Source organism: Fulvivirga sp. AWR4_260, assembly GCF_056158185.1.
This window is the reverse complement of sequence record NZ_JBSWSU010000001.1, coordinates 67,672-183,014: the sequence shown is the minus strand read 5'-3', so window position 1 is coordinate 183,014 and position 115,343 is coordinate 67,672. Positions and strand designations below refer to the sequence as shown.

The window sequence follows — 115,343 nt, the reverse complement described above, 5'->3', positions numbered from 1 at the left end:
GGTTTTGACTTTACCAATTCTATAAATCTCTGTTTCAAAGTCGAGTTTATTTAATGCTTTGTTTATTACACTATTGGATTGGATAACTTCAATCTCAGCTCCAATTTTGTTTTTGTTGGTAAATACATCGAAATCTTTGTATAAGATAGTGCTGGTGGGCCCCTCGTTATTATCGGCTAGGCGCATTTTTGCCGCACTTTCATATTTGGGGGTGGCGTACTTAAGGAATTTCTGAGCTATTTTAACTGCCAAAATCAAGCATAGAATTATTACAGGCAACCCTCTCAATAAAGGCCTGAGTAATCTTAAACTGCTATTTCCTTGAGAACTCATGGCTCAAAAATAAAATTAGCAATAATGGCCAATGTACTTACTGCTGAGCCAATAGGTATTAATGTGGTAATTTTCTTATCGAATTGTTTGCCATTACGTGCTGGTACATAAATCACATCCCCAGATAATAAGCGAACATTATTGATGTGGTAATTCTCTATTTTAGTTAAGTCAACATTAGCAACATGTGCTTCATCTCCTATTAGTCTGATTACTTGTATATGCCTTTTGTCGGCATAAAAGTCAAAATCACCTGCCTGAGCTAGTACTTCAAGCAATCGATTATCTTCTTTTTCTAGCTTTACTACTCCTGGCTTTATCAGTTCGCCAATGACTGTTACTTCTTTATTTAGAACCTTAACATTAACTATTGGTTCTTTTAGCCACTTTGCAAATTTTTCTTGCAGGGTAACCTCAGCTTCTCTTATGGTCTTATTTAATATGAAAAATTGGCCAATTTGCGGAACATCAATATAGCCTGATGAGTCTACCATGATCCATTTACCATACACTTCATTGGAATTGTAAATACCATAAATAGACCCTACACTCAGTCTATCTTCTCCCCAAACACTTATGCTTATTTTATCATCTTTTTTGATTCGATAATTAGGTATGGGTTTGAAAAAAACAGAGTCTATACCCTCTTTTTGATTCATAAAGAGATTTTGAGTGACGCATGACGAACACCCAAAAATTATAATCAATAGGATTAAGTATATGTTGGTTTTCATGTTAGGTTTAAGTGGCTTGGTTAAGTCTTTTTCACTTTTTAATGGAAAAACTGATATACAAAACCACACACAATAGCAGCTAGTATGGCTATACCGACTAATGAGTGCAGTCTGTTGGGCTTAGGATTATCTTGCGTAGCTAATAAATTAGTTACTTTTATTATTTTGTTCACTACAGCCTCAATTTTATTAAGCTCATCCTCTTCTTTTATAATATAATCAAAAGCACCGATTTTTAAAGATTTTACAGCTACTTCTAATGATTGCTGGCCGCTTATGAGCACTACATAAATATTAGGGTTAAATCTTTTGATTTTTTCTAAAACCTCTAGTCCGTTCATGTCATCCATATGAAAATCTAAAAAGATTATATCGGGCTCTTCTGTTAGGTTATTTAAACAAGTGGTGCCAGTATGGAATATGCTTATATTTTTAAATCCAAGATTTACTAGGTGTTGCTCGTATAGGTATGTTCTGAAGATATCGTCATCCACAACAAACACTTTCATATTTTCTTTAGTCTTCATAATCCGAGAGTTTTTTCTAACAATAATCGAATCATATGCCAAAGCCTCTTTTTTTGTAAAATGATTGATTTTGAGTGTTTTGAATGGGATGGTTAGTTGGTGGTTTTCCATTTTATGGAATAGCTTCCTTGTTAAGGATTAACACATTATCTTAAAAAACCGATTTTGAAAACTACACAGAAGTAAAAAATTGGCATCTTCGTGCTTAACTAACCATTTTTTCATGCGAATTTTTATTTTTCTATTATTCTATTTATGCTTTATGTCAGCTCAAGCTCAGGTTGGGCAGAGTAAGAAGGCTTTAAAGATGATTGAAAAGGCTGAATATGATAAGGCATTTGAGCTAATCAATGATGCTGTGGCTAAAGATAGTTTGCAGGCAGCTCCTTATTATGTGAAATCATTATTGTATTTTACTAAGCCATATGTGGGCTATGATATAGATTCAGCTCATGGTTACATAGTTGCGGCAGATTACAAGTGGAAAAGGTTAGAGCAGAAAGATAAATCACAACATATAAAGGCGGAAATGGATAGTGTGGCTATCGAAAATTTGCGTCAAAATATTGATAGTGCTGCTTTTGATGTGGCTAAAAGCCTCAATTCAGAAAGAGCTTTTGTTTATTTTCTTCAAGTATATAACAAAGCTAATCAGATAGACCAGGCTATAGCTCTACGTGATTCTTTAGCATTTATTAATGCTGTAGAGGAAAATACTTATGAGAGCTATCAATTATTTATGGAAAAATACCCTAGAGCGAGGCAGGGTGAGGAGGCGAAAGAAAGGTTTGAGAAATTGTATTTTTCTGAAAGAACAAAAGGAGGTGAACTTAATAGTTATGTTCAGTTTTTAGATGAACATCCTGATACTCCTTATAGGGAAGAGGCTGAGCAGCAAATTTTAGAATTAATAACCGCAAATAATAAACCTCAGAGTTATGCTACTTTTATTAGCAATTATCCTAAAAGCTCATTAAGGAAAAAGGCGATTGACTTTTTATATTATTCACTTCAATCTAAAGGGGAGTCCTTGCCTCCTCATTTGGTATCAGATTCTTTAAGTTACTTCATCAAGTTTGGGTGTCAGTCTTTTTTCCCTATTATGGAAGATGGTAGGTATGGCTTTATGGATAGCAATGGTGTAATGGTATTGTCACCAGAATATTATGCTTTAAATGAGATGGAGCTATGCTCTCATTTTAGAAAGGATTATTTTTTAATGGGACATCAAATAATTGCGCTTGATGGAACTCCCATTTATCAAGGTGATTGTAAAAGGGTGGAAGATTTAGGTAGCGGAATATTAAAAATAGAGATTTCCGATGGTGTATTTGTTTTACATAAATCAGGTATTATGTTATCTGATGCGGATAATGAAGATTTTAGGCTTCTAAATAACCTTTTTATATCTTTCAAAAGAAATGGAAAGTGGGGATTGATGACAGTGATGGGAAGAAAGCTTTTAGCAGCAGAATTTGATGATATTTATTTCAATGATAACTTTCTGATATTCGAAAAAAATGAAAATTACGGAGTAAAATCTATAACCTCAATGCTTTCTTCAATAGATAAAGGAGTTTTAAAGGTTAATTGTGATTATACAGACTTTGAAATATTGGATAAACGGAAAGTTTGGGTAGAAAAGAATGATCAGGAAGGGGTTGTTGATTTACTAGGGGATGCAATTATTCCTTTTGATAATCAGAAGATTACAGTGTCTTCAGGAACTACAATTATAGATAATGATCAGACCTTATATGTATTGGATTCTGCTTTCAGGCCTTTAGAAAGGGATAAGGTAAAAAAAGCATTAGTGAATAAATCTTGGGCAGCCTTACAACTTGAAAGTGAATGGCATATTTATAAATTGGATAGTATTAACAATGGTTTTGTAAGGGCTGATTCTATGATTATGGTAGGGAGTCATTTTATAGAGATTTTTGATGGTGAAAATACAAGCTTATTGGTTGCTGATAAGTCTATAAATGTTTCTGCAGATGAGAGTGTGAAGATAGTTTCGGGAGTGGATAGCGATGAGTTTTTATATAAAGAAGGAGCATCTAAAAATTATTTAATTAACTCCAAAGGAGAAGTGGTTTACGAAGGCCAGGTTGCAGAAGCGAAAGCATTAGGAGGAGAATATATTGTTTTATCATCGAAGAATAACAATAAGAGCCTGATCACCCTGCAAGGAAACTTATTGTTGAAGTTTGAGTACGATGCCATAGGCAATTACAGCAATGGCTATGTGTCACTCTTGAAAAATAAGAAGTTTGGCCTTTATAATCGAAGTAAAAATGTTCTTATCTCTCCTAAGTATGATAAAAATTTACAGCCGTTCGGTGAAGTTGCTTTCATTGCCTATAGAGATAATGGTTATGGCATTATTAATTCTGAGGGTAAAAGTTTGCTCGATTTTGATTACGATGAAATCACCTATTGGAACGATTCGTTAGCCTTGGTGAAGAAAGCATTAGTGTATGAACTTATTGATATCAACTCAGGGTCAATTGAACAGGGAGGGGTGAAGTCTGTACATTGGATGATAAATAATTCAGAACGTAGAATAGCGGTTCTATTAACAGAAAATGGTTATGGTGTTTTTGATTCGCGATTGGGCAATGTGGTTCCTGCTAGTTATAACGATGTCATGAATGTAGGTACAGTCCAGCAACCCGTTTACCTTGCAGAAAAAGATATTAAAGAAGCAGGTTTTGTGGTAGTGGTTTACTATTCTGAATTGGGTAAAGTAATATACAAGCAAGTTTATGAAGATGCAGAGTACAATCGCTTATTATGTGATAATTAAGGATTAGTGAGTAAATAGCCAGACGCCCTGTGAATAATTGTTTATAATTGCAGGAGCCAAAGCTTAATACTATGATCCGTTATTCATTAACTCTATTGTTATTATCAGCATCTTCAATGCTATTTGCTCAGAATAAGCCCAAGTTAGTGGTGGGTATTATCGTAGATCAGATGAGACAGGAGTACCTGTATCGATTTAATGATCAATTTGGGCAAGATGGTTTCAATAGGCTTATTAATGATGGTTTTATGTTTAAGAATGCACATTTTAATTATGTGCCTACTTACACTGGCCCGGGGCATACATCAGTATATACCGGATCTACGCCTGCCATTCATGGTATTATAGCCAACGATTGGTATTCAAAAGATATAAACCAGATGATCTACTGTGCTTATGACAGCACAGAGAAGACCGTTGGTAGTAGTTCTAATAGAGGAATGATGTCACCTCGAAATTTATTAACCACCACTATTACTGATGAATTAAAGCTAGCGACTCAAAAAAGATCTAAGACTATAGGAATTTCTATAAAAGATAGGGGTGCTATCTTTCCGGCAGGTCATTTAGGCGAGGCATATTGGTATGATAGTGAAACCGGTAATTTTATAACAAGTACCTATTATAAAAACGAATTGCCTGCTTGGTTAAATACTTTTAATGGCCAGCACTTGGCAAAACAGTTTTTATCAAAAAAATGGGAGCCAATCAATAAAATTGAGACATATACTGCGGCAGGCACTGATGTAAATAATTATGAGGGTGATTTTTATGGAGAGGGGAGTGAATTAGCTAAGGGGTATAAATTAAATAAAAAGGATTTTGGGCAATTGGCAGCTGTGCCTTTTGGCAATGATATGCTGAAGGAAATGGCATTAGCCACCTTAGAAGGTGAGAAATTAGGGCAAGGTACGGAGATTGATTTTATGGCAGTAAGCTTTTCCTCTACAGATTATGTAGGGCATAGATTTGGGCCTAACTCGGTAGAGGTAGAAGATACCTATATCAGGTTAGATAAAAATATAGCTTCTATACTAAATGCATTAGATCAGCAAGTAGGCAAAGGTAACTATGTTGTATTCTTAACTGCAGATCATGCAGTGTCAGATGTGCCTCAGTATTTTTTAGATAATAAAATACCTTCGGGTTATTTCGTGCATCACTTAAAAAGTGAGGTTGATAGCCTGCTGGCTGCAAAATATGGCGATGGGGCATGGGTAGAAAATGTGAGTAATGGCCAAATCTTTTTAAACCATAAAACTATTTTGAGTAAATCAGCAGATCTTCATAAAGTAGAAGAAGATGTTGCCCATTATCTAATGACACTTGCTGGAATTAAAGAAGCCTATCCTGCTTACGTTATTCATAACTTTAATTATGAAATAATCGGTATTAAGGGCCTTCTTACCAGAGGCTACAATCACAAGAGGTCAGGAGATGTTTTGTATGCTTTAGAGCCGAGCTGGTTAGAATCTCATAAAAGGACTCATAATACAGGTACTACACACGGATCTTCTTATACTTATGATACCCACGTGCCGATGTTGTTTTACGGAGCCAATATTCCACACGGAACGTCAGTGCAGTATCACCCTATAACAGATATTGCTCCTTCATTGGCCATGATGCTAAATATTATGCTGCCGAATGGAGCTACCGGTCAACCAGCCGAAGAACTGTTCGAGAACAATTAAAATATTAAAAAAAACACCTGCAGCTACCTGCAGGTGTTTTTTTTGCCCTTTTATTTTGGGGTGAAGTGCACGGATAATGCATGTATCGGATGGCGCCAGGGTACTATTTGGTATTATCTGTAATTTGATTTTCTTTTTCATCTTAAATTCCTTATATACTGTGCGCTGATTAAATTTTTAATAATCAAAAACATACTTAAATAGTTTATGTCGAAAACAGAAGAATTTAGTAATCGTTGGGGTATTGTATTGGCTTCCTTAGGAATGGCCATTGGAGCAGGTAACCTCTGGCGGTTTCCACGGTTAGCAGGGCAGTATGGAGGGGCGTTTCTTATTTTATGGATACTTTTTTTACTCGTTTGGTCTATCCCTATTTTAATGGCCGAATTTTCAATAGGTAAAAAATTTAAAAAAGGAGTAATAGGTTCATTTGGTAGTGTAGGAGGTAAAGGTCTTACTTGGGGAGGCTTTTTTATTACAGTGTGTACCTTAGGTATAGCATTTTACTACGCAGTAGTTACTGGGTGGGCTCTAAGATACTTAGGTTTATCTATAGAAAACTTATGGGGCTTCATTAATGGTACAAATGTTATAGGCTCTGAATTGGATAAAAATCCAGAATTTATGAATGAATTTTGGAACTCAATAGCTTACAATAGCCCTTGGACTATAGGTTTATACCTTGCTGCTTTAATAGCAGGTTTATATGTGTTGGGTAGAGGTGTGCAAAATGGCTTAGAGAAAGCCAATAAAATACTAATCCCTACTTTGTTCATTTTACTGTTTATTATAACAGGGATGGCATTGAATATGGAGAATGGCTTCAAAGGGCTAGAGTATATGTATTCTATAGATACAAAACATTTTTCTAACCCTACAATATGGATAGAAGCTCTCTCTCAGTCTGCTTGGTCTACAGGTGCCGGTTGGGGGTTAATTATGACTATTTCTTCTTATTCTAGGCAAAGAGAAGATGTTGTTTTAAATACATTTATAGGTGGTTTTGGTAATAATACCGCTTCATTAATGGCAGGAATGGCCATTTTGCCAGCAGTATTTGCTATTGCAGGTAGCGAGGGTGAAGCTATTTCATTTTTGCAAAGTGGTAATCAAGCATTAACCTTTACCATTATCCCTAAATTGTTTGCTACAGTTAAAGGAGGAGCTATACTCTCATTTATATTCTTTACAGCCTTTTTCTTGGCTGCTTTTAGCTCTTTATTACCAATGGTAGAGCTCTTCATTAGTAATTTAAAAGATATGGGTTTTACTCGAGGGCAAGCAGCTTTAAGAGCCGGTGTGTTTGGTATTATCTTTGGCTTCCCTTCAGCATACTCACTAGATGTATTTAATAATCAAGATTGGGTGTGGGGTATTGGTCTTATTATTTCTGGTCTATTTATAGTGGTAGCTGTGTTAAAATATGGTGTGCGTAAATTCAAAGAAGAATTTATTGATACGGATTCTGATTTTAATATACCGCCAACTTTCTTTAAAGTATCCCTCATTTTTAACTTCTTTTTAGGTGTTATTTTAATATACTGGTGGATGTCTCAAGGATATTCAGAGTACCCATGGTTCGATGCTAATGGTAACTGGAATGTATTTGATGTATATAGCAATGCTTCCATTATTACACAATGGAGCATTGTAATTATAGTAGGCATTATTCTAAATAAATTTTTATATAAAACCTTTGTGAAGAAATGAGTACAGGAGCAATAGTATCAATGGTATGTATTTTTGGTGGCGTATTTGGAGGGTTTTTATACTTTTTGTCACTAGCTATGAGAAATGAAGCCAAAAGAAAATCTGAAATAAAAGATTAGTTAACTAATTATAAATAAATGTTTTAAAGCTTGTGGGAGGTAATCTCACAAGCTTTTTTTATATTATATAAGTTGAGCATGAAAGTGAAGTAGAGCATTTTGTCGATTATCTTCTATGAAGAGGGTTACAACTCAGAGTTATAATTGATATATCAATACTTTATTTCTGTGTTATTTTTTTAATATTTATTACAAATAATATATTTACTTTGTAAGTTGGATTTTTTAACTCATATAATTGAATGAAACATTTTTACTTCTTTACTATTCTTTTGATGATTACGGTGAAAAGCCTCAGTGCCCAAGACTGGCTTGGATTTCACTCAAGTAATTATGCAGGTGTGCAAGGAATTAGCTATCAACCAGCATCTATAGTTGATAGCCGTTATAAATTTCAAGTCAATTTGATTGGATTTAGTAGTTACATTGCCAATAATTACTATAAAATCCCACATGAGGATTATAGCAGTTTTGATATTGATTACGATAGGTTGATAGAAAGTGATAAGGAAAGCGACAAGGCGGGGATGATGTCTGTTGAACTATATGCTCCATTGTCATTTATGCTGACCCTTAACCCCAAATCTGCTATGGGGTTAACATTGAGATCTCGGAGTATGATTAACTTCGATGGGCTAAGTGAGAGGTCTGCTGATTTTGTCAATGAGATAATTGACAAAGAGGAATTTGTGATAGAAGATGGAGATTATTTTGACTTGAGCAATATCTATTTGCAATCTCATCAATGGAACGAGCTAGGGTTGACTTATGGGCGAGTGGTACTTGATGAAGATAAACATTTTTTGAAAGCAGCGGGTACTGTGAAGTTACTTGATGGTGTTTCATCAGCATATAGCTATTTTTCAAAATTAAAATACGAAGGTCAGGCAAATGATTATGTCGACCTGATAGACGTAGATGTACAAACAGGTTTTTCTGATAATATAACCTATAATGATAGTGATGTTGAATTTGAATACAACCCATTTGAGAATTTAGGCTTGGGTCTAGACCTTGGTGTGGTGTATGAATTTAGACCCAATATTGAAGATTATCACTATTCTATGGATGGAAAAGATGGACTACTGAGACGTGATAAGAATAAATATAAGTTCAGAGCTGGGTTTTCAATTCTCGATCTAGGAAGCATAAAATACAAAAAGAGTAACGATAGTGGAAATGTTAGCGGATCTACAGAAAATTTAGATGTTAATAATCTTGATGGTGATGTAGATGAGGTTATAGAAGATATACTTACGCTGCAAAGAGGTGGTGACTATACTATGAATTTACCAACTCGTTTAGTGGGAGATTTTGATTATAATGTGAAAGGTGGATTTTATGTAAATGCCACCACGCAAATTGGTTTGAAAGCAGGTGGAGGTGATATGGAAAAGACCCGATATGTTAGTACAGTGTCCCTTACACCACGTTGGGAAGGAAAGCATTTTGAGTTTGGTTTGCCTGTTTCTTACGACAAGCTAGCTAACCTAAATACTGGATTTTCATTTCGTTTAGCATGTTTAGTGTTAGGATCTAGAGATGCTGTTAGTAATTTCTTATTAGGTAAAGACCCTAATAGCACCAATGTATATGTAGGAATTAGATTTGGGCTTCCTTATAAAAAGAAGAAAGATAAGGACAATGATGGGGTGTCTAATAAGTATGACGTGTGTCCTAAAGTGCCTGGTGTATGGGCGTTTAAGGGATGTCCTGATACTGATGAAGATGGAATTCAGGATAGTCAGGATTCCTGCGTTACCGTGCCAGGAGTAGAAGCTTTAAATGGATGCCCTGATGCTGATGGTGATGGTATAAAGGATAGTGAAGACGCTTGCCCTGAAGTAGCCGGAATTAAAAAATTTAATGGCTGTCCTGATAGTGATGGAGATGGTATTAAAGACAGTGAAGATGCTTGTCCTGATGAGCCGGGTAGTGTTGAAATGAAAGGTTGTCCTGACCGTGATGGTGATGGAGTGAAGGATAGTGAAGATGCATGTCCTGACTTAGCGGGCCCTGTTGCCAAAGGCGGTTGCCCAGATAGTGATGGAGATGGGATCTATGATAGTGATGATAAGTGTCCGAAATTGGCTGGTCCGGCAGAAAACTCAGGGTGTCCGTATGCTGATACCGATGGTGATGGAGTGGTAGATAAGGAAGATGAATGTGTTTTGATACCTGGGGTGCCTGAAAATCATGGTTGTCCGGAAATAAAGGAGGAGGAGCAAGAGATATTAAATACGGCATTTAAGAATTTGGAGTTCGAGTCAGGTAGCGATAAAATAGCATTATCTTCTTATTCTTCATTGGTAGAGTTAGCTAATTTATTGAAGAAGAAACCTGAATGGAAACTGAAAATTGAAGGCCATACTGATAATGTAGGTAACCCGGCTAGCAATTTGAAATTATCAAAGAAAAGGGCTCAGGCTGTAGCTGATTTCTTAACGGCTCAAGAAATAGAGTCAGAGAGGTTGATTGTTGATGGATTTGGAGATAAACTTCCTGTTGCTGATAATTCCACAGCTGAAGGAAGAAAAGCAAATAGACGTGTAGAAATGACGGTGTTATTTGAGTAATAAGAATATTAAAATCAAAACACATAAAAAAGCACCACATGTATCATGTGGTGCTTTTTTATGATCTATTATTGAATAAGGTTTAACTCTTGTTCGGTGTTTAATCAATAGATTTTTAATGCAGTTGACTTTTTAATACGGCAAGACCTTCTTCAAATGAATGCGGTTTGTAACCCAAGTCATTTTTAGCTTTGTCTATAATAAAGCCTGTTTTGGGAGGCCTTTTGGCTGTTTGTTGAAACTTAGACCCATCTGTGCGGTGGATTAATGACTTATCTAACTCAAAGAAATCTGCCGTTTGTATGGCCATGTCATAGGGAGATAGCATGTTGTCTCCACTGATATTATAGATGCCTTCTGCCTTATTTTTGGCAATGAGATAGCAGCCAGTAGCTAAATCTTCGGCTAGCGTTGGTGTTCTCCATTGATCATCTACCACATTTATTTCTTTATTGTTTTCGAGGCTGCCCTTCACCCAGAGTATAATATTGGATCTACTCATGTCATGAGCTATGCCATAAACAAGCACAGTTCTGGCTATGCTCCACTTGATGTTACTTTCTTGCACTAGTTTTTCTGCAGCCAGTTTACTTTCTCCATAGTAGTTTACAGGTGCTGGATTTTCATTTTCATCTAACGGGCCGTGTGAGCCATCAAAAATAAAGTCTGTAGAAACATGTACTAAATGTGCATTTATTTTAGCGCATGCTTTAATGATGTACTCTACGCTAGTTACATTCAACTTCCAACAGCCGTCTTTATCAGTTTCGCACTGATCTACATTAGTCATTGCGGCCGTATTAATTACAGCATCAGGGCTATGCTTCTCTATTACTTGAAGCACCTCTTCTTCGTTGGTAATGTCCATTGATGCATAGGTGTAACTATCATCCTGAGGAAGTCTATTTTCACCTCTTGCAGTGGCTATTACTTCAATGCCTGATTCATTAGTTAAAAGTTTAATGAGCTTTTGGCCTAGCAAGCCATTTGATCCTGTAATTAAGATTTTCACTTTTTAGTCTGATTTAGGGTTTGGATATTCGTAACCGTATAGTTTAGTTATTTTTTTCTTCGGCATTTCCTCTACTTTCAGCATCATTCTTATGTCTTCTTCCGGTCTGTCTCTTCTATCAGTAGGCTGAGTAGCTATCTTATCAATTACCTCCAGGCCATCTATTACCTGCCCAAAAACAGTGTATTCATCATCTAAGTGTGGCACCCCTCCAATAGTGGTGTAGGCTTTTAACCTTTCTGGAGCTACTTTTTTTGATAGGTCTTCTTGCATTGTTGCAGCAATGTAGTCCTTCATCTCCATTAGTTTGTTGCCGTAGGCTTCTGGTCCTTGGGTTTGATATGTGTTAATTAACAGTTGTCTAACAGAGTCTTGATCTGTTATGTTCATTAATTGTTGTGCTGCCTTTCCTAATTTTTCTAAATCAGTAGTGAGTTCTTCTTTAGTCCATGTTTTTCCTTGTACTATATAGAATTGACTACCGCTAGACTCTTTTTCAGGGTTAATATTATCGGGCAGACGAGCAGCAGATAATGCGCCTTTTTTATGGAACAAAGAAGGTACAAACTCAGCGGGAATATTGTATTCTGGACCTCCATTTCCTAAAGGCAAGCCTTTTTGTGCATTTTTAGAGTTAGGGTCTCCTGTTTGTATCATAAAGTCTTCAATAACCCTGTGAAATAGTAGACTATCATAAAACCCTTCTTCTGCCAGTTTAATGAAATTCTCTTTGTGCTTAGGTGTTTCATCAAACAGGATGGCATGCATGTCACCATAATCGGTATGAATGGTGACTAGATAATCTTTTTCAGAAGCGCAGGAATTGAAAAAAAACATACCTGCAAGCAAAAGGTAAAAGTAAGTAGTAGTTTTAGTTATTTTCATTGAGCTTATTCTTAATGTCTTTTAAAATCTCATCTCCTCCGGCTGATAATACTTCCTCGGCTAGTTCTTGACCTGCCAGTTCCGCATCATCAATTTTATGCATTATTCTTTTTCTGATGATTTTATCTCCTTCAAGGCTCACAATACCACCTTTTATGGTTATGGTTTCATCATGAATGTCGGCCAGTGCAAATACAGGAATGCTACATCCGCCTTCTAGCTTTCTCAAAAAGGCACGCTCACAGATTAACCTTTTCTCAGTGGTTTCGTTGTTTACGTATTTTCTTATCAGAGCTTTCTTTTCTGCATCAAGGTTTACTGATGACTCTATGGCAACGCTACCTTGGCCTACAGCAGGAATGAACTTGTCTAGCGGTAATTTTGATATAATCATATCATCGTACTCCATGCGGTGTACACCTGCGTATGCCAGTAGAAGTGCATCGCAGGCTCCTTCTTGCATCTTTTTTATCCGCGTTTGTAAGTTCCCTCTTACAGGTACTGTTTTAATGTGTGGGTAGAAATGTTTTAATAGAGCTACCCTTCTTGTGGATGAAGTTCCTATTACAAGATCTTCTTTATCAAGAGAAATCGTCATGTCGGTGCCTACCAATACATCGTTAACCACTTCTCTATCTGTAAATGCAATGAGTTCAAACTCCTCAGGAAGTTTAGACTCCATATCTTTAGCGCTATGTACGGCAATGTCAATATTGCCATTTTTTAGCTCATCTTCAATTTCTTTAGTGAATACTCCCTTGCTGCCAATTTTAGCAATAGAAACGTCTAATATTTTATCTCCCTTGGTTTCAATGGTAATAATTTCGGAATCAACTCCACCTTTTTTCAATAGCTCAGCCACATGCTCAGCTTGCCAAAGAGCTAATTTGCTCCCTCTTGTGCCTATTTTAATTTTCTCCATTATTTTATTATTCGGGCAATTTGAAGTGATAAGTCTAGAAAAATGATTTTGGGACTAGCATTTCTTTCTAAGTGATAATGCGCATCGTTAATCATTTTAGCAATAACTTCTACCTTATCAGTGTTCATTACCTTGCTAAAGTTTTCTATAAATTGGTTAACCTGTCCGCTTACTCTTTTGAGTTCTGGTGCTGCGGTGTGTATCAGTGCCTCTCGAAACATATTTAAGGCATATTGAAACAAGCTGCGCTGTGCAATTTTATTCATGCCATGAAATTGGTCACTTTTTTGAACCAGCTGAGTAAAATCTTTTTTGAAGCAGTCGCGCATCCAATCTGTAAATAACTGATGGCTGTTGTCCTCTATGTTATTTAATAATTTTAATGCAAGATTGTAATCTCCATCAGCCAGATGTGCGACTTGCATAGCTTGATCATCTGCTATCTTCTGATTTTCAATCAAAAGTTCTTTTATGCTATCATCACTAAATTTAGGAATAGTAACGATTTGCGTTCTTGATAAGATGGTAGTCAGTAGTCTTTCTGAATCATTAGATACCAAAAAGAAGATAGTTCTTTCTGGTGGTTCTTCTAATATTTTTAATATTCCATTGGCTGCTGCTTGGTTCATGTACTCGGGCAGCCATATGACCATTACCTTGTATTTGCCTTCGAAGGCCTTTAGCGATAGGTTTTTAACTATCTGCCTACTTTCTTCTTTTGAAATGTTGCCTTGTTTGTCTTCTCCGCCATAGTGTGCAGACCATTGGTCCAAATTGCCTAGAGCAGAGTTGATAAGAAAAGTGCGCCATTCCTTAAGGTAATTAGAGCTTACTACATCTTTACCAGTTATGTTTTTTGTAGCACTTACGGGGTACACAAAATGCATGTCTGGGTGTATGTATTTCGCATTCTTCATACATGCTGAGCATGTGCCGCATGAATCAGTATCTGATGGTTGTTCACAATTTAGGTAGGTTGCATAAGCTAATGCCATAGGTAGGTTAGGACTACCTTGCTTTCCTAAAAATAATTGTGCATGAGCTACATGATCATTTTTTGCAGCATTTATAAGCTGGGTTTTTACTGTATCCAGCCCTTTTATGTCGGCAAATTGCATATGTTTATTTTTCCCAATTCCTGTATTTGGCAGTTAGCTCAAATACTTTTTCAAAAATTTTTCTTTCTATTTCGTTAAAGTCAATATTTCTGCGGCCCATTACTTTTGAGGCTACTTCATTGGCTTTTTCTAATTGATAAGAGGTGATGCTCTCAGCTCCGCCCCATGAAAAAGAAGGTATAAATTTACTAGGAAATCCTGCTCCAAAAATATTGGCTGAGACTCCTACTACTGTACCGGTGTTAAACATGGTATTGATGCTGCATTTCGAATGATCACCCATTACCAAACCACAAAATGTTTGTCCAGTATTGGTGAATGAGTCAGAAGCATAGTTCCATGTTTGGACATCACCATAATTGTTTTTAAGATTGGATGTATTGGTGTCAGCTCCAAAATTACACCATTCTCCTACTATGGTATTTCCAATAAACCCTTCATGGCCTTTGTTGCTGTAGCCAAATAATACCGAATTACTCACTTCTCCTCCTACTTTACAATAAGGTCCTATAGTGGTGTCACCTCTTATTTTAGCGCCTACATTTACAATGGCCCCCTCGCCTAAAGCAAAAGAGCCTCTAATGATAGCTCCTTCACCTACCTGAGCATTTTTCCCAATGTAAATAGGTCCGTTTTCGGCATTTAGAACTGCGGCTTTTATAGTGGCCCCTTCTTCAATAAAGATGTCTTCTTTGTTGTAAACAGCTGTGTATGGATCTGTTAATGGGGCAGATGTTCTTCCATCTGTTATTAATTGAAAGTCAATCCTAAGCTGTTCGGCATTTTTTTTGAAAATTTTCCATCTTTCATCTATGATGGTAATCTCCTCTTGCCATACCACTTCTTTAAGGCTTGCTAAATCATCGAGTAAATTTGATGAAGACCTGGCGGCTATGATCTTACCATGAAAAGTGATTTTTGTATTAGCTTCCAATGAAGCTATTTTTTTAGCTAACTCGGCAGTGGGGCATGCTGCACCGTTAATCCAAAAGTTGTCTTCACTAGTTTGTAATGGGAATTTATCTTGTAGGTACTCTTCAGTGAAGTAAGAAACTTCAGTCTGTAGGTGCTTAGCCCATTTTTGGCTTATGGTAAGTATTCCTATGCGTATTTCAGCCGTAGGTCTTGTGAATGTTAGTGGGAGTAGGGAGGTTCTTATTTCGGGTGCGTCAAAAAGAATTACATTCATTATACAAAAATAAAAAAGTCTTCAAGATTAGCTTATCCTGAAGACTTTTTAAATTAAATATTATTCTAAAAGAATTACTTCTTTTTGTATTTCTTGTTGAACTTCTCAACTCTACCTGCAGTATCCACAAATAATTTTTTACCTGTGTAGAATGGGTGAGAAGCAGAGCTTACTTCCACTTTAATTAATGGGTATTCGTTACCATCTTCCCATTTGATAGTTTCGCTAGAAGACATAGTAGATTTCGTCATGAATTTATATTCACTTGACGTATCATAAAAAACTACCTCTCTGTAATCTGGATGTATTTCTTTTTTCATTTTATATACCTTTTCTGTTCGATCTTCCCAAAAGAGGCACAAATTTACTTATTTAAAATAAAGTGCAAAAGCTTTTGTGATTTTAATTTTTAAAATCATTTAAACTTCTTCTCTAGTCTGAGCGAATGTTGTTATTGGTTGCTTTTAATAGTCTGCAAAGGTCGAAATATTATTTGTATATAAAAAGGTATTTTTACGCGCTTTTATATTAATTGTGTTTTTCTTCTGAATTGATTTTGTTTAATGTGGTCACTTAGGCATTAATTGAGATATAAAGCTTAAATTAATGAAGTTAAATTAAATATTATAGACATAATGCAGAACTTTTATCGGTATACTTTTTTGCTGCTAATAGCAGTAATGCCTTTTATAAGTTATTCTCAGAGTAGCAATGCGCCACTTAATAGCGACTATTATCACCTTATTGATAGGTATGAAATTGAAGGGGGACAGATATATGATGGTATCTTCACTTCATGGAAAGCTTATCAAAGGGAGCGAATTGCACAATTTGCAGACTCTTTGAAATCTACTGACCATGACTGGAGTAAGGTTGATGTATTTAACATTAACTATCTAAGTAATGATAATTGGGAGTATGCCGATACAGTTGATAACGAGAGTAAAAAACCTGTATTAAAGCACTTCTATAAAGTAAAGTCAGATCTTTATCATGTTACTACCAAAGATTTTGATCTTCACATTAACCCTGTGCTGTATTTGGGCGCGGGGAAGGAGACAGCTGCTGATGATAAAACTTTTGTGAATACCAGAGGAGTAGAGGTGAGGGGACTGATTGACGGTAAAGTGGGCTTCTATTCTTTTATAGGAGAAAATCAAGCTATTTTTCCTGAGTACGTTAGGGAAGGCATTGCTTCAAATTTGGTAGTGCCTCATGAAGGGTTTTGGAAAGGTTTTAAAGATAATGGAGTTGATTTTTTCACAGCCAGAGGATATATCAGTTTTAATGCTACAAAACATATCAACCTTCAATTTGGGCACGACAGGTTTAAGATTGGTAACGGCTACCGCTCATTAATTCTTTCTGACTATGCACCGGGCTATTTGTTTTTAAAAATGCAGACTCAAATCTGGAAATTAAATTACACTAATTTGTTTACCGAGATGACTGCCAATGTGTTGGGTAATAGTAATGGACTGACAGGCAGTAGAAGTTATGACAAAAAATATATGTCACTACATCATTTAAGTGTCAATATTGGAAAGAAGCTTAATGTAGGTTTATTTGAATCAGTGATTTTTAGCGATTATGATTCTTTGGGTAATAACAACGGATATCAATTAAAGTATTTAAATCCAATAATTTTTTATAGGGCTATTGAGCAGCAAAATGGTAGTTCAGATAACGTGCTGCTAGGAGCAGATTTTAAATGGTTGCCGGCTAAGAAACTTTCTATTTATGGCCAAGTGGTGTTGGATGAATTTGTATTGTCTCATATTAAGGACAATGATGGATGGTGGGCTAATAAATACGCAATACAATTAGGAGCTAAATATATTAATGCTTTTGGGGTTAATAATCTGGATTTTCAGGCCGAGGCCAATGTGGCTCGTCCGTTCACATACTCGCATGATACTAAGTATGGAAGTTATAGCCATTATAAGCAATCATTGGCACATCCTCTAGGTGCTAATTTCAATGAATTTATTGGTATTGCTCGTTATCAGCCTGTAGCCAGGTTACAACTGACGGCCAAGTTAATTTATGCTAAATATGGTAGCGATGCGGAGGATGAGAATTGGGGGGGGGATATTTTAAAAGAAAATGTAACGCGCCAGCAAGAATATAACAATGAAATAGGGCAGGGAATTTCTAATACATTACAATATGCTAGTTTAGGTGTGAGTTATCAATTAAAGCATAATCTGTTTATAGATCTTAATCAGATGTACCGCCAAATAGAGAGCGATGATGAGCTAAATAACACAAAAACGAACTATACATCAGCCGCTATCAGATGGAATATTCCACATCGATACAATGAGTTTTAGTGCTGAAAGCAGTAAATTGCAAACCGGTTTGAACACAGAAATTTTCGAGATCGAAATATGAAATTATTTTTTAGGGTCTTTAGCTATGCCAAAAGACTGAATATACTTTTTCCTCAATACGTTTTATATATCTTTTTAAGCGCAGCTTTTAGTGTGCTTAATTTCACTATGCTGATGCCTTTGCTCAATGTTTTGTTTGGGCAAGCTCCAGATGAGGTGTTTGAAAAGCCAGAGAGTTTTTCATTAAGTATAGACTATGTTAAATCTTACTTCAATTATTATTTCACCCACATTATTAATGATTATGGTGAAAAGCAGGCTTTGATGTTTGTTTGTTTAGTAGTGCTTGTTTCGGTGCTATTGACCAATATATTTAGGTATTTAGCCGCTATAATAAGTGCAAGGGTAAGACTAGATGTAGTGAAAAACTTAAGGATGGATATTTATAATAAGGTGTCCATTATGCATTTAGGGTTTTTTAGTAACGAGAGAAAGGGAGACCTTATCTCTAGAATTACTAATGATGTTCAAGAGGTGGAGGTTTCTATTTTGGGTAGTCCAAAATCCCTTTTAAGAGAGCCTGTTCAGGTTATTATATTTTTCATCACCCTTTTTGCAATATCATATCAGCTTACATTTTTCACTATATTAATACTACCTATTAGTGGGGGTATTTTGGGGTATATTGTTAAGAAGCTGAAGAGGAAGGCTATCGAAAGTCAGGAATCGCTAGGGCGAATAGTTAATATTTTGGATGAGACTTTAGGGGGCATACGTATTATTAAAGCATTTAATGCTTTGAAATATGTGCAGCGTAAAATGGATAACGAAACTGGATTTTATAGAAAGGTTAATTTGTCATACTCCTACCGTAAAGAATTAGGTTCTCCTGTTTCTGAGTTTTTAGGTGTGGGAATAGTTACAGCTATACTTTATTATGGAGGTAAACTTGTGTTAGAAGATTCAACATCTCTTACAGCGAGCCAATTTATTGCTTATTTGGCTATTTTCTCTCAAATAATATCTCCAGCTAAGGCATTTTCTCAAGGTTTGTCTGGTATACAAAAAGGATTAGTTTCAGCCAGTAGGGTCTTTGATGTAATTGATACCAAGCCTGCTATCCAAAATTCATCTACGGCCAAAACCTTACAGTCGTTTGATGAAAAGATAACCTTTAATAATGTGAGCTTTTCTTACGATAAAGAGCATGTGCTGAAAAATATTTCTTTTGATCTTAAAAAGGGTAAAACAGTGGCTCTTGTGGGGCCATCAGGCGGAGGTAAATCAACATTGGCAGATTTAATTCCAAGGTTTTACGATGCCACCGAAGGAGATATTACTATTGACGGTAAGCCTATAAAAGAATGTGATATAGAGTCTCTAAGGCAGCAAATGGGTATTGTAACACAAGAGTCTATTTTGTTTAACGATACTGTTTTTAACAACATCGCTTTTGGTGTAGAAGAAGCTAAGTTAGAAGATGTGATAAGTGCGGCTAAGGTGGCTAATGCACATGACTTTATAGAAGGGTTGGAAAATGGCTATGAAACAAATATTGGCGATAGGGGTATGAAGCTATCTGGCGGTCAGCGTCAGCGGTTAAGCATTGCACGTGCGGTAATGAAAAACCCTCCTATTTTAATTTTGGATGAAGCTACTTCAGCTTTAGATTCGGAATCAGAAAAATTAGTGCAAGAAGCACTGTCAAACTTAATGAAAAATAGAACTTCTTTGGTGATAGCTCACCGTTTAAGTACTATTCAGCATGCCGATGAAATTATTGTAATTCAGGCAGGTACGGTAATAGAAAGAGGTACTCATGAGCAGTTGTTGGGGCAGGATGGAGTGTATAAAAAGCTAAATGCGATGCAAAATACTTAATTGATTTTTTGTATTTTTATTTATATTGAGTCCGAATATTCTTTATTTTCCCGCTTTTAAACTATAATTTATGAAAAAGCCAAAGTCTATCTTTTATCTAATTTATTTTTTATTTCACCTAGGGCTTTTATTGGCGTCTATACTTGTGTATTACAAATCAGAAGACATTAGTTTTTTGATGAAGCTAAGAGAAAGTATAGAAATAACTATTTACGCTTCAATACTCGGACTTATTTTATTTGTTACCTCCATGATTTTGCTAAGCATGGAATTGCGTAGTCAAAAGAAGGAAAGACAAAAATTAGAACAACAAATCAATTCATTAAAAGCTAAAATGTATGACCTAAATTCAGTAGGTTCTCCTTCTGCGGCACCCGTTTCAGAACAAGAGAATACTAATCTAGGTTCTATAGATAAAGAGCAATAAATTTTATAATGACCAATCATCAGTTGATAAAGGAGGAGCTCATCCAAGCTACGGATGTGCTTGAGAAGTTTTTAGAAGATCCTGTTAATGTTCAAAAAGTAGAGCAAGGAGCAACGTTATTTGCCGATGCTTTCAAAAATGGGGGCAAAGCCATTTCTTGCGGTAATGGTGGTTCGCATTGTGATGCCATGCATTTTGCCGAAGAATTGACAGGGCGTTTCAGAGGAGATAGAAAATCTTTGCCTGCGGTGGCCATTTCTGATCCTAGTTATATTTCATGTGTTGGAAATGATTATGGTTATGCAGCTGTTTTTTCACGATTTGTGGAAGGTTTTGGTAAAGAGGGAGATGTATTACTCGCTATTAGTACAAGTGGTAAATCTCAAAATGTGCTGGAGGCGGTAAAAGCTGCAAAAGCACAAGATATGAAAGTAGTAGCGCTTACAGGAAATAGTGGAGGAGAAATAGGAGAGCTGGCTGATGTGGAAATAAGAGTACCACATTATGGTTTTGCAGATCGTATTCAGGAAATTCATATCAAGGTTATTCATATAATGATTTTGTTGATAGAAAAGATGATTTAATATGCTGGCAAAGACTTTTGGATCGGCAGTATACGGAGTTGATGCAAGAATTATAACTATTGAGGTAAATGTAGGGCAAGGCACTAAGTTTTTTATGAGTGGTTTGCCAGATAGCGCGGTAAAGGAAAGCGAACACCGTGTAGAGTCAGCAGTTAAATTTCATGGTTTTCGTATGCCGAGGCAAAAGGTGGTGGTCAATTTGGCACCTGCCGATATTAAAAAGGAGGGCAGTGCTTATGATTTGCCTATAGCGCTAGGAATATTAAAAGCATCTGAACAAATACATGCAGAACACCTTTCTGAATACGTTATTATGGGAGAGCTGTCGCTAGACGGTGACCTAAGACCGATAAAGGGTGTTTTGCCTATTGCCATAGAGGCTAGAAAAAACAAATTCAAGGGCTTTGTTTTACCGCGAGAAAACGCAAAAGAAGCTGCCATTGTCAATGATTTAGATGTTATTGGCGTAGATAATATAAAAGAGGCGGTAGATTTTTTTGAAGGTAAATTAAACATAGAGCCATTGCATGTAGACACACGAGATGTGTTTATGGCTCAGTTGAATAACTATGAAGTTGATTTTAAAGATGTTCAGGGGCAAGAAAATATAAAAAGAGCGCTGGAGATAGCTGCAGCAGGTGGGCATAATGCCATTATGATAGGCCCGCCAGGTGCAGGTAAAACCATGCTTGCAAAAAGATTAAGTTCTATATTGCCTCCTCTTTCTTTGCACGAAGCTCTTGAAACTACCAAGATTCATTCTGTAGCGGGTAAGCTAGGTACTCAGGCCTCTTTAATTTCTATTAGACCCTACCGATCACCGCATCATACCATTAGTGATGTGGCTTTAGTAGGCGGTGGAGGTAATCCTCAGCCAGGGGAAATCTCCCTTGCTCACAACGGAGTTTTGTTTTTAGACGAACTTCCTGAATTCAAAAGAACTGTATTGGAGGTGATGCGGCAGCCTATGGAAGAGCGTAGAGTGTCGATTTCCAGAGCTAGAATATCATTAGATTATCCGGCTAATTTTATGCTCATTGCAAGCATGAACCCGTGCCCTTGCGGTTATTACAATCACCCTGAAAAGGAGTGTGTTTGCGCTCCAGGAGTAGTGCAGCGCTATTTGAGTAAAGTAAGTGGGCCTTTGCTCGATCGTATAGATTTGCATGTAGAGGTAACTCCGGTATCTTTTGATGAAATGACTGCTAATAGAAAAACAGAAAGTAGTGAAGAGATCCGAACTAGAGTAATAAAGGCTCGGGAGATTCAGCACGAGCGCTTTGAGGATAAAAAGGAAATACATTGCAATGCCATGATGCCGTCACAGATGGTGAAAGATGTTTGTCAAATATCTGAACCAGGAAGAATGCTATTGAAAAAAGCAATGGAACGTTTAGGCCTGTCGGCACGCGCTTATGATAGGATTTTAAAGGTCTCTAGAACTATCGCAGACTTAGCTGAGTCAAAAGAAATACAGATAGAACACTTGGCTGAAGCTATTCAGTACCGTAGCTTAGATCGTGAAGGTTGGGCTGGTTAGTATGGCTGTATTGATCATTGCCTCTTCTTTTAAATATATCCTAATATTCATTTTCAAATTCAATAATTAATTTGAATTCGTTTGCCTTTAAAAGGATTCCTCATCAGGGTTGTAGGTTGATTTTCTTTAAAAGAGAAGCCTAGAGGTAAATAATAATATTGATTTTATGGAAGTCTTGCAACCAGGCTTTCTGGTAAAATGCGAAGTATTTGGTAGATGACTTTCCACTTGAAGCCAGGTACTATAATGAACTTCCTGTTTGCATTTACCACAGCTTTAGCAATGAATTCAGGCTCAAGCATTAGCGATTCTGTTAAGTCTAATCCTTCGGTCATTTTACTTCTGATATAACCTGCTACTATTACATTAACCTTAATTTTTCTATTGAATAAATGTTGACGTAGTCCTGCCAGGTACTGTGTAAATGCAGATTTGGTGCTGCCATAAATAAAATTGCTCTTTCTGCCTCTTACTCCGGATAAAGACGAAAGCCCAATGATTTGCTCAAGGTGATTGTTATTGATGTCTGTAGCTATAATGTTAAGAATGGAAACCGCGCCTATATAGTGGACTTTCATCATTTGATGGGCTCCATCAAAATCATTCAAAGCTTCAATGTTATCTTTTAGGTATCCTGCTGCATACACTACAATATTAGGCTTTTTTGGGAGTTGCTCATAAAAGGCTTGATGGTTAGCGTAGTCGGTAGCGTCAAATTTACAGATGAAAATTTGTTCGTCCGAAATGTCGTGTTGTTGTTTGAACTGTAGCAAAGAATCTGTGTTTCTAGAAGCTGCAATTACATAATGCCCTAATTCCTTAGTGTAAATTTTTAAAGCCATCTTTGCTACATCTGAGTTGGCTCCTAGAATTAAAATAGTCTTTTTGGTTTGTTTGGGCATCGTATAAAAGTTAAAATCCCATGCGCAAAGAAGCGCACGGGATGGTGCAGGTGTATATTCTAAACTAGTACATAAACTATATGTTTCTAAAAGCGTGAATTATTTCATCCAAGCCTTTAGCATCCATAAGGTTTTTTCTTGTTCGTCTATGAAGTCAGACATTAGGTCTTCCGTAGCATCGTCATTATCTGCTGATGCATGGTCTTTAATTTCTCTCTCTAAATCGAGAATGCTATTTAAATCGGCTATTACTGCTCCAACAGCACCTTCTCCATCATGAATATTCTTTTTAGCTTTTATGGTAGCAGTAGAAATGTAGTCATCAAACGAGTGTAAAGGAATACCATCTATAGTTAGTATTCTTTCGGCTATATCATCAATTTTTTGCGCTGAATCGGTGTACAATTCTTCAAATTTGTCATGTAGCTGGAAAAAATATTTACCCTGAATATTCCAGTGAAAGCCCCTTAAGTTTTGATAGTAGATTTGGTAGTCTGCTAATAAAACGTTCAGTTTTTCTATTAATTCTTTGTTATCCATAGTAGATTCTTTTTCATGTTGTTGATGGTTCAAATGTCGGTATTCTAGCTATTAATACATAATGATAAAGATCAGTAAATTCTATGTGTAAATAACCAAAAGTGATGATGAGGAGGCTGTGAGTTATGGTTTATATTAGTATGAATGTTTTATTTTTGCCATGTTTTGTGCAGTAATGCCGTTGAAGAATCGAAATGTTATGGCTTAAGAAATAAAAACAGCTTTAGTTTCCTATCTTTGGTCATATACACAATTTTATGAATAGTAATATATCAGCATTTGGAGAAGTACTTTTATTTATGATTGGAGGTACTGTGTTTATTCTCGGAGGTTTGTTTTCTTCTTCTCTTATAAGAGCGAGGCGACCCAATGCTGAAAAATTAGAAACCTATGAGAGTGGTGAAGAGCCTATTGGTTCAGGGTGGGCTCGTTTCAATATAAGGTTTTACGTTATTGCACTTTTGTTTTTACTTTTTGAAGTAGAAGTAGTTTTTATATTCCCTTGGGCAACTGTATTTGGAAATAAACAATTAATAGAGCAGACAGACGGTTTGTGGGGCTGGTTTTCAATTACAGAAATGTTTTTGTTTATCGTTATTTTAGCTTTGGGGTTGGCATATGCCTGGGTAAAGGGGTATTTAGATTGGCCTAAATCTAATGCCGGAATAAAAAATTATAAGTCGCCTGTCCCTACCAATCTTTATGAGCAGGTGAATGAAAAGTACACTACTTCTAAGAAATAAATGATTTTAATATGGGCTTGTTAGATAAGCAATTTAATAGTGGAGGTGTAATAGTAACCAAGGTTGATGACCTCATTAACTGGGCACGGTTGTCTTCTATGTTTCCTGTTACTTTTGGACTTGCTTGCTGTGCTATAGAATTTATGTCTACCGGTGCTGCCGCTTATGATATGGATAGGTTTGGTATGGCTCCAAGGGCTTCTCCTAGGCAGGCAGATGTTATGATCGTTTCTGGTACTGTTACTTTTAAAATGGCAGATAGGATAAAACGGTTGTATGAGCAGATGTCTGAGCCTCGTTATGTAATTTCTATGGGCTCTTGTTCTAATTGTGGCGGTCCATATTGGGAGCATGGATATCATGTGGTAAAAGGAGTCGACAGAATTATACCCGTAGATGTATATGTGCCGGGTTGCCCTCCGAGACCGGAAGCTTTGATAGGCGGTTTCATGAAACTGCAGGAGAAAATACGTAACGAATCGTTGATGGCTCCTACTGCATTGGAAAATTTAATGAAAGAAAAGAAGGAAGATGCTATTTGAAGAGATTATAGCCATAGTTAAGGCTGCTTTGGGAGATGATGCTATTGATGGAGTTGATGAAAAAGCTACCCCTAAGGCAATATTTGTGAAGCCTGAGCACTTATTACAAGTCTGTCAGCTCTTGCACACAAAAGAAGGTCTTTATTTTGATATGCTTTCGTGTGTGACTGGCATTGATAATGGCGTGGACGCAAATACTATGGAAATGGTTTACAACCTGTATTCCATTCCTTACGAGCACAGCTTAATGATTAAGGTGATTTTAGACCGACAAGCGCCTATAGTTCCTTCTTTGGTAGATATATGGAAAACGGCAGATTGGCATGAACGGGAGACTTATGACCTTTTAGGAATAAGTTTTTCAGGTCATCCTGATTTACGAAGGCTTTTGATGCCCGCAGACTGGGAAGGGCATCCGTTAAGAAAGGATTATGAAAATCCTGAATATTACAGGGGTGTTAAAGTTCAATATTAACTGTGGCTAATCAAATACAATATAAATACAACAAGACTAATCTTCTTGATTCAGAACCTAATAAGTTCAAAGAAGAAGATCTCAAGTCTGAAGAAATGATTCTTAATCTGGGCCCGCAGCACCCGTCCACGCATGGTGTGCTGAGGTTAGAGATAATCACAGATGGTGAGGTAGTAAAAGAAGTAGTGCCGCACTTGGGTTATTTGCACCGGTGTTTTGAAAAGCACACTGAAGCCTTATCTTATAATCAGATTATTCCATACGTAGATAGGTTAGACTATTTAGCTGCAATGAACTCTGAGCATGGTTTTGCTATGGGAGTTGAGAAAATGCTAGGAATTGATGATAAGATTCCTAAAAGAGTTGAATATGTACGTGTGCTTGTGTCGGAACTCAATAGAATAGCGTCACATTTTGTTGCTGTTGGAACCTATGCTATGGATATCGGAGCTTTTACGCCATTTTTATGGGTGATGCGCGATAGAGAATATATTATAAGGTTGCTAGAATGGGCGAGTGGAGCCAGAATGCTTTATAATTATATCTGGGTTGGCGGCTTATTCTACGATCTGCCCGTAGGTTTTGAAGAGCGTTGTAAGGAGTTTATCAATTACCTAAAGCCAAAGTTGGTAGAGCTCAAGCGCTTGGTAATGGAAAATAAGATCTTTGTTGAAAGAACCGCTAATGTAGGTGTATTGCCATTGGATTTAGCTATTAACTATGGTGTTACAGGGCCTATGTTAAGAGGCTCGGGCCTTAAATTTGATCTAAGAAAAGTTGATGGTTATTCAGTTTATCCTGAATTGGATTTCGATGTGCCCGTAGGAGAGGGTTTGGTAGGAACCAAAGGTGATTGTTGGGATAGGACTTACGTGAGGGTGCAGGAGGTGGATGAATCAGTGAAAATTATCGAACAATGTTTGGATCAACTTACTGGTAATTATAAAAGGGACAGGGAGTTTGATCCACAGGCTCTGGTTCCGAAAAAAATTAGACCTAAAGCACAAGATCATTACGTTAGGTCTGAGACGCCAAAAGGAGAATTAGGATACTTCTTTAGGGCAGATGGTAAAAGTGATATTCCTTTCAGGTGTAAGGTTCGATCTTGTTGTTTTGTAAACCTTTCTATCCTTTCCGAGTTATCAAAAGGTAGTCTTGTTGCAGATTTAATTGCAATTCTAGGCTCTATTGATATTGTACTTGGAGAAGTAGATAGATAAAATGAAAATTCTTACCGCACAGCAAATCCGAAATGTAGATCAATATACCATAACACATGAACCCATACAATCTATCGATTTGATGGAAAGGGCTTCTGAGGCATTTGTTGCTTGGTTTATTGTTAAGTTTGATCCAAAACATAGTATTACTATAGTCTGCGGAACAGGTAATAATGGCGGGGATGGATTAGCAATCGCCAGATTGCTGCATAAAAAGCATTATAAAGTACGTGTTTACGCTATTGGAGAATTAGCAAAAGCTACTGATGATTTTTCGATTAATTATAAACGGCTGAAAGATCATGTAGATATTCAGTGGATTGAAAATAGTGATGAAATAAGCGTTTCTCAAGGAGTAATTATTGATGCTATTTTTGGTTCAGGTCTTAGTCGACCTGTTCAAGGCTTGTATGCTGATGTTATAAGTGTAATAAATAATGCTGATGCCATTGTAGTTTCGGTTGACATTGCTTCGGGGCTATTTGCCAATGAGCCATTAAGTAGTGGAGCTATCGTTCAACCTCAATTTACAGTTACTTTTCAATTACCAAAATTAGCATTTATGTTTCCCTCCAATGCCCAGTTTGTGGGTGATTGGGTAGCCGTTAATATTGGTTTGTCTCGTCAGGGAGTAGAGCAGCAAAGTACTGATTATTATTACATCGGTGTGGCGCAGGCTAAAAAGCTCGTGAAGTCCACTCTTAAATTCGCGCATAAGGGTGATAATGGAAGGGCTCTGATAATGTCTGGAAGTTATGGAAAAATGGGCGCAGCAGTTCTCTCTGCTTCTGCAGCTATCCGATCAGGAGTAGGTTTGCTGACTATGTATATTCCTAAGTGTGGCTATGAAATAATGCAATTGGCAGTGCCTGAAGCAATGGCACTTACAGATGAGGGAGATAAATGCCTGACGAGTTATGCAGATGAAGCCAAATATAATGCTATAGGAATTGGACCTGGTATAGGACAGGAAAAGGAGACAGTCTATAGTGTTATGCAAGCTGTACAGTCATTTGACAGACCTTTAGTAATTGATGCTGATGGACTGAATATTATGGCTGTTCATAGAGAAATTTTTGAAATTCTGCCCGAAAATTCGATAATTACACCTCATCCTAAAGAGTTTATGCGCCTTGTTGGAGAATGGGGAGATGATTACGAGAGATTAGAGAAGCAGAAGGCATTAGCCAGAGAATATAAAATCATAGTTATACTGAAAGGTGCGCATACTTCTATTGCTCTTCCATCGGGAGAGGTTTATTTTAATGGAAGTGGAAATGAAGGTATGGCTAAGGGCGGCAGTGGTGATGTTTTAACAGGAGTGGTTACCTCATTGCTTGCTCAGCAATATACTCCAAAGGATGCCGCAATATTGGGGGTTTACCTACACGGCAAGGCTGGTGATATTGCAAAAAAATATAAAGGAACAATAGGGATGGTGGCATCCGATATTGTTAATTATTTACCTGACGCTTATAGCGAAATTGTAAATACTTGAGAATTGCTGGTATTAATGAAACATTGACTAGTGACTCTACGTAATTTACTTACATGGATAACGAAGAATAAGAGAATAAATTATTTGAAATTGGTTCTGGATCGGTTTTTGGTAGTTTATCACAAAATAGATTGCTTATGAAACAATATGTACTGTCATTAATAATATTTGGATTTTGTGCGATAGGTTGTAGTACTGCATATGCACAGAGAAGCGGTGAAATGGATCGTTTTTCTAATGAGCAATTATACGAAAAAAATAATGTTGTAAAGATGTTTCCTAATCCAACAACAGATTTTCTGAATGTGAAATTAGAGAAAGCTACAATTAAACTGGCAGAATTCAAGGTACATAACATTATTGGAAATGAAGTGGTAGCCAATGTAGAGAAATTAGCCGATAATGAATTTAGAATTAGAATTGAAGATTTGGAGCCCGGTTATTACTTTCTGGCTATGCGAGATAAAGAAGGCTATTTCAAAGAAACTTATAAGTTCTTGAAAAGGTAAGGCCCTAGTAGAATATAAATTTCGATGCCACTGATTTTATCAGTGGCATTTTTTTTGCCCTTTTGAGTTGATTTAAATTGATTCTATTTAAGATTAATTTTACTAGTTAATTGAGTCATATTCAAGGATAATGAGCATTTTTTTAAATTGTAGCTGATATTTTTTTAAGGCACTATTCAAAATTATATTTTGTTTTAATAAAATCTTTTACGATACTTGTATTCATAAACAGAGAAACAAATGAATTTATTTACAAAACATATCGATCGCATGGAAGCCCTAGAATATGGGTTGAGCATAGATTTGTGGTTGTATAGGTTCGGTAAATTCTAATTTATTAATAATATAATTAGAAACCCGGACCTATAAAGTCCGGGTTTTTTTATGCTTTAAAATTTCAGCTTATGAGTATAATCAGAATAATATTTGGTTTGATTATTTTCCTTGATGGGAGAGGTATGTCTTTTTTCAAAGGTGTAGTTTCTCAAAGTTGGAATGATGGAAATATAAATTTCAGGATATGAAGTAGGTGATATTCTTTAAAAGATATTCATTGAACCCCATCCTGATAACGGTTGGGGTTTTTTTATGCCCATAGTAAATGTGGAAAGGTGATTAAGGAGCCTACATCTGCATACTACAAATCAGTTACAGCAGGTGGTAAAAAGCCAAATAATTGAAAATACAGAATTAATACAACTTAAACTTATACCAAAATGATCATCATGAAAACTGTAAGAATTGCTGCGGGTAATATTGGCCTTGTATTCATGAATGGTGATTACCACAAAGTGATCCCAGAAGGCATATACATGTTTTCTGTTACTAGCAAGGTTGAACAATATAGTATTGGTATGGCGCTAAAAGTATTTTGTGATTTAAATACCATGCTAAGAGATAAATATTTAAATGATTTATTGAGCTTGTTGAATTTGCTCGATCAGAATGAGAGAGTACTTCAGGTAAACGCTGAGATAAATATGTTGGGCTACGCTATTTTATTTTTATTACTAGGTGGTGATGATAGTGATAGCTGTGGTGCTGAAAATAGTTTAGATAAAACTTTTGCTACGGGCTTTAAAATAGCATGGAGTAGTAAAAGTAACAATGAAATGTTAAAAAGGCTGAGATATATCGTAGAAGATATTGAGCATAAAGCAATATCATTAGCCGCTTAATTTTTAAGAACATGAACATATATGAACAATATATCGAAGATTTAATTCCGTTTGTGGAAGATGCTATATATGAAGGAGATTATCATTTGGCTCATAAACTTCTTATGAGTGGATTGACTGAAGAGCCTGGCTATCCAAAATTACATTACACTATGGGGTGGATGTATCATTATCATCAAATGAATGAAGCTCTTGCGGAACGCCATTATTTGTTAGCTCTTCATTTTAATCCTGATTACGTAGAGGCGTATGAAGATCTGGTAGAATTGTATTGGTCCAAACGTAAATATCAAGCATTAGCAGAGTTGATGAATAAAGCTGGAAGGTGCGATGAGATTGACAAAGACTATGTTTTTGGTGTTTTGGGCAAGCTGGCAGAGACCCAAGGGGAATACCGTAAGGCGATCGGTTATTATCGTCAAGCTTTGATGAATTCGGTAGATAATAATGTAACGAAGGAGCTAAAGCAACATATAAAAAGAACAAGATTTAAGAGATTTAAAAATAACTGGAAATGGCAACAACAAAATTGACCGGTAAAGAGCTTAGGCAGCTGGGATATCCTGAAGGGAGAGCTATCGGAGAGGCCATAAAAGCAATGGAAAATTCCTATAAAGGGAAAAGTAAAAAGTTTAAGCTTGAGCTTTTGGCTAGGGTGGTAAAGAATCCAGCTTTGTATCTAAAGCATGACCACCTAGCATCAGTGGCGAAGAGTTTAATAATTAAAACAGAGCATAATGAAACACTAGAGCTGAATAAAAAACGAATACCTTATAATACATATGGAGCTGATGGCATTGAAGCAGGTGCTGTTAACCAGATGGAAATAGCTATGAAGCTTCCAATTACTCATTCGGGAGCTCTAATGGCTGATGCGCATCAAGGGTATGGTTTGCCTATCGGTGGGGTATTGGCTACAAAGAATGCTGTTATCCCTTATGGTGTAGGCGTAGATATTGGTTGTAGAATGTGTATGACATTATATGATTTACCTGCAGTATTTGATTATAAGGATCTCGGAGGTTTTCAGAAGATGCTAAATGAAAATAGTAGGTTTGGTAATGCGGTTTTTAAGCGGCCTAAAGGGCATGATGTATTAGATAGAAGTGAGTTTGCGGATATTAATATATTAAAATCCTTGAAGGATAGGGCTTATGCTCAGCTAGGCTCTAGTGGTGGAGGCAATCATTTCGTTGAATTTGGCGTGACCGAAATCCTCGATGATGCTAATGAGTATAATCTGCCTAAAGGTAAATATCTGGCTGTTTTGTCTCATTCAGGTTCAAGGGGGCTTGGGGCAAATATTGCCAGGCATTATACAAAGCTAGCTATGGATAAGTGTAAGCTTCCGGCAGAGGCGAAACATTTGGCTTGGTTGGATTTGGATACTGAAGATGGTCAGGAATACTGGTTGGCCATGAATTTGGCAGGTGATTATGCTTCTGCATGTCACCATCAGATTCATGAAAGAATGGCTGTTTCTCTCGGGGAGCAACCATTAGCTATGATCGAAAATCATCACAACTTTGCTTGGAAGGAGAAAGATGCTGACGGAAATGACATTATTGTACATAGAAAAGGTGCTACTCCGGCTGGTAAAGGGGTTATGGGTATAATCCCTGGCTCTATGACATCTCCAGGTTTTATAGTAAGAGGTAGGGGAGAGCATGCTTCTATTAACTCAGCATCTCATGGTGCAGGTAGAGTGATGAGTAGAAGAAAAGCTAAGGCTATGCTTACTCGAGATGAGGTGAAAAGCCACTTAAAACATGCGGGAGTGCATGTTATTGGTTCGGGGCTGGATGAAGCCCCTATGGTTTACAAAGATATTCATCAGGTGATGGCGGCTCAGGTAGATTTGGTGGATGTGGTAGGAACCTTCTTACCTAAAGTGGTCAGGATGTGTGGTGATAATAGATTTGCTGAAGTTGATTAATTTATCATTTGGAATTTAATTTCCATGGCATGGAAGTTAAAATAGAAAATGCAGCTGAAATCATTTAAATAAACTTGAAATAAGTTTGGCATGCCTATTGAAATATGCTTTTCAGGTTTTAGGTTGATTAAAAAGCTGTATTTTTTGTTGGTTTCAAAATGCAGTACAAAGCCATCTCTTTCATAGGGGATGGCTTTTTTTGTTGTACTTACTTAAAATTACCATCTATTTTGAAAATCTTTTCTACTGCCGTTATTGATTAGTGTATTCCTGTCTTGTGAGGTGAAAAATAATGAACCTGTTGATAAGGTTTTGGAGTTGGAAGATTATCGCCTGCCAGTTATGAAACATGTGCTTTTGAAAGGATAGCTTTTCTTCTGGTTGAGAAAGCAATTGGATTATAAGAATATAATAGGCATTAGTGATTTTACGGTTGAGCAAGTAAAAAATACTAATGCAAAATCATGGGGAGTAAATATTCTGGAGGCAGAAAAGATCAACTTGTGAGACATTCCATGATGAAGAAAGGTTTTTCCAGCGTGTAGATTTATTATATAGATAAATCCAGCTTTTTAAGCGAATTAGGCCTTTTACTTATATGGCATACCAATTGAATTATGCTTTTCAGGTTTAGGTTGATTAAAAAGGCTGTATTTTTTTGTTGGTTTTAAAATACAGTATTTAAGGTCGCTCTCTGGTTAAGGGCGACCTTTTTTTATGTCTAATTTGATTTTGAAAACCATTAAAACCTTTTTTAAACTGTAGCCTTTCTCTTTTATCTCCGTTAGTATAAGGTATGGGTAAAGAAATAAGTGTTTATGTTAAGAATATGGTGTGTCCAAGGTGTATCTCTGCAGTGCAGGTTATTCTTGAAGAGCTAAATATAGCTTATAAAGCTATTGAATTGGGGGAGGTTAAACTAGATCAGGAGTTGTCAGGTGTAATTATGGAAGAGTTTTCTTCAAGCCTGAAAAAGTCTGGTTTTGAGTTGTTGGCTTCAGAGAAGTCTACGCTTATCTCTCAGGTCAAAACGCTTGTCATTAATCAAATACATCATACTGAAGAGTCTTTAAAAGTTAATTTTTCGGTGTATTTATCCGATCAGTTAAATCATGAGTACTCTTATCTGAGCCGTCTGTTTTCATCTGTTGAAGGTGTTACTATAGAAAAGTATGTTGCTAAGCAAAAAATAGAAAAAGCGAAAGAATTACTGTTTTACAATGAATTGACAATTTCTGAGATAGCATTTCAATTGAATTATAGTAGTGCGGCTCATTTGTCATCACAGTTCAAAAAAGAAACAGGTATGACACCTACCCAATTTAAAAATAATAGAAAGCCTGGCCATCATGCGCTCGATGAAGTATAACAAAATTATATAAGCATTGATCAAAATGCTATAATGTATATAAATGCTACGCTGTCCATTTTTGTATCATAAATTTGGAAATTATGGGCGTAGGTACAATTGAAAAATCCGCAAATAAAGATTTATTACGTAAATCATTTCCTGTTACAGGTATGAGTTGCGCTGGATGCGCGGCAAGTGTGGAGTCTATTTTGGAGAATACTGAAGGTGTTAATGATGCTAATGTAAATTTTGCAGCCAATACCGTCTCGGTTGAATATGATTCTGCGGTTACTTCTCAGAGTTTGCAAGAAGCCCTACGAGGTGTAGGTTATGATTTAATAATAGATGAAGAAAATGCTACAGAACTTCAGACTGAAGTGCAGCATGAAGAATATGAAGCTGCGAAAGAAAGGTTAATCTGGTCAGCGGTGTTTACACTTCCGGTATTTGTCTTGAGTATGTTTTTTTCTCATTATCGATATGCACCTTATTTATCTTTAATTATGACTCTGCCAGTGTTGTTTTATTTTGGTAGAGCCTTTTTTATTAATGCTTGGAAACAGGCGCGTCACGGCAAAGCTAATATGGATACATTGGTGGCATTAAGCACCAGTATCGCTTTTTTGTTTAGCTTATTCAATACTTTTTTTTCTGATTATTGGTTAACTCGCGGCTTAGAGGCGCATGTGTATTATGAAGCTGCTGCAGTAATAATCACTTTTATTTCATTAGGGAAAGTCCTAGAGGTAAAGGCCAAGTCAAACACATCTCAAGCATTGAAGAAGTTAATGGGGTTGCAGCCCAAAACATTAGTTGTGATAAAGGATGGCAAGGAGCAGAGTTTGTCTATTGAAGAAGTGCAGATTGGTGATGAGGTAATAGTAAAACCTGGTGGGCGTATTCCAGTGGATGGTTTGGTGTTGTCAGGTAATTCCTACGTAGATGAAAGTATGATTACCGGTGAGCCCATTCCTGTAGCCAAGATAGGAGGAGAGAAGGTATATGCTGGTACAGTTAATCAAAAGGGGAGTTTTCATTTTCAGGTTAGTCAAAAAGGGCGCGATACTTTATTGTCTCAAATCATTAGTAAAGTGAAGGAGGCTCAAGGTAGTAAAGCGCCTGTTCAAAGATTAGTTGATCGTATTGCTGCCGTTTTTGTTCCGGTAGTTATGTTGATTTCACTTTTCACTTTTGTGACTTGGATGTTTGTTGGGGGTAGTGAAATGTTTACGTATGCTTTGTTGACATCTGTGGCGGTATTGGTTATAGCCTGTCCCTGTGCGCTTGGGTTAGCTACGCCAACTGCCATTATGGTTGGTATTGGCAAAGGTGCTGAAAATAATATTTTAATTAAAGATGCGGAAAGTTTAGAGCTTGCTCACGATGTTAAAGCCGTGGTGTTAGACAAGACAGGGACAATTACTGAAGGTAGGCCTACGCTAGTAGGGGAGGGCTGGGCTTCTGAGGTGTTAAGAAAGGACGAACTGAATGTGCTTGTATCTATTGAGAGGAAGTCGGAGCATCCATTGGCTGCAGCTATTGTTAATAAATTTGAAAAGGAAAATATAGCGTCTGTTGAACTCTTAAGTTTTGATAGTGTAACAGGAATGGGGGTAATTGCTGATTTTGAAGGTGCTAATTATTTAGTGGGAAGTGAACGTTTTCTGAAGAGCAAAAAAGTGTCAATAGAAGTAGAGCTTAGGCAGAAGGCTGACCAGTGGGAGCAAGATGCCAAATCGGTTGTGTATTTTGCTAAAGAAAAACAAGCTATCGCAGTGTTTGCTATTGCTGATCAGCTGAAGGCATCTTCAAAGCAGGCAGTAAAAGCATTGAAAGATCAAGGGATATCAGTTTTTATGCTTACTGGAGATGGCGCCCGAACCGCTGAGGTTGTGGCTCGCCAAGTAGGAGTCACTGACTTTAAGGCTGAAGTGTTGCCTTCTGGTAAGGCTAGTTTTATAATAGACTTGCAGCAAAAAGGGGTAACGGTTGCTATGGTGGGTGATGGTATTAATGATTCTGAAGCTTTGGCGCAAGCCGATGTCAGTATAGCTATGGGACACGGTTCTGATATTGCCATGGATGTGGCTAAAATTACATTAATAACCTCTGACTTAGAGAGTGTTCCTAAAGCTCTTTTGCTTTCAAAGAAAACGGTACAAGGGATAAGGCAAAATCTATTTTGGGCATTTATATATAATATAATAGGCATTCCTCTTGCCGCAGGTATTCTTTATCCTGTTAATGGTTTTTTGTTAAATCCAATGATTGCCGGAGCGGCTATGGCTTTTAGTTCTGTTTCGGTTGTTTTAAATAGTTTAAGATTGAGAAACATAAAATTGTAAATATATGAGCGAGTTAAAATTCAAGACGAATATCAATTGTGGTAATTGTTTGGCAAAAGTTACTCCGTTTTTAAATAATGAAAAGAGTATCGCAGGCTGGAAAGTTGATTTAGATAGTGCTGATAAGGTGCTGACAGTAGAAGGAGTTGATGCCAATGCGCAAACGGTAAAAGAAACTGTGGCTAAATCTGGCTTTAAGGCCGAAGTGTTTTAGTGAAACTAAAGTGAAAATTATCTAGCTCAGGGTATTAGTCCTGAGTTTTTTTGTGCACAATGATTTTAAGAAAAACCTTCATTTATCATTCAAAATGAGCCTTCTTAATACATGTGAAATTTATTGTGGAATAATTTTTGTGGAAATTGCTGAGATTTTACTAAAATAATGAACAACTTTAATTCAATTGAGTTGTTAGACTGTCAAAAGTAGCATGCAGATAATCAAATTTATGGCTGCATGGCTTTTGTCTTAAGAGTTATAGAAATATAATAACTTTGATGTAAATTTAGTAATAGAAAGATTTAAGTAAAATCAGAGGATGCAGAAGCTTGGCTTAACCCAAAGTTTACAACAGAAATTATCTCCACAGCAGATTCAGTTCATCAAGCTGTTGCAGATTCCTACGGCCGAACTTGAAGCCAGAGTGGAGGAGGAGTTAGAAGATAATCCTGCACTGGAAGAAGGAAAAGAAGAGGAGTATGAAGATACTACTACTGATGAATTTGATGAGGCAGAGACGTCTAACGAGGATTTAGATGTTGAAGACTATCTTCGTGATGATGATTTTAGTGGATATAAAATGCAAGGTGATGGCGATAATGAGGAAAAAGAAATGCCTATCGCTATGCATTCAACACTAAATGAAAACCTGATAGATCAGCTAGGTTACTTAAGGCTTGATGATAGGCGGTTTACCATTGGCAAGCAACTGATAGGAAGTATTGAAGGAGACGGCTATATAAGGAGAGATATAGATTCTATTATCAATGATTTGGCCTTTTCGCAGAATATATATACAGATGCAGAGGAAGTAGAAGAGATCTTGGAAAAGATCCAGACTTTTGATCCTGCAGGGATTGCTGCTCGCGATTTGCGCGAGTGTTTGCTGTTGCAATTAGAGCGTAGGCCTGATGATCAAAATGTAGATGTATATGTGGCTAAATTGATTTTGAAAGAATGCTTTGATGAGTTTACTAAGAAGCATTACAGCAAAATCATGAAAAAGCTTGATATAGAGGATGAGGACTATATCAAAGATGCCATAGAGCTAATTCGTAAATTAAACCCGAAGCCAGGTGGTAATTCGGGTGGTTTAGTGCGTACTCAATATCTTATTCCTGATTTTATTCTCAATAACAATAATGGTGAGCTAGAGCTTACACTTAATTCTAGAAATGCGCCTGAATTAAGAGTGAGCCGTTCTTATAATGAAATGCTTCATGCATATGATAAAAGTGATAAGAGTGATAAAAAGCTAAAAGACACTGTTAGTTTTGTGAAACAAAAGCTTGATGCTGCTAAGTGGTTTATTGATGCAATCAAGCAGCGGCAGCATACACTATTGAATACAATGCGTGCCATTGTTGACTTTCAATATGAATATTTCCTTGAGGGTGATGAGAGTAAATTGAGGCCTATGATCTTAAAAGATATTGCCAATATTATCAATATGGACATATCTACAGTATCGCGTGTGGCTAATAGCAAGGCGGTGCAGACAGACTTTGGTATATTTCCCCTTAAATACTTTTTCTCTGAAGGAATTGCCACTGATAGTGGTGAAGATGTAAGTAGCCGCGAGGTGAAAAATGAGCTGAAGATGATTATTGAAGAAGAAGATAAAAAGAAACCTTTAAGTGATGATAAACTCGAAAAATTACTAAAAGGAAAAGGATACAATATAGCACGAAGAACCGTAGCAAAATATAGGGAACAGATGAATATTCCTGTGGCACGGTTAAGAAAAGAACTATAAGTGCAAAAATCATTTGCTAACATAATTTCAACGGTATTTCATCCACTAATAATGACTACATTATTAGTGGCCATTTTATACTTTTTTGCTCCTACTGTAATATTACCGGTAGATAGTCATTCTATTATTGCAGTTTTAATTATGATTTTTGTACTCACTTATGCCATTCCGGTAGTTAGTGTTATCGTTTTAAAAGTTACTAAAAGTATAAAAAGCTTTAAGCTGGAGGATCGGAAAGAACGTATTTTCCCGTTTTTTTTTATCACCGCATATTATGGCTTAGCTACTTATTTCTTTGTTAGTAAGCCATCGTTGGGGATAAATTTCATGTTGATGCTCGGGGGTATTACTATTACCATTTTGTTGGTAACGCTCATCAGCATGTTTTATAAAATAAGCGCGCATGCCGCAGGCTCTTCGGGTTTGCTGGGCTTTCTATTGGCTTTTCATTTTAAATACCTAGATAGTCAGTTGTTTTGGCCTATAATTATTGTGGTGATGCTGCATGGCTTGATCTGTTATTCTCGGTTATACCTCAATACTCATAATGCTTTTGAGGTGCATACAGGAAGTCTTTTAGGACTGATTATCAATTTTTCAATTATATTTTTCTTAACCTAAACCATAATCTCAATGGATTATAAAATGATAAGGTTCGCTTCGGATGGAGGAGTGGCTACTATTGTATTAAATAGACCAGAAGTATATAATGCCTTAAATGAAGATTTGGCGGAAGAGTTGTCTCATGCTTTGCACATAGTAGCAGACGATGAAAGCGTACGGGTAGTAGTGCTTACGGGTGAAGGTAAAGCATTCTGTTCAGGTCAAGATTTAAAGTCTGTAGATATCTCTCAAAAAATAGATTTTGGTAAAATTTTGACTGAACGATATAATCCTATAGTTAAAATCATGAGATCTATGCCTAAGCCAGTGATATGTAGACTAAATGGTATAGCGGCAGGTGCTGGTAGTTCTTTGGCATTGGCTTGTGATATGATAATTGCAGCAGAAAGTGCTGCATTAGCGGAGGTGTTCGTTAATATAGGTTTGGTCTTGGATTCTGGAGCCTCTTATTTTCTGCCTAAACTTGTAGGTAGTGCTAAAGCCTTTGAATTGGCAACTACTGGTCGAAAAATTGATGCAAAGGAAGCAGGAGCATTGGGGTTAGTCAATCATGTAGTGGCAGATGATGAGTTGGATGCTGCTGTAGCTAAGTTTACAACTTATTATGCTTCAGCTCCTACTATGGCAATAGGTTTGATTAAAGGATTGCTCAATGATGCTGGATCTGGCAGTTTGGAGGAAATGTTGAATAAAGAAGCGCAAGCTCAAGATATAGCTGGAGAGTCATACGACTTTAAAGAGGGGGTAAAAGCTTTTATAGAAAAAAGAAAGCCAATCTTTAAGGGGAAATAATTATACAATAAAAAAGGAGCTCTGAGCTCCTTTTTTATTAAAATCCTGTAAATGATACGCCAACGGTAATGTTAGATGTGTCATCAGTATTATCAGGTCCTTCATCAAATAGCGTAGAGAGTGATTGGTAATAGTAAAAGTTAAATCCACCTATTCCAATTCTTCCGGTTACACCATATCTGAACCTATTCAATCCGTAATCTTTTTTGTCTTTAGTTTTAACGTTGTTGCCGTCTTCAGTATATTTTAATTTAGTTAACGAGCTAAATCTGATCCCTGCTTTACCTCCAACACTTACATTGAAACTTCTTTTTTTATCATCTGGGTTCGCGTAGAACATAAATTCTACGGGTATATCTATATAATTAGTAATTAGATGCGATTTTTTAAGATCTAAGTCGCTATCGATCTCAGTAATGCTTACATCACCATCGCTATCCATGGTAAGCGTATTGTTGTCATCAAATTTGTATCTATCCATTCCTAATCCAATACCCGGTCTGAATACGAAATTTGATTTGCCTATGGGCATGTCATATAAGTAATAAAAATTAAGTGTGCGAGAGCCTACAAGTGTCATGTCCATTCCGTCAGGAGCGTCTTGTAAAACGCTAAATCCAAAATCTATGATTAGGCTTCCGGGTACATCTGGTCTAGCAGCGCGGTTTCTTATTTTCATTGGTTGAAGTCTACCGTTGGGCTCTGCTTGCTGATCTTTTTTTTCATCATCGCCCCCAGTGTTTGCAAAAGCCGATGCAGAAATAAGTAATGTGGTTATATAAATAAATACTTTCTTCATAATCAATTAACCTGTTTTCCACGTTTTTAGTATAGATGCCAAAGATAAGTTTTTTTTAAAAGCTATAAATCAATAACTCTTATTTTGAGAATAATAATATTTACTTATCTTTGCAACGCGTTAAGCAAAAAGGCCTCGTAGCTCAACTGAATAGAGCACTTGATTACGGCTCAAGAGGTTCCAGGTTTGAATCCTGGCGAGGTCACTAAGTCTTATGGTTATCCATAAGACTTTTTTTATGCCTAGAATTTTAGAAATGGGTAAAAAATAACCCTCACGGTGGAGGGTTATCATCTATTTTGCTTTTTTAGCAAGCTTTTCATTAATGTACGCTACTGCCTGATTGATGGTTTGTAGCTGCTCGGCATCTTCGTCAGGAATTCTGATGCTGAAAGTCTGTTCAAATTCCATCACCAATTCTGCGTAATCTAGTGAGTCTATGCCTAAGTCTTTAACGAAGTTGGCATCTGCTGTCACCTCCGTAGCAGCTATACCTAATTTATCAACAAGTATTTTAGTTATAGTTTCTTGAGTGTCCATCTTTAATGAGCTCTAATGATCAGTTGTAAAACTAGTTAATAATATGTTTGGGAAAAAGCAATGGAGGGATCGGTATGTTTGTAAAATACAGAAAAACACCGTTTAAGGGCATGTAATAAAAGCTGCCGATTGTTCATATTGTGGTTTCTGATTACGAACAGGACTATAAAGTTAAAAAATTGGGCTTATTCGAAGTGGTTTAGTATAATATTCTGCGAGGAATGAAAAAGCTATGATCGGTAAATTATTTTCTCGCATTTTTTGTTATATTAGCGAAGTTGTTATTGGATGAATTAAGAGTTTATCCTATTTATTTTGAGTTTTTGACCTTGGAAGTGCTTCTGACCCGGAGCACTTCTTTTTTGTATATACCTTCCTATTTTAGATAGATGTTCATGCGGTTATTTTGAATGATAGTCAGGTATTTATCATTCACTATTGCATATTCAGCAGCCTCGGGTAGCGTAATGGTCTCTGCTTTCAGGCTGTATATGTCAACTGTATGTAATATATCCTTGTTACTTTTAGCTATAAAATAGAGCTGATTCTTATGGAAGTTGAAATATTCTACCTCGGTGACTTTTATGGATCTTAGGTAATTACCCAGATTATCAAAAATTAATATGCCGCTATTTTTGTCGCTGATGAATACTAGATTGTTATATTCCTTAATGAAGCTGATTTCATAATTTTTTGGATCTAGTATTAAATCAAAAGATGTCTGTATTATGAATTGCTGATAATTGATATCATATTTCTTCAGGGCAAAGTTTGATTGGTCAATGATCCAAATGTTATTATCATAGCTGATGGTAGCAAAAGAAGCAAAGCTGTTAGTTGAGCTTAGGTCATATATAGTAGCCGAAGATAGAAACCTATCAAGAAAAGTGTACTGCTGTAGGTTGTCGTAAAAAACAAAGGTTTTAAGGGGGTTCTGAGCCTCTAAAAGGTTAATGTGTCCTTGCTTGGCAGGGGAGAAGCTAATGTCTTTCTCGCCCTCTGGAAGGTATCTGATTACATCTCCTTTTGCTGTGCTTAGGTATATCCTGTTTAGAGGATCTGTAGAAACAGTAGTGTGCTTGGGGATAGATACCGTATTTAATAAAGAATAGCTTTGAGCAATACCATTGGTGACACCTGATATGGTGAATAGTACTATTGATATCAATATCAAAAGATTATTGCTCTTCAAATTTTATAAGTTTAAATGAATTTCCATCATAAACACCATAAGTAAACTGTGTTACCCATTCGCCTAGGTTAATATACTTACTTTCAGTAGTTACATCAAGTTCTAAAGGTAGGTGTCTGTGTCCAAAAATGTACCAATCGTGGTGTTGCTGAGCTTCAGTTGCTTTGCAGTGCTGCCAAATGTATTCCTTTTCTTTGTTTTCAAACGTTTCGTTTCCGTGCCCACCACTGCTTACTCTGCTTTTTTTTGACCACGCATTTGCTATTCCTATGCCTAGGTTGGGATGTATTCGGGCAAATAGCCATTGACAGACTTTGCTGGCGAAGAACTTCTTTAATACTTTGTATACATGATCACCTGGGCCTAAACCGTCACCATGGCCGATTTGTAAAAGGTGATTTTCTGTTTTTAAAGTTATTGGCTCTCGGTAAATGGGAATGCCAAGTTCAGTAGGGAAGTAATCAAACATCCACATGTCATGGTTGCCTGTGAAGAAAATGATGTTGATTCCATTGTCTTTGAGCTCGGCTAACTTTCCTAATATTCTTATAAAGCCTTTAGGGATTGCATGCCGGTACTCAAACCAAAAATCAAATATATCTCCTAGTAGATAAATACTGTGAGCGTCATGTTGAATCTTGTTCAGCCATCTAATTATTTTCTTCTCACGTTTTAAGCTTTCTTCATGGCTAGGTACACCAAGATGAAAGTCAGAGGCAAAATATATTTTTTTTCCGTTAAGGTCTTTTATTTCTTGTATCATGAAAATCAAATAAAGGCCAAAAATAAAAAAATCAGACACATTTATGTGTCTGATTTCTTATGATCTGCTTTGGTGCTTTATGAATATTTTATTCAGAATCTTTTAAAGGAGCAGTGCTGTCTTCCGGAGCAGATGCTTTAATTCCCGGATCAGATTTTTTTTCGCTTTCTCCTTCTGTTCTTTTACCGTTGGTGAATGCTTCGTATGAAGTTTGTGTATCAAACGGTCTTTTTCCAATTAGTCTTTCTAAATCTGATTGGAAAATAATCTCTTTTTCTAATAACTCCTGCGCTACCATCTCAAGTTCGTTACTTCTATGAGATAATAGGTCTTTGGTTCTCTGGAATGCTGTTTCTATCACCTTTCTGGCTTCTTGGTCAATAGTCTCAGCAGTAGCATCAGAGTAAGGCTTTGTGAAGCTGTATTCTGACTGCTTAGAGTCGTAGAAGCTTACGTTACCAATTTTATCGTTCATGCCGTATACAGAAACTATGCTATAAGCCATTTTAGTCACTCTTTCAAGGTCACTAAGTGCTCCAGTTGATATTTTTCCGAATACTAATTCTTCGGCAGCTCTACCTCCTAATGCCATACACATCTCATCAATCAATTGCTCTGTTTGGTATAGGAATTGTTCTTTTGGTAAGTACTGTGCATACCCCAATGCTGCCACACCTCTAGGAACTATACTTACTTTTACCAAAGGATCAGCATGCTCTAAGAACCAGCCTGCCACTGCGTGACCAGCTTCGTGGTAAGCAACTATTTTCTTCTCTTCAGGAGAGATGATTTTGTTTTTCTTTTCAAGACCTCCGATTACACGGTCTATAGCATCGTGGAAATCTTGCATGTCTACAGAGTTCTTATCTCTTCTAGCTGCAATAAGAGCCGCTTCGTTACATACGTTAGCTATTTCCGCACCTGCAAAACCAGGAGTTTGGGCTGCTAATTTCTTCGCATCCACATCTTGGCCAAGCTTTAATGGCTTCAAGTGTACTTTAAAGATTGCCTCACGGCCTACGATATCTGGCTTGTCAATGCTGATTTGTCTATCGAATCGACCTGGACGCATTAAAGCTGAATCTAATACATCTGGTCTGTTGGTTGCGGCTAAGATGATAACCCCTGAGTCTGTTGAGAAACCATCCATTTCAACTAGTAATGAGTTTAATGTATTTTCTCTCTCATCGTTAGATCCGGGCATTTGGCCTCTACCTCTTGAGCGTCCAATAGCATCTATCTCATCGATAAATACAATACAAGGAGCTTTTTCTTTAGCTTGCTTAAATAAGTCTCTAACCCTTGCAGCACCTACACCAACAAACATTTCTACGAAATCAGAACCTGATAAGGTAAAGAATGGTACGCCAGCTTCTCCGGCTACTGCCTTTGCAAGCAAGGTTTTACCAGTTCCTGGAGGGCCTACTAAGAGTGCACCTTTAGGAATTTTACCACCAAGCTTGGTGAATTTTCCTGGGTTTTTAAGGAAGTCTACTATTTCTTTTACTTCTTCTTTTGCTTCATCAAGTCCAGCTACATTGCCGAAAGTAATTTTAACTTTATTTTCAGCATCGAATAAAGCTGCTCTTGATTTGCCAATGTTGAAGATTTGGCCTCCAGGACCACCGCCTCCTGTCATTCTTCTCATTAAGAACCAGAAGCCGAATAATATGAATACAAAAAATCCCCACTGGAAGATGTAGTTAGTTACGTCAGACTTATCGTCCACTTCGTAATCTACCTGCTCATCTTTAGGGAGTTTTTCGTTAAGGTCGTTATACTGAGTTATAAAGCTATCTACAGATCCTATATTAAGTTTATAGTGAGGGCCAGAATTTACTCCGAAAGGACTGTTTTCTAGATCGGTTTTGTATTTAGCATTATTAACGGCCTCTTCCTTCAGCGTTACTTCTACATAGTTTTGGTTTCTGATAATGACTACGCGTTCCACATCGTTGCTCATCATCATATCCTCAAACTTGCTCATGGTAATCGGTGCCAGTGTGCTAGACTGGTTGAAAATCATGATGCCGAAAATCACTGCAATAAGTACTACAATGACCCAAACCTGGTAATTTGGCTTCTGAGGCTTGTTTGGTATTATATTTCTTTTTCTTTCTGGCATATCAAATTAAAAAATTATACAAGCATATATACACACTAATGTTGTTTATACGTAATATGTTTCAAAATAGGTTAACTTTAAAACATATCTTCTACTTCTTGGATTTTTGCATCGCCCCAAAGGCTCTCTAAAGCAAAGAAATCGCGTTTATCTTTTTTGAATATATGAGCTACTACATCTACATAATCCAATAACATCCATTCTTTATTAGCTTTTCCTTCCTGATGCCATGGGTTTTCATTAAGTTCTTTGCTTACTTGCTCGTCTACTGCATCTGCAATTGCATCTAGTTGGGTGTCAGAGTTACCAGAACAGATTACGAAAAAATCTGCCATAGCATTTTTGACATCCCTTAAATCCATTACCACAATGTTTGAAGCTTTTTTCTCCTGCATACCCCTCACCACTACTTGACTTAATTTTTCGGAAGGCGCTAAATTATTATTTACATCCATTAACTATCTTTGGTTACTCTAAACAAAACTACAAAAATACTTGTATAAAATTCTTGCCAAAACATTATTTATAGGGAAAAACGTCAATTTCCTGCCAAGTTGTCACTCTACTAATGATGAGGCCTCTAAATTGGTTGTAAATAACAAAGTTATAGAGGGAACTCTGGTAATTACAGACAATCAAACAGCCGGTAAAGGTCAGCGAGGAAACTCGTGGGAAGCTGAACCTGGAAAGAACCTGACATTCACTTTGATTCTCAGGCCTACCTTCATAGCTGTACATGAACAATTTGATCTCAATATTGCTGTGTCGCTCGGTATTTTCGATTTTTTGCGAAGGTATAGAGTTGGGTTTCAGGTAAAGTGGCCCAACGATATTTATTTCTACGATAAAAAGATTTGTGGGATTTTAATTCAAAATTCTGTTAAGAATGGTGCCTTAGATCATACTATTGTTGGAATTGGATTAAATATTAATCAAGCTAAATTTGAGCAACCGCGTGCTGTTTCTTTGAGTCAAATAGTAGGAGAGGAGTTCTCTTTGCAAGAGGCATTGGAGGAACTAATGGGGTGTGTTGAAGCTCGGTACATTCAGCTTAGGAATGGAGAGCGAGAAAGGTTAAAAAATGCTTATTTGCAGACGCTTTATTGGTATGGTGAAGATCATATTTTTAAAGCTGATGAAGAGGTGTTTACAGGTAAAATAGTAGGCGTTAATAAAACTGGGCAACTTGAAATTGAAACGGCTAAAGGAGAGCGTTACTTTGGCTTCAAAGAAGTGCAATTTGTGCAGTAATGGCGGTTTATATTTAATTGCCTAATTTAAAGCATCTTATTGCTGGCTCGTTTGATTGGCGAGTAATCTAATAACCAAACAAAAAATAGTATAAATGAGAAAACTAGGACTTCTACTCATCCTATTGACGCCAATAGTTTGGAGTAATTCTGTATTTGCTCAAAATGCAGATTCATTATTTGTAAGGGAAAACTACGAAAAGCATGAATATAGGATTCCTATGAGGGATGGAATAGAGCTTTTCACGGTGGTTTATGAGCCAAAGGATAAAAGTAAAAAGTATCCATTTATGCTGCATCGAACACCGTACAGTGCTGGTCCTTATGGAGAGGAGAAATATAAAACATCTTTAGGTCCATCAAAATATATGATGCGAGACCTGTATATTTTTGTGTATCAAGATGTGCGTGGTAGGTGGATGTCTGAAGGGGATTATGATAATATGAGACCTCAAATTGATGGAAATACTAAAAAGCAGAAAGATCAAATAGATGAAAGCTCTGATACTTTTGATACTATAGAATGGTTGCTAAAAAAAGTAAAGAATAACAATGGTAAATTTGGGCAGTGGGGTATTTCTTATCCTGGGCATTATACTGCAGCAGCATTGCCAGAGGCGCACCCTGCTTTAGTGGCTTCGTCTCCACAAGCTCCTATTGCTGACTTCTTTTTTGATGATTTTCACCACATGGGGGCATTTCTTCAAAGTTACCTAATGGCTTTTCCTGTTTTTGGACACCAGAGTGAGCCAACAGATAAAAGCTGGTATAGTGATAAATGGGATGCTATTAAAACTGCTGGCAATATTAAGGATGGTTACGAGTTTGGGATGGAATTAGGTCCATTAAAAAATGTTACAGAGAAGTACTTTACGGATGATTTCTTTTGGGAGCAAGTAGTGGAGCACCCTAATTATGATGGTTTTTGGCAAAAAAGAAACCTTTTGCCTCATTTGAAGGGAATTGATAATGCTGTGATGACAGTAGGTGGATGGTATGATGCTGAGGATTTATATGGACCTCTTAATATTTACAAAACAATAGAAAAGAATAATCCCAAGGCTAAAAATACAATAGTTATGGGGCCTTGGAGTCATGGAGATTGGTATAGAGAAAAAGGGTATCAGGCGGTGAATGATATATATTTTGGCGATAGTATTTCTACTTTTTATCAGAGAAATATTGAATTGCCATTTTTTAAAGAAAACCTAAAGGGTGAAGGCAAGGCTAATCTACCAGAGGCTTATATGTTTGATACTGGTTTGAAAAAGTGGGAGAAATTTAACCATTGGCCTCCTACGGAAATTCGTCCTTATACTTTATCATTTACTGCAGAAGGTAAAATATTGCTGAATAAAGCTGGAGATAAGAATGCGGAATTTAAATATGTTAGCGATCCGAAACACCCAGTTCCTTATGTGTCACAAACTGAAGGGGTAACATTTACGCCAAGAAGATTTATGACGGATGATCAACGCCACGCTGCAAGAAGACCAGATGTATTAACATTTAAAACGGATATTTTAACTGAGGATGTAACTTTTGCGGGTGAAATAGTGGCTAAGCTCAAGGTGGCTTTATCTACTACAGATGCCGACTTTATTGTAAAGCTTGTGGATGTTTACCCTGATTCAGCTCAGGCTAATAAAATTACTCCTGATAATGTGGAGATGGGCGGTTATCAGCAATTGGTACGTCATGAGGTGTTTAGAGGACGATTTAGAAATAGTTTTGCTAAACCAGAGCCATTTACTCCTGGCAAAGCTGAAGACGTTGTATTTCCTTTGCAGGATATTTTACATACATTCAAAAGGGGGCATCGTATTATGATTCAAATACATAGTACATGGTTCCCGTATATTGATAGAAACCCTCAGAAGTACGTAGATAACATTTATAAGGCAAATGAAGAAGATTTTCAGAAATCTGAGATAACAGTCTATGGAAGTTCTACTATTGAAGTCGGTTCTCAAGAACTTATGGATGTGCCATTAGAGCTTTATAAAAAATAAATTAATGAAAAAGCTGCCTAGTGCAGCTTTTTTTGTGTCAAGCCTATGTTAAATAAGGTTTATGAAGGAAGTTATAAGCGAATCGGAGCTAAAGCATAACTTTAAATAATGCAATGGTGTTGAGGGGATGAGTTGAGTGCCTTTTAAAAAACGTATAGTATTGAATATGAATTATCAGGAAATATTAGAAGAGATAATAGAGGAAATAAAGCCACTAAGAAGTGAAGGTAAAGTAGCTGATTATATACCTGAGTTGGCTAAGGTGCAGCAAGATAAGTTTGGGATTTACCTTCTTTTTATGAACGATGAACATTTTTATGTTGGGAATGCTCATGAGAAATTTTCAATTCAAAGTATCTCTAAAGTTTTTATGTTGGCATTGGCAGTTTCTCGAATTGGCAAAAAAGTATACCATAGGGTAGATGTGGAGCCTTCGGGCGACCCTTTTAACTCATTGGTGCAGCTGGAATATGAAAATGGTATACCCAGAAATCCGTTTATAAATTCTGGGGCACTAGTAGTAACGGATATTTTAATTTCTGAATTAGAAAACCCAAGAGATGAGTTTATTGCTTTTGTACGGGAGTTAGTAGGGCAAGAGAATATTGACTATGATATGGCTGTGGCGGAATCAGAGAAGTCTTGTGGATACAAAAATGCAGCTATGCTCAATTTAATGAAGTCGTACGGTAACATTAAAAATGATGTTAATGAGGTGTTGGATTTATATTGTGATTTCTGTTCTATTACCATGACTTGCGCGGAATTAGCGAAGGCCTTTAGGGTGTTTGCTAACCATGGCAAAGGTGTTGTTGATCATAAAAAATATATTACTGAGAGTCAGTTTAAAAGAATCACCGCTATAATGCAGACATGTGGCTTCTACGATGAAGCTGGGGAGTTTGCTTTTCAGGTTGGTTTGCCGGGGAAAAGTGGTGTTGGAGGTGGCATAGCGGCCATATTGCCATCTCATTATAGTATAGTGGTGTGGAGTCCAGGGCTAAACGATAAGGGAAATTCGCTTGCCGGGATGAAAGCTTTGGAGCTATTTACAACGAAAACGGGGAGTTCTATTTTTTAATAAGCTGTTTTTTAGGGTAGTCGTAAAAAGAAAGTGAGCCTTTACCAAATTCTATTTCACTCCAGTTGTTAAGGTCAAAAGTGCAGCTCACAACCCCGCAAGTTGGTATGTTATAAATGTCCGTTTTTACTAATGCATTCACAAAATCAGTAAACCCAGGATTGTGCCCAAAAATCATAAGAGAGCAGGTAGAGTTATCCGTTTGCTGTATGAATTTTAAAATACTTGATGCTGAGGCGTGATATAACTTTTGCTCTTGTTGAATAGATTGGTGAGGATAGTTCAATACTTCAGCTATGTGTTTGCTTGTGGATAATGCCCTGTTGGCAGGGCTAGATATTATCAAATCAGGATAAATACCTCTTTTTTTTAACCTTTGTCCCATGTCAGGAGCATCCCTTTTTCCTCTTTTATTTAGGGGTCTTTCAATATCATCAAGTTCAGGATTATCCCAAGATGATTTAGCATGACGAATTACGAATAAGGTCTTCATTTAATAGAGGGTTAGTAAGGTAGATAACATTCGTTTGATTGGTTTAGTTAATAAACAATCTTTCTCTTTTAAAACAAAAAGGTCAGCAATAAAACATGCTGACCTTCAATATTATTTTACAAGAGGCTTGTATTTAATTCGCTTAGGCCCTGTATCTCCCAATCGTTTCTTACGATCCTCTTCATATTCTGTGAAGTTTCCATCAAACCATTTTACTTGTGAGTCGCCTTCAAATGCTAAGATGTGAGTACAAACTCTATCGAGGAACCACCTGTCGTGACTGATGATTACCGCACATCCTCCAAAGTTTTCTAAAGCTTCTTCTAAGGCTCTTAATGTGTTTACATCAAGGTCGTTGGTAGGCTCATCTAATAATAACAAGTTTGCGCCTTGCTTCAGTGCTATGGCTAGGTGTACACGGTTTCTCATACCCCCAGATAGCTCTTTTACTTTCTTTTGTTGGTCAGAGCCATTGAAGTTGAATTTACTCACATAAGCACGGCTGTTAACTTGCTTGCCTCCCAAATTAATGAGTTCATTTCCTCCTGATATAGCTTTCCAAACGGTAGCATCGGGGCTTAGGTTAGTGTGCTCTTGATCTACATAAGCGATGTCTACAGTAGGTCCTACTTCAAATGTACCCTCATCAGGTTTTTCTTGACCGGTAATCATTTTAAATAGGGTAGTTTTTCCAGCCCCATTAGGACCAATAATTCCTACAATCCCTGCTTTTGGTAAGTTAAATTCCAGGTTCTCATAAAGCAACTTGTCTCCAAAAGCCTTTGCTACACCATGAGCTTCTATTACTTTATCTCCTAATCTTTCTCCTGGTGGAATGTATAATTCTAACTTCTCTTCTTTTTCTCTAGATTCTTGGCTCAGTAATTTGTCATAAGCATTTAATCTTGCCTTGGCTTTAGCGTGTCGCCCTTTAGGGTTCATTTTGGCCCATTCTAACTCTCGCTCCAATGTCTTTTGACGCTTAGATTCGCTCTTCTCTTCTTGGGCTAGTCTTTTCTGCTTTTGATCAAGCCAAGAAGAATAGTTGCCCTTCCATGGAATACCTTCACCACGGTCTAGTTCTAATATCCATCCCGCCACATTATCTAAGAAGTAACGGTCGTGTGTTACGGCTATTACTGTTCCTGCATATCTTTGTAAATGTTGCTCCAGCCAATGAACTGATTCCGCATCAAGGTGGTTGGTAGGTTCATCTAATAGAAGTACATCAGGCTCTTGTAATAATAGGCGGCATAATGCCACTCTTCTTTTTTCCCCTCCTGATAGGTTTTCTATCTTGGCATCAGCAGCAGGTGTTCTGAGCGCGTCCATAGCGCGTTCTAACTTATTGTCTAATTCCCAGGCGTTGAGCTGATCTAGCTTTTCCTGTACCTCTCCTTGGCGCTCTATGAGCTTATTCATAGCGTCAGGGTCATCCAAGACAGCCGGGTCGGCAAATTTTAAGTTAATTTCTTCAAATTCGTTGAGTAAATCTACTGTAGCTTTTACGCCTTCTTCAACTACTTCCTTTACAGTTTTCGAAGTGTCTAATTGAGGCTCCTGCTCTAGTAAGCCTATAGAAAAGCTTCCATCAAACACTACCTCTCCTTGATATTCTTTGTCAATACCTGCTATGATTCTCAAAAGAGATGATTTACCAGATCCGTTAAGACCTAATACGCCAATTTTGGCACCATAGAAAAAAGATAGGTAGATGTTTTTTAATACTTGTTTATTTGGCGGGTAAATCTTGTTTACGCCAGCCATTGAGAAAATTATTTTTTCGTCACTCATAGGTATACTTTTTTACCATTTTCGATCAGCAAAAGTATGCTTTTGATGAAGAATCACTCAGGCTAATCAAAAAAAATGAAATAAAATTAAGAAGGTGTAAACTTTTGAAGGGATGGTTACGTTTCAAGCGATAAATATAATTAAAGTTAGTTGCAAAATGCAACAGTGCAAATAATCATGTTAATTATTTGATTTGATTCTCAAAATTTTATTTTTGCACGAAATTGTATAAGTATAAATCATAGGAGGATTTATCTATGTATTGGACATTAGAATTAGCATCGTATTTAGAAGATGCACCTTGGCCTGCTACCAAGGATGAGCTCATTGATTACTCAATAAGGACAGGAGCACCTTTAGAGGTAGTTGAAAATTTGCAGGAATTAGAGGATGACGGTCAGCCTTATGAGAATATTGAGGAAATATGGCCTGATTACCCAACAAAAGAAGATTTCTTCTTTAATGAAGATGAATATTAAATAATAAAGACATATATGGGCTGGCTATTATTATAGTTCAGCCTTTGTTTTATTATTTAATATTGCGGTTGCCACAAGTAAATCTTCCGGGGTTGTTATTTTAATATTATCATAGCTTCCATCGAAGAGTGTTATTTTGTGGCCGTTAAGTTCTGCTACACTGGCATCGTCAGTAAGTAAGTCTGTATAATCAATATCATAAGCCTTTTTAATGACACTCATTTTAAAGGTTTGTGGGGTTTGTATTAGTTTGAATTTGCTTCTGTCTTCGGCTTTGGTTGATGTTGGTGTGATGGAACGAATGGAATCTTTTAAAGAAACTGAAGCTATTGCGCTACCATTTGTGGATGCCAGTTGATACGATGTATTAATAATATTGCTGGACACCAACGGTCGTACGCCATCATGTATCGCAATGAGGCTTTCTTCTTCTTTTGTGATTGATTCCAACCCATTTTTTACAGAATGAAACCGTGTTTCTCCCCCAATAATGGTTTTAACAGAAATGCCTTTTAGGTAGTTTTTCTGTATCTCTTCCCAAGTGGCAACATCTGCTTTGGGTAATACCACAATAATATTTATTTCTTTATTGCAAAGATGGAATTGTTCTATCGTATGTACTAAGATAGGTTTCCCGTTGAGAGGTAAAAATTGCTTAGGTAAAGAGCTCTGCATTCGTGATCCTTTACCGCCAGCTACTATTATAGCGTATTTTGAGAGTGCCATATAATAATAAAACCGGGAAGCTTTCACCACCCGGTTATAATAATTTTTTTCAATTTCTCTTTAAATAATTAACATCGCATCTCCATAAGTAAGGAAACGATATTTTTCTTTTAAAGCTATTTGGTATGCCTCCATAACCAATTCATAACCACCAAAAGCACATGCCATCATTAAGAGTGTTGACTCTGGCATATGAAAGTTAGTAATCATGGCATTACAAATTTTGAAATCATAAGGAGGAAATATGAACTTGTCAGTCCATCCTTCTTTTGGCTTAAGTCTTCCATTAGCAGAAACTGAAGATTCTAGCGCACGCATTGATGTAGTACCTACGGCACATACTCTTTTTTTGCTGTCTAGAGCATTATTAACAATGCCTACAATTTCGTCTTCTACCTGAAAGTTTTCTGAGTCCATCTTATGTTTAGTAAGATCCTCTACGTCTACAGGTCTGAAAGTGCCTAGTCCAATGTGTAATGTAATGCTGGCCATGTCTACACCTTTAATCTCTAGTCTTTTTAATAACTGAGGGGTGAAGTGTAGTCCGGCAGTAGGAGCAGCTACGGCTCCTTTGTGTTTTGCGTATATGGTTTGAAAACGTTCTTTGTCTTCAGGAACTAAATCTCTTTTAATATATTTTGGAAGAGGTGTTTCTCCTAAACTATCTATAGTTTTATAAAACTCCTCATCTGTTCCATCATATAAGAATCGAATGGTTCGGCCTCTGGAAGTAGTGTTGTCAATAACTTCAGCTACTAAGTCTCCTTCTCCGAAATATAATTTGTTTCCTACCCTTATTTTACGCGCGGGATCAACCAGAACATCCCAAAGGTGCATTTCTTGATTAAGTTCTCTTAATAAGAAAACTTCAATTTTAGCACCGGTTTTTTCTTTGTTGCCATACAAACGAGCTGGGAAAACCATCGTATCGTTGTTCACTAGAACATCGCCTTCATCAAAGTAATTAACTACATCTTTGAAAGTTTTGTGTTCTATTTCTCCAGTTTTACGGTGGATAACCATTAGGCGGGACTCATCCCGATTTTCAGCCGGATATAAGGCTACATGTCCGGTTGGTAGATCAAACTTGAATTCTGATAATTTCATATTTAATATTACGGTATTAAATAAAAGGGTTAGTTTTAAGAATAAGCATGCAAATGTAAAGATTTATTTTATAAATCATCTTACTAACAAATAGTTTTATAAATAGATTAAAAAAATACTGTGTTAGCAATCCGTTTAATCCTAGAAAGCTTCAAGTTCGCATGGAATGCCTTGAAGATGAACTTGTTAAGGACTGTACTTTCTCTCTTGGGGGTTACAGTGGGTATTTTTACTATTATTTCGGTTTTTACTTTGGTAGATTCTTTGGAAAATAATATTAAAAATAGTTTTTCATTCCTGGGAGCAGGAGTGATTTATGTGGAGAAATGGCCTTTTCTCCCTGATGCGGATGGTGAATATCGATGGTGGGATTTTTGGAAAAGACCAAATGCTAGTTATGGTGAGTTTAAGTTTTTGCAGGAGAACCTTAAAAATGAAGCAGGTATGGCTGTTTTTGCTGTTAAAGGTAACTCTACCATTAAAAGGGGAAACAATAGTATTAGTGAAGTAGCATTGCGAGGGGGAACTTATGGCTACAGCGATATTTTTGAGATCAATATAGAAGGAGGAAGGTATTTTAGTCCGTTAGAGATAGAGTCGGGAAGGAATGTGGTCCTTTTAGGGCATAACCTTGTGACTTCACTATTTCCTAATGGAGAAAACCCTATAGGGAAAGAGGTGAAAATAAAAAACCTGAAATATAAGGTGATAGGTATTATGGAGCGCGAAGGAGAGAGCTTTTTAGATACGCCAAGTAATGATGATAATGCCATTATCCCTTATAATGCCTTTAGAAAACTTTACCAAACAGGTACAGGTTCTTGGGAGGAGGTAACTTCTAGAATTGGAATTAAAGGAAAGGAAACTGATATAGGTCTGGTAGAGCTTGAAAATGAAGTGACTGGGCTGTTGCGCTCTAGAAGGGGATTAAAGCCTCGGCAAGAAAACAATTTTGCTATTAATAGGCCTGAGGCAATTGCCTCTATGATTGGGGGTATGTTTGATGTGGTTGGTGTAGCAGGTTGGATTATCGGGGGCTTTTCTATTTTGGTCGGGGGGTTTGGTATTGCCAATATTATGTTTGTTTCAGTAAAAGAAAGGACAAACATCATTGGTATTCAAAAATCTTTAGGAGCTAAAAATTATTTCATATTATTTCAATTCTTGTTCGAGTCTATATTTTTAAGTGTTATCGGTGGTTTGGCTGGTCTGTTTCTGGTTATGCTGATTACGTTTATACCTATGGGCGATATGGTGGTCACATTGTCATTTAAAAATATAGTGTTAGGCTTGGGAGTGTCCGCTTGTATAGGTACTATTTCAGGTATAATACCAGCAGCTTTGGCAGCTAAGCTAGATCCTGTTATTGCGATCAGAACGAATTGATGAAGGCCTCAATAGATTCTGGTGCTGAACGATAGTTACTTGCTGTGTAGCGTTATTTCAGGACGAAACAACATATAGACATAAAAAAAGGCTGAAATTCAGCCTTTTTTTTATGTCTATTTAATATTAATCTTGAGCAGGAATTGGCTTTTCTAAATCTTCACCAGTGATTTTGGCTTTAATTTTATTTTCGATTTCTTCCATCAACTCCGGATTGTCTTCCAGTAAAGTTTTTACGGCATCTCTACCTTGGCCTAGTTTATTGCCTTCGTAAGAGAACCAAGACCCGGCTTTTTTAACTACTTCTAGTTCTACCCCTAAGTCAATAACTTCACCTACTTTCGAAATACCCTTTCCGTACATAATGTCGAATTCCACAACTTTAAATGGAGGCGCTACTTTATTTTTTACCACCTTCACTCTTGTTCTGTTACCTGTAATTTCGTTGGCACTTTCCTTAATTTGACCAATTCTTCTGATGTCTAATCTTACAGAAGCGTAGAATTTAAGTGCGTTACCACCTGTGGTAGTTTCGGGGTTACCAAACATAACACCGATTTTTTCTCTCAACTGGTTAATGAAAATACAAGAACAACCAGTTTTGTTAATGGTACCTGTTAACTTCCTTAATGCTTGTGACATTAACCTTGCCTGAAGACCCATTTTGCTGTCTCCCATTTCACCTTCTAGTTCACCTTTAGGAACCAAAGCGGCTACTGAGTCAATAACTATAATGTCAATAGCTCCAGACCTGATAAGGTGCTCGGCAATTTCTAATGCCTGCTCACCATTGTCTGGTTGAGATATAAGTAAATTTTCTGTATCGATGCCTAATTTTTCAGCATATACCTTATCAAAAGCATGTTCAGCATCAATAAAGGCAGCTAAGCCACCATTTCTTTGAGCTTCTGCAATACAATGCATTGATAGGGTAGTTTTACCAGATGACTCTGGTCCGTAGATTTCAATTATCCTACCGCGTGGTATTCCTCCAACTCCTAAGGCAATATCTAAACTTAATGATCCTGTTGAAATGGCTGGTATATCTATCACTCGCTCATCACTGAGTTTCATTACAGTGCCCTTCCCAAAGGTTTTCTCAAGTTTATCAATTGTAAGTTGTAGTGCCTTTAATTTTTCGTCCTTTTCAGCCATTACGTCTATTATAATAGTTTAATTTTCAAAGTGGTGAAGTTAACAAGTTCTATGGATAAAAACTTACATTAAACTTCTAAAAAATGGTGTATCACCACCATGCTTTAATGGTGGTTGGTTATATTGCACTCAAATTTTCAAGCATGAAATATTACCTTTCTTTAACACTTTTTTTCATATCATTTGTTCAGGTTAATGCTCAATTAAATAATTCAATGTTTGAGCATACTAGGCATATAAATGAAGCAGATTCTAACAGCTTGTCGCTTCATATTAATACCTTAGGTTATTTTAAAAATAACGAATATTTTGAAGATATCGCAGATGGTTATACACTTTTTGGTTATCAGGTGAATCCTTACTTGTCTTATCAGGCGGGTAAAAACTTTAGGTTAGATGCCGGTATCTATTTACGTAAAGATTTTGGTAATTCAGGATATCAAGATGTTGTTCCTACTTTCACTTTGAAGTATGAGAAAAATAATTTTGCCTTACTATTCGGTAACCTAGAAGGTGGGCTTTCTCATAAGCTAGTGGAGCCAATTTATGATTTTGATTTAGGGTTGGTCGATCCATTAGAAAATGGTGTTCAAGCTGTTTTTAATAGAAGAAAGTTTGACTTAGATGCATGGGTTCATTGGGTTAATATGATATATGAAGGAGATCCTGATCAAGAACAAATAGTTGGAGGTGTTAATTTTAATTATCATTTGCTTCAAAATGATAAGTGGAAGTTGTCAATACCCCTTCAGGCTTTAGTTAAACATGAAGGAGGGCAAATAGATGATAACCCGCTACCTTTAACTACCATAGTAAATACCGCTGTGGGTGCGGAATTGTCTTATGATTTTCCTGATGGGGCTTTTGTGAAACAGATTAATACTAAAAATTATGTAGTATATGATCAAATATCTTCTGAAGCCAACGCTTCTGTTTTTGATGATGGAAGTGGCTTGTATCTTAATGCAACATTAAAAACTAAAATAAATTTAGACTTTATGGCCAGCTACTGGCATGCACATGAGTTTGAATCTATTATGGGGGGACAGATTTACCCTTCTGTATCTACTAATTATAAACATCCTGATTATGCGGAGGAAGTTCGTGATATGGTAGTACTTCGTTTTATGTATAACATAGAAGTGGCTCCAGATATTACGTTTTCTACCCGACTTCAACCTGTAATTCATTTGGAAAATGGTTCAGTAGAGTATTCTCATAGCTTTTATATAAATTACACTCCAAATTTCTTCTTATTGCGTAAAAAATAGGCCTTATGATTAAAAAGATATTTCTTACAATAGGTGTAATTGTATTAGTGCTCTTATTATGGAACTATCAATTGGTGTCATATGGCATAATGCAGGGCAAGGGACAGCTTCATATTTTATGGAATGCTAAACCAGTGGGAGATTACCTGAAAGACCCAGAAGTGCCTGATAGCGTTAAGCAAAAACTACTTTACATTCAGGAGGTAAGAATATTTGCTATTGATCAGCTGGGGTTGAATGATACTGACAACTATACTACCATGTATGATCAGCAAGGTAAACCGTTACTATGGGTAGTTACAGGTTGCGAGCCATATGAGTTAAAGGCCAAAGAATGGCATTTTCCTGTGGTAGGCAAGGTGCCTTATAAGGGTTTTTTCGTAAAAGAAAAAGCTGACGAAACTATGGCAGAACTTACTGCTGAAGGCTATGATGCAGGTATACGAACAGTTGGAGGCTGGTCAACATTGGGATGGTTTAAAGATCCTATATTAAGTAATATGCTGCATAGAAGTACAGGTGAGTTGGCCAATTTAATTATCCATGAACTTGTTCATAGTACCATCTTTGTAAAAGATAGCGTTGATTTCAATGAAAATTTAGCATCATTTATCGCAGATCAAGGCACATACCTCTTTTTGAAAGAAACATACGGTGATAGCTCAGTGCAGTACATGGATTATGTACACGAAGTATATGATGAAGCTGTATTTAATGAGCATATATTAAGAGCAGCTGATAGCCTGGCGGTTTTATATGGATCGTTTGATGAGCACACCCCTATACAGCAAAAAGAAGATGAGAAACACTTATTGATTAGTAAAATCATTGATAACCTAGATACGATTGATTTTTATACCCCAGGATATGCTGATCGATTAAAAGACTATCATCCAAATAATACATATTTTATGTCTTTTTTGCGATATAGATCAAAACAAGGTAAATTACAAGAATTGTATGAAGACCAATTCGATAAAGATCTAGTGAATTTTATAACATTCTTAAAACAAAAACATCCATTTCTTTGATAAAAGAGAAAGCAAAATTAAATGAAACCATTGATTAACTGTTTTAAACTCTTTTGTCTGTTTGTACTCTTTTGTATTAACACGGCTTGGTCGCAACAATACCGTCAGGTGAAGCAAAACTGCTTTTATCCCGGAGAAAAAATTGTGTATAAAGTACATTATGGTTTCGTGTATGCGGCAGAAGGAGAAATGGTAGTGTCTAAAGATGACTACATAATCAATGATAGAGAATGTTATAAGGTAGATGTATATGGAAAATCTATAGGCATGTTTGATCTCTTTTTAAGAATTAGAGACAACTGGGGTACTTATTTAGATAAGTCTGCTATTGTTACTCAAAAATTCTATAGAGAGATTGAAGAAGGTAAATACCGAAAAAGTGAAATTGTAGATTTTGATCAATCAAAAGGAAAAGCTAAACAGCGCACTTTCGACAAGAAGAAACAAAAATGGAGAAGCCCTAAAGTTTTTAATGTTCCCGTAAATGTACAGGACATGGTTAGTGGCTACTACTACCTGCGAGTATTAGATTTTGATAAGTTTAGTAAAGGGGATGTGTTTTCTATTGATGCCTTTTTTGATGAAGAGCTCTATGACTTTAAGATAAGATATTTAGGCAAGGAAGAAATAAAAACTAAGTTGGGTAAAGAAATGGCCATAATACTGGCGCCCATAATGCCAGAAAACAGTTTGTTTGATGGGGAAGATTCAATAAAGGTTTGGTTGTCTGATGATGAAAAGAAAGTGCCTCTTAAAATAAAAGCAGAAATGTTTGTAGGTGCTGTGGAGATAGATATTGTTAGCTACGATAGGGGAGCCTCGGTTAAGTAATTGTTAAGTTATTATTACATGCTTTTTCTTAAGGCTTTTTCTCTATAGTTTTAAATTTCAATTGTAAATCGGTTATTTAACTTACATTAAAACAAAGTGAAATATGGGAAACAAGCAGGAATATAAAGTGCTTGTTGTAGATGACGAAGAGGCTATTTTGGAGCTCTTAAAATACAACCTTGAAAAGCAGGGCTATGAAGTTAAAACAGCTTTAGATGGCGTGAAGGGGGTTGAAGTGGCAAAGAAATTTAAGCCAGACCTTATCTTGCTTGATATAATGATGCCTAAACAAGATGGCGTAGAAACCTGTAGGCAGATGAGAGAAATCCCTGAGTTAGCAGGTTCATTTATCATTTTTCTTACAGCTCGTGCTGAAGAATATTCAGAAGTGGCTGCCTTTGATGTGGGTGCTGATGATTATATAACTAAACCTATTAAGCCAAGAGCTTTAATGAGTAGAATCAGTGCTTTATTTAGAAGAGATTCTAAGAAAAAAACTGTTACTAATCAGATAACAATTGGCGATTTAGTTATTGATAGGTCTAGCTATACCATACAAATTGGTGATGGTGAGATTACCCTTCCTAAAAAAGAATTTGAATTGCTATATTTTCTGGCTCAAAACCCAAATAAAGTCTTTGGTAGAGATGAATTGCTTCAAAATATTTGGGGTTCAGATGTATATGTACTAGCAAGAACAGTAGATGTACACATTAGAAAGGTTAGAGAGAAAATAGGAGACGATTATATTAAAACCGTGAAAGGCGTGGGCTATAAGTTTAGCCTTAATTAATGTATGAAGTTTAGCTCAAGAGTATTAGCAGTGTTACTAGCATTTTGTATTGCTGTGGTAACTACTGCTTTTTTGTCTTTGTTTAAAGAGGTAACTTCTAACGCTCTAGTAGTTACTTTCTTAATTAGTTTTTCATCATCCTACTTGTTAGGGTTTATTATTCTGGAATTTCTCATATTCAGAGAAATTAATAAAATCTATAGCCTATTTGATAAATTAAGAAAGAAAGAACTTTCTTCCATAGAGCAAAATAAATCCAGTTTGCTCAATCCTTTAACAAAAATCAACGAAGAGATCTTTTCATATGCAGCCTTAAAGCAAAAGGAAATTGATGAGTTGAAAAAATTGGAGGCTTTTAGGAAGGAGTTTATCGCTGATGTTAGTCACGAATTGAAGACCCCAATATTTGCTGCTCAAGGGTTTGTCCATACCCTATTAGATGGTGCAGTAAAAGATAAAAACGTAAGGATCAAGTTTCTTAAAAAAGCAGCTAAAAGTCTTGACGGACTCGATATGCTAGTGCATGATCTCTTAACCTTATCACAAATTGAGACAGGGGAAATCAAAATGCACTTTGAACATTTTGACCTTCGGCAAATGGTTGAAGAAGTATTTGATCAGTTTGAAAATAAAGCGGAGAAAAAGGAAATTAAACTCAAAATCTCTAAATCTTCACCAGATAGCGCCCCCGTATATGCTGATTGGAAGCGAATCAATCAGGTGATTACTAACCTGGTGAGTAATGCCATTAAATATTCTAATGAAGAAGGTAAAGTGGTTGTGTCCTTTAAGATGGATAAAACCCATGTAACCACTTGTGTTAAAGACAGTGGTGATGGTATCCCTCAGGAAGATGTTAAACGAATTTTTGAAAGATTCTACAGAGTGGATAAAAGCCGATCTAGAGAAAAAGGCGGTACGGGCCTTGGTTTGGCAATAGTAAAACACATTATAGATGGACATCAATCTAAGGTGGAGGTGCAGACAGAGTTAGGTAAAGGCTCGAAGTTTAGCTTTAAGCTGCCTTTAGGTAGCAATGAAGAGCTTTTTGATGAATAAGTGCATTAATGAATAATGCATTAAGGATAAAATTCTACCTTTGCACCCATGTCAAAAATAAAGTTTCAAGATTTGATCCTTTGGGAGGATGATAACTTTATAGTAATTAATAAGCCTCCTTTTATCTCCACACTGGAAGATAGAAATGATAAAGTAAATATTTTATCACTCGCTAAGTCATATTGGGCAGATGCTCAGGTGGCACACCGTTTAGATAAAGAAACATCAGGAGCGCTAGCCATAGCTAAAAACCCTGAGGCTTACCGTCATATCTCTATGCAGTTTGAGGATCGTAAGGTCAATAAGGTGTACCATGCAGTAGCAGATGGTATTCATGATTTCGATAATAAGGAAGTAGATAGACCTATAGCTAAGCAGGGTAATGGTACTGTGCGAATTGATTTTAGAACGGGAAAAGATTCTTTTACTTCTTTTAATACTATACAAGCGTATAAGAAACATACACTGCTAGAGTGTAAACCTCTTACTGGGCGCATGCACCAAATTAGAATACACCTATCTCAATTAGGGGCTCCCATAGTAGGAGATGAGACATATGGAGGTCTGCCTGTGTTTTTGTCAGAGCTTAAGAAGTTTTATAACTTAAAAAAAGAAACGGAAGAGCAGCCTTTGATAAAAAGATTGGCATTGCACGCAAAAAGCCTTAAATTTGCCCTATTAGATGGAGAATCTAAGGAAATAGACGCTCCATACCCCAAAGATTTTGCCGTTCTGGTGAAACAATTAGCGAAGAATGACTAGTAAACATAGGCATATTTTTAAATATTTATATTCCTGTGTTGCTTTTCAAAATATATAAATCTATCTTTGTGTCCCTTTTTGAAGGGAGAAATATCTATTGTCAAAAAAATAAAGCTTTTAAAGCGTGGATACTTTAAGTTATAAGACTGTTTCGGCTAATAAGGCTACCGTACAAAAAGACTGGATCATCGTAGATGCTGAATCCTTAGTTTTGGGTAGATTAGTGAGTGAAGTTGCGAAAATTATAAGAGGTAAAAACAAACCTAGTTTTACTCCTAATGTTGATTGCGGTGATAACGTGATTGTTATCAACGCTGATAAAGTTAGGTTAACAGGTAAGAAATGGACCGACAAGGTGTATGTAACTCATACAGGTTACCCTGGTGGACAGAAGTCTATCACTCCTACAGGTCTAAAAGCAAAATCTTCTAGGCTACTTGTAGAAAGAGCTGTTAGAGGTATGTTACCTAAAAACCGACTAGGAAGAACCTTGTTCAAGAATTTGTATGTTTATGAGGGTGGCGAACATCCACATCAAGCTCAACAACCTAAAGAAATTAAATTTTAATAATGGAAGTAATAAGTTCAATTGGGAGAAGAAAAACTTCAGTAGCAAGAATTTACGTTACTGCAGGAAATGGTGAAATCACCGTTAATAACAAGAGCATAGACGCTTACTTTCCTTCTGAAATTCTAAGAACTATCGTACGTCAGCCTTTAAACACTGTAGAGGTAGTTGACTCATATGATATCAAGGTAAATGTTGATGGTGGTGGACCTGCAGGACAAGCTGAAGCAATCAGATTAGCAGTATCTCGCGCATTAGTAGACATAGACACTGAATTTAAATCTCCTCTTAAAAAAGAAGGTTTCTTAACTAGAGACCCAAGAATGGTGGAGAGAAAGAAATACGGACGTAGAAAAGCGAGAAGAAGATTCCAGTTCAGTAAGCGTTAATTTGCTGATAGCGGAAGCTTCATAAAAGAGAAAATACATAATTTAATGGCTAATAAATTAGAATATAAAGACTTACTAGATGCTGGTGTTCACTTTGGACACTTGACGAGAAAGTGGGATCCTAAAATGGCTCAGTACATCTTCATGGAGAAGAATGGGATTCACATTATTGATTTAAATAAAACCCTTGAGTGCCTCGAAAAAGCATCTTATGCACTTAAGAACATCGTAAGATCAGGTAGAAAAGTTTTATTTGTAGCTACTAAGAAACAAGCACAAGATGTAGTTTCTGCTGAAGCTAAAAGATTAAACATGCCTTTCGTTACTGACCGTTGGTTAGGTGGTATGTTAACTAACTTTGCTACTATCAGAAAATCATTGAAGAAAATGTCTTCAATTGATAAATTGATGAAAGACGAAGCTTATCTTAACCTAGCGAAGAGAGAGCGTCTTATGGTGTCAAGAGAAAAAGAAAAACTTGAAAGAGTTTTAGGTGGTATTTCTGACTTAAATAGATTACCCGCAGCTTTATTTGTAATAGATGTTAAAAGAGAGCACATTGCCGTTAAAGAAGCTCAAAAGTTAAATATCCCTGTTTTTGCTATGGTGGATACTAACTCTGATCCTTCTGGAGTAGATTTCCCTGTTCCAGCTAACGATGATGCTTTCAAATCAATATCTCTTATTACTCAGCACATAGGTAAAATTGTTGAAGAAGGGTTGATGGAGAGAAAGAAGGATAAGGAAGAGGCAAGCTTGAAGAAAGAAGAAGAGGCTAAGAAACAAGCTGATAAAGAAGAGAGCTCAGAGAAATAATATTATATATATAAATATATATTCAAAAGAGTAAAAAAGAAATTGAACATCGGATTCGTACTGGTGTTCAATTTTTTATTAGAGACAAATCAAATTTTAAGCATTTAATAAAAACAAGACTATGGCTATTACAGCGAAAGACGTAAATAAGCTTAGACAAATGACAGGTGCCGGAATGATGGACTGTAAGAAGGCACTTACTGAGGCTGAAGGTGATTTTGATAAAGCTATTGACTTATTAAGAAAAAAAGGTCAAAAAGTATCTGCTTCAAGAGCAGACAGAGAAGTTACTGAAGGTTCTGTTTTCGTTAAAACTAACGATGACAACACTAAAGGTATACTTATCGCTCTTAACTGTGAAACTGACTTCGTTGGTAAAAACGAAGAGTTTTTAGGGTTAGGTAATGCCATTTTGGATGTTGCTTTTGAGAAACAACCTGCTAGTATTGATGCTTTAAAAGCTGAAAAACTTGGAGATGTTACTGTAGAAGAGAAAATCACTGAGTTAGTAGGTAAGATTGGTGAAAAAATCGAAATCAGTGAGTTTGTAGTGGTTGACGGAGAGGCCGTAGTACCTTACATTCACGCTGGAAATAAATTAGGGGTATTAGTATCTCTTAAAGGTGTTAATGGAACTGATGTTCAGGATGCAGGTAAAGATGTAGGAATGCAAATTGCTGCAATGAACCCTGTTGCTGTAGACAAAGATGGCGTTGACGCTTCTACTGTAGAAAAAGAACTTGAAATTGGAAAAGAGCAAGCTTTAGCTGAAGGTAAGCCTGAAGCTATCGTTGAGAAAATCGCTCAAGGTAAATTGGAGAGATTCTACAAAGACAATACTTTATTAAATCAGCAATTTGTTAAAGACAGCTCTTTAACTGTGGCTAAATACTTAGATACAGTAACTAAAGGATTGACTGTAACTGAGTTTAAGAGAGTTTCTATCGGATAATTTATTTAAAAAATATTCGTTGGAAGGCCATCATTTTTAAATGATGGCCTTTTTTTATGGCATCCAGATCGGATGCCTTTGTTGTTTATGAGTATTTGCAATCGCTACTGGCCCTTCTCTTTGATAATTATATGGTTGCAATATGCTTTATAGGTCGTCATATTATGATAATTTCAAATTAAAACGTTTGCAATTTATAATACTGTAAATGAGGGTTAAAATGAACCTATCTAGTTTGATTTTACAGAAAATTTATCAAAATTAAGGTTGAAATATCCCTTATATGTCAGAATTTTGAAGTGGATTTGAAAAAATAGGCTTTAATTGAATCCGGTAGAGGGTTTAATAAGTGGATATATTATATTTCTTCGTGGATTTATTCTTTTTCAGAATAATATATTGTGTCAACCTTAATTAACTATGTTTATTATGCAACTGTTCGATTTTGTAGGATTATCATCTGCTTTTCATCTGGCTTCAGCCAGTAGTGGGGTAATTCTAGATGAAGCACTTGCTGTGCAGCAAGAAGCTATCTCACAGGGAGTGTTTACCGCAAATAATGTTTGGATGATGATATCCACAGCATTAGTGTTTATTATGCACCTAGGTTTTGCCGGAGTAGAGGCAGGCTTTGGTCAGGCAAAAAACACTGTAAATATTCTTTTTAAGAATACCCTCACTCCAATAATCGGTTTATTAACCTACTATGTGCTTGGTTTTGGATTGATGTATCCTGGCTTTGGTGATGGTGATGCAGGAATCTTTGGTTTTGCGGGAGTAGGCTTAGCATTACCTGAAATTGGGAATACTATTGATTATGCTTCTGGCGGATATACTTATTGGACCGATTTCTTGTTTCAGGCCATGTTTGCTGCTACTGCTGCTACCATTGTATCGGGTGCGGTTGCTGAGCGTATAAAATTATCTGCTTACTTAATATTTACTTTAATATTTGTTGGTCTTGTATACCCTATCGTTGGTAGCTGGAAATGGGGCTTAGGTTGGTTAGATCAACTCGGTTTCTATGATTTCGCAGGTTCTACTTTAGTTCACTCTGTGGGTGGATGGGGTGCCTTAGCAGGTATTATGATATTGGGACCACGCATTGGTAAATATGTTGATGGTAAAGTAATAGATAAGCCAGGTTCTAGTGTGCCATTGGCAGTAATAGGAGTGTTCTTATTATGGTTAGGCTGGTTTGGTTTTAACGGAGGTTCAGTATTGTCTGCTGATCCAGGAAAAGTATCTTTTGTATTAGTTACTACATCATTGGCGGCTTGTGCTGGTGGATTGGGAGGTATGATCACGGCATTATTCTTCTTTAAAAGATTAGATCTTGGGATGGTACTTAATGGAATCTTAGCTGGTTTAGTGGGTATCACTGCTGGTGCGGATGTTATTTCTACCGGTTATTCTATAGTAGTAGGTTTTATCGCTGGTATTTTAGTGGTGGTCTCTGCTGTAGGTTTAGATAAATTAAAGCTTGATGATGTGGTAGGAGCTGTTTCAGTACACCTAGTATGTGGTGTGTGGGGAACGCTTGCGGTAGGTATTTTTAGTGCCGATCATTCTTTTACATCTCAGTTAATCGGAGTAGCGGCTTGTGGAGCTACTGCATTTATCTCAGCAGCAGTTATTTTCTTAGTGTTGAAATATACTATTGGAATAAGGGTTTCTCCTGAACACGAAAAACAAGGAATGGATAGTCATGAACATGGTATAAGAGGATATACCATTATTTATGATGAATAATATCTAAAAAAAAGAAAAGCCGTTTCCCTGAAAGATCTCTCACCCCCTTTCAGGATAACGGCTCTAGCTAACTCTATTAATTAACCTAATCACAAAGTAAAATGAAAAAGTGTTACTTATTACTATTCATAACTAGTTTTTTCTTGGATCAGTTAAAAGCACAGGATAATATACCTAAAGATTCGTCTTCATTTGTTATCTCAGGATCGGTGGATACGTACTTTAGAACTAATTTGAACGCCAAAAATACTTTTAACGGTGTTAGTCAGGCACCTACTTCTGCTTTTGCTAATCTTTCAGGTTTTTCTTTAGGTATGATTAACCTAATAACTTCTTATGATGGTAATAAAACTGGATTTGTTGCAGATTTAGTATTCGGGCCTAGAGGAAGAGACGCGGTTTTTGCTTCTCCATACTATCATGGCGATGACGGTACTGCTCAAATAATAAACCAATTATATGTGTATTGGAAACCATCTGATAAGGTGACGCTGTCATTTGGTAACTTTAATACCTATTTGGGCTATGAGTTAATATCTCCAACAGGAAATTTCAATTACTCTACTTCGTATATGTTTTCTTTTGGCCCGTTCTCTCATACGGGATTAAAAGCAGATTTTCAGTTGTCAGATGATTTGACAGCTATGGTAGGAGTAATGAACCCGATAGATTTAACAGAATATAACCCTGTAAATACCTATACAGTAGGAGGACAATTGGGATATAAGAATATGTATTTAAACCTGTTATATGGAGACCAAGATGGCACACTTGATGACGATGCTGTTTATGCTCCTGGTGTTGCTTCACAGGGAGCAACTTTTCAGGTTGATTTGACTGCAGGTTGGGACTTGACTGATAATTTATATTTCGGTCTAAATGGAACTTATAACACTACAGGTGTCGGGGAGTTGGTTGTAGATGATGAGATAGAAGATGCAGATGGTGATGGTTCAGGGTTTTATGGAGCTGCAGCTTATGTGCAGCAATCCTTCTCTGATGTAACTGCATTAGGACTTAGGGTAGAGTATTTTAAAATGTATAATTATGCCTTTGTACAGCCCGATTTATCTTCTCCTATACCTTATGATAATGAAGGGGATGGAGATGTTTTAGATATTACTTTAACGGGAAATATATATTTAGGTAACCTAACTATTATGCCAGAGGTTAGAATGGATATAGCTTCTGAAGATTACTATATCGATAATGATTATGAGCTAAATAAATCACTAGCCTCTTTTGTGTTGGCAGCGGTGTATTCTTTCTAGTATGAGTAATAAATTTATTGCTATAGTAGGGTTAATATTTCTTTTAGGGAGTGTTCAAGCTCAAGAGATGAAAGAGATATTGACATTAGAAGAGGTTATTTCTTGCGAAGGAATAAATGAAAATGAATTAACAGACCGCTTAAACGAAGTGGTTTATGAAATATACGATAGCAGTTCAGTAAAGACTATTGCAAACTTGGTGTTTGAACTAAATACAGAATTGCAAATCAATAGCCATACTATTGGTAGGGTAGGTCATCCTTTGGGTAAAGTTGATTTTGTAATGGATTATTGGGCCAAAGATGGAAAATTTAGAAGCGAAGCTCATGAATTTTACTTTACACCAATGAAGCGAAACAGGTATGGGAGATATGAAGAGGAGAAGGGGAAAAGAAAAGCTATTGATTATAAAGATTTTCAGCATAAAGTGAAAGTGTGGAGAGCTATTAAAACCCAGAGTGCAGCATATATGCACGCTGTAAACACTAAGCTGAAAAGTAAGATTACAGAAAATGAAATTGAATGGTAACTATTAATAACAAACAAAACAATGGGAAAGTCTAAGTTAGAGTACGTATGGCTAGATGGTTATAAGCCAACACAAAGTTTAAGAAGTAAAACCAAAATTGTTTCTGACTTCGATGGTAAGTTAGAGAGCTGCCCAATGTGGTCTTTTGATGGAAGTTCTACAGGACAAGCGGAAGGAAATTCTTCAGATTGTCTTCTAAAACCTGTGGCTGTTTTCCCTGATCCGGATCGTAGAAACGGATACTTAGTAATGACAGAAGTGTTAAACCCGGATGGAACTCCTCATGTGAGTAACGGAAGAGCATTAATTGATGATGATGATAATGATTTCTGGTTTGGGTTTGAGCAAGAATATTTCTTGTGGGATCCTGAGGCTAATGCTCCATTTGGTTTCCCTGAAGGAGGATATCCTGCGCCACAAGGCCCTTACTACTGTTCAGTAGGAGCTAAAAATGCTTATGGAAGAGAAATAGTTGAAGAGCATTTAGATTTATGTCTTGAAGCAGGATTAAATGTAGAAGGTATTAACGCAGAGGTAGCAACAGGACAGTGGGAATTCCAAATTTTCGCTAAAGGTGCTGAGCAAGCTGGAGATCAAATCTGGATTGCAAGATATTTATTGGAGCGTACTGCTGAGAAATATGGTTTATCAATCAACTGGCACCCTAAGCCATTGAAAGGAGACTGGAATGGATCAGGTATGCATGCCAACTTCTCTAATAGCATATTAAGAACTGCAGGTTCTAGAGAAGTGTATGAGCAAATTTGTGAGACATTTGGGCCAGTAGTGGCAGAGCATATTGCAGTTTATGGTGCAGATAACGATCAGCGTTTAACTGGAGCTCACGAAACACAATCTATTGATAAATTTAGTTACGGAGTATCTGATAGAGGAGCTTCTATAAGAATTCCTATCGCTACAGTAGAGAATGGATGGAAAGGATGGTTAGAAGACAGAAGACCAGCCTCTAACGGAGATCCATATAAAATTGCCGCAAGAATCATTAAAACAGTGAAAAAAGCAGAGCAATTAGCTACAGCATAATTAGAAGGGGCCTTGAGCCCCTTTTTTATTATTTACCTTTTTTTACAGATAATAGTTATAATCTATTAATAAGTATTTTACCTGCATATGTAATGCGTATACTACATGTTATGCCTTATATTTGTAATCGTATATGAACGTAAAAAACCGTAAATTATTAATTTTAATTATTTCAGGGGTATTAATGCTCACGGGGTGCGCTTCCACGCATAAAAGACATGGAAAGCTAAAGCCAGGTAAGCCTATACCATGCCCACTGAAAGACTGCTAATATGAAGAAAATTGTTCTAGCTATCGATGGTTATTCAGCATGTGGGAAAAGTAGTACTGCAAAAGCAGTGGCATCTGCATTGGGCTATACTTACGTAGATACAGGGGCCATGTATAGAGCAGTTACCCTTTACTTTCATCAAAATCATATTAGTCTTACCAATAAAAAAGAGATCGATAAAGCACTTTCTCAAATAGAAATTACTTTTCATAACGATAAAGACAATGTAACAGAAACCTTTCTCAATGGACTAAATGTGGAGTCAGAGATAAGGAAAATGTACATATCAGAGAAGGTAAGCCCTGTAAGTAGCATTGCAGAGGTGCGCCAGGCCATGGTAGAGCAACAGCGAAAACTAGGAAAAAAGAAAGGTTTAGTGATGGACGGGCGAGACATTGGTACAGTAGTATTTCCTGATGCAGAGTTGAAAATATTTATGCATGCCGACATATATGTGCGTGCTGGTAGGCGCCAGAAAGAATTGTTTGAGAAAGAGAAGATGGTGGAATTGGATGAGATAATTCAGAACTTGCAAACCAGGGATCATATTGATAGCACAAGGGACGAAAGCCCCTTGAGAAAAGCCGAAGATGCAGTGTTAGTAGACACTACATTTTTGACCTTGGAAGAGCAGGTAGAAATGATAGTTCACCTGGCCTTAGGAAAGGCTCTAGGAGAAAACAAAGAAACCGTTTATATGTAAATAAGGTACTTATTTTTATTTTTTTTAAATTGATCTATTAAATTTTAATTGTAGGAAAAATTGTTAATTTTGCCTCGATTTTATTGATAAGATTTGAATCTTAAAGTATAGCATGTCTAAATTCATCAAGCTAAAAAAGGGGTTTGATATCAACCTGGCGGGCAAAGCTGAAAAGAAGATCGCTGAAAGCGGTTTATCTGAAACTTTCGCGTACAAGCCCTCAAGTTTTCACGGTATTTTACGACCTAAGTTGAAAGTACAAGAAGGAGAAACGGTTAAAGCTGGAACTCCAATACTATTCGACAAAACAAATGATAAAGTACTTCACGTTTCCCCTGTTAGTGGAGAGGTAGTGAAAATTGTTAGAGGCGAGAAAAGAAAACTTCTTGAAATCGTTATCCTGGCAGACAAAGAAATAGAATACGAAACTTACAATAAGTATACTATTTCTGATATCAATGGTCTTTCTAAAGAAACTATACTGGAAGCGATGCTTTCAGGTGGTGTATGGCCAAACATTGTACAACGTCCTTTTGGCGTTATTGCTAACCCGGAAGAAACTCCAAAAGCCATTTTTATCTCGGCTTTCGATACTCACCCGCTGGCTCCAGACTTTGATTTTATTTTCAAAGGAAATGAAACCGCATTCCAAGCTGGTATTGATATTTTAAAGAAACTTACACCAGGTTCGGTGCATGTTAATATTAATGCTGACGCTGAGGTTTCTCCTTTATTTACTCAAACAAAAAATGTTGAGGTAAATAAATTCTCAGGACCACACCCGGCTGGTAACGTTGGAGTTCAGATTCATCATTTGGATCCTATCAATAAAGGAGACGTAGTATGGACATTAAACCCATATGGCGTTATTCAAATCGGAAAACTTTTCTTAGAAGGTAAGTATGATGCTTCAAGAATTATCGCTGTTGCAGGTTCTGAAGTGAAAACTCCTCAATATTATAAGACATATACCGGAGCTAATATTAAGAAGTTTGTAGAAGGTAACTTAAAGAATGATCACGTACGTTATGTAGCAGGTAATGCGCTTACTGGTGAGAAAATTTCTGCAGATGGTTACTTGGGTTATTACGATAACTTACTTACTGTACTTCCTGAAGGAGATGACTATGAATTTTTAGGTTGGATATTACCTACTACTAATAAATTGAGTTTCCAAAGAGCATTCGGTTTATTATCATTCCTTAATCCTAAGAAGGAGTACGTAATCGATACTAATGCTAAAGGAGAGCCAAGAGCATTTGTTCAAACAGGAGTGTTTGAAAAAGTGACTCCAATGGATATACTTCCTACTTATTTATTAAAAGCCATATTGGCTGAAGACTTTGATGAAATGGAAGCATTAGGTATCTATGAAATTGTAGAAGAAGATTTAGCTTTATGCGAATTCATAGATGTATCTAAGCATGATATACAAGAAATCATCAGAGAAGGTCTCAACCTGATCCAATATAGTTAATTGAAAAGTTAAGAGCGATAGAATGAAATTTTTACGAAATGCACTGGATAACGTAAAACCTCACTTCGAAAAAGGTGGTAAGTGGGAAAAGTTTTACTATATATTTGAAGCGCATGATACTTTACTATTTGCCCCTAACCATACTACTAAAAGTAAAGGTGTACAAATTAGGGATGCAGTAGATATGAAACGTATGATGATGACTGTTATCATCGCGTTAGTACCATGTTTATTATTTGGAATTTACAATGTTGGTTACCAGCATTTTATTGCCATTGGTCAGCCCGAAGCTAGCTTCGGAGAAATGGTATGGGTAGGATTACTTCAGGTATTACCTATCTTAATTGTTTCTTATGGGGTTGGTCTTGGTGTAGAGTTTACATTTTCAGTAATTCGTCAGCACCCTATAAACGAGGGTTTCCTTGTTACAGGTATGTTGATTCCTTTGGTAATGCCTCCTAGCATTCCATTATGGCAAGTGGCTTTGGCTACTATTTTTGCTGTAATCATTGCAAAAGAAGCTTTCGGAGGTACTGGAATGAACGTATTGAACGTGGCTTTAACGGCACGTGCTTTCTTATACTTTGCTTACCCTAGCCAAATTTCAGGTAACGTATGGACGTACCTTGGCGATGGTACTGCTGTTGATGGTTTTACAGGTGCTACTCCTTTAGCATTAGGCGCTGGTACTGTAGAAAGTGGACAAAACTTTGTTGCTTCTCTTAATGCTTATGGGCAAGGATGGGCAGATGGATTATACGATTTCTCTAATATGTTCTTCGGATTTATGCCGGGTTGTATTGGCGAAACATCAACTTTAATGTGTTTAATAGGTGCAGTTATCCTTATCATTACTGGTGTAGGTAGCTGGAAAATTATAGTAAGTGTATTTGCCGGAGCTTACGGTATGGGCTTATTCTTAAATGCATTAGCAGTAAATGAATATATGGCTATGCCTCCTCAATACCATTTGGTAATAGGTGGATTAGCATTTGGAGCTGTATTTATGGCGAGTGATCCCGTTACAGCAGCACAGACTGAAACAGGAAAGTGGATTTACGGTTTATTAATTGGTATGTTAACCGTTGTTATCAGGGTGTTTAACCCAGCTTATCCTGAGGGTATCATGTTAGCCATTCTTTTAATGAATGTGTTCGCTCCTCTAGTAGATCATTATGTAGTAATTGCAAACAAAAAAAGGAGGTTACAACGTGCGACAGTCTAACGCTTACATATTAATATTTACAGTAGTAATGACCGTTGTGGTTGGTGGACTACTGTCATTGGCTTCTCAAGGTTTAGCACCAGCTCAGAAGAAATCTATTGAATTAGATACTAAAACTCAAATTTTATCTTCTGTAATGGATAGAGCTAAGCTCGATGCTATGAAGCCTCAAGAGATCTTAGATATTTACGATGAGAGAATTACTTCTTTAGTGGTTGATTATAGTGGTAATGAAGTAGCTAAAAACGAAAAAGGAGCTGCTATAAAAGCCGAAGAGGTAGATATCTTGAAAAATTATAAGAAGAAACCAGAAAACAGACTTTATCCTGTTTTTAAATATAAAAAAGAAGCTTCAAATACAGGTGTAGATGCTTATATCTTACCTCTATATGGTGCTGGTCTTTGGGATAAAATCTGGGGATTCGTTGCTATTGAGCAAGATTTAAAAACGGTTGCCGGTGTATCTTTTGATCATAAAGGTGAAACTCCAGGGTTAGGAGCAAGAATTGCTACCCCTGAGATTCAACAAAGATATATTGGAAAAACTATCTATGATGGTGGACAGTTAGTTTCAGTAACTATGCTTAAAGGTGAGGGAAATACTAATGTAAACGATCACCAAGTAGATGGTATGTCTGGAGCTACATTAACAGGTAGAGGAGTTACAGCAATGTTGAAAAACTACTTAACTTACTATCAGGCATATTTCAAAAAAATTAATTCAGGTGAGGTGGCTAGCCTTTAAGGGCTGGTCATAATCATAAACCAGATACTTTTTTAAATTATGAGTACTGAAACTTTAGAACAAAAAGAAGAGGTTGTAAAAAAACCTGAAGAAGCGCTTTTTTCTAAAAGAAGAAAAAGATTAGTAAGTGACCCTCTTAATGAGGACAACCCTATTACCGTACAGGTATTGGGTATATGTTCTGCCTTGGCGGTAACGGTTAAAATGCAACCTACATTAATTATGGCAATAGCCGTAACATTTGTTGTTGCTGCATCTAACCTGCTTATCTCTTTATTGAGAAACTTGATTCCTAATAGGATTCGTATCATTGTTCAGCTTGCCGTAATTGCTACTTTGGTAACATTGGTAAGTGAAGTACTTAAAGCTTATAGCTATGATATGTATAAGGTGTTGGGAGCTTTTGTGGGTCTTATTATTACTAACTGTATAGTAATGGGTAGACTTGAAGCTTTCGCTATGGGTAATAAGCCTTATGATTCTGTGCTAGATGGATTAGGTAGTGGATTTGGTTACGCATGGATCATTTTAGCTGTAGCTTTCTTTAGAGAGTTATTTGGATCAGGTTCTGTTTTTGATTTCAAAGTTTTTGAGGCTATTGGTCTTGATAACTTCCCAACTAACGGTTTGATGGTGGACTCTATTGGAGCCTTCATGGTGTTAGGAATTTTGATCTGGGTGCAGAGATCTAAAACTGGTTACGTAGAACATTAAAAATATTAAAGATGGAATTAGTTAGCATAGGAATAAAGTCCATATTTATCGAGAACATGATCTTTGCATACTTTTTAGGTATGTGTTCATTTCTTGCAGTATCTAAAAAAGTATCTACAGCGGTAGGTCTTGGAGCAGCGGTAATATTCGTATTAACTATTACTGTGCCAGTAAACTGGTTGCTACAAGAGTATGTACTTAAAGAAGGTGCTTTAGCATGGTTAGGAGAAGATTTTAGCGGTGTAAGTTTAGAATTCTTACAGTTTATCATGTTTATTGCCATTATCGCTGGTATAGTACAGTTAGTGGAGATGATTATTGAGAAATTCTCTCCTGCTCTTTACGGTTCTTTAGGTATATTCTTACCTCTTATTGCTGTAAACTGTGCTATTTTAGGTTCTTCTTTATTTATGGTACAAAGAGACTACACTTTGTCAGAAGCTACTGTATTTGGATTTGGTTCTGGTATAGGTTGGATGTTGGCGATCGTTGCATTGTCAGCTATCCGTGAGAAATTAAAGTATTCTAATGTACCTGACGGACTTAAAGGTTTAGGCATCACAATGTTGATTACTGGCCTTATGGGATTAGCCTTCAAATCTTTTATCGGTATCGCGATATAAGAAACAAATAACATTATCACGTAAAAAGGGTTTCTGTATCAGAAACCCTTTTTTTATAACCAATATTTTGTAGTTAATGAGCAGATTTACATTTAATAGGTTTGTATCTTATTTCTTTAGAGGATTACTGTTTGTGGTGCCTCTAAGCCTTACTATTTACATTATATATGAGATTATCGAATGGCTAGATGGGCTTATTCCTGTGAATATACCTGGGCTTGGTCTCGTAATTATTATTGTGAATATTACTTTCTTAGGGTACTTGGCTTCTTTTTTTATAACCAGGCCGTTTTTTGATCAGATGGAGAAGTATCTAGTCAAAATTCCTTTGGTGAATATTATCTATACATCTATTAAAGATCTTATTGGAGCTTTTGTGGGTGATCAAAAGAAGTTCAATATACCTGTTACAGTGGCTTTTAATGAGGAGCAGACTATTCTCAAAGTAGGTTTTATAACCCGTGCAGATTTGGAAGAGATAGATTTGCCTGGTTTTACATCTGTTTATTTACCACATTCTTATAATTTTTCTGGCAATCACTTTTTAGTCGATAAAAAGTATGTAAAGCCATTAAACATGTCTGGTGCAGATGCCATGAAATTTGTAGTTTCGGGTGGTGTGTCAGGAATGGAAGAATAGCCAATAATCATAAACCTTATAGTTATGCGTAGAAAACTTCTGTATGAAGGAGCTAATAAGCTAGAGTATGAAATCAGACAAATAGTACAAAAGGCTGAAAAGGTGGCTGCCTGCGGTATTCCTATTGTATGGGAAAACATTGGTGACCCTATTCAAAAAAATGCTAAAATACCTGCATGGATAAAAGGTATTGTAAGTGAGCTGGTGGAAGATGACAAAAGCTATGGCTACTGCCATTCAAAAGGAGAGCTAAAAACAAGAGAGTTTTTGGCTGATAGAAATAATAGCCTGGGCGGGGCTCAGTTGAGCGCAGACGATATATTGTTTTTCAATGGTTTGGGTGATGCTATTTCTAAATTATATCAATACCTGCCTAATACTTCTAGGATTATTGGACCTAGTCCAGCTTATTCCACGCATTCGAGTGCTGAGGCTGCTCATGCTAATAGCGATGCTTTAACTTATACTCTAGATCCCAATAATTCATGGTATCCTGATTTGGAAGAGCTGTATAACAAGGTGAAGTATAATCCTAATATCACAGGGGTTTTAATTATCAATCCGGATAACCCTACAGGTATGATCTATCCTGTGGAGTATTTGCAGCGAATTGTTAAAATAGCAGAAGAGTTTGATCTGTTACTTATCAGTGATGAGATTTACATGGCTATTACACAGCCAGATATGCATACTTTGCCTTTGGCTAAAGTGTTGGGGAACAGGCCTGGTATATCTATGAAAGGTGTTTCTAAAGAGTTGCCTTGGCCAGGAAGCAGATGCGGATGGATGGAGTTTTATAACCGAGAAAATGATCACCAATTTAATCAATTTTGTAAAGCATTAGAAAATGCTAAAACATTAGAGGTGTGCTCTACTACACTTCCCCAAAAAGCTATTCCAATTATCTTTTCTCACCCTGAGTATCCTAAATATATTAAGGAAAGGAATGATGCTATCTATCATAGAAATAAGGTAATTACCTCTTTGCTAAAGGATGTTAATGGTATCAGGTACATTGAGACTAAGGGTGCCTTTTATAATACTATCTTATTTGAAGATGGTGTTTTGAATGATAAGCAGTTTTTAGAGACTGAAAATGCAGGTATCAAGGCTTTGCTGAAAGAGTGGATAACTGATGGAATGGATAATGATAAGCGATTTACTTATTATTTATTGGCGACCAAAGGTATCTGTGTAGTACCTATTTCTTCATTTCAATCAGAGCTTTCAGGTTTTAGAGTTACATTGCTTGAAGAGAATGAAGAGATGCTACATCAAACATTTTCTACTTTGAGAGATGCGTTGAATGAGTATTTAAATTCATAAAATAAAAAAGGAGTGATTAGCTAATCACTCCTGAACCTATTAATTCTTCATCATTGTACCACGCGACAAACTGTCCTGCGGCAATTGCTTTTTGTGGTGTTTCAAATACCACGTAAAGCCCATCTTCTTTCATATAAAGTTTAGCTTTTTCAAGGGATTGCCTGTATCTAATTCTTACCATGTATTCTGCAGACTCGCCTATGGCTAACTTTAAATCTGGCCTGATCCAGTGAATTTCTTCTGGTACAACTTTTAATGCTTTTCTATGTAGTCCGGGATGGTCATCACCTTGTCCGGTATATATAGTGTTAGTAACCGTGTCAGTTCCTATTATAAATAAAGGTTTGGGAGTTCCTCCTATATTTAAACCTTTACGTTGACCAATGGTGTAATAATGCGCACCATTGTGCTGGCCTACCTCTTTGCCTAAGGCGGGAGTATAGCTGAAGTCTTGGCTTATAGCGGCTAGCGTATTGCTTTCAGCTCCGTTTACAGCTGTATTTATTGGGTTATTAGTATAAGCCTCTGAGTCTGCAGCTATTTCTATTACTTTTCCTTTTTTAGGCTCTAGTTTTTGCTGTAAAAATTCAGGTAACCTTACCTTGCCTATAAAACAAAGGCCTTGACTGTCTTTTTTTTCAGCTGTAATTAATTCCTGCTCTTTGGCTATTCGCCTAACTTCTGGCTTCTCCAATTCACCAATTGGGAAAAGGGCTTGAGAAAGTTGGTCTTGGGTTAGCTGGCATAAGAAGTAACTTTGATCTTTATTCTTGTCTTTACCCGCTAGTAATTGATATACTTCTTTGCCATCCTTTTCAATTACTGATCTTTGGCAATAATGGCCTGTGGCAATATAATCAGCTTTTAACTTTTTAGCGGCCTTTAAGAAAATATCAAACTTAATCTCACGATTACAAAGCACATCAGGGTTAGGCGTTCTACCTTTTTGGTATTCGTCAAACATATAATCCACAATGCGTTCTTTGTATTCCTTGCTTAAGTCTATTGCATGAAATGGAATGCCTAACTTTTGGGCAACCATCATAGCATCATTACTATCTTCTAACCATGGACATTCATTACTTATTGTTACACTGTCATCGTGCCAGTTTTTCATAAACATGCCTATGACTTCATAGCCTTGTTCTTTCAGTAAGTAGGCGGCTACACTGCTATCTACGCCACCTGACATACCTACCACTACTCTTTTCATACTGCAAAATTAAAGATTGTAGTTTAATAAACTTGACGATAACATAATAGGTTTCATATTTTAGAGATAATTAATCTCTGTCATTTACATGGAAGCCTTCATTTGAGATACAGTCTCGTTAAAGCTGTCTACAAATTCAGTGTAGTATTCTCCTGTACCAGGACCAGCAAAGCCAGTGTGAATTCTTAATATTTTACCGTTACTGTCTATGTATATTGTGGTGGGAAAGGAAATAATCTTGTTTAAAGCAGGTAGCGTTTTAGATGCCTCTGCTTTATCCTTAACACCGGCAATGGCAAAGCTATAGCCTACATTAAATCTGTCAATCATTTTTTGAACACGATTTTTGGCGTATTCAAAATCCGGTTTTGCTTCATATGCTAGCCCTAATATTTCTATGCCCAAGTTTTTGTTTTTATCATACCATTCAGATAAAAATTTTGTCTCGTCCATGCAGTTGGGGCACCATGAGCCAAATAACTGGATGATAACTGGTTTTCCTTTATAGTCTGTTAGTGAAACAGAATCTCCATTTAAAGTGGGAAATGTGAATGATAGCTGCTCATAACCTGGCTTTAAAAAAGTGAGGCTATCTGCATCGGGAAGTTTATAATTTTCATTTCTCTCGGCTGTCCAGGTTTCATGTCCACTTTTTCCTGCCCAGAGGCTTCCGGTTATGCGGTTGTTGTCCAGTGTGCCTTCAAACAGGTAAGCATGGTTGCCATCAAATGTGCTTAATTTTATGGTGCTGTCTTCTACTACTCCTTCAAGGTATCTGTAATCGCCCGTCTTTGTTAGAAATGTACCCGTTGCTTTTTGGTTGTGCTGTTTGAAAACCCCAATGGCTAAGGTGGTGTCTTGTTCTGAGCTCGCAAAGGTTACTTCCCATTTGCCGGTGAAATCAGCGCTGGGTTTAGACTGGGTAGTAAACCTTAATGAATCTCCAAAGGTAGCTTCGAAAGGAACTTTGTAGCCCTCTTCATAATTTTTGATCCAGTAACCTGTGAGGTGATCGTTGTCTATTTTAGCAATAATGTCTGCGTCAAAAATGTGCAAAGGTATATGCACAGAATCATTCTTAATGGTTATTCCATCAAGAGGGATGCGCTCATCAGCATTAATTAGATCTATGTTATAGATGCTGTCAGTTCTATTTACTTCAAATATAAAAGGTATTTTGTGCCCTGATGACGAAATGTCCCCTTTCCAAAAACCACTTTTTAACGCTACCTCAGCCTTATCCTTATTTCCTGTTGAACAGCTACAAGCTATAATGAAAAGTAAAGCAACCAGTAACCAATTATTTGAAGTTGATGAGATCTTAAAGTGCATAGTCTATTGAAAATTAGGGTCTTTAATTCATTGTAAATGTAGTTAAAATGAAAATCAATTCTCCCATTTCTTCCCACTGCGGTTGTATACTTGTTTTATAGGTTAGAAATGAGGTTTCATGTGAGGTTTTGTGCGTAATGCCCGCTTGGATTTTAAACTGGATGAATTCTTCCCACTTTCTCCCACAGATTATAATTTCAGAATTTTCAATTCTTGCTGTTTAATTATAACTAATTGATTTATAGTTAAATGTGTGTTTTTTGATTGTTTGCCGATGCTGTTTCTTAAGATGTGGAGTAGTACTTTCTTGAGATGTGAAAAAACTCGAGGCGTATAAAATTTAAAATTTGAAGGGTTATGTAAGGAAAATGGAAAAAAGTGGTGAAAAGTGGAGGAATGTGGTGGAATATGTCAAATTATTTTTTATGTTTGTTTATTAGAATCAGAGCATACAGTCCACAATGGCATTTTTCACTAGTGAGTACGAATGCAAGATTGATGCAAAGGGGCGTTTATCGCTTCCAGCTAAGATCAAAGCAAATTTACCAGAGTCATCTGGTAATGAGCTCGTTGTAAGACGGGGCTTCGAGCCATGCCTGATGCTCTACCCTATGGTAGAGTTTAAAAAGATTTACTCCAAAATTGCGGGGTTGAATGAGTTTAATGAAGAATACAGAAAGCTTCAGCGCAATTTTTTCAGGGGTAGTTCTGTAGTTGAGCTAGATAACAATGGCAGATTCCTAATACCAAAATTGATGTTGGGCTATGCCGGATTAGAAAAGGACGCCATAGTTGTGGGCATGGGTAATAAGGTTGAAATATGGAATCCTGAGAGATACGAAGAGCATCTGATCAGTGATCCTGGGGAGTTTTCTAAACTAGCTCAGAAATACTTGGATGAGTAGAAGGTGGTGAAAGCCTAGCCTTCGCATTGATGGTGATTGGTGGTCTATTTGTTTCTGTGTCAGGATTGAAAAGAGATAAATAAGATAATAGTTAATGGATAACAATCATTATCATAAACCGGTAATGCTGGAAGAGTGCATAGAGGGATTGAATATAAACCCCGAAGGTGTTTATGTGGATTTAACATTTGGGGGTGGTGGGCACTCTAGAAAAATATTAGAGAAATTAAAAGGAGGGCACCTGTATTCTTTTGATCAGGATCAGGATGCGAAGGTTAATGCAGAAAGCATTAACGATAGTTCTTTTACATTCATAGAAGGAAATTTTAGGCATTTGAGGAGGTATCTGAAAATGCATGGTGTTACATCTGTGGACGGTATTTTGGGAGATTTGGGAGTTTCTTCTCACCAGATCGATGACGCTGACCGTGGTTTTTCTACTCGTTTTGAGGCGGAGTTAGATATGAGAATGGACCAGTCAGCAAGTACTACCGCCAGGGAGGTGCTTAACCAATACAGTCAAGTAGATCTGCATCGTATATTGGGTATGTATGGTGAGGTGAAAAATGCAAAGACATTAGCCTCTGCTATAGTAGCTGCACGTACGAACGCAGAAATCAAAACTGTCAGCGACCTGCGACAGATTCTAGATAAATATGCAAAGCGTGGAAAAGAGTATAGATACTATGCTCAGGTTTTTCAGGCAATAAGAATAGAGGTGAATCAAGAATTAAAGGTTCTTGAAGAAGCTCTGGAGCAAAGTGCTGAGATACTAAGCCCGAAGGGGAGACTTGTGGTTATGTCTTACCATTCGTTGGAAGATAGAATGGTGAAAAATTTTATAGCCAAGGGCAAGTTAATGGGTGAGCAGGAAAAGGATTTCTATGGTAATGTGATACGGCCGTTGGAGCCGGTGACCAGAAAGCCTGTAGTGGCTTCTGATGAAGAAATAAAAGAAAATAATAGAGCACGAAGTGCCAAGTTGAGGATAGCAGAGAAGAAATAGAATTAAATGGCCTCTAATACGTTCAAGGTAAAAAAAGGGGACACTACTACCGGTGGGGGAAGTGTTTTTGCAAGGGTAGAAAGGCTTTTGCGTATAGATGCAGCTTTTGCACATGGCGTACCTGTAAAGTATTTGCCTCATGTGTTATTTGTTACCGCTATAGGAATTTTCTATATCGGTAATAGTCATTATGCTGAAAAAAATATAAGAAAGATAGATAGGCTTAAAGGTGAAGTAGAAGACCTTAGGGCTGATTATACTACTTTAAAAGCTGATTACATGTTTTCTAGTAAGCAGTCTGAAGTGGCTAAACACGTTAAGAAATTAGAATTAGAGGAGAGTTTACAACCACCCGTTAAAATAGTAGTAACAGAGAAGTGAATATAAAGAAGTCCATATTATTAAGAGTGAGGGTGGCTTTTCTGCTAGTGGCAATATTCGCTATTGCTATAGTAGCTAAGACACTCAATATTCAATATGGTGAGGGTAATAAGTGGCATGAGATGGCCGAGCAGATTAATCTTAAGTATAAGACTGTGAAGGCTACGCGTGGCAATATTTACTCTGACAATGGAAGTTTGCTGGCTACATCATTGCCTTTTTACAAATTGGCTTTTGATGCTACCATAGCTAATGATGATGTCTTTAATCAAGGGCTAGATTCATTATCAATGCTTTTGAGTAATTTCTTCAAGGATAAATCGAAAGAAGGTTATAGAAGGAAATTGAAAAATGCTCGTGAGCTGAATAGGCAATATATAGTGATTAACTCTAAAATGGTAGGCTATCAAGACAAGAAAGTGATGTCTAAATGGCCCATTTTTAGGGCAGGGCGCTTAAAAGGCGGTGTTATTTTTGAAAAGAAAGATAGTCGTTTTTTGCCATTCGCTAACCTTTGTAAAAGAACTATTGGGTTTGTTAATGAAAATAGTCGTGGTGCAGGGTTAGAGTACAGCTTTAATGATAGGCTTGCAGGTAAAGATGGTGAAGCCTTATATCAAAAGCTGGCAGGAGGAGACTGGAAGCCATTATTTGATGGTTCTGAAGTAAAGACTGAAAATGGCTATGATATAGAAACAACAATAGATATCAACTTGCAGGATGTTAGTGAGACAGCCCTACTTCGTGCTTTAGAATACCATGAGGCAGATTATGGTGTAGTGGTAGTAATGGAAGTAGGTACTGGTGAAATAAAGGCGATTTCAAACCTTACTAGAAGTGCTAAGGGATATTATTATGAAGGATATAATTATGCTGTAGGACGCACAGTTGAGCCTGGTTCTACTTTTAAATTGGCTACTATGATAGCTCTTTTGGAAGACACCAATATTAGTCTTAACGATAGTGTGGCCACTGGCGATGGTAATCAGAAATTTTATGATAACGTGGTGCGTGATCATGAGCATGGTGGCTATGGTACTATCTCTATTCAGCAGGCGTTTGAAAAGTCTTCTAATGTGGCCATGGCCAAGTTGGTAGATCAATATTTTGGTTTAAAGCCAGATCGTTTTTTAGGATATATCGATCAGTTGGGTTTGTCTCAGCCTTTGGGTTTACAGATTAAAGGAGAGGGTATACCTAAAATAAAACGACCTACTGATAAAAGTTGGAGTGGAATCACTTTGCCTTGGATGGCTTATGGTTATGGGTTGGAATTAACGCCTATTCAGTCTTTGGCATTATATAATGCTGTGGCTAACAATGGTAAGTTGATAAAACCAATTATTGTGAAGAAGGTGCGAAAGGCCGATAAGGTGCTAGAGGAATACAACACCGTAGTCTTAAACGAAGAGATTTGCTCTGAGGCTACTTTAAAGAAATTAAAAGTAATGTTAGAAGGTGTAGTAGAAAGAGGAACTGCTGCTAACATTAATAACTCATATTATCAGATTGCTGGTAAAACAGGTACGGCTCAGATCTTGGATAAAGGGAGGTATACAAAAAGGTATATTACCTCATTTGCAGGCTATTTTCCTGCTCATGACCCTAAATATAGTGCTATTGTACTGATTAAAAATCCGAAAGGCTGGAGGCAGTATGGAAGTAACGTGGCGGCACCCGTTTTTAAAGAAATAGCTGATAATATATATGCGCGTGATTTAGATATGCACCGTGAAATGCCACAAGAATATGTGGCTGATAAGGGTGTATTTCCTGTGATTAAAGCAGGAAATCATGAAGAGCTTAAGTTTATCTGTAATGAGCTGGGCATTTCTAATCATAGTTTGAACCAAGCAGAATGGGTGACAACTAGCTTGCAGGGGAACTCTATCGATTGGAAAGAAAATAATGTGGATCCTAAGTTGGTGCCTGATGTAAAGGGGATGACTTTAAGGGATGCTATTTATTTGCTTGAGAGTTGTGGGCTAAACGTACAGGTAAAGGGAAAAGGCAGGGTGACGAGACAATCACAATACCCTGGGACAAAAATTTTAAAAGGCACAGATATAATAATAGAATTGAGTTAATGGCAGTATTAAAAGACATATTATATAAAGTCTCATTGGTTTCTACTTCTGGTAACATGGATGTAGAGGTAAATTCTATTGCTTTTGACTCAAGAAAGGTAGAGCGCAATACGCTATTTGTGGCTGTAAAAGGAACACAGGTAGATGGTCATAATTATATCGCCACTGCCGTGGAAAAAGGAGCTACCGTAATTGTTTGCGAAAATCTTCCTGAGGATATCAATGATGCAGTGACCTATGTGGCTGTAGCTGATAGTGCCAAAGCTTTGGGATTCATATCATCGAACTTCTATGGAGTGCCTTCTTCAAAGTTAAAGTTGGTGGCGGTTACGGGTACTAATGGTAAAACTACGGTAGCCACATTGCTTTACAATTTGTTCCGCCAGTTAGGATATAGCGTAGGCTTACTGTCTACTGTTAACAATAAAATTGACGATGAGATAATACCGGCAAGTCATACCACTCCAGATGCAGTGAGCTTGAATGAACTGTTGGCTAAAATGGTTGATGCTGGGTGTCAGTTTGCATTTATGGAAGCAAGTTCGCACGCCATTCATCAAGAGCGTGTAGCTGGACAAATGTTTGCTGGTGCGGTTTTTACTAATATCTCACACGATCATCTTGATTATCATCAAACTTTTGATGCGTACATCAGCGCTAAGAAGAAGTTATTTGACGAGCTGCCTGCTAATGCTTTTGCATTGGTAAATACTGATGATAAAAGAGGTAGGATAATGTTGCAAAATACTAAGGCATCTAAAAATACTTTTGCTTTAAAAAGTGTAGCTACCTACAAAGGTAAAATCATAGCCAATACTCTTCAGGGCTTGGAAATGGACATCAACCATAAAAGTGTGTGGTTTAAGCTTATTGGTGATTTTAATGCCTATAACTTGTTGGCGGTATATGCCACGGCAGTGTTGTTAGAAGAAGAGGAAGATGAAGTATTAACGCAGCTGTCTACTTTAGATGGTGCGCCAGGAAGGTTTGAGCAAGTGATAACCAAAGCTGAAGTTACCGCCATTGTGGATTACGCACATACGCCCGATGCATTACAAAATGTGTTGGAAACCATTGCTGAATTTAGAACTGGTAACGAGCAAGTGATAACGGTAGTAGGCTGTGGCGGTAATAGAGATAAAACTAAACGTCCGTTGATGGCTTCTATTGCTTGTAAGCTTAGTGACAAGGTGATCTTGACATCGGACAACCCACGGGATGAAGAGCCTATGCAGATTATTAAGGAAATGCAAGAGGGGCTATCACCAGTGGACCATAAAAAAACGCTAGTAGTGGCAGAGCGCGAAGAGGCTATTAAAACAGCCTGCATGCTTGCTAGTAAAAATGATATAATTCTGGTAGCTGGCAAAGGCCACGAGACCTACCAGGAGGTGAAGGGAATTCGTCATTCATTTGATGATAAAGAGGTGCTTAATAGAATGTTGAACTTATTTGCTAATTGAGATATATAAATGCTGTATTACATTTTTGATTACTTAGAAAGACATTTCGACCTGATAGGAGCCAGTGTATTTCAATACATCTCTTTCAGGGCAGGTATGGCTGCTGTTATCTCTTTAGTAATTACCATTAGCTTCGGTAAAAGGTTAATTAACCTTCTTCGTAAAAAGCAAATAGGTGAAACAGTAAGAGATTTAGGTTTAGAAGGTCAGTTAGAAAAGAAGGGTACACCTACAATGGGTGGAATAATTATACTTAGCGGTATTCTTATCCCGGTTCTATTATTTGCCAAGTTGGATAATGTTTACGTAATCTTATTGATTGTCACTACTATTTGGCTGGGGCTAATTGGGTTTTTAGATGACTATATCAAAGTATTCAAAAAGAACAAAGAAGGACTGGCGGGTAAATTTAAAATTGTAGGTCAGGTAGGTATTGGACTTATTGTGGGACTTACGCTTTACTTCCATGACGATGTAGTGATAAGAGAATACAACAAAGAGTATGTAGTAGAAAATAACGAATTGGTCAGGACTTATGAAGATGTAAAATCTACAAAAACGACTGTTCCATTTCTTAAAAATAATGAACTTGATTATGATACTGCGTTCTCATTTCTAGGTCATGATTTGACTTGGGTGATGTATGTAGGTATTGTAATATTCATCATTACGGCAGTGTCCAATGGGGCTAATATTACCGATGGTATTGATGGGCTTGCTGCGGGAACTTCCGCTATTATTGGATTAACGCTGGCCATTTTTGCGTACCTCTCTGGGCGTGTAGACTTTAGTGATTATTTGAATATTCTACACATCCCGAACTTAGGAGAGGTGGTGGTTTTTTGTACTGCATTTGTAGGGGCTTGTCTCGGTTTTCTGTGGTATAACTCATTTCCTGCTCAGGTATTTATGGGAGATACGGGTAGCCTTTCGTTAGGAGGTATTATTGCTGTATTGGCCTTGGTAGTAAGAAAAGAGTTGATGATACCTTTATTGTGTGGCATATTCTTGGTAGAGGAGCTATCAGTAATATTACAAGTGTCATACTTTAAGTACACTAAGAAAAAGTATGGCGAAGGGCGTAGAATATTTTTAATGTCTCCGCTGCATCACCATTATCAAAAGAAGAATATTCATGAATCTAAAATAGTGTCAAGGTTTTGGATAGTTGGAATACTGCTAGCTATTATCAGTTTGGCAACATTAAAATTAAGATAAGAGAAGAGGAGACTCCGTGGAGTCAAAAGCGCGAATGACAAAAGAAAATATAACCATATTAGGAGCAGGTGAAAGTGGCACAGGAGCAGCCCTTTTGGCGAAAGCTAAAGGGTTTAACGTGTTTGTATCCGATTATGGTACTATTAAGGATAAATACAAAGCCGAATTAGATGCTGAAGGTATCAGCTATGAAGAGGCGAAACATAGTGAAGAACTGATTCTTAATGCAGATTTAATTGTGAAAAGCCCGGGAATTCCGGATAAGGCTCCAATAATTAAGAAGGCTGTAGAAAAGGGAATTTTATTAATAGATGAAATAGAGTTTGCCAGCAGATATACCGATGCCAGATTTATAGGCATTACAGGTACTAATGGTAAAACTACCACTACTTTATTGACCTATCATCTGCTAAAAGAAGCAGGGTTAAAAGTAGGCTTGGCTGGTAATGTGGGCGTTAGTCTTGCGCGTCAGGTAATAGAAGATAATAATGATTTTTATGTGCTGGAGTTGAGTAGTTTTCAGCTCGATGGTACAGTGAATTTTAAGCCTGAGGTAGGGGTGTTGTTAAATATAACACCTGATCATATGGATAGGTATGAGTACAGTATGGAGAAGTATACTGATTCTAAATTTCAGCTTATTAAAAATATGGAGCTGCAAGATCATTTTGTCTACTTTGCTGATAGTCAGATTATAGCATCTTGGTTGAAGAAGAATGTTTGTAAGGCAAAGCAGCATCCTATTTCATTGGTTGGAGCCTCTGAGCTGTGTTTGAAAGATGGCATTTTGCATTTTGAAGATGGACATACCATTAGCCAAGCGGAATTGCCATTAAGAGGAGAGCACAATGCAGTTAATATAATGGCGGCTGTGTCTGTGGCAAAGGCTGTAGGTATTGATGGGGAAAATATTGAAAAGGCATTAATGACCTTTAAAAATGCTCCTCATCGCATGGAGTATGTAGCCACCATTGATGGTGTAGATTTCATCAACGATTCTAAGGCTACGAATGTGGATGCAGTGAAATATGCTATTGATAGTTTTGATAAGCCATTGGTTTGGATAGCCGGAGGGATAGACAAAGGCAATGATTATGGTTTCATAATGGAGGCTATTAATGCAAAAGTGAAGGCGTTAGTGTGTCTTGGCAAAGATAACAGTAAGCTGAGGGATGCTTTTCATGATCAGATCATCGATATGTTAGAAACTGATGATGTTAATCATGCGGTAAAGGCTGCTTATGAATATGCAGATGTCAACGATGTAGTATTACTATCTCCGGCATGTGCTAGTTTCGATCTATTCAAAAATTATGAAGATCGTGGCGATAAGTTTAAGAAGGCCGTATTGGATTTAAAAGAAGAATTAGCAAAAGAGGCTTGAAGGGATGAATAAGATTAAAGCATGGGTAGATAAGTATTTACAGGGTGACCCTGTAATCTGGACAGTAGCATTTGCACTGTCTTTGATAAGTATACTTGTGGTATATAGTGCTACAGGTACGCTTGCTTTTAAACACATGGTTAATCCTGAAACGTATTTATTAAAGCATACTATATTAATAGGCGTTGGTCTATTGGCTATGTGGTTTGCTCATAGGGTGGATTACAGGTATTATTCACGTTTGTCGCGTTTAGCATTATGGATAAGCGTGCCTTTGTTGCTGTATACTTTTACTAATGGAGTAAGCTTAAATGATGCATCTCGTTGGATAATGGTGCCAGTAATCAATGCATCTTTTCAGCCGTCTGATTTGGCTGCTTTGGCGCTGATTACCAGTTTAGCCAGTATGCTTTCAAAAAGACAGCAAAATATAGCTGATTTTAAGGAGTCTCTGATTCCTATACTAATATGGAGTGGTGTTATCTGTGGGTTGATAGCTTTAACCAACTTATCATCAGCCATATTATTATTCTTAACCTGTATGCTTATAATGTTCATTGGCCGGGTGCCGGTGAAGTATTTGGGAATGTTGGTGTTTGTGGGAGTATTGGCAGGTGGGGCTGCATTGAAGTTTGGTGTAAGGGGAGAAACAGCTAAGAACCGTATTGAAAGCTTTTTCGAAGGAAAAAACTTGCCTTTTCAGGCGCTGCAGGCAAGAATGGCCGTGGCTACAGGTGGAATCACCGGAAAAGGGCCTGGTCAGAGCCAGCAAAGAAATATATTACCTCACCCATATTCTGATTTCGTTTATGCGATCATTATTGAAGAATATGGATTAGTGGGGGGAGTCGTGGTGTTGGTGTTATACCTCATATTGCTCAGCAGGGGGATGAAAGCCGTGCACAGTAGTGAGCGTGCATTTGGAGGCTTGCTCTCCGCAGGGCTAAGCTTTTCACTGGTACTGCAGGCTTTGGTAAATATGGGAGTAGTTGTTGGGCTCGGTCCTATTACAGGTTTGCCGTTACCATTGGTGAGTATGGGAGGTACATCATTGTTGTTTACAGGGCTGTCTTTAGGGATAGTTTTAAGCGTGAGTAGAGGTGAGACAGATGAGAGCTGGGAAAACAAGGGTGGTGATGTCAGAAATATGGCAAGAGCTGTCAGATAATTGAGTATTAGAAAAATAGAGATATATAAAATTGAAGGCTAACGAAACATATCGATTTATCATAAGTGGTGGTGGTACCGGAGGACATATCTATCCGGCAATAGCTATTGCTAACGAAATTAAGGATCGATATCCTAGTGCTGAAATTTTATTCGTAGGAGCCAAAGGCAAGATGGAAATGACCAAGGTGCCTGAGGCTGGGTATAAAATTGAAGGGCTTTGGATCAGTGGATTACAAAGAAAATTGACAATTGATAATTTGTCCTTTCCTTTTAAAGTTATTTCCAGTTATTTCGCGGCCCGAAAAATAATAAAGAGGTTTAAGCCTCATGCGGTAGTAGGTGTTGGAGGTTATGCCAGCGGTCCTATTATGCTTGCGGCTACTTCTATGGGAGTGCCAGCCATGATTCAGGAACAGAATTCATATGCAGGCATGACCAACAAAAGGTTGGGGAGTAAGGTTCAACGAATATGTGTGTCTTATGACCGGATGGATAGGTATTTTCCTGCCACAAAAATTAAAATTACAGGAAACCCTGTAAGGAGTGATATTCAGCAAGTAGATGATAAAAGAAGTAAAGCTCAATCATTATACAATCTGGATGGTAATAAAAAGACCATACTAGTGCTTGGAGGAAGTCTTGGAGCCAGAATGGTTAATAATAGCGTAATAGGTAAGCTACAGGAAGTAATAGATGCCGATGTGCAGTTATTATGGCAGACTGGTAAGTTTTATTTTGAAGAGATGAAAACCAAGGCGGAAAAGTTTGATTTGAATAACATCCGCGTGTTGGAATACATTAAAGAGATGGATTTGGCGTATGCCGCGGCTGATATTATAGTGTCAAGAGCTGGAGCATTATCTATTTCTGAGCTATGCTTAGTAGGGAAGCCTGTTATTTTGGTGCCTTCAGCAAATGTGGCTGAAGACCATCAAACAAAAAACGCCATGTCTCTAATAGAGAAGAATGCGGCATTGATGGTTACTGATGCTGAGGCTGAGGAGAATTTGATTCCTGAAGCCTTAAAACTTATAAATAATGATAGTAAGCAGGCTGAGCTTGCCGGAAATATAAAAAGCATGGCTAAGCCTAATGCTACACAAGATATTGTTAAAGAATTAATGAGTATAGTGAATTGAAACTGTCTGATTACCATAGCGTATATTTTTTAGGTATTGGAGGTATCGGTATGAGTGCTCTTGCCCGCTGGTTTAACCACAATGGTTTTAACGTGGCAGGTTACGACCGTACAGCTACACCTTTAACTATGCAATTAGAGGAAGAAGGGGTAGAGGTTCATTATAACGACAGTGTAGACGCTATTCCTGAATACATTAAGCAATCGGCTAGCGAGGCATTGATCATTTACACGCCAGCAATACCGAAAAAGCATCAGGAGTATAATTTTTTGAAGGATACTGGTTATACTATTCTGAAAAGATCTCAAGTATTGGGGCTTTTAAGTGAGCGTTTTTTCACTATTGCTGTGGCTGGTACTCATGGTAAGACTACAACGTCATCCATGGTGGCTCATTTGCTAAAGCATGCAAATAGAGATATTACAGCTTTTTTGGGTGGTATAGCATCCAATTACAATTCTAATTTCATAGCTAATGAAACGGATGAGGCGGTGGCTGTAGTAGAGGCAGATGAATTTGATAGGTCATTTTTAACGTTAAGCCCAAATATTGCAGTGGTGACTGCTTCTGATGCAGACCATTTAGATATTTATGGTGATAAAAATGCTTTGAAAGACTCTTTCAAAGAGTTTATAGGTAAAATAAGGAATGATGGACAGCTGTTTATTAATGATAAAATATCAGATGAGCTGTTAGAAAATCATTCTTATCAAGGTAGTAGAAATACTTATGGCATTGAAAGGGGCGAGTATTATGCTTCTAATATCATAGTGCGTAATGGCATTTTTGAGTTCGACTATTGTGATAGTAAGCTCACTATTGCTGGTCTTAAATTGTATGTGCCAGGTTTTCATAATGTTGAAAATGCAACCGCAGCTATAGCCAGTGCGTTGGCAGTGGGGGTAAGTGCTAGTGACGTAAAGCAAGGTATTGAAAGCTATAGAGGAGTGAAAAGAAGGTTTGAGTATCTTATTAATAAAGAAAATATTGTCTTTGTTGATGATTACGCTCATCATCCTGTTGAAATTGAAGCTTTTTTGAAATCTTTGCAGGCTCTTTTTCCAAATAGGAAGGTGACAGCTATTTTTCAGCCTCATTTATTTAGCAGAACACGTGATTTTGCTGCTGAATTTGCGCAAAGTTTGAGTCTGGCCGATGAGGTAATATTATTAGATATTTACCCAGCCAGAGAGGAACCTTTGGAAGGAGTTTCTTCAGAAATGATTTTTAAAGATATCACTATTGATAATAAAGTGTTATGTAATAAGGAGTCGTTAATGGAGCTCGTTCGTGAAAGGGAATTAGATGTAGTGGCTACCATAGGTGCCGGAGATATAGATCAGTTAGTGAAGCCTTTAAAACAGTATTTGGAGGGTAGGTATGAAGCTTAAGAATATTAGGTTAAAGACAGGTGCTAAAATATTTATATCAACAGTGGTTTTGGTGTCTGTAATCGGGTTTACAGAAACCAGACAAGACGGAGAAACTTGTAAAGACATCGTGATTAGGATTAGCAACCAGCACGAGAACTACTACATTAATGAGGAGGATGTAATTGCTTTAATGACGAGCCACGGCAGTTATGCTGTGAAAGGACAGTTGTTTAAGGAATTGAATTTAAAAAGTATAGAACAGCGCGTAGCTGAAGATAAGTTTATAAAAAACGCAGAAATTTATAAGGATTTAAAAGGAAATCTGTTAGTAAATGTGAAGCTGAGAAGACCAGTGGCCAGAATTATGCAGAGGAATGCTCCTCATGCTTATGTGGCTGAAGATGGATCTATTCTTCCTGTTTCTAATAAGTTTTCTTCTCGGGTAATTCTTGTAAGTGGAGCATATGCCAGTAAGCTGGTTGAAAATAATTTAACAGAATCAGAAGAAGGAAAGAAGATTTTTAGGTTAATCAATTATATCAATAATGATGACTTCTGGAAAGCACAGATTGCTCAGGTTGAGGTAGATAGTAAAATGAATATTGTGCTTTATCCTCAGGTGACAAAGCAGTATGTAGAGTTTGGGCAGCCAGAAGACTTAGAAGATAAATTTGAGAAATTAAGAATATTTTACAAGCAAATATTGCCGCAGAAAGGGTGGAATACCTATGACAGGGTTAATCTGGAGTACGAAGGGCAAATAATTGCAGAATAAGTGAAATGCTGGCCGAGAGGCCTGCTATAGAAATTAAAGAGAATATACAACCACTAACAAATAAAATTGACAACCATGGAAAATGATAAAATAGTAGTAGGGCTAGATATCGGTACTACGAAGATCTGTGCTATCGTAGGGAGAAAGAATGAGTATGGAAAGCTGGAGGTACTTGGTATGGGAAAAGCCGAGTCTGATGGAGTAATCCGAGGAATTGTCACCAATATAGATAAAACAGTAAATGCTATAGAAAAAGCGGTGCGCGAAGCTGAAGAGCAATCGGGCATCGATATACGTGTAGTAAATGTAGGTATTGCTGGGCAGCATATAAAAAGCAGCATTCACCATGGTAGCATCACGCGTAGCACTAGCGATGATGAAATTACTATAGAAGATATTAACAGGCTTAATAACGATATGTATAGAATCGTAATACCTCCTGGTAGCGAAATTATACATGTTATGCCACAGGATTATACTGTTGATTATGAAGACGGTATTAAAGATCCTGTAGGTATGTCAGGGGTTAAGTTAGAGGCTGATTTTCATATCATTACAGCACAGACTAATGCTATCAATAACATTAATAAGTGTGTAAAGAGAGCTGGTCTTGAAATAGAAAATTTAATACTTGAGCCATTAGCTTCTAGCTTGGCAGTGTTAAGTGATGAAGAAAAAGAAGCAGGTATATGCTTAATTGACATTGGTGGTGGTACTACAGATATAGCAATTTTCCATGATAATATTATCAGACACACGGCTGTTATTCCTTTTGGAGGTAACATCATCACGTCTGACATTAAACAAGGTTGTATGGTAATGCAGCACCAAGCTGAGTTACTAAAAACGAAATTTGGTAAAGCCATAGCAGAAGAGGCTAGCCCTAATGAAATAGTATCTATACCAGGTATTAGAAACAGAGCTCCAAAAGAGATTTCTGTTAAAAATTTGGCGCATATTATAGAAGCCAGAATGGAAGAAATTATAGAACTGGCGCATACAGAAATTATTACATCTGGCTACGAAAACAGACTAGCCGGTGGTATTGTGATAACAGGTGGAGGTGGTCAGCTCAGCTGTCTCAAGCAACTAGTTGAATATATGACTGGAATGGATGCACGTATTGGGTATCCTAATGAGCACCTTGGTAGAAGTAAAGTAGATATTGTGAAGAGTCCAATGTTTGCTACTTCTGTAGGCTTAGTGCTTTCAGGTTTCAGAGCTATTGACGAAAGAGAAAATAGATACAATGAAGTCAAAGTGATGGGGCGTCCAGGACAGCCTAAAAAGAAAGAGTCTATAGACTTTTTTAGTAAAATCCTTAATAAAACTAAAGGATTGTTAATTGATGATCTTGATGCAAAGAAAGATTATTAACGAGTTGGCCAGTTTTTAAATTTTTGAAACCACTAAATTGAATTATTATGTCTGAAAACGCTTATAAATTTGAAATTCCAAAGCATCACAAATCCATTATTAAAGTAATTGGTGTTGGGGGTGGCGGTAGCAATGCCGTTAACCACATGTTTAGCCAAGGTATTAAAGATGTAGAGTTTGTAGTATGTAATACTGACTCGCAAGCTTTAAAAACAAGTGCTGTACCGGGTAAAATCCAAATAGGAGTAAACCTTACAGAAGGACTTGGAGCTGGTGCTAACCCTGAGGTGGGGAAAAATGCTGCTTTGGAAAGTAAAGAAGACATTAGAGATCTTTTAGGTAATGATACTAAAATGGTATTTATTACTGCAGGTATGGGGGGAGGTACTGGTACTGGAGCTGCACCTGTAATAGCCAAAATAGCCAAGGAAATGGACATACTTACTGTAGGTATTGTTACAGCTCCATTTGGTTTTGAAGGAAGAAAAAAAGCAACACAAGCTGAATTTGGTATCAATTCATTAAAAGAGAGTTGTGATACTGTGCTTGTGATTTTAAATGATAAATTGAGAGAAATCTACGGTAATTTGTCAATAGGGAATGCTTTTGCGCAAGCTGATAATGTATTGACAACAGCTGCAAAAGGTATTGCGGAGATAATTACGGTTGCTGGTTATGTAAACGTGGATTTTCAAGATGTTAGAACTGTAATGCACAATGCAGGTGCTGCAGTAATGGGGTCTGCTGAAACTAAAGGAGATAACAGAGCTAGAAAGGCGGCTGAAGAGGCATTGGCTTCTCCTTTATTGGATAACAAAGACATTCACGGAGCACAGAAAATATTGCTTTCAATTATTTCAGGAGAGCAAGCAGAGCTTCAAATGGATGAACTTTCTGAAATTACAGAATACATCCAAGAGCAGGCAGGTGATGATGCAGAGGTGATATTCGGTCATGGTGTTGATCCTGATTTAGGAGAGAGCATTAGAGTAACTGTAATAGCCACTGGTTTTGATCATGACCAATCTTACCTTCCTGAAAACAGAGAAAAGCTTAAGCAGCAGGAAGAAAAAAAAATTTATGATTTAGATGCCAACAAACAAATTACAATGTTTGAGGCAGATAACTCTGTAAATCAGCAAAATGGAGATATAGTAAAGAAGGAGCTAGGTCAGAAAAATGAGGCTAGAGGCGGAGAAACCGAAAGAAGTTACTCTTTTACTAACCCTGTTAATGCTTCTAATGGCCCTTCAGACCATGATGATGACGATGATGGCTTGTTCTCTGAGTTAGAAGATGAGTTCGAATTCATGCAAGAAGAAGATAGTGATCAGCACATTAATGATGATGGTATGATGGATATCCGCAATACCAAAGATGTGCTAGAGCAGCAATCTAAAGAGCGTATTGCACGCCTAAAAGGTATGAATAAGAGTGAAATGGGTGCTGATGAGTTTAAAGAGAAATTAGATGTTCCGGCTTATTTGAGAAAAGATGTACGTCTGCAGAATGTACCTCATTCTTCGGAAGCGCACGTGTCTAAGTATAATCTTAATGATGATAATCAAATATTAGGAAACAATAGATTCTTACATGACAATGTAGATTAAAATATTGATGAACACATGCAGCGCTGAGCCGGCTTACTCCAATTGTAGTGGTTGTTGGTTGTAAATTATGCCGGTGCTGTAATGTCATCATGAACCTTCGGGGAGCTATCTCCGGAGGTTTTTTTATGCAAAAAAATAACCCCGGATAATTAATAGAACCCGAGGTTAAAATAATACAGTCTAATAAAAATTAGAGTGAAGCTCTAATCTGACTGATAAGGGTAATAGTCTTTTGTGTGGTTTCAGCAAGTTCTGCATAAGCTTTGTTCTCAATAATCTGTTTATTGATCAGTTGTGATCCCATACCTACACAGTGTACGCCAGCTTTAAACCATGCTTCTAAGTTTTCTTTGGTAGGTGTTACGCCTCCGGTAGGCATAATGCTACTCCATGGGCATGGGCCTTTTATGGCTTTCACAAACTCTGGTCCACCTACTTGGCTGGCAGGGAATATTTTCACCACCTCAGCGCCTAGCTCTTCAGCCTTGCTGATTTCGGTTAATGACCCACAGCCAGGAGACCATAAAACTTTTCTTCTATTACAAACTACCGCCATATCTTCTTTTAAAGCCGGAGAAACTATGAAATCAGCTCCATTTTGGATGTAAAGGGCAGTGGTTGGTGCATCTAATATAGAGCCAACTCCAAGCGCTAATTCAGGAAGCTCTTTTCTGCTAAATTTTATCAGCTCGGCAAATACCTCATGGGCAAAGTCACCTCGGTTAGTAAATTCGAAAACCCGTACACCTCCTGCATAGCAAGCTTTTACCACCTCTATGCAAGTCTCTATATCTTGATGATAGAATACAGGTACCATGCCTGTATCTTTCATTTTTAATGCTACTTCAATTCTTGAAAATTTGGCCATATTTATCTTTTTATCCTGCCGGATGTATTTCCATTCATTAGTTCTTCTACTTCTTCTACAGTAGCCAAATTAGCATCATTTTCAATAGTATGTTTTAAAATAGATGCGGCTACGCCAAAATCTATAGATTTTTGATCATCATGATAAACCAGTTGACCATAGATTACACCTGCAATAAATGCATCTCCTCCTCCTACACGATCTATTATTGGGTTCACCTCCATCGTTTCGGTGTGGATCATTTCAGTGCCATCATAAAGCACTGCGCTAAGCGTGTTATGCGATGCGCTAATAGAGCCACGGTGTGTGGTTACGATCTTCTTTACATTAGGGAATCTATTCATTATTTGGCTAAAAACGTTTTCTTCCTGTTGTTTAGAATCGCTTTTGGCTTCAATGCCCAATATGTCTTTGGCATCGTATGTACTTGCCACTAGTAGATCGCAGTGAGCTACTAACTCGGGCATTACTTCGCTAGCACTTTTTCCATATTGCCACAGGTTTTTACGGTAGTTGATATCTCCACTAACTGTTATACCTAGTTTTTTGGCCGCTTTTACAGCCGCAAGACAGCAGTCTGCTGCACCTTGAGATATGGCAGGGGTAATACCTGTCCAGTGAAACCAATTAGCTCCGTTGAAAACCTCTTCCCAATCAATCATGTCTGGCTGTATCTCTGAAAAGGCAGAGTCAGCTCGGTCATAAATAATTTGGCTTCCTCTAACACTTGCTCCCGTTTCTAAGAAATAAAGTCCCAGTCGTGTGCCTCCATATATAATGTAGTCGGTATTTACTCCAAATGACCGCAGTTGGTTGCTTGCCGATTTTCCTAGTGCATTGTCAGGAAATCGTGTCACATGAGCCGTTTCTAAACCAAATTGAGCTAAAGACACAGCTACATTGGCTTCGCCACCACCATAGGTGGCAGAAAAGCTCTGCGATTGTGAAAATCTCGAATTGCCGGGAGTGGTTAGCCGTAGCATTACCTCTCCCAGAGTAATCACTTTTTTAATCATATCTAAAAGTTAAAAAAGTTTTTGGCGTTGTTATAGCAAATGTTTTCTACCATTTCGCCTATCCAAGCCATTTCAGAGGCCGGGAGCTCGCCATTTTCGATGTCGTTGCCCAGTAGATTACATAATAATCTTCTAAAATACTCGTGTCTTGGGTATGATAAGAAGCTACGTGAGTCTGTGAGCATACCTACAAACCTACTCAATAGTCCCATGTTAGATAGGGCATTCATTTGCTTGGTCATGCCATCTTTTTGATCTAAGAACCACCATGCCGAACCATATTGGATTTTACCAGGCGTAGAGCCATCGTTAAAATTACCAATCATGGTAGCATATAACTCATTCTGGCTAGGGTTGAGGTTGTATAAAATAGTTTTGGCTAATTTATCCTCGCTGTCTAGTTTATCAAGAAAATGAGCCAAAGGTTTAGCCACATCAAAATCTCCAATAGAATCAAAACCTGTATCAGGTCCTAAAATTCGCATCATGCGCGAACTGTTATTTCTTAAAGCGCCTAAGTGAAACTGCTGAGTCCAACCTTTTGAATGATCTAAAAGCGCTAAATGCACTAATATAGCAGATCGGAATTTGCTTATTTCTACAGGAGTCACAGGCTTTTTGGCCAGTGCTTTGTTGAAAATTTCAGTTATTTCTGTGGTGGTGTATTCATCGGCATAAATGGTTTCTAAACCATGATCAGACAGCCTACAGCCCATTTCATTGAAGTAGTCATGTCTGATTTTTACCGCTTCAATTAAAGCCTCAAACGAATTGATTTCGATGTTGGCTACTTGTGCTAATTTTTGAATGTATTCTAAAAAAGCTTCGTTTTGATCTATTGACAGTAATTTGTCAGCGCGGAATGTTGGTAATATTTTTATTTCAAACCCGTCTTCCTGAATAGCTTTATGATGTTCAAGGCTGTCTACTGGATCATCAGTAGTGCATATTACCTTTACATTCATTTTTCTCAATATGTTTCTAACGCTGAATTCGGGTGTCTGTAGCATGCTGCCCGTAGCATCGTATATTTCTTTTGCCGAATGCTTATTAAGGATTTTCTCTATACCAAATGGCTTTTTTAGCTCCATGTGTGTCCAGTGGTATAATGGATTTCTCATGGTATAGGGAACTGTTTCTGCCCATTTTAGAAATTTATCATAATCATCGGCATCACCAGTGCAGTATTTTTCATCAACACCGTTGGTACGCATGGCTCTCCATTTGTAATGGTCACCATTGAGCCAAATGCGTGATATATTTTCAAATTGCTTGTCGGCAGCTATCTGATCAGGAGGTAAATGACAATGGTAATCTATAATTGGCATTTTCTTGGCGTGATCGTGATATAGCTGCTGGGCAGTTTTTGTTTCCAGTAAAAAATTCTCTGATAAAAATGACATGTCAGTATATAATTAAAGCTTTGACTCTTCTTTCGTTTTTGATAATAGTTTATTTAGTTCTCTTGTTACCATAGTGGCCATTCCGGGCACTTGGTTTAGGTCTTTATCCCAAAGAGATGTGTTGCTAAGCACATTTGCAACTAATTCTTCAACTGTATGGTTGGCCCATTGGTTTTTAAAGAATTCAATAATTTCATTATCGTCTTTAAGTGGGATGATTTCTCCGTTATATTCTCCTTTATAAAATAGGATAAGAGCGGCTAGTGCATGTACTAACCTGTGAGGTAGCTGTCCTTTGCGTTTGTAGTATTCTAGTACAGAAGGCAGCACTCTTACCTTGTATTTAGAAACCGAGTTAAGAGCTATGGTTATGAGCTCGTGCCGTACAAAAGGGTTTTGGAAGCGCTCTAGCACATCGTTAGCGAATTTTTCTAATTCAGCCTGTGGTAAGTCCAAAGTGGGCACTATCTCTTCAAATATTGCTTCTTTTATATATTTTCCTGTATAATCATCTTCCACAGCCTCTTTTACTGTTCTTAAACCATGCAGGTAGGCTACAGGCACTAGTGATGTGTGAGCTCCGTTAAGAATGCGAACTTTTCTTGTTCTGTAAGGGGTAATGTCATTGACAAAGACTACGTCCATGTCGGTTTCATTAGTGGGGAATGCCTTTTGCACTTTTTCGGGGCCGTCAATAACCCAAAGGAGGAATGGCTCAGCCTTCACTACAAGATTATCTTCAAAGCCGAGTTCTTGCTGAATATTTTCTATATCTTCTTTAGGAAAACCCGGTACTATTCTATCTACTAATGTGTTGCAGAAGGTGTTGTGTTCATTTACCCATGCTATGAAATCATCAGAAAGTTGCCAAAGTTGGGCATACTTGAGTATAATACTTTTTAAAGTAATACCGTTGTTTTCTATTAGTTCGCAAGGAATGATAAATAAACCTTTATCTGGGTCTCCCTTGAAATGCATGAATCTATGGTGGAGCAGTGCGGTCACTTTTCCGGGAAAACTAGCTGGCAGTGATGCTGCTGAGGTGTCATCGGCATTAAAGCTGATGCCTGCCTCTGTGGTATTAGATATGATAAATTTAAGATCAGGGTTGATGCCTAAGGCTAAAAACTGATCATAATCGTCATAAGGGTTGGTAGCATCGTTTATGCAAGTAATTAAGCTTTTTGTGTCTACGGTTTCACCATTTTTGATGCCTTGAAGTAGCACGTGATAAAGGTTGTCCTGTTCATTAATTTTTGCAGTCATACCACCAGCCAATGGCTGTACAATATGTACGCTTCCTCCAAATGATGTTTCTGAATTTAATCTGTTAATTACCCAATCGACAAATGCTCTTAAGAAGTTGCCTTCTCCAAACTGGAGCACCTTCACAGGGTAAGAAGGCTGAGCGGGTATATTCTTTTTATTTAAAGGTTTCATAGATGTTAATTTAATAATGAGCAATCGATTGCGCAAAAAGTGTGTATTTTTCTCTTTTTATATGTGTGTTTAAAAAATTATTTCTTTTTTAAAGATGATTGCCTAATGATAATCTCCGGCATTAGTACCGTTTTTTGAATATTTTCTTTGGTGTCGCCTTTCAGTTGCTTAAAAAACATTTCGGCACATACTTTACCCATGGTTATGCTCAGTTGGTCTACCGTGGTAAGAGTAGGGTCTGTAAATGAAGTGAATGGTTCATTACCAAAACCTGCCAAAGCTATATCCTGGGGTATTTTAATGTTGTTTTCTTTTAGCACTTGCATGGCTCCCATAATGCCGTAATCACTAGCGCTGAACACTGCATCGGGTCTGTTGGGTAATGCTAAAAGTTTTTTCATGCTTTCTCTTCCGTCTTCTAGCTGAAGATTGCTTTCTATAATTATATCACTGTCAATAGGGATATTGTATCTTTCCAGCGCGTCAATGTACCCTCTGAGTCGGTCTCTGTAGATACTGATTTTTATTGGGTTAGTAAAGTGAGCTATACGTTGGTAGCCTTGCTCTATTAGGTGTTCTGTTATTTTATAGGCTCCTAGATAATCATCTATTACTACTTGGCTGGTTTCTACTTCATCAGTAGTTCTGTCAAATAATAATAATGGTATATTACGTTCTTTTACCGCATTGAAGTGGCTAAAGTCAAGGGTGTTTTTACTTATAGATGCAATAATTCCATCTACCCGTGCACTAAGTAGGGCCTCTACTGTCTGTACCTCTTTCTCGTAGTTATCATAAGATTGACTGATGATAACCTTATAGTTCTTTTTGTTGGCAATTTCTTCTATTCCTCTAACCACGCTGCTAAAAAAAGCACGATTAGCCGTAGGAACTATCACACCTATATTAAAGCTTTTACCGTTGCGCAATGCCGCAGCAATGCTGTTGGGTTGGTAATTGAGCTCTTTGGCCGCTTTCATTACTGCCTTTCTGGTAGCTTTGCTAATCCTAGGATTGTCATTCAAAGCTCTCGAAACAGTAGAAGCAGTTATATTTAAGGCTGATGCAATATCATGTATTGTCGTCTTATTCTTTTTTGCCATTATGTGATACTCCCTACGGAATAGTTTTCTTCAACTTAGTTTTCGTTTGCTGGCTTGCCTATAGTTGCTAATATTCCTCCATCTACATACAATATCTGTCCATTAACAAAGTCACTTGCTTTGCTAGCTAAAAAAATAGCCGCACCGCCCAAATCTTCAGGGTCGCCCCATCTGCCAGCTGGTGTTCTGTTAATGATGAAATCGTTAAATGGATGTCCATCAACCCTAATAGGAGCTGTTTGGTCTGTGGCAAAATAACCAGGACCTATACCATTAACCTGTATATTATACTTTGCCCATTCTGTTGCTAAATTACGAGTAAGCATTTTTAACCCTCCTTTAGCAGCAGCATATGCCGACACCGTATTTCTACCCAGTTCGCTCATCATAGAGCATATATTTATGATTTTACCGCTTTTTCTTTCTACCATATACTTAGCTACATGCTTAGACATGATGAAAGGCCCGGTAATATCTACATCCAAAACCTGCCTAAACTCCTCTACTTCCATTTCTAAGGCAGGTACTCTTTTGATCATGCCCGCGTTATTCACAAGAATATCAATTGGGCCGATTTTATCTTCAATAGCTTTAACGTTGTCGATAACGCTTTCCTCATTAGTAACATCAAATAAAAATGAGTGAGCATCATATCCTTCGCTTTTATAGGTGCCAATAGCCTTTTCTAATTTCTCTGGCGTGTGACCATTGATGACCAAAGTAGCGCCTGCTTTGCCTAGTGCCATGGCCATGGCCATGCCTAGCCCGTGTGTGCCTCCAGTAATTAAGGCCACTTTTCCTTTTAAACTAAAAAGCTCTTCCATAATTACTTAAGTGCTGATGGTGTTACTTTATCCATATCGTCATAATCCAGATTCTCTCCAGCCATACCCCATATAAAGGTGTAGTTAGAGGTGCCTGCGCCACTGTGAATTGACCATGGGGGCGAAATTACAGCTTGATTGTTTTTAACCCAAATATGTCTTGTTTCTTCTGGCTGTCCCATAAAGTGGCATACCACATTTTCTTCAGGTAATTCAAAGTAAAAGTAGGCTTCCATTCGTCTGTCATGGGTGTGTGCAGGCATGGTATTCCATACACTTCCCGGCTTTAGTTCTGTAACTCCCATTTGCAACTGGCAGCTGGTTACTACAGAATTGACCATAACTTTACGTATAGTGCGGTGATTACTGTTTTCCAAGCTACCTAACTCCACTGTTTCTGCTTCTGCTAAGGTTATTTTTTTAGTAGGATGTGTGGTATGGGCAGGGGCAGAGTTAAAGTAAAATTTTGCTTCTCCACTCTTAGAAGGGTGAAATACTACCTCGGTATTTCCTCTGCCTATGTATAAGGCTTCTTTGGTGCCTAGCTCATAAGTAGTGCCATTTACGGTTACACTGCTTGCCGGGCCAACGTTGATAATGCCTATTTCTCGCCTTTCTAAAAAGTACTTTGATTTTAGCGTGTCGAAAGATTCTAATTTCACAGGGCCTTTTGTAGGATTAACTCCTCCCACAATTAATCTATCATATAAAGTATATACCGCCTGTACAGTGTCTGCTACAAAAAGAGTCTCTATTAAATAAGAGTCCCTTAATTTCTGTGTGTCATAGCTTTTACTGTCTTCGGGATGTATTGCATGTCTTACAGAATACTGGGTGTTCATATTTTTTGTTTTTGTGTAAACGATTGCTCAAAAATAGTGAATTATTCTAATTGTAATTGAATATTGGTGATCAATCTCTTATTAAATGAAAATAATTTTCGTTAAATTATACCGCTAAAACGATTATTATTGGATGATTTATGAAATATAGCAAATTAAATTTTGTAATAAAATATAAATTTACTAAAATGCAATCGATTGCACAAATCGATGTATTTTTCTATAATCAACTGCGTTATGAATATAAATCTACTACTATTAAAAAAAGCCTTTGCAGCCTTGTTGCTGGTGTGCATTATTGTGCTCACGGGCACTGCAAGTTATGCGCAAGAAATGACGGTTAGCGGAACGGTAGAAGATACTAATGGAGAACGTATACCTGGAGTGGCAGTAATGCGAAAGGGAACGAGCTCAGGTACAACTACGGATATTAACGGAGAGTTTCAGCTGAAGCTACCATCCAATGCTGTATTAGTATTTTCATTTATTGGAATGCAAACTCAAGAAGTGAATGTCGGAAACCAATCTCAACTGAGTGTAGTGCTCAATGAAGATATCACCGAACTACAAGAAGTGGTGGTTGTAGGTTACGGACAAATTAAGAAAGCAGACCTTACAGGATCTGTAGGAGTAATTGAAGGTTCTAGTATTTCTGAAAGAGGTACAGTAAGTGCCCTACAAGGTGTACAAGGACAGGTTGCTGGTGTTGATATTTCTCAAGGGTCGGGTAGAGCTGGTTCTGATTTTAACATCCAGATTCGTGGACAAAATTCATTGGGAGGTGGAAATCCACTTTTTGTGGTAGATGGTGTTATTGTTGATGATATCAAATTCCTCAACCCTCAGGATATTGAGCGAATGGATATACTTAAAGATGCATCTTCTACAGCTATTTACGGGTCTAGAGGGTCTAATGGGGTGGTAATTGTTACCACCAAAAAAGGCGCTAACGTAAAAGGTGAAACTACTATTGCATATGATGGATATGTAGGTGTGAGGCAAAATGTTAGAGAGCCTGATTTTATGGATGGTGAAGAGTGGTGGGCTTACAGGCAAAATTCTTATATAGTGCCTAGTATAATTAAATCTCCTCAAACACCTTATGATGCTAGTATTGGTGGGCTTTCTAGTAGTCCTACTTTAGCACGAAGAGTGGCTACTCATGACTATACAGATTGGCCGTCTTACTTTTTGCAGACTGGTATACAGCAGAACCATTCGGTAACTATTACAGGTAGAGCTGAAAACGGAATGAAGTATGTTATTGGTGGAGGATACCAAGAAGAAGAAGGTAACTTACTTAAAGACTTTTATAAAAGATATAATTTTAAAGCTAGTGTAGACCATAAAATTAATGACAAATGGTTGGCAGGAACTAGTGTTAATTTAGCGTTCTCAGAACAAGAAAAGGGAAGCCAGAATGCGGTACTTAATGCTTATCGTATGTCTCCGTTAGTTACTCCTTATGACTCGGCAGGTGAGCTTATCTTTCAGCCGGCTAAGGCCGATGGAATTGGTTTTACTAGTTCTGTAAACCCTTTAATAGAAGTAGAAAACTCTGAAGATAATGAAAGGCGAACTTTTGCGGTAGCTAATTTATACCTACAATACTCTCCTGCCGAATGGATTAACCTAAAGTCTACCATTTCTCCAAGAATTGATATTAGAAGGCATGGAATTTATGAAGGGCCTTATACAGAGAGAGGGCAAGGACAATACCACTTTGCATCTTTAGATAAGCGAGAGAATTATTCATATACTTGGGATAACCAGGTGAACATGCACAAAACAGTAGGTTTGCATGATTTCAATTTCACTGGACTATATAGTATGTGGTATCAGGAAATTGAAGGTAGCTATACTGCAGCAAATTATCTTCCTTTTAAATCTTCGTATCATAATCTGGGGTCTGCGCTACAGACTTATGCTTATGATGGCTCTCCTGAAAGCTTATATTCAGAATATGCCTTAGTATCCTACATGGCTCGTTTAAACTATACATTTAAAGACAGATACCTCATTACTATTGCAAATAGATGGGATGGGTCATCAGTATTAGCAGACGGCCATAAGTGGAATTCCTTCCCTTCAGCAGCTTTGGGCTGGAGAATTAGCGAAGAAAATTTCATGAAAAATATTAAACCTGTCAATAGCCTGAAATTGAGATTAAGCTATGGTTTTACAGGTAACAATAATATATCGCCTTATACTACTCAGGTACTTGCTAGTAGTGCCACATTCTACTCTTTAGGAGGGCAATATGCGCCAGGATATGCACCAAGTGGGGTGGTAAATAGTGAGCTAAGTTGGGAGCGTACCAGAGAAGTGAATATAGGTTTAGACTATGGTTTATTAACCAATAGAATAGTGGGTACCATAGATATTTATAATAAGCTGTCTGATGGTTTACTTCTAGAAAGAAAACTCCCAATAGAAACAGGAGCAGGCTCTTTGGTCGATAATGTGGCATCAGTAAGAAATAAAGGGGTGGAGCTTTCATTAACCACTACCAACATTCAAAACAATGATTTCACATGGACTACTACTTTCAATTTTGCTCGTAATCATAACGAAATAGTGGAGTTATATGGTGGAGGTCAAGATTTACCAGGGAATGAATGGTATATAGGAGAACCTATTGAGGTAAATAGACACTATGTTTATGATGGTGTATGGATGGCTGGAGATGACATTTTATACGGTCAGTCCGAAGGACAAGCCAAAGTAAAAGACTTATCTGGGCCTGATGGCGTGCCTGATGGACGTATAGATGCCGAATATGATATGACCATTCTTGGAACCCCGGCACCAACCTGGACAGGAGGTTTTTCTTCAAGGCTTAGTTATAAAAACTTTGATTTCTCATTTTCATTGTTCACCCGCCAAGGAGTTCAAGTGTATAGTCCTTTCCATGCAGAGTTTACTAATTTAATGGATAGAGGCCGCCAGAAATTGAGCATGAACTATTACATGATTGAAAATGATGTAACAGATGCTAATAGAACCAACGACTATCCAATGCCTCAAAATGTAGGGCAATATTGGCAGGCGACTAATAACGAAACCAACAGAACTGAATATATGGGCTTTTATAGAGATGCATCATTTGTGAAAGTTCAAAACATTATGGTAGGCTACAATTTACCTGTATCTCTGTTAGAAAGGTTTAGACTGAAGAGCTTGCGTGTGTATGCAAACGTTTTAAATCCTTTCGTATTTACCGATTATGATGGTTTCGATCCTGAGTGGGCAGACAAAAGCATAAACAACTCGGGTAATGCATCAGTGACATACCAATTTGGTGTAAATCTTAAATTCTAATCGACTCATGAAAACTTTCAAAATATTAATACTAAGTCTTCTTCTGATTAACTTCAGTTGTAATGATTTTCTTGAAGAGAAGAACCCCGGTAATATCGTAGCTGATGACTATTATTTGACAAAAGAGGGATATGAGTCATTGATGAATGCTACCTATTCTACCTTGAGAGATGTATACAGAGAAATTCCTTATATATTTTGTGGAGGTACTGATATGTATGTGCGCTCAGGGAGGGCTTCTAACCCCGATGGTATCGGTCTATGCGGTTATGCCACTCTAGGTCCTGGAGATGAGGTGGTTACTAATTTCTACAATACTCTGTACGCTTCTATACAAAGAACTAATAACGCTATTTACTTTAATCAGCTTACAGAAGAAACAGAAACTTTATCTGAAAGTGAAGGCGTAGCTCGTTTTTTAAGGGCTCAATATTATTTTCTTTTGGTGCAAACATTTGGCGGAGTAGCCATAGTAACGGACAGAATAGAAAAGGTAGAAACTTCATTTTCTAGAGAGACAGAAGAGAATGTTTATAAGTTTATTGTAGAGGAGATGGAGGCCGCTCTTGAACTTGTGCCCGAAACTTATACCAAAAAAGGTACTGTAGATAAGAGAGTAGTAAGACATTTTCTGGCTAAAGTGCTATTAACAAGAGGGTATAAAAGTTATGCTGCGGCCGATGATTTTCAAAAAGCAGCGGCTTATGCCGATGCTGCAATAGATGGACAGGGATTGATTGAAGACTTTGAAGAAGTTTTCATGCCTGGGAATGAAGACAACGAAGAGATCATTTTTGCAGTGCAATATAGCGCAGCTTCTATCAGTTCGCCTGACAGAGGTGGGCACTTCCAAAGTTTGCCGTTTGGGCCTTATATGGGTGGGTCAGAGAATAAAGGTAATCCTTATCGTAATTATGATCTACTGCCATCATGGTATGTTTATAACCTGTTTTCAGAAGCTGATGAACGTTTTGAAGATTCATTTATGCTTGAAAACTCTTATTATACCAATACTGACAAAGAACAACTGGGAAGGTACTACGATTACTATGATACAGACCCTGATAAAAGGTCAGATCTTTATATAGGTTTTTATTTCCCTAAACCTTGGCAAGTGACTGATACTGCTGCGTGGATTGCGGTTAACCCCGAAAAAAGAGCTAATGCTAAAATTATACTTCCCACAAAAGCTGCTTGGGAAGGGTTAAGTGGTGAGTCATTAGATGGCACTACTCCCGCATTGAAAAAATTTGATGATCCTTCTTCAGTATTTTCTGGTAATGGTAGTAGCACAAGAGATATTTTCTTAGCGCGTGTGGCAGAGACTTATTTGATTGCCAGTGAAGCTTACTATAAAGCAGGTGATGCTGCTACGGCTTTAGATAGAATAAACGTGGTGAGAAGAAGAGCCGCAAGAGATGCTTCGCAAAGAGCCTCAATGGAACTGTCGGACATAGATACAGATGTAATCCTTGATGAGCGAGCAAGAGAGTTAATAGGTGAATACCATCGCTGGTTCGATCTATCACGTACAGGCACTTTGATCGATAGAACTACAGAGTACAATGATCAGGTTAGTTATGAAGATTTCATTGGTCCTGATGGTAATGCCAAATTGCTTAGGCCTATCCCTAGTGAGGCATTAGCCCTTAATGAGGCCGATGTAGAGCAAAATCCTGGTTATTAATGAGCTAATGGGCGAATGCTTTGCTATTCGCCCTCTAAAAATCAATATTATGAAAAAATTATCATCCATATATATTTTAGGCATTTTGGCATTATTGATGGCGCTAGTCAGCTGTGGTGACGATGACGAAAACTGGAGGAACGATCCTCCTAAAATTGCCTTTTCTATTGCAGAAAGTGACTTTGCAGAAATTGATTTAGATGAGTCTACAGGACCAAGGGTTACAGGTACTGTACAATCTGATGCTGGACTTACTTATGTAAAAATAGAAACGTTGACCACAGGTGGAGCAGAAACCATTGAAGAGGTGTCTGCATTTGATGAGGTAACAAGTAAAATACTCATCCTTGATTTTTTACCTGCTTACTCCACTGCCATGACAGGCGTTAAGGTATACGCGGAAGATGTGCAGGGTAGAACCATTGAAAAGGAAATATCGCTTTCGGCTATTGGGGGCTTGCAAGGGCCTAAAATAGAGATAGATCCAGATAGTGAAACGCTAAGTGCTAATGTGAGACCTACAGTTAATATAAGGCCTAAACTGGCAGGTAGCATTGCTACTCACTGGGGTTTAAAAAGTATTACTTATTCTTTCTTATCTGCTTCAGGAGAGGAGCAGTCAGAGGTGATTACAGAATTTGGAACAGGTTCAAAAAACTATACATTAAATTATGAACCCGATTACGATAGAGGATATGAACTAAGCGCTACAGGATTAAGAATTGTAGCTATTGATACTAGAAACAATGAAAGTATTGATACGGTAGCGTTAAACATAGTGGATGCCGCAGAAGCACCAGCGGTTACTTTTGATCAAGAACGTTTAGATGCTGACCTTAAGAGTGTGCCTAACGTAAAGCCTAATGTTTCGGGTAGTATATACGCTGAGGAGGGGTTTACTTCCATAGAGTTTTTCTTGGTAAAAGGTAATAACGATATAGCCGTTTCTAATCCTAATTTGGTAACTGTAGATGCTAATAATTCCACTTTTGACTTTGTGCCAGAATATGAATTTGGAATCAGTGCTTTAAAAGTAAAAGCTGTTGATGGCGTAGGACAAATTACCATTGCTACTATACCTATTACAGTTAACGCTGATGACCCTGACCTATATGTTACTAACGATATTACTTTATATGGAGCAGGAGAAAGGTTCTCTCAAAATTCAGCCTATTCTTTTGAGACTAATACCTCATATGTTTATGATCAGGACCCTACAACTGATGCATCAGTAGCTTCAACAATTTTCTTTGTAGCTAGTGCTCCTAGTAATAGCGAAGCCAGTTACGATGTATTCGCTCCTACCGATAGTTGGTTAGATAATAATTATTTTAAAACAGTGACATGGGCTGCTGAAGCAGTTACCGAACTACGCTTATTAGAGGTTGGAGAAGTAGATTTTGAAAATTTAACTTCAATCGATATTGAATCTCTGGAAATGGGAGAGACCGTTACACGAGCCAGACGCATTCAAGACGGAAGTAAGATGGTGCTGTTTAAATCAGGTAGTTTCAAAGGTATTATTTACTTATTAAGTTCTACAGAAAATACCGGATCGCATAAAAATGATGCTATGAAATTTAGAATCAAATATATTAAAAACTAGCTTGTTCGGCTCCCGGTGTCTCCTATGTAAGTAAGGCCGGGAGCTTACTTATTTTACCCTCCACGTCATGTTTAAAGTTTTGTTTTTATACTGCATTGTTCCTTTATACTGCCTTTATTCTTTTGGTAAGATAGAGCTGCCTGAGGCCAAAAATGCCATAGCATTTCCTGGCGCTGAAGGTTACGGAAAGTTTACTTCTGGGGGCAGAGGAGGTAAAGTATTAATAGTAAATAATCTTAATGACGATGGTCCGGGCAGTTTACGTGCGGCTATCAATGAAACAGGGCCAAGAATCATCACCTTTTCAGTGTCGGGGACTATAGCTTTGGCATCAAATCTTTCTATAGACGAAGGTAATGTTACCATAGCAGGTCAATCTGCGCCTGGCGATGGTATCTGCATCAAGAATTATCCTCTAAAGGTATCGGCAGATAATGTGATTATTAGATACCTTAGGTTTCGGTTAGGAGATGAAAATAAGGTAGAGGATGACGCACTGAAGGGAAGAAGGAATAAAAATATTATGATAGACCATTGCTCTATTAGCTGGTCTACAGATGAATGCGCCTCTTTTTATAGTAATTCAGATTTCACCATGCAGTGGTGTATTATATCTGAGAGTTTGAATAATTCTATTCATCACAAAGGGCCGCATGGCTATGGTGCTATTTGGGGAGGCTTAGGTGCTACCTTTCATCATAACTTATTGGCTCATCATACTAGTAGAAATCCAAGGTTTAGCGGATCATCTACCACACCCAATAGCCCACTAGAGCATACAGATTTTAGAAATAATGTTATATATAACTGGGCGCATAACAGTACATATGGAGGTGAAAAGGGTAAATACAACCTTGTAAATAACTATTATAAAGCGGGGCCCGCCACAGATAAATCAAAAAAAGACAGAATAGTAAACCCGAGTGAGCCTTATGGTAAGTTTTATGTTGAGGGTAATTACGTTGCAGCTAGTGATAAAGTGACTCGTAATAACTGGGACGGAGGCGTACAATGCGATAACCCTGATGCCGCCAAAGCCACTGAACCTTTTGAAGCTATTCAATTGGAATCTGAACAGACAGCCTTAGATGCCTATAAGTCTGTGTTAGCCACAGCCGGAGCAAGCCTTAGTAGAGACGCTGTAGATGAAAGGATTGTTAAAGAGGTAGAAACAGGGACTGCCACTTTTGGAGATGGTATTATAGATTCTCAACAAGCCGTAGGCGGATGGCCTGAGTTAAAATCAAAAAAGGTAGAGAAAGATACCGACCAAGATGGCATGCCAGACAGATGGGAGAAAAAGCATAAGCTAGATCCTGAAAATGCTGCTGATGCCGCCAAATTTACTATTCAAAAAGCTTATTCTAATATTGAAGTTTACCTGAATGAACGGGTGCTATGAACATACAATCAATGAAAACAAACTACAAGTCATATAACAAATCTATAGTTAATATCATACTGGTTACTTTTATCTCAGGAACTATTATGGCCTGTTCAGGAACTAAATCCGAACCAGTAGATGATGCAAAAGCAGATTCCACCATGGTAGATGCAAAAAAGGATGAAGCAATGCCATTGTCCGTAAAAATGGCAATCTCCGAAATGCACCGTACCCCTGATGCACAATATCTCGATTTTAGACCTAAACCAAAGTGGGAATATACCAATGGCTTGATGTGTTCAGCTATGCTGAAAGTTTGGAAAAAAACAGGAGACCAAGAGTTTTTTAACTATGCCAAAGCTTACGCTGATAGTATGATCAATGCAGATGGGCAGATAAAAACATATAAATTATCCGATTATAACATTGATAGGGTTAATCCTGGAAAATTCCTTATTGACCTATACAAAGAGACTGGGCAAGAAAATTATAAAAAGGCTATAGAAATGCTCAGAGATCAAATGAGAGAGCACCCAAGAACAAGTGAAGGAGGTTTCTGGCACAAAAAGCGATATCCTTCGCAAATGTGGTTAGATGGTATTTATATGGGATCTCCCTTTTTGGCTAAATATGCCTCTAATTTCAATGAACCAGAGCTGTTTGACGATATTGCTAATCAGATATTTTTAATTGATAAACATAATTATGATTCCAATACAGGGCTTTATTACCATGGTTGGGACGAAAGTAAAAAACAGAAATGGGCCAATAAACAAACAGGTCTATCGGAGAATTTTTGGGGACGAGGCATGGGCTGGCTTGGCATGGCTATGGTTGATGTACTTGATTATTTCCCTCAAGACCACCCTAAAAGAGCCATGATATTAGAGGTTGCTGATAAAATTGCTAAGGGAGCAGTAAAGTATCAAGATGAAAATAGCGGGGTATGGTATCAGGTGTTGGATAAAGGCGGTAAGGAGGGAAATTACCTTGAATCTTCGGCCTCTAGTATGTTTGCCTATTTTCTTCTGAAAGGAGTAGAAAAAGGATACCTAGATGCTAAATATAAAAGCGCAGCAATCAAAGCCTATGAAGGAGTTGTGGAGCAGTTTATTAAAAATAAACCCAATGGTGATATAGATATTACTAGCGTATGTGCGGTGGCTGGCCTTGGTGGTGATCCTTACCGTAGCGGTACTTACGAGTATTATATCAATGAAAAGAAAAGAGATAATGACCCTAAAGCAGTGGGGCCGTTTATTATGGCTTCTTTATATTATGAAAACCTTAATCAATGATCCAATCTAACATTCTACTACCGATCTTTCTGTTTTGTTCTACCCTTAGTGTTGCTCAAAATTTTGATTATATAGTTTCTAAAGACGGTAGCGGCAATTATGAGACTATCCAGGAGGCCATTGACAATGTGCCTGATATGAGGAAAAATGAGACTAGGATACTAATAAAAAATGGTGTTTATAAAGAGAAATTGATTTTGCCTGCATCAAAAACTAATGTCACTTTTATTGGTGAAGATGTGAAGAAAACGATTATCACTTATGATGATTACGCTTCTAAAAAGAATGGTTTTGGAGAGGAGATAGGCACCTCAGGGTCGTCAGGTTTTTTTGTGTTTGGAGTAAGCTTTATGGCAAAAAATATCACCTTCGAAAATTCCTCTGGGCCAGTCGGTCAGGCAGTGGCTGTCCGTGTTGATGGAGATAAGGCAATTTTTGAAAATTGCCGATTCTTAGGATTTCAAGACACTTTATACCCCCATGGCGATAACAGTAGGCAGTACTATAAAAACTGCTATATAGAAGGTACTACAGATTTTATTTTTGGTTGGTCAACGGCCGTTTTTGAAGATTGTGAAATATTCTCTAAAAAGGGAGGTAGCTATATTACTGCAGCATCTACTTTGGAGGGAGCAGAATTTGGCTTTGTGTTTATCAACTGTAAGCTCACGGGAAATGCTCCTGCGCATACTATTTATCTTGGCCGGCCTTGGCGCCCTTTTGCACAGACTGTTTTTATTAACTGTGAAATGGGAAAACATATTAAACCTGAAGGCTGGCACAACTGGAATAAACCAGAAGCCGAAAAAACCACCTTTTATGGCGAGTATAATTCTAGTGGTTCTGGAAGCAAAGGGCAACGGGTAAGCTGGTCTCATGTGCTGTCTGAAGATCAGGTAAAGAAATACTCTTTAAGTAAAATATTCAAGGATTGGAATCCTCTAGAGAAATTGTCTAGCAACCAGAAAAACTGATTTTATGAGCCCTAACCAACCTTTAAGAGCAATCTTTTACTTATGCCCGATATTTATAGTGTGGCTACAGCCACTCGTGTGCTTTTCACAAAATTCTTCCTCTGTGTCGGAGGTATGGGTAGCTGATAAAGGCGATGGAACGTTTAAAAATCCAATCTTATATGCAGACTATTCTGACCCCGATATATGTAAGGTAGGAGATGATTTTTACATGACGGCTTCTAGCTTCAATGCTACTCCGGGGCTACCCATTTTGCATTCTAAAGATTTAGTAAACTGGAACCTGATAGGGTATGCGCTGGAAAGGCAACCTCCTTTTGACCATTTTTCCCTTCCTCAGCATGGCAATGGGGTTTGGGCACCAGCCATTCGTTATCATCAGGGAGAGTTTTTTATCTACTATGGAGATCCCGACTTTGGCATTTATATGGTGAAGTCGAAAGATCCAAAAGGGCCTTGGGAAAAACCGGTTTTGGTGCAAGAAGGCAAAGGGTTAATAGATCCTTGTCCGCTTTGGGATGAAGATGGTAAGGCGTACCTCGTGCATGCTTATGCGGGTAGCAGGGCAGGTATAAAAAGCGTTTTGGTAGTGAACAGCATGCGCCCTGATGGTACCGCACTGTTAGATGAAGGCACATTAGTATTTGACGGGCATGAAAACCACCCGACCATAGAGGGGCCTAAATTTTACAAACGCAATGGTTATTACTACATATTTGCGCCTGCGGGAGGTGTGCCCACTGGCTGGCAAATGGTGCTCAGGTCAAAAAATGTATTAGGGCCATATGAAGACAAAATAGTAATGGACCAGGGCAGTACTCAGGTAAATGGTCCACATCAAGGCGGTTGGGTAGAGTTAGAATCAGGCGAAAGCTGGTTTGCTCATTTTCAAGATAGGGAGGCTTATGGCAGAATCGTTCATTTACAACCTATGAAATGGGAAAATAACTGGCCTATTATTGGTGATGATAAAGATGGAGACGGTAAAGGAGAGCCGGTTTTGGTGTATAAGAAGCCTAACGTAGGTAGAATTTACCCTGTACAAACACCACCTGATACGGATGAGTTTAACCACAATAACTTAGGCTTACAATGGCAGTGGCATGCCAACCCTAAGGCCACTTGGGCTTTCTCAAATGCAGCTAAAGGTTATCTTAGGCTGTATACGGATCAAGTGCCACAAGATGCCAAGAGTCTATGGGGAGTGCCTAATCTCTTGCTGCAGAAGTTTCCCGCTCAGGAGTTTGTAACCACTACAAAACTGAATTTTTATCCCAATAAAGATTTACAAAACGAAAGAACAGGGCTTATTATAATGGGGCAAGATTATGCCCACATCAACCTTGTGAGTAAAGAAGATGGCATTTATATAGAATATGCAACGGCCTACGATGTAAGGCATGGTAATAAAGAAGAACAGAAAATTATTGCCAAGTTAAAAGGTAATGAGGTTTACTTCCGGGTGGAAGTAAGTACGGGAGCCAAATGCCAGTTTAGTTACAGCGATAATGGCAAGAATTTCAAGAAGGTAGGAGAGGTTTTTACAGCCGTTCCCGGGCGGTGGATAGGAGCTAAAGTAGGAATTTTTGCTTTGAGAGAAGATAAAATAAATGATTCAGGATACGCCAATTACGATTGGTTCAGATTTACACCTTTAAAATAATATTATAATGCGTAAAAATTTATGGCTAGCCGCTCTAGTGGTACTATTCGGATGTAATGGTAGCACTAAAAAAGAAACTAAAAACACCGAAATAGAGAAGAAAACAGAATTTACCGTATCGGTAAGTAATCCTTTGGCTCAGAAGCGTACAGGTACACTTGTTATGATTACAGAAAGTGATTTGCCTTCTGATTTTAATAAGAAAGCATTTACAGTAATGGATGGAACTACGGAGATTCCTTCTCAATACAATAATAAGGGAGATAAAGGTATTGCTTTTGTTATTGATGATTTGGCTGCATCTGCCCATAAAGAATACACTATTCAGTATGATGTTGAAGGCGAAAGAAAGCATGATTACCCTAAAAGAACGCAGGCAGAACTCTCTATTAAAAAAGGTGGCAAGTTTGAAAATAGAGAATACATTGGAGGACAATTCGAAAACATAGATTCTTTAAGAGTACCTGATGAGCACACTGACCATTCATGGTTTATCCGTTATGAAGGTCCGGGATGGGAGTCAGATTTGGTGGGGTATAGATTTTATCTCGATTGGAGAAATGCTACTGATGTTTTTGGTAAAACCGTTCATAGCATGGAATTACAGCATGTAGGACAAGATAATTTTGATTCTTATCACGAATTGAGTGATTGGGGAATGGACGTGCTAAAAGTAGGTAAATCCTTAGGGTTGGGGTCTATTGCTACCTTTCAGGAGGATAAGGCTATGCGCGTGGCTGAAACTGATAGTGTAATTAGCAAGGTG

At 37.4% G+C, this 115,343-nt stretch carries 104 protein-coding genes and 1 tRNA gene (2 of these 105 only partly in view); 74 read left to right on the top strand and 31 right to left on the bottom strand.

Going from position 1 to position 115,343, the window contains the following annotated elements; translation table 11 throughout:
- The 3 genes from ACXACQ_RS00845 to ACXACQ_RS00835 form a co-directional block, all read right to left on the bottom strand.
- On the bottom strand, nucleotides 1–333 hold the start of the coding sequence (locus tag ACXACQ_RS00845) for a GNVR domain-containing protein (protein ID WP_474974022.1). 1,818 nt of this gene lie to the left of the window's left edge; only the first 333 of its 2,151 coding nucleotides appear in the window; the start codon lies at nucleotides 331–333; its stop codon lies off the left edge, out of view.
- Nucleotides 330–992: a polysaccharide biosynthesis/export family protein gene (locus tag ACXACQ_RS00840; protein WP_474974021.1), complete on the bottom strand. Its 663-nt coding sequence runs from the start codon at nucleotides 990–992 to the stop codon at nucleotides 330–332. The genes ACXACQ_RS00845 and ACXACQ_RS00840 overlap by 4 nt, the downstream gene beginning before the upstream one ends.
- Nucleotides 993–1,105: 113 nt before the next feature.
- On the bottom strand, nucleotides 1,106–1,594 hold the full coding sequence (locus tag ACXACQ_RS00835; RefSeq protein ID WP_474974020.1) for a response regulator: 489 nt from the start codon (nucleotides 1,592–1,594) through the stop codon (nucleotides 1,106–1,108).
- A 223-nt stretch (nucleotides 1,595–1,817) separates the two neighbouring features.
- On the opposite strand from ACXACQ_RS00835, the gene ACXACQ_RS00830 reads away from it, so the two are divergent.
- The 5 genes from ACXACQ_RS00830 to ACXACQ_RS00810 all read left to right on the top strand — a co-directional run bounded on the left by ACXACQ_RS00830 (nucleotide 1,818) and on the right by ACXACQ_RS00810 (nucleotide 10,502).
- Complete coding sequence (locus ACXACQ_RS00830) at nucleotides 1,818–4,403, top strand: WG repeat-containing protein (protein ID WP_474974019.1); 2,586 nt, start codon at nucleotides 1,818–1,820, stop codon at nucleotides 4,401–4,403.
- Nucleotides 4,404–4,474: 71 nt separating this feature from the next.
- Nucleotides 4,475–6,097, top strand: a complete 1,623-nt coding sequence (gene pafA / locus ACXACQ_RS00825; protein ID WP_474974018.1) for an alkaline phosphatase PafA — start codon at nucleotides 4,475–4,477, stop codon at nucleotides 6,095–6,097.
- A gap of 207 nt (nucleotides 6,098–6,304) precedes the next feature.
- Entirely contained in the window at nucleotides 6,305–7,807 is a 1,503-nt protein-coding gene (locus ACXACQ_RS00820) for a sodium-dependent transporter (protein WP_474974017.1), read from the top strand.
- Nucleotides 7,804–7,926: a MetS family NSS transporter small subunit gene (locus ACXACQ_RS00815; protein WP_474974016.1), complete on the top strand. Its 123-nt coding sequence runs from the start codon at nucleotides 7,804–7,806 to the stop codon at nucleotides 7,924–7,926. Before ACXACQ_RS00820 ends, ACXACQ_RS00815 begins: the two co-directional genes overlap by 4 nt.
- A 242-nt stretch (nucleotides 7,927–8,168) precedes the next feature.
- Nucleotides 8,169–10,502 carry a DUF5723 family protein gene (locus ACXACQ_RS00810; protein ID WP_474974015.1) on the top strand — a complete coding sequence of 778 codons (2,334 nt, stop codon included), beginning with the start codon at nucleotides 8,169–8,171 and terminating at the stop codon, nucleotides 10,500–10,502.
- Nucleotides 10,503–10,617: 115 nt separating this feature from the next.
- Here the strand turns inward: ACXACQ_RS00810 and ACXACQ_RS00805 are convergent, their stop codons facing one another.
- The 6 genes from ACXACQ_RS00805 to ACXACQ_RS00780 form a co-directional block, all read right to left on the bottom strand.
- Nucleotides 10,618–11,514 carry an SDR family oxidoreductase gene (locus ACXACQ_RS00805; protein ID WP_474974014.1) on the bottom strand — a complete coding sequence of 299 codons (897 nt, stop codon included), beginning with the start codon at nucleotides 11,512–11,514 and terminating at the stop codon, nucleotides 10,618–10,620.
- 3 nt (nucleotides 11,515–11,517) lie between these two features.
- A complete protein-coding gene (locus ACXACQ_RS00800) occupies nucleotides 11,518–12,399 on the bottom strand; it encodes a peptidylprolyl isomerase (RefSeq protein ID WP_474974013.1) in 882 nt (293 codons plus the stop codon).
- Entirely contained in the window at nucleotides 12,386–13,321 is a 936-nt protein-coding gene (gene hemC / locus ACXACQ_RS00795; protein WP_474974012.1) for a hydroxymethylbilane synthase, read from the bottom strand. The genes ACXACQ_RS00800 and hemC overlap by 14 nt, the downstream gene beginning before the upstream one ends.
- Nucleotides 13,321–14,439, bottom strand: a complete 1,119-nt coding sequence (locus ACXACQ_RS00790) for a DNA polymerase III subunit (protein ID WP_474974011.1) — start codon at nucleotides 14,437–14,439, stop codon at nucleotides 13,321–13,323. The genes hemC and ACXACQ_RS00790 overlap by 1 nt, the downstream gene beginning before the upstream one ends.
- A gap of 4 nt (nucleotides 14,440–14,443) precedes the next feature.
- Nucleotides 14,444–15,628, bottom strand: a complete 1,185-nt coding sequence (locus ACXACQ_RS00785; RefSeq protein ID WP_474974010.1) for a GlmU family protein — start codon at nucleotides 15,626–15,628, stop codon at nucleotides 14,444–14,446.
- Between the two features lie 74 nt (nucleotides 15,629–15,702).
- The gene (locus ACXACQ_RS00780) at nucleotides 15,703–15,948 is read right to left on the bottom strand and encodes a type B 50S ribosomal protein L31 (RefSeq protein ID WP_474974009.1); all 246 of its coding nucleotides are present in this window, start codon (nucleotides 15,946–15,948) and stop codon (nucleotides 15,703–15,705) included.
- 315 nt (nucleotides 15,949–16,263) lie between these two features.
- On the opposite strand from ACXACQ_RS00780, the gene ACXACQ_RS00775 reads away from it, so the two are divergent.
- The 5 genes from ACXACQ_RS00775 (at nucleotide 16,264) to ACXACQ_RS00755 (ending at nucleotide 22,393) form a co-directional block, all read left to right on the top strand.
- Nucleotides 16,264–17,961, top strand: coding sequence for a hypothetical protein (locus ACXACQ_RS00775; RefSeq protein ID WP_474974008.1), 1,698 nt, complete (start codon nucleotides 16,264–16,266; stop codon nucleotides 17,959–17,961).
- A gap of 57 nt (nucleotides 17,962–18,018) precedes the next feature.
- Nucleotides 18,019–19,842: an ABC transporter ATP-binding protein gene (locus tag ACXACQ_RS00770; protein ID WP_474974007.1), complete on the top strand. Its 1,824-nt coding sequence runs from the start codon at nucleotides 18,019–18,021 to the stop codon at nucleotides 19,840–19,842.
- A 70-nt stretch (nucleotides 19,843–19,912) separates the two neighbouring features.
- Nucleotides 19,913–20,269 (top strand): hypothetical protein, encoded by a 357-nt coding sequence (locus tag ACXACQ_RS00765; RefSeq protein WP_474974006.1) that lies wholly within the window; start codon nucleotides 19,913–19,915, stop codon nucleotides 20,267–20,269.
- Between the two features lie 8 nt (nucleotides 20,270–20,277).
- The gene (gene lpcA / locus ACXACQ_RS00760; RefSeq protein ID WP_474974005.1) at nucleotides 20,278–20,853 is read left to right on the top strand and encodes a D-sedoheptulose 7-phosphate isomerase; all 576 of its coding nucleotides are present in this window, start codon (nucleotides 20,278–20,280) and stop codon (nucleotides 20,851–20,853) included.
- A 1-nt stretch (nucleotide 20,854) separates the two neighbouring features.
- Entirely contained in the window at nucleotides 20,855–22,393 is a 1,539-nt protein-coding gene (locus ACXACQ_RS00755) for a YifB family Mg chelatase-like AAA ATPase (RefSeq protein ID WP_474974004.1), read from the top strand.
- Nucleotides 22,394–22,557: 164 nt separating this feature from the next.
- Here ACXACQ_RS00755 and ACXACQ_RS00750 read toward each other — a convergent pair whose 3' ends face one another.
- Both ACXACQ_RS00750 and ACXACQ_RS00745 read right to left on the bottom strand, forming a co-directional pair.
- Entirely contained in the window at nucleotides 22,558–23,295 is a 738-nt protein-coding gene (locus tag ACXACQ_RS00750; protein WP_474974003.1) for an SDR family NAD(P)-dependent oxidoreductase, read from the bottom strand.
- 99 nt (nucleotides 23,296–23,394) lie between these two features.
- The gene (locus tag ACXACQ_RS00745) at nucleotides 23,395–23,835 is read right to left on the bottom strand and encodes a Dps family protein (protein ID WP_474974002.1); all 441 of its coding nucleotides are present in this window, start codon (nucleotides 23,833–23,835) and stop codon (nucleotides 23,395–23,397) included.
- 257 nt (nucleotides 23,836–24,092) lie between these two features.
- On the opposite strand from ACXACQ_RS00745, the gene ACXACQ_RS00740 reads away from it, so the two are divergent.
- The 15 genes from ACXACQ_RS00740 to ACXACQ_RS00670 all read left to right on the top strand — a co-directional run bounded on the left by ACXACQ_RS00740 (nucleotide 24,093) and on the right by ACXACQ_RS00670 (nucleotide 39,021).
- Nucleotides 24,093–24,578, top strand: coding sequence for an NADH-quinone oxidoreductase subunit A (locus ACXACQ_RS00740; RefSeq protein WP_474974001.1), 486 nt, complete (start codon nucleotides 24,093–24,095; stop codon nucleotides 24,576–24,578).
- A gap of 11 nt (nucleotides 24,579–24,589) precedes the next feature.
- Entirely contained in the window at nucleotides 24,590–25,120 is a 531-nt protein-coding gene (locus ACXACQ_RS00735; RefSeq protein ID WP_474974000.1) for an NADH-quinone oxidoreductase subunit B, read from the top strand.
- Entirely contained in the window at nucleotides 25,110–25,595 is a 486-nt protein-coding gene (locus ACXACQ_RS00730; protein WP_474973999.1) for an NADH-quinone oxidoreductase subunit C, read from the top strand. Before ACXACQ_RS00735 ends, ACXACQ_RS00730 begins: the two co-directional genes overlap by 11 nt.
- Before the next feature lie 2 nt (nucleotides 25,596–25,597).
- On the top strand, nucleotides 25,598–26,815 hold the full coding sequence (locus ACXACQ_RS00725; RefSeq protein ID WP_474973998.1) for an NADH-quinone oxidoreductase subunit D: 1,218 nt from the start codon (nucleotides 25,598–25,600) through the stop codon (nucleotides 26,813–26,815).
- A gap of 1 nt (nucleotide 26,816) precedes the next feature.
- Nucleotides 26,817–28,313 carry an NAD(P)H-hydrate dehydratase gene (locus ACXACQ_RS00720; RefSeq protein ID WP_474973997.1) on the top strand — a complete coding sequence of 499 codons (1,497 nt, stop codon included), beginning with the start codon at nucleotides 26,817–26,819 and terminating at the stop codon, nucleotides 28,311–28,313.
- A gap of 137 nt (nucleotides 28,314–28,450) precedes the next feature.
- Nucleotides 28,451–28,822, top strand: a complete 372-nt coding sequence (locus ACXACQ_RS00715; protein ID WP_474973996.1) for a T9SS type A sorting domain-containing protein — start codon at nucleotides 28,451–28,453, stop codon at nucleotides 28,820–28,822.
- A 725-nt stretch (nucleotides 28,823–29,547) separates the two neighbouring features.
- A complete protein-coding gene (locus tag ACXACQ_RS00710; RefSeq protein WP_474973995.1) occupies nucleotides 29,548–30,000 on the top strand; it encodes a hypothetical protein in 453 nt (150 codons plus the stop codon).
- Nucleotides 30,001–30,011: 11 nt separating this feature from the next.
- Nucleotides 30,012–30,533 carry a hypothetical protein gene (locus ACXACQ_RS00705; RefSeq protein ID WP_474973994.1) on the top strand — a complete coding sequence of 174 codons (522 nt, stop codon included), beginning with the start codon at nucleotides 30,012–30,014 and terminating at the stop codon, nucleotides 30,531–30,533.
- Nucleotides 30,515–31,936, top strand: a complete 1,422-nt coding sequence (locus tag ACXACQ_RS00700; protein WP_474973993.1) for an RtcB family protein — start codon at nucleotides 30,515–30,517, stop codon at nucleotides 31,934–31,936. Before ACXACQ_RS00705 ends, ACXACQ_RS00700 begins: the two co-directional genes overlap by 19 nt.
- A gap of 796 nt (nucleotides 31,937–32,732) precedes the next feature.
- Nucleotides 32,733–33,305 (top strand): helix-turn-helix domain-containing protein, encoded by a 573-nt coding sequence (locus tag ACXACQ_RS00695; protein WP_474973992.1) that lies wholly within the window; start codon nucleotides 32,733–32,735, stop codon nucleotides 33,303–33,305.
- Nucleotides 33,306–33,388: 83 nt separating this feature from the next.
- Nucleotides 33,389–35,632, top strand: coding sequence for a heavy metal translocating P-type ATPase (locus ACXACQ_RS00690; protein WP_474973991.1), 2,244 nt, complete (start codon nucleotides 33,389–33,391; stop codon nucleotides 35,630–35,632).
- 4 nt (nucleotides 35,633–35,636) lie between these two features.
- Entirely contained in the window at nucleotides 35,637–35,846 is a 210-nt protein-coding gene (locus ACXACQ_RS00685) for a heavy-metal-associated domain-containing protein (protein ID WP_474973990.1), read from the top strand.
- Nucleotides 35,847–36,168: 322 nt separating this feature from the next.
- Nucleotides 36,169–37,605: an RNA polymerase factor sigma-54 gene (gene rpoN, locus ACXACQ_RS00680; protein WP_474973989.1), complete on the top strand. Its 1,437-nt coding sequence runs from the start codon at nucleotides 36,169–36,171 to the stop codon at nucleotides 37,603–37,605.
- A 51-nt stretch (nucleotides 37,606–37,656) separates the two neighbouring features.
- Complete coding sequence (locus ACXACQ_RS00675) at nucleotides 37,657–38,226, top strand: hypothetical protein (protein WP_474973988.1); 570 nt, start codon at nucleotides 37,657–37,659, stop codon at nucleotides 38,224–38,226.
- A 12-nt stretch (nucleotides 38,227–38,238) separates the two neighbouring features.
- The gene (locus ACXACQ_RS00670) at nucleotides 38,239–39,021 is read left to right on the top strand and encodes an enoyl-CoA hydratase-related protein (protein ID WP_474973987.1); all 783 of its coding nucleotides are present in this window, start codon (nucleotides 38,239–38,241) and stop codon (nucleotides 39,019–39,021) included.
- Nucleotides 39,022–39,058: 37 nt separating this feature from the next.
- On the opposite strand, the gene ACXACQ_RS00665 is transcribed toward ACXACQ_RS00670, so the two are convergent.
- Nucleotides 39,059–39,820, bottom strand: a complete 762-nt coding sequence (locus ACXACQ_RS00665; RefSeq protein WP_474973986.1) for a porin family protein — start codon at nucleotides 39,818–39,820, stop codon at nucleotides 39,059–39,061.
- 131 nt (nucleotides 39,821–39,951) lie between these two features.
- Between ACXACQ_RS00665 and ACXACQ_RS00660 the strand changes: the two genes are divergently transcribed.
- A tRNA-Arg gene (locus tag ACXACQ_RS00660) sits at nucleotides 39,952–40,025 on the top strand.
- An 89-nt stretch (nucleotides 40,026–40,114) separates the two neighbouring features.
- Here ACXACQ_RS00660 and ACXACQ_RS00655 read toward each other — a convergent pair.
- The 5 genes from ACXACQ_RS00655 to rsfS all read right to left on the bottom strand — a co-directional run bounded on the left by ACXACQ_RS00655 (nucleotide 40,115) and on the right by rsfS (nucleotide 44,895).
- The gene (locus ACXACQ_RS00655; protein WP_474973985.1) at nucleotides 40,115–40,360 is read right to left on the bottom strand and encodes an acyl carrier protein; all 246 of its coding nucleotides are present in this window, start codon (nucleotides 40,358–40,360) and stop codon (nucleotides 40,115–40,117) included.
- A 376-nt stretch (nucleotides 40,361–40,736) separates the two neighbouring features.
- Nucleotides 40,737–41,552, bottom strand: coding sequence for a hypothetical protein (locus ACXACQ_RS00650; protein ID WP_474973984.1), 816 nt, complete (start codon nucleotides 41,550–41,552; stop codon nucleotides 40,737–40,739).
- A complete protein-coding gene (locus tag ACXACQ_RS00645; protein WP_474973983.1) occupies nucleotides 41,539–42,315 on the bottom strand; it encodes a UDP-2,3-diacylglucosamine diphosphatase in 777 nt (258 codons plus the stop codon). The genes ACXACQ_RS00650 and ACXACQ_RS00645 overlap by 14 nt, the downstream gene beginning before the upstream one ends.
- Before the next feature lie 88 nt (nucleotides 42,316–42,403).
- A complete protein-coding gene (gene ftsH / locus ACXACQ_RS00640; RefSeq protein ID WP_474973982.1) occupies nucleotides 42,404–44,440 on the bottom strand; it encodes an ATP-dependent zinc metalloprotease FtsH in 2,037 nt (678 codons plus the stop codon).
- A 77-nt stretch (nucleotides 44,441–44,517) separates the two neighbouring features.
- A complete protein-coding gene (gene rsfS / locus ACXACQ_RS00635) occupies nucleotides 44,518–44,895 on the bottom strand; it encodes a ribosome silencing factor (RefSeq protein WP_474973981.1) in 378 nt (125 codons plus the stop codon).
- Between the two features lie 40 nt (nucleotides 44,896–44,935).
- Here rsfS and ACXACQ_RS00630 point away from each other — a divergent pair, with 40 nt between their 5' ends.
- From ACXACQ_RS00630 to ACXACQ_RS00620, 3 genes are all read left to right on the top strand, one after another.
- Complete coding sequence (locus ACXACQ_RS00630; protein WP_474973980.1) at nucleotides 44,936–45,691, top strand: biotin--[acetyl-CoA-carboxylase] ligase; 756 nt, start codon at nucleotides 44,936–44,938, stop codon at nucleotides 45,689–45,691.
- Between the two features lie 94 nt (nucleotides 45,692–45,785).
- Nucleotides 45,786–47,702 (top strand): CocE/NonD family hydrolase, encoded by a 1,917-nt coding sequence (locus ACXACQ_RS00625; RefSeq protein ID WP_474973979.1) that lies wholly within the window; start codon nucleotides 45,786–45,788, stop codon nucleotides 47,700–47,702.
- Nucleotides 47,703–47,868: 166 nt separating this feature from the next.
- Complete coding sequence (locus tag ACXACQ_RS00620) at nucleotides 47,869–48,783, top strand: glutaminase (protein ID WP_474973978.1); 915 nt, start codon at nucleotides 47,869–47,871, stop codon at nucleotides 48,781–48,783.
- On the opposite strand, the gene ACXACQ_RS00615 is transcribed toward ACXACQ_RS00620, so the two are convergent.
- A complete protein-coding gene (locus ACXACQ_RS00615; protein WP_474973977.1) occupies nucleotides 48,773–49,276 on the bottom strand; it encodes a SixA phosphatase family protein in 504 nt (167 codons plus the stop codon). The genes ACXACQ_RS00620 and ACXACQ_RS00615 overlap by 11 nt on opposite strands.
- 111 nt (nucleotides 49,277–49,387) lie before the next feature.
- Complete coding sequence (ettA, locus tag ACXACQ_RS00610; protein ID WP_474973976.1) at nucleotides 49,388–51,070, bottom strand: energy-dependent translational throttle protein EttA; 1,683 nt, start codon at nucleotides 51,068–51,070, stop codon at nucleotides 49,388–49,390.
- 257 nt (nucleotides 51,071–51,327) lie between these two features.
- Between ettA and ACXACQ_RS00605 the strand changes: the two genes are divergently transcribed.
- Complete coding sequence (locus tag ACXACQ_RS00605) at nucleotides 51,328–51,549, top strand: DUF2795 domain-containing protein (RefSeq protein ID WP_009578808.1); 222 nt, start codon at nucleotides 51,328–51,330, stop codon at nucleotides 51,547–51,549.
- 30 nt (nucleotides 51,550–51,579) lie between these two features.
- On the opposite strand, the gene ACXACQ_RS00600 is transcribed toward ACXACQ_RS00605, so the two are convergent.
- On the bottom strand, nucleotides 51,580–52,275 hold the full coding sequence (locus tag ACXACQ_RS00600; RefSeq protein WP_474973975.1) for a 2-C-methyl-D-erythritol 4-phosphate cytidylyltransferase: 696 nt from the start codon (nucleotides 52,273–52,275) through the stop codon (nucleotides 51,580–51,582).
- 60 nt (nucleotides 52,276–52,335) lie between these two features.
- The gene (gene queA, locus ACXACQ_RS00595; protein ID WP_474973974.1) at nucleotides 52,336–53,382 is read right to left on the bottom strand and encodes a tRNA preQ1(34) S-adenosylmethionine ribosyltransferase-isomerase QueA; all 1,047 of its coding nucleotides are present in this window, start codon (nucleotides 53,380–53,382) and stop codon (nucleotides 52,336–52,338) included.
- Nucleotides 53,383–53,502: 120 nt separating this feature from the next.
- On the opposite strand from queA, the gene ACXACQ_RS00590 reads away from it, so the two are divergent.
- On the top strand, nucleotides 53,503–54,768 hold the full coding sequence (locus ACXACQ_RS00590; RefSeq protein WP_474973973.1) for an ABC transporter permease: 1,266 nt from the start codon (nucleotides 53,503–53,505) through the stop codon (nucleotides 54,766–54,768).
- Nucleotides 54,769–54,894: 126 nt separating this feature from the next.
- On the opposite strand, the gene recA is transcribed toward ACXACQ_RS00590, so the two are convergent.
- A complete protein-coding gene (gene recA / locus ACXACQ_RS00585) occupies nucleotides 54,895–55,923 on the bottom strand; it encodes a recombinase RecA (protein WP_474973972.1) in 1,029 nt (342 codons plus the stop codon).
- 143 nt (nucleotides 55,924–56,066) lie between these two features.
- Here recA and ACXACQ_RS00580 point away from each other — a divergent pair, with 143 nt between their 5' ends.
- From ACXACQ_RS00580 to ACXACQ_RS00475, 22 genes are all read left to right on the top strand, one after another.
- Nucleotides 56,067–57,194 carry a hypothetical protein gene (locus tag ACXACQ_RS00580; protein ID WP_474973971.1) on the top strand — a complete coding sequence of 376 codons (1,128 nt, stop codon included), beginning with the start codon at nucleotides 56,067–56,069 and terminating at the stop codon, nucleotides 57,192–57,194.
- A 5-nt stretch (nucleotides 57,195–57,199) separates the two neighbouring features.
- Nucleotides 57,200–58,225, top strand: a complete 1,026-nt coding sequence (locus ACXACQ_RS00575; protein ID WP_474973970.1) for an aminopeptidase — start codon at nucleotides 57,200–57,202, stop codon at nucleotides 58,223–58,225.
- Nucleotides 58,226–58,246: 21 nt separating this feature from the next.
- On the top strand, nucleotides 58,247–59,056 hold the full coding sequence (locus ACXACQ_RS00570) for a DUF3108 domain-containing protein (RefSeq protein ID WP_474973969.1): 810 nt from the start codon (nucleotides 58,247–58,249) through the stop codon (nucleotides 59,054–59,056).
- Nucleotides 59,057–59,159: 103 nt separating this feature from the next.
- On the top strand, nucleotides 59,160–59,849 hold the full coding sequence (locus tag ACXACQ_RS00565) for a response regulator transcription factor (RefSeq protein WP_474973968.1): 690 nt from the start codon (nucleotides 59,160–59,162) through the stop codon (nucleotides 59,847–59,849).
- 3 nt (nucleotides 59,850–59,852) lie between these two features.
- A complete protein-coding gene (locus tag ACXACQ_RS00560; RefSeq protein WP_474973967.1) occupies nucleotides 59,853–60,908 on the top strand; it encodes a sensor histidine kinase in 1,056 nt (351 codons plus the stop codon).
- Between the two features lie 48 nt (nucleotides 60,909–60,956).
- Nucleotides 60,957–61,670 (top strand): RluA family pseudouridine synthase, encoded by a 714-nt coding sequence (locus tag ACXACQ_RS00555; protein WP_474973966.1) that lies wholly within the window; start codon nucleotides 60,957–60,959, stop codon nucleotides 61,668–61,670.
- Nucleotides 61,671–61,794: 124 nt separating this feature from the next.
- Entirely contained in the window at nucleotides 61,795–62,238 is a 444-nt protein-coding gene (gene rplM / locus ACXACQ_RS00550) for a 50S ribosomal protein L13 (RefSeq protein WP_474973965.1), read from the top strand.
- Between the two features lie 2 nt (nucleotides 62,239–62,240).
- Entirely contained in the window at nucleotides 62,241–62,627 is a 387-nt protein-coding gene (gene rpsI, locus ACXACQ_RS00545; protein WP_474973964.1) for a 30S ribosomal protein S9, read from the top strand.
- Between the two features lie 45 nt (nucleotides 62,628–62,672).
- Nucleotides 62,673–63,443, top strand: a complete 771-nt coding sequence (rpsB, locus tag ACXACQ_RS00540) for a 30S ribosomal protein S2 (protein ID WP_474973963.1) — start codon at nucleotides 62,673–62,675, stop codon at nucleotides 63,441–63,443.
- Between the two features lie 121 nt (nucleotides 63,444–63,564).
- Nucleotides 63,565–64,395: a translation elongation factor Ts gene (gene tsf, locus ACXACQ_RS00535; RefSeq protein WP_474973962.1), complete on the top strand. Its 831-nt coding sequence runs from the start codon at nucleotides 63,565–63,567 to the stop codon at nucleotides 64,393–64,395.
- A gap of 429 nt (nucleotides 64,396–64,824) precedes the next feature.
- Nucleotides 64,825–66,147 (top strand): ammonium transporter, encoded by a 1,323-nt coding sequence (locus ACXACQ_RS00530; protein ID WP_474973961.1) that lies wholly within the window; start codon nucleotides 64,825–64,827, stop codon nucleotides 66,145–66,147.
- Between the two features lie 101 nt (nucleotides 66,148–66,248).
- A complete protein-coding gene (locus ACXACQ_RS00525) occupies nucleotides 66,249–67,418 on the top strand; it encodes an outer membrane beta-barrel protein (protein ID WP_474973960.1) in 1,170 nt (389 codons plus the stop codon).
- 1 nt (nucleotide 67,419) lies between these two features.
- Nucleotides 67,420–67,947 (top strand): hypothetical protein, encoded by a 528-nt coding sequence (locus ACXACQ_RS00520; RefSeq protein WP_474973959.1) that lies wholly within the window; start codon nucleotides 67,420–67,422, stop codon nucleotides 67,945–67,947.
- A gap of 21 nt (nucleotides 67,948–67,968) precedes the next feature.
- The gene (locus ACXACQ_RS00515) at nucleotides 67,969–68,991 is read left to right on the top strand and encodes a glutamine synthetase beta-grasp domain-containing protein (RefSeq protein WP_474973958.1); all 1,023 of its coding nucleotides are present in this window, start codon (nucleotides 67,969–67,971) and stop codon (nucleotides 68,989–68,991) included.
- 272 nt (nucleotides 68,992–69,263) lie between these two features.
- Nucleotides 69,264–69,965 (top strand): (d)CMP kinase, encoded by a 702-nt coding sequence (cmk, locus tag ACXACQ_RS00510; protein ID WP_474973957.1) that lies wholly within the window; start codon nucleotides 69,264–69,266, stop codon nucleotides 69,963–69,965.
- Nucleotides 69,966–70,077: 112 nt separating this feature from the next.
- Entirely contained in the window at nucleotides 70,078–71,442 is a 1,365-nt protein-coding gene (locus ACXACQ_RS00505; protein ID WP_474973956.1) for a Na(+)-translocating NADH-quinone reductase subunit A, read from the top strand.
- Between the two features lie 22 nt (nucleotides 71,443–71,464).
- The gene (locus tag ACXACQ_RS00500; protein WP_474973955.1) at nucleotides 71,465–72,667 is read left to right on the top strand and encodes an NADH:ubiquinone reductase (Na(+)-transporting) subunit B; all 1,203 of its coding nucleotides are present in this window, start codon (nucleotides 71,465–71,467) and stop codon (nucleotides 72,665–72,667) included.
- Nucleotides 72,654–73,412 (top strand): NADH:ubiquinone reductase (Na(+)-transporting) subunit C, encoded by a 759-nt coding sequence (nqrC, locus tag ACXACQ_RS00495; RefSeq protein WP_474973954.1) that lies wholly within the window; start codon nucleotides 72,654–72,656, stop codon nucleotides 73,410–73,412. Before ACXACQ_RS00500 ends, nqrC begins: the two co-directional genes overlap by 14 nt.
- Before the next feature lie 39 nt (nucleotides 73,413–73,451).
- Entirely contained in the window at nucleotides 73,452–74,126 is a 675-nt protein-coding gene (locus ACXACQ_RS00490) for an NADH:ubiquinone reductase (Na(+)-transporting) subunit D (protein WP_474973953.1), read from the top strand.
- A gap of 11 nt (nucleotides 74,127–74,137) precedes the next feature.
- On the top strand, nucleotides 74,138–74,749 hold the full coding sequence (gene nqrE / locus ACXACQ_RS00485; RefSeq protein WP_474973952.1) for an NADH:ubiquinone reductase (Na(+)-transporting) subunit E: 612 nt from the start codon (nucleotides 74,138–74,140) through the stop codon (nucleotides 74,747–74,749).
- Nucleotides 74,750–74,825: 76 nt separating this feature from the next.
- Complete coding sequence (locus ACXACQ_RS00480) at nucleotides 74,826–75,389, top strand: DUF502 domain-containing protein (protein WP_474973951.1); 564 nt, start codon at nucleotides 74,826–74,828, stop codon at nucleotides 75,387–75,389.
- Between the two features lie 24 nt (nucleotides 75,390–75,413).
- Nucleotides 75,414–76,715, top strand: a complete 1,302-nt coding sequence (locus tag ACXACQ_RS00475) for a pyridoxal phosphate-dependent aminotransferase (protein WP_474973950.1) — start codon at nucleotides 75,414–75,416, stop codon at nucleotides 76,713–76,715.
- A 16-nt stretch (nucleotides 76,716–76,731) separates the two neighbouring features.
- Here the strand turns inward: ACXACQ_RS00475 and mnmA are convergent, their stop codons facing one another.
- Together mnmA and ACXACQ_RS00465 are read right to left on the bottom strand one after the other, a co-directional pair.
- Complete coding sequence (gene mnmA / locus ACXACQ_RS00470) at nucleotides 76,732–77,928, bottom strand: tRNA 2-thiouridine(34) synthase MnmA (RefSeq protein WP_474973949.1); 1,197 nt, start codon at nucleotides 77,926–77,928, stop codon at nucleotides 76,732–76,734.
- Nucleotides 77,929–78,012: 84 nt separating this feature from the next.
- A complete protein-coding gene (locus tag ACXACQ_RS00465) occupies nucleotides 78,013–79,260 on the bottom strand; it encodes a TlpA disulfide reductase family protein (RefSeq protein WP_474973948.1) in 1,248 nt (415 codons plus the stop codon).
- Nucleotides 79,261–79,721: 461 nt separating this feature from the next.
- On the opposite strand from ACXACQ_RS00465, the gene mraZ reads away from it, so the two are divergent.
- The 13 genes from mraZ (at nucleotide 79,722) to ftsZ (ending at nucleotide 95,148) form a co-directional block, all read left to right on the top strand.
- Nucleotides 79,722–80,165 carry a division/cell wall cluster transcriptional repressor MraZ gene (mraZ, locus tag ACXACQ_RS00460; protein ID WP_474973947.1) on the top strand — a complete coding sequence of 148 codons (444 nt, stop codon included), beginning with the start codon at nucleotides 79,722–79,724 and terminating at the stop codon, nucleotides 80,163–80,165.
- A 94-nt stretch (nucleotides 80,166–80,259) separates the two neighbouring features.
- Nucleotides 80,260–81,171, top strand: a complete 912-nt coding sequence (rsmH, locus tag ACXACQ_RS00455) for a 16S rRNA (cytosine(1402)-N(4))-methyltransferase RsmH (protein ID WP_474973946.1) — start codon at nucleotides 80,260–80,262, stop codon at nucleotides 81,169–81,171.
- 6 nt (nucleotides 81,172–81,177) lie between these two features.
- Nucleotides 81,178–81,552 (top strand): FtsL-like putative cell division protein, encoded by a 375-nt coding sequence (locus tag ACXACQ_RS00450; RefSeq protein ID WP_474973945.1) that lies wholly within the window; start codon nucleotides 81,178–81,180, stop codon nucleotides 81,550–81,552.
- Entirely contained in the window at nucleotides 81,549–83,639 is a 2,091-nt protein-coding gene (locus ACXACQ_RS00445) for a penicillin-binding protein (protein WP_474973944.1), read from the top strand. The genes ACXACQ_RS00450 and ACXACQ_RS00445 overlap by 4 nt, the downstream gene beginning before the upstream one ends.
- Entirely contained in the window at nucleotides 83,639–85,102 is a 1,464-nt protein-coding gene (locus ACXACQ_RS00440) for a UDP-N-acetylmuramoyl-L-alanyl-D-glutamate--2,6-diaminopimelate ligase (RefSeq protein WP_474973943.1), read from the top strand. The genes ACXACQ_RS00445 and ACXACQ_RS00440 overlap by 1 nt, the downstream gene beginning before the upstream one ends.
- Nucleotides 85,103–85,111: 9 nt before the next feature.
- Nucleotides 85,112–86,320, top strand: coding sequence for a phospho-N-acetylmuramoyl-pentapeptide-transferase (gene mraY, locus ACXACQ_RS00435; protein WP_474973942.1), 1,209 nt, complete (start codon nucleotides 85,112–85,114; stop codon nucleotides 86,318–86,320).
- Nucleotides 86,321–86,354: 34 nt separating this feature from the next.
- Entirely contained in the window at nucleotides 86,355–87,704 is a 1,350-nt protein-coding gene (gene murD, locus ACXACQ_RS00430) for a UDP-N-acetylmuramoyl-L-alanine--D-glutamate ligase (RefSeq protein WP_474973941.1), read from the top strand.
- 4 nt (nucleotides 87,705–87,708) lie between these two features.
- A complete protein-coding gene (locus tag ACXACQ_RS00425; protein ID WP_474973940.1) occupies nucleotides 87,709–88,872 on the top strand; it encodes an FtsW/RodA/SpoVE family cell cycle protein in 1,164 nt (387 codons plus the stop codon).
- 31 nt (nucleotides 88,873–88,903) lie between these two features.
- Nucleotides 88,904–90,013, top strand: coding sequence for an undecaprenyldiphospho-muramoylpentapeptide beta-N-acetylglucosaminyltransferase (gene murG, locus ACXACQ_RS00420; RefSeq protein WP_474973939.1), 1,110 nt, complete (start codon nucleotides 88,904–88,906; stop codon nucleotides 90,011–90,013).
- On the top strand, nucleotides 90,010–91,404 hold the full coding sequence (murC, locus tag ACXACQ_RS00415; protein WP_474973938.1) for a UDP-N-acetylmuramate--L-alanine ligase: 1,395 nt from the start codon (nucleotides 90,010–90,012) through the stop codon (nucleotides 91,402–91,404). The genes murG and murC overlap by 4 nt, the downstream gene beginning before the upstream one ends.
- Nucleotides 91,394–92,161: a cell division protein FtsQ/DivIB gene (locus ACXACQ_RS00410; protein ID WP_474973937.1), complete on the top strand. Its 768-nt coding sequence runs from the start codon at nucleotides 91,394–91,396 to the stop codon at nucleotides 92,159–92,161. Before murC ends, ACXACQ_RS00410 begins: the two co-directional genes overlap by 11 nt.
- A 75-nt stretch (nucleotides 92,162–92,236) precedes the next feature.
- Nucleotides 92,237–93,538, top strand: coding sequence for a cell division protein FtsA (gene ftsA, locus ACXACQ_RS00405; protein WP_474973936.1), 1,302 nt, complete (start codon nucleotides 92,237–92,239; stop codon nucleotides 93,536–93,538).
- Nucleotides 93,539–93,585: 47 nt separating this feature from the next.
- Entirely contained in the window at nucleotides 93,586–95,148 is a 1,563-nt protein-coding gene (gene ftsZ, locus ACXACQ_RS00400; RefSeq protein ID WP_474973935.1) for a cell division protein FtsZ, read from the top strand.
- Between the two features lie 190 nt (nucleotides 95,149–95,338).
- Here ftsZ and ACXACQ_RS00395 read toward each other — a convergent pair whose 3' ends face one another.
- From ACXACQ_RS00395 to kduI, 7 genes are all read right to left on the bottom strand, one after another.
- Nucleotides 95,339–96,016 (bottom strand): bifunctional 4-hydroxy-2-oxoglutarate aldolase/2-dehydro-3-deoxy-phosphogluconate aldolase, encoded by a 678-nt coding sequence (locus ACXACQ_RS00395; RefSeq protein WP_474973934.1) that lies wholly within the window; start codon nucleotides 96,014–96,016, stop codon nucleotides 95,339–95,341.
- Nucleotides 96,017–96,018: 2 nt separating this feature from the next.
- Complete coding sequence (locus ACXACQ_RS00390) at nucleotides 96,019–97,032, bottom strand: PfkB family carbohydrate kinase (RefSeq protein ID WP_474973933.1); 1,014 nt, start codon at nucleotides 97,030–97,032, stop codon at nucleotides 96,019–96,021.
- Nucleotides 97,033–97,034: 2 nt separating this feature from the next.
- Nucleotides 97,035–98,435, bottom strand: coding sequence for a glucuronate isomerase (uxaC, locus tag ACXACQ_RS00385; RefSeq protein ID WP_474973932.1), 1,401 nt, complete (start codon nucleotides 98,433–98,435; stop codon nucleotides 97,035–97,037).
- 12 nt (nucleotides 98,436–98,447) lie between these two features.
- Nucleotides 98,448–99,875 carry a tagaturonate reductase gene (locus tag ACXACQ_RS00380; protein ID WP_474973931.1) on the bottom strand — a complete coding sequence of 476 codons (1,428 nt, stop codon included), beginning with the start codon at nucleotides 99,873–99,875 and terminating at the stop codon, nucleotides 98,448–98,450.
- Between the two features lie 77 nt (nucleotides 99,876–99,952).
- The gene (locus ACXACQ_RS00375) at nucleotides 99,953–100,978 is read right to left on the bottom strand and encodes a LacI family DNA-binding transcriptional regulator (protein ID WP_474973930.1); all 1,026 of its coding nucleotides are present in this window, start codon (nucleotides 100,976–100,978) and stop codon (nucleotides 99,953–99,955) included.
- 35 nt (nucleotides 100,979–101,013) lie between these two features.
- The gene (locus tag ACXACQ_RS00370; RefSeq protein WP_474973929.1) at nucleotides 101,014–101,802 is read right to left on the bottom strand and encodes a gluconate 5-dehydrogenase; all 789 of its coding nucleotides are present in this window, start codon (nucleotides 101,800–101,802) and stop codon (nucleotides 101,014–101,016) included.
- Nucleotides 101,803–101,804: 2 nt separating this feature from the next.
- Complete coding sequence (gene kduI, locus ACXACQ_RS00365; RefSeq protein ID WP_474973928.1) at nucleotides 101,805–102,644, bottom strand: 5-dehydro-4-deoxy-D-glucuronate isomerase; 840 nt, start codon at nucleotides 102,642–102,644, stop codon at nucleotides 101,805–101,807.
- 237 nt (nucleotides 102,645–102,881) lie between these two features.
- Here kduI and ACXACQ_RS00360 point away from each other — a divergent pair, with 237 nt between their 5' ends.
- The 8 genes from ACXACQ_RS00360 to ACXACQ_RS00325 all read left to right on the top strand — a co-directional run.
- Nucleotides 102,882–105,965 carry a SusC/RagA family TonB-linked outer membrane protein gene (locus ACXACQ_RS00360; protein WP_474973927.1) on the top strand — a complete coding sequence of 1,028 codons (3,084 nt, stop codon included), beginning with the start codon at nucleotides 102,882–102,884 and terminating at the stop codon, nucleotides 105,963–105,965.
- Between the two features lie 7 nt (nucleotides 105,966–105,972).
- The gene (locus tag ACXACQ_RS00355; RefSeq protein ID WP_474973926.1) at nucleotides 105,973–107,652 is read left to right on the top strand and encodes a RagB/SusD family nutrient uptake outer membrane protein; all 1,680 of its coding nucleotides are present in this window, start codon (nucleotides 105,973–105,975) and stop codon (nucleotides 107,650–107,652) included.
- 49 nt (nucleotides 107,653–107,701) lie between these two features.
- On the top strand, nucleotides 107,702–109,258 hold the full coding sequence (locus ACXACQ_RS00350; protein WP_474973925.1) for a hypothetical protein: 1,557 nt from the start codon (nucleotides 107,702–107,704) through the stop codon (nucleotides 109,256–109,258).
- Nucleotides 109,259–109,325: 67 nt separating this feature from the next.
- Entirely contained in the window at nucleotides 109,326–110,660 is a 1,335-nt protein-coding gene (locus tag ACXACQ_RS00345) for a pectate lyase family protein (RefSeq protein ID WP_474973924.1), read from the top strand.
- An 11-nt stretch (nucleotides 110,661–110,671) separates the two neighbouring features.
- Nucleotides 110,672–111,940, top strand: a complete 1,269-nt coding sequence (locus ACXACQ_RS00340) for a glycoside hydrolase family 88/105 protein (protein ID WP_474973923.1) — start codon at nucleotides 110,672–110,674, stop codon at nucleotides 111,938–111,940.
- Complete coding sequence (locus tag ACXACQ_RS00335; protein WP_474973922.1) at nucleotides 111,937–112,914, top strand: pectinesterase family protein; 978 nt, start codon at nucleotides 111,937–111,939, stop codon at nucleotides 112,912–112,914. Before ACXACQ_RS00340 ends, ACXACQ_RS00335 begins: the two co-directional genes overlap by 4 nt.
- A 76-nt stretch (nucleotides 112,915–112,990) precedes the next feature.
- The gene (locus tag ACXACQ_RS00330) at nucleotides 112,991–114,577 is read left to right on the top strand and encodes a glycoside hydrolase family 43 protein (RefSeq protein ID WP_474975026.1); all 1,587 of its coding nucleotides are present in this window, start codon (nucleotides 112,991–112,993) and stop codon (nucleotides 114,575–114,577) included.
- Nucleotides 114,578–114,584: 7 nt separating this feature from the next.
- A protein-coding gene (locus ACXACQ_RS00325) for a DUF4861 domain-containing protein (RefSeq protein WP_474973921.1) crosses the window boundary here: on the top strand, nucleotides 114,585–115,343 show its 5' portion. 495 nt of this gene lie beyond the right edge of the window; 759 of the gene's 1,254 nt are visible here — the first part of the coding sequence; the start codon lies at nucleotides 114,585–114,587; its stop codon lies beyond the right edge, outside the window.

What these genes read in the sequence shown, in the direction of transcription:
- ACXACQ_RS00740 (WP_474974001.1), top strand. Translation starts at nt 24,093, where the DNA reads ATGAATAGTAATATATCAGCATTTGGAGAAGTACTTTTATTTATGATT.
- ACXACQ_RS00775 (WP_474974008.1), top strand. Translation starts at nt 16,264, where the DNA reads ATGCAGAACTTTTATCGGTATACTTTTTTGCTGCTAATAGCAGTAATG.
- ACXACQ_RS00605 (WP_009578808.1), top strand. Translation starts at nt 51,328, where the DNA reads ATGTATTGGACATTAGAATTAGCATCGTATTTAGAAGATGCACCTTGG.
- murD (WP_474973941.1), top strand. Translation starts at nt 86,355, where the DNA reads ATGACAAAAGAAAATATAACCATATTAGGAGCAGGTGAAAGTGGCACA.
- hemC (WP_474974012.1), bottom strand. Translation starts at nt 13,321, where the DNA reads ATGGAGAAAATTAAAATAGGCACAAGAGGGAGCAAATTAGCTCTTTGG.
- ACXACQ_RS00380 (WP_474973931.1), bottom strand. Translation starts at nt 99,875, where the DNA reads ATGAAACCTTTAAATAAAAAGAATATACCCGCTCAGCCTTCTTACCCT.
- ACXACQ_RS00685 (WP_474973990.1), top strand. Translation starts at nt 35,637, where the DNA reads ATGAGCGAGTTAAAATTCAAGACGAATATCAATTGTGGTAATTGTTTG.
- ACXACQ_RS00625 (WP_474973979.1), top strand. Translation starts at nt 45,786, where the DNA reads ATGAGAAAACTAGGACTTCTACTCATCCTATTGACGCCAATAGTTTGG.
- ACXACQ_RS00810 (WP_474974015.1), top strand. Translation starts at nt 8,169, where the DNA reads ATGAAACATTTTTACTTCTTTACTATTCTTTTGATGATTACGGTGAAA.
- nqrE (WP_474973952.1), top strand. Translation starts at nt 74,138, where the DNA reads ATGGAATTAGTTAGCATAGGAATAAAGTCCATATTTATCGAGAACATG.
- ACXACQ_RS00570 (WP_474973969.1), top strand. Translation starts at nt 58,247, where the DNA reads ATGAAACCATTGATTAACTGTTTTAAACTCTTTTGTCTGTTTGTACTC.
- ACXACQ_RS00715 (WP_474973996.1), top strand. Translation starts at nt 28,451, where the DNA reads ATGAAACAATATGTACTGTCATTAATAATATTTGGATTTTGTGCGATA.
- ACXACQ_RS00770 (WP_474974007.1), top strand. Translation starts at nt 18,019, where the DNA reads ATGAAATTATTTTTTAGGGTCTTTAGCTATGCCAAAAGACTGAATATA.
- ACXACQ_RS00670 (WP_474973987.1), top strand. Translation starts at nt 38,239, where the DNA reads ATGGATTATAAAATGATAAGGTTCGCTTCGGATGGAGGAGTGGCTACT.
- rpsB (WP_474973963.1), top strand. Translation starts at nt 62,673, where the DNA reads ATGGCTAATAAATTAGAATATAAAGACTTACTAGATGCTGGTGTTCAC.
- ACXACQ_RS00525 (WP_474973960.1), top strand. Translation starts at nt 66,249, where the DNA reads ATGAAAAAGTGTTACTTATTACTATTCATAACTAGTTTTTTCTTGGAT.
- ACXACQ_RS00500 (WP_474973955.1), top strand. Translation starts at nt 71,465, where the DNA reads ATGAAATTTTTACGAAATGCACTGGATAACGTAAAACCTCACTTCGAA.
- ACXACQ_RS00600 (WP_474973975.1), bottom strand. Translation starts at nt 52,275, where the DNA reads ATGGCACTCTCAAAATACGCTATAATAGTAGCTGGCGGTAAAGGATCA.
- ACXACQ_RS00785 (WP_474974010.1), bottom strand. Translation starts at nt 15,628, where the DNA reads ATGAATGTAATTCTTTTTGACGCACCCGAAATAAGAACCTCCCTACTC.
- ACXACQ_RS00395 (WP_474973934.1), bottom strand. Translation starts at nt 96,016, where the DNA reads ATGGCCAAATTTTCAAGAATTGAAGTAGCATTAAAAATGAAAGATACA.
- ACXACQ_RS00575 (WP_474973970.1), top strand. Translation starts at nt 57,200, where the DNA reads ATGATTAAAAAGATATTTCTTACAATAGGTGTAATTGTATTAGTGCTC.
- rsmH (WP_474973946.1), top strand. Translation starts at nt 80,260, where the DNA reads ATGGATAACAATCATTATCATAAACCGGTAATGCTGGAAGAGTGCATA.
- mnmA (WP_474973949.1), bottom strand. Translation starts at nt 77,928, where the DNA reads ATGAAAAGAGTAGTGGTAGGTATGTCAGGTGGCGTAGATAGCAGTGTA.
- ACXACQ_RS00790 (WP_474974011.1), bottom strand. Translation starts at nt 14,439, where the DNA reads ATGCAATTTGCCGACATAAAAGGGCTGGATACAGTAAAAACCCAGCTT.
- ACXACQ_RS00620 (WP_474973978.1), top strand. Translation starts at nt 47,869, where the DNA reads ATGAATTATCAGGAAATATTAGAAGAGATAATAGAGGAAATAAAGCCA.
- ACXACQ_RS00765 (WP_474974006.1), top strand. Translation starts at nt 19,913, where the DNA reads ATGAAAAAGCCAAAGTCTATCTTTTATCTAATTTATTTTTTATTTCAC.
- ACXACQ_RS00675 (WP_474973988.1), top strand. Translation starts at nt 37,657, where the DNA reads ATGACTACATTATTAGTGGCCATTTTATACTTTTTTGCTCCTACTGTA.
- ACXACQ_RS00840 (WP_474974021.1), bottom strand. Translation starts at nt 992, where the DNA reads ATGAATCAAAAAGAGGGTATAGACTCTGTTTTTTTCAAACCCATACCT.
- ACXACQ_RS00520 (WP_474973959.1), top strand. Translation starts at nt 67,420, where the DNA reads ATGAGTAATAAATTTATTGCTATAGTAGGGTTAATATTTCTTTTAGGG.
- ftsZ (WP_474973935.1), top strand. Translation starts at nt 93,586, where the DNA reads ATGTCTGAAAACGCTTATAAATTTGAAATTCCAAAGCATCACAAATCC.
- uxaC (WP_474973932.1), bottom strand. Translation starts at nt 98,435, where the DNA reads ATGTCATTTTTATCAGAGAATTTTTTACTGGAAACAAAAACTGCCCAG.
- kduI (WP_474973928.1), bottom strand. Translation starts at nt 102,644, where the DNA reads ATGAACACCCAGTATTCTGTAAGACATGCAATACATCCCGAAGACAGT.
- ftsA (WP_474973936.1), top strand. Translation starts at nt 92,237, where the DNA reads ATGGAAAATGATAAAATAGTAGTAGGGCTAGATATCGGTACTACGAAG.
- ACXACQ_RS00490 (WP_474973953.1), top strand. Translation starts at nt 73,452, where the DNA reads ATGAGTACTGAAACTTTAGAACAAAAAGAAGAGGTTGTAAAAAAACCT.
- ACXACQ_RS00710 (WP_474973995.1), top strand. Translation starts at nt 29,548, where the DNA reads ATGAAAACTGTAAGAATTGCTGCGGGTAATATTGGCCTTGTATTCATG.
- ACXACQ_RS00820 (WP_474974017.1), top strand. Translation starts at nt 6,305, where the DNA reads ATGTCGAAAACAGAAGAATTTAGTAATCGTTGGGGTATTGTATTGGCT.
- ACXACQ_RS00700 (WP_474973993.1), top strand. Translation starts at nt 30,515, where the DNA reads ATGGCAACAACAAAATTGACCGGTAAAGAGCTTAGGCAGCTGGGATAT.
- ACXACQ_RS00730 (WP_474973999.1), top strand. Translation starts at nt 25,110, where the DNA reads ATGCTATTTGAAGAGATTATAGCCATAGTTAAGGCTGCTTTGGGAGAT.
- ACXACQ_RS00750 (WP_474974003.1), bottom strand. Translation starts at nt 23,295, where the DNA reads ATGCCCAAACAAACCAAAAAGACTATTTTAATTCTAGGAGCCAACTCA.
- queA (WP_474973974.1), bottom strand. Translation starts at nt 53,382, where the DNA reads ATGAAATTATCAGAATTCAAGTTTGATCTACCAACCGGACATGTAGCC.
- ACXACQ_RS00465 (WP_474973948.1), bottom strand. Translation starts at nt 79,260, where the DNA reads ATGCACTTTAAGATCTCATCAACTTCAAATAATTGGTTACTGGTTGCT.
- recA (WP_474973972.1), bottom strand. Translation starts at nt 55,923, where the DNA reads ATGGCTGAAAAGGACGAAAAATTAAAGGCACTACAACTTACAATTGAT.
- ACXACQ_RS00355 (WP_474973926.1), top strand. Translation starts at nt 105,973, where the DNA reads ATGAAAACTTTCAAAATATTAATACTAAGTCTTCTTCTGATTAACTTC.
- lpcA (WP_474974005.1), top strand. Translation starts at nt 20,278, where the DNA reads ATGACCAATCATCAGTTGATAAAGGAGGAGCTCATCCAAGCTACGGAT.
- ACXACQ_RS00475 (WP_474973950.1), top strand. Translation starts at nt 75,414, where the DNA reads ATGCGTAGAAAACTTCTGTATGAAGGAGCTAATAAGCTAGAGTATGAA.
- ACXACQ_RS00645 (WP_474973983.1), bottom strand. Translation starts at nt 42,315, where the DNA reads ATGATACAAGAAATAAAAGACCTTAACGGAAAAAAAATATATTTTGCC.
- rpsI (WP_474973964.1), top strand. Translation starts at nt 62,241, where the DNA reads ATGGAAGTAATAAGTTCAATTGGGAGAAGAAAAACTTCAGTAGCAAGA.
- ACXACQ_RS00530 (WP_474973961.1), top strand. Translation starts at nt 64,825, where the DNA reads ATGCAACTGTTCGATTTTGTAGGATTATCATCTGCTTTTCATCTGGCT.
- pafA (WP_474974018.1), top strand. Translation starts at nt 4,475, where the DNA reads ATGATCCGTTATTCATTAACTCTATTGTTATTATCAGCATCTTCAATG.
- ACXACQ_RS00690 (WP_474973991.1), top strand. Translation starts at nt 33,389, where the DNA reads ATGGGCGTAGGTACAATTGAAAAATCCGCAAATAAAGATTTATTACGT.
- ACXACQ_RS00345 (WP_474973924.1), top strand. Translation starts at nt 109,326, where the DNA reads ATGTTTAAAGTTTTGTTTTTATACTGCATTGTTCCTTTATACTGCCTT.
- mraZ (WP_474973947.1), top strand. Translation starts at nt 79,722, where the DNA reads ATGGCATTTTTCACTAGTGAGTACGAATGCAAGATTGATGCAAAGGGG.
- ACXACQ_RS00655 (WP_474973985.1), bottom strand. Translation starts at nt 40,360, where the DNA reads ATGGACACTCAAGAAACTATAACTAAAATACTTGTTGATAAATTAGGT.
- ACXACQ_RS00780 (WP_474974009.1), bottom strand. Translation starts at nt 15,948, where the DNA reads ATGAAAAAAGAAATACATCCAGATTACAGAGAGGTAGTTTTTTATGAT.
- rsfS (WP_474973981.1), bottom strand. Translation starts at nt 44,895, where the DNA reads ATGGATGTAAATAATAATTTAGCGCCTTCCGAAAAATTAAGTCAAGTA.
- ACXACQ_RS00830 (WP_474974019.1), top strand. Translation starts at nt 1,818, where the DNA reads ATGCGAATTTTTATTTTTCTATTATTCTATTTATGCTTTATGTCAGCT.
- cmk (WP_474973957.1), top strand. Translation starts at nt 69,264, where the DNA reads ATGAAGAAAATTGTTCTAGCTATCGATGGTTATTCAGCATGTGGGAAA.
- ftsH (WP_474973982.1), bottom strand. Translation starts at nt 44,440, where the DNA reads ATGCCAGAAAGAAAAAGAAATATAATACCAAACAAGCCTCAGAAGCCA.
- ACXACQ_RS00835 (WP_474974020.1), bottom strand. Translation starts at nt 1,594, where the DNA reads ATGAAGACTAAAGAAAATATGAAAGTGTTTGTTGTGGATGACGATATC.
- mraY (WP_474973942.1), top strand. Translation starts at nt 85,112, where the DNA reads ATGCTGTATTACATTTTTGATTACTTAGAAAGACATTTCGACCTGATA.
- ACXACQ_RS00505 (WP_474973956.1), top strand. Translation starts at nt 70,078, where the DNA reads ATGTCTAAATTCATCAAGCTAAAAAAGGGGTTTGATATCAACCTGGCG.
- ACXACQ_RS00425 (WP_474973940.1), top strand. Translation starts at nt 87,709, where the DNA reads ATGAATAAGATTAAAGCATGGGTAGATAAGTATTTACAGGGTGACCCT.
- ACXACQ_RS00340 (WP_474973923.1), top strand. Translation starts at nt 110,672, where the DNA reads ATGAAAACAAACTACAAGTCATATAACAAATCTATAGTTAATATCATA.
- ACXACQ_RS00745 (WP_474974002.1), bottom strand. Translation starts at nt 23,835, where the DNA reads ATGGATAACAAAGAATTAATAGAAAAACTGAACGTTTTATTAGCAGAC.
- ACXACQ_RS00555 (WP_474973966.1), top strand. Translation starts at nt 60,957, where the DNA reads ATGTCAAAAATAAAGTTTCAAGATTTGATCCTTTGGGAGGATGATAAC.
- ACXACQ_RS00360 (WP_474973927.1), top strand. Translation starts at nt 102,882, where the DNA reads ATGAATATAAATCTACTACTATTAAAAAAAGCCTTTGCAGCCTTGTTG.
- ACXACQ_RS00450 (WP_474973945.1), top strand. Translation starts at nt 81,178, where the DNA reads ATGGCCTCTAATACGTTCAAGGTAAAAAAAGGGGACACTACTACCGGT.
- tsf (WP_474973962.1), top strand. Translation starts at nt 63,565, where the DNA reads ATGGCTATTACAGCGAAAGACGTAAATAAGCTTAGACAAATGACAGGT.
- ACXACQ_RS00440 (WP_474973943.1), top strand. Translation starts at nt 83,639, where the DNA reads ATGGCAGTATTAAAAGACATATTATATAAAGTCTCATTGGTTTCTACT.
- ACXACQ_RS00705 (WP_474973994.1), top strand. Translation starts at nt 30,012, where the DNA reads ATGAACATATATGAACAATATATCGAAGATTTAATTCCGTTTGTGGAA.
- ACXACQ_RS00615 (WP_474973977.1), bottom strand. Translation starts at nt 49,276, where the DNA reads ATGAAGACCTTATTCGTAATTCGTCATGCTAAATCATCTTGGGATAAT.
- ACXACQ_RS00815 (WP_474974016.1), top strand. Translation starts at nt 7,804, where the DNA reads ATGAGTACAGGAGCAATAGTATCAATGGTATGTATTTTTGGTGGCGTA.
- ACXACQ_RS00370 (WP_474973929.1), bottom strand. Translation starts at nt 101,802, where the DNA reads ATGGAAGAGCTTTTTAGTTTAAAAGGAAAAGTGGCCTTAATTACTGGA.
- ACXACQ_RS00695 (WP_474973992.1), top strand. Translation starts at nt 32,733, where the DNA reads ATGGGTAAAGAAATAAGTGTTTATGTTAAGAATATGGTGTGTCCAAGG.
- ACXACQ_RS00480 (WP_474973951.1), top strand. Translation starts at nt 74,826, where the DNA reads ATGAGCAGATTTACATTTAATAGGTTTGTATCTTATTTCTTTAGAGGA.
- rpoN (WP_474973989.1), top strand. Translation starts at nt 36,169, where the DNA reads ATGCAGAAGCTTGGCTTAACCCAAAGTTTACAACAGAAATTATCTCCA.
- ACXACQ_RS00665 (WP_474973986.1), bottom strand. Translation starts at nt 39,820, where the DNA reads ATGAAGAAAGTATTTATTTATATAACCACATTACTTATTTCTGCATCG.
- ACXACQ_RS00755 (WP_474974004.1), top strand. Translation starts at nt 20,855, where the DNA reads ATGCTGGCAAAGACTTTTGGATCGGCAGTATACGGAGTTGATGCAAGA.
- ACXACQ_RS00800 (WP_474974013.1), bottom strand. Translation starts at nt 12,399, where the DNA reads ATGAAAATAACTAAAACTACTACTTACTTTTACCTTTTGCTTGCAGGT.
- ACXACQ_RS00410 (WP_474973937.1), top strand. Translation starts at nt 91,394, where the DNA reads ATGAAGCTTAAGAATATTAGGTTAAAGACAGGTGCTAAAATATTTATA.
- ACXACQ_RS00560 (WP_474973967.1), top strand. Translation starts at nt 59,853, where the DNA reads ATGAAGTTTAGCTCAAGAGTATTAGCAGTGTTACTAGCATTTTGTATT.
- ACXACQ_RS00515 (WP_474973958.1), top strand. Translation starts at nt 67,969, where the DNA reads ATGGGAAAGTCTAAGTTAGAGTACGTATGGCTAGATGGTTATAAGCCA.
- ACXACQ_RS00735 (WP_474974000.1), top strand. Translation starts at nt 24,590, where the DNA reads ATGGGCTTGTTAGATAAGCAATTTAATAGTGGAGGTGTAATAGTAACC.
- ACXACQ_RS00390 (WP_474973933.1), bottom strand. Translation starts at nt 97,032, where the DNA reads ATGATTAAAAAAGTGATTACTCTGGGAGAGGTAATGCTACGGCTAACC.
- ACXACQ_RS00335 (WP_474973922.1), top strand. Translation starts at nt 111,937, where the DNA reads ATGATCCAATCTAACATTCTACTACCGATCTTTCTGTTTTGTTCTACC.
- ACXACQ_RS00565 (WP_474973968.1), top strand. Translation starts at nt 59,160, where the DNA reads ATGGGAAACAAGCAGGAATATAAAGTGCTTGTTGTAGATGACGAAGAG.
- ACXACQ_RS00720 (WP_474973997.1), top strand. Translation starts at nt 26,817, where the DNA reads ATGAAAATTCTTACCGCACAGCAAATCCGAAATGTAGATCAATATACC.
- ACXACQ_RS00580 (WP_474973971.1), top strand. Translation starts at nt 56,067, where the DNA reads ATGAAATATTACCTTTCTTTAACACTTTTTTTCATATCATTTGTTCAG.
- ettA (WP_474973976.1), bottom strand. Translation starts at nt 51,070, where the DNA reads ATGAGTGACGAAAAAATAATTTTCTCAATGGCTGGCGTAAACAAGATT.
- ACXACQ_RS00350 (WP_474973925.1), top strand. Translation starts at nt 107,702, where the DNA reads ATGAAAAAATTATCATCCATATATATTTTAGGCATTTTGGCATTATTG.
- ACXACQ_RS00375 (WP_474973930.1), bottom strand. Translation starts at nt 100,978, where the DNA reads ATGGCAAAAAAGAATAAGACGACAATACATGATATTGCATCAGCCTTA.